The sequence below is a fragment of the Pseudovibrio sp. Ad5 genome, from assembly GCF_001623095.1.
In the GTDB taxonomy this organism is placed as follows: domain Bacteria; phylum Pseudomonadota; class Alphaproteobacteria; order Rhizobiales; family Stappiaceae; genus Pseudovibrio.
This window is the reverse complement of the sequence record NZ_LMCH01000003.1, coordinates 57,672-173,014: the sequence shown is the minus strand read 5'-3', so window position 1 is coordinate 173,014 and position 115,343 is coordinate 57,672. Positions and strand designations below refer to the sequence as shown.

Here is a 115,343-nt window from a genome sequence, read left to right as displayed (position 1 = left end):
GCCAACCAGTCCGATCGGGACAATCGACATGCTCTCATCAAGCAGGTAAGCCCTTGCGTTCGATATGGGCTTGCCGATGGGGGCTGAAGGTTTGTCCAGATCTTCCGGCTTCACACTATGCCAGGTGCTGTCTACGGTGCATTCAGTCGGACCGTAAACATTGTGCAGTGTCGCCCACGGCAGCTTGCTGGAGAACTTGCGCATAAGTGCACCGCTCAACTCACCACCACCGCAAAACACATTGCGCAGTTGGGTGCATTGGGCAGTCTCCGGTTCGTCAAGAAACAGATCCAGCATCGCGGGAACGAACTGGATACTGGTGATACAATGAGATGCACAGATCTTTGCCAGCTCTGCAGGAAAGGTGTGAGCATGAGCCGGAGCCAGCACCAGCGATGCACCAGAGCATAACGGCCAGAAGAATTCCCAGATCGCCGCATCAAATCCCATCGGCGTCTTCTGCAAAAGAGCATCACCGGACTTGCCTGGAAATGCGCGATTGCTCCACTCTACGAGGTTCACCAAGCCCTTGTGTGTGAGATTGGTGCCTTTTGGAACGCCGGTGGTTCCTGACGTGTAGATGATATAGGCAAGATCCTCGGTGCTTATACCGTTAGCTGGCAAATTATCAGCGCCGAAGGATTGAGTGATTTTGGATAGTTGCTCTGTATCCAGTGATAAGACTTTTACGTCACAATGGCCCTTGAGTCTGGTGACCGCTTCCGATGCCTCTGGGTGGGTGAGGATCAGTTTGGGCTGGCTGTCTTGCACCATAAACTCAAGACGCTTGATTGGCAGTCCGGGCTCCAACGGAATGAAGTGACCACCCGCCTTGAGCACGGCAAGCATGGCTATCACCAACTCGCTGGACCGCTCAAAGAGCAGGCCCACTGGACTTCCCTCAGTAACACCAAGTTCCTTCAGGTGGTGGGCAACTTGATTTGCTTTGGTGTTGAGACTGGCGTAGCTCCACACGTCTTCGCCGCACACGAGTGCAGGTGCTTCGGGTGAATGCTCGCATTGAGCCTCAAATGCTTTGTGAATGCACGTTGAGCTTAACGCGTGCCGCGCTCCGTGAGGCCATACCTGCGTTAACAGATGTCTTTCTTCGGGCGTGATGTAATCAATCACACCGAGATGCTCTTCCGGCGTTTTAATAGCATTTGAGAGGAAGCTGGTGAGGTGACTGGCCATTCGCGCGATGCGGGAATGCGTAAACAGATCTTTGTTGTACTCAAAGCCAAGGCTAAACGTGGAGCCTCGTTCAAATACTTCCAGTGTGATATCGAACTTTGCTGTCTGGCTGTCTGTTGCCAGAGTTTCGATTTCAACACCATCCATTTGAGCCGCTCCCCCCGGCAGGTTCTGATAAATCAGCATGACCTGAAACAGAGGCGAGTGAGCTGGTGAGCGTTCCGGATTTACAGCTTCGACTACTTTCTCAAAAGGTAAATCCTGATTGTCCAGCGCTTCCAGAATGGTTGTTTGCGACTGCGTTACCAGCTCAGCAAAGGTGCTTGTGGCTGTGACATGCGTTTTGAGTGCGAGCGTGTTGATGAAGTGCCCGATCAGAGGCTCCAGCTCTGCCAGATGGCGGTTGGCAAAAGAGGTGCCAATGCAGATGTCTTCCTGTTTGCTGTAGCGCCATAAGAGGGCGGCAAATCCGGCCAGATAGAGCGCAAATGGCGTGATTGAACGCTTTTTGCAAAAAAGTCGCAGGCGGCCACTCAAGTTATCATCAAGCGTGAGTTCAAAGTGAGCACCGTTATGTGTCTGTTCTGCCGGGCGAGGGAAATCCGTGGGTAGCTCAAGTAAGTCTGGCAGGTTCTCAAGCTTGTCAGTCCAATACTGGATCTGTTGCTGCTCTCTGGACGAATTGCGCTCGGTTTTATGATGCTGCACATAATCGGCGTACTGCATGGACAGAGGGGGAAGGTCAGGCGAGATGCCCTTATGATAAGCGTTGTAATGAGCGGTAACTTCGTTGAAAAATAAACCGATGGACCAGCCATCAGCGGCAATGTGGTGCAGGTTTACGAGCCATACGTGTTCTTCATCTGCAAGCTTTATGTAACTTGAGCGCACGAGCGGGCCGCGCTCCAAATCAAACGGTTGGCTTGCCTCATGCTGGACCCGTTCATTGAGCGCCTCCGCCTGTTTTTCGTCATTCAGACGGCAAAGGTTCAAGAGGTCAAAGGGCAGGTCAGCAGGTTCTGGAAAAGTTTGTGTAGGCGTTCCGTTGCTTGTGCTGAGCCTCGCTCGGAGCATGTCGTGACGCGCAACAACAGCATTTACAGCGTGGTGCAGAGTTTCCAACTCGAGTATCCCGGAAACTTTGAGCGCAACGGGGTTATTGTAAAACGGACTCTCTGGCTCCAATTGATGCAAGAACCACAAATGGCGTTGTGATGGTGAAAGAGGGACACCTTCAGCCTGCCTTTCTGATGCATGTTGTTGCAGCAGATGAATCAGCTCTGACTTTTCTGCTTTCAGAGCGGCGGCAAGATCAGCTCCCAGAAACCCCTTTGGCGCTTTGAAACGAAGCTTTTCTCCATCAGTCTGGAGGCTCACATTGTGCTGGGCAAAATAATCAAGCAGTTGTTGAGCTTTCATATTTCAAACTCCTCCATTTCATCTTCATCCATTGAGGAGGCAAGCGCAGTCCCGAAGGTCTCTATGGTGTGTAGCCGGTTTTGCTCACTGGTGGGTGTGCCGCCGATCATGGAATAGATGAGCTTATGAGTAGGCCCCAACCGGAACAGCTTCGTCAAAACCGTCTCATCTATGGAGCCGATGCCGCACAGGCCTAATCCCGCTTCATGGGCACGCATGGTCAACAGCTGTGCCATTGCACCTGTTTCGATCAACCAGAACTGCTCGCTCATCTCGCCATAAAGGGGTTCGATTGCCTGCCGCTCGGCGATGAAGAAAAGCGCGAAGGCAGCCTCTTCAAAAACTGGCCGGTTCACGAAATAATCATAGGCATCCGGGGTCAGTGCCTTGCCATTTGCTGTCGAAATCAAGGCATGTTTTTCAGGATCGTAATAATAGGCCCCACCCTCCAGGCCCAACACACGACCGGGTTTGATGTAAAGGTAGGTTTGCACCGGATAGAGCCCTCCCGCGCTTGCAAACAAGTGCTTTGGTGCCTCTTGGTTCTGATTACGCCGTAATGCAGAGAGGAGGGCCTCAAATCGGGTTTTGGGGACAGGATCCAAAATGAACTGACGCACCGACCGGTAGGCGTCAAATTCGTCGAACTCAGGAGAGCTGGAGTGTTCCAACTGATGCACGCCATGTTGCTGATCAAACTTGCGCAATCCAACATTACGGTCTTTGAAAGACTGTCGCTGCAGCGGGTCTTCAAGGGTGGCAATTGCGGAATTTGTTGCGGCAGGTTGCGCTTCTCCCGCCACCTGACCAAACTGCTCCCGATACATGGCAAGGAGCGTTGCAAGGCTTGGGCTGCCCATAAACTTTGCAAGTGGTGGGCGGAACGAGAGCGTGCTCGACAACGCGTTTGAAATGCGCGTGATATCGATAGAGGTCGCTCCCAGCTGCAGTAAATTATCCTCGGGAGTGACGTGATCCAGTTTCAAGATCTGAGAGATAATCTCGTGGATTTTCTCTTCCTGTTCCCCTTGCGGTTCGAAGCTTAGCTCAGCTTGTATCTCACTGCGTGGTTCCGGCAGTTGCTTCCGATCAATTTTGCCGTTTGCAGAAATCGGAAGGCGCTCAATCTCAAGGAGAGAAGAGGGAACCATGTAGTGGGGCAGGTGGGCGCGTAAATGATCCAGAAGGGCGTCGATCTCGACACCGCGTTCTTCCGGAACCACATAGCCAATAAGTTGCTTATCGCCTTGTGCCTCGCCAAACATCTTAAAGACTGAGGTTTTTACGGCTTTATGGGCATTGAGCACCGTTTCGATCTCACCAAGCTCGATGCGGAAACCCTGCACCTTGACCTGAGTATCCACGCGCCCAAGAAACTCTATGTTCCCATCCGGCATATAGCGCCCCAAATCGCCAGTGCGGTACAAACGTTCGCCGGTTTTGGGGTGGGTGATGAAACGATGGTTGGTTTGATCTTCGTCCCCCCAATAGCCCTTCGCTAGTCCAATGCCACCGATGTACAGCTCACCAGTGACCCAGCAGGGGCGAGGGGCCAGCGCTTCATCCAGAACAAAAAATTGTTGGTTGTCCAGCGCTTTACCGTAGGGGATGCTCTTCCAATGTGGCGCGATATCCTGAACAGAGAAACAGATGGACCAAATGGAGGCTTCAGTTGCTCCACCCAAAGACAAGACACGTGCGTTCGGGGCGAGCGCACGCACCCGCTTGGGCAGTGAAAGTGGAATCCAGTCACCAGACAACATCACTTGACGCAAATGCGAGCCGAGAACTTTGTAGTCGCTTTGAGCATAATCTGTCAGCACACCAAGCAAAGCTGGCGCAGAATTCCAGATTGTGACCTTGTGACGAATGAGGCACTCCAGCCAATGGGCAGGGTCTTTTGCCTCACCCTCATTGGGCAATACTAAGGAACCACCTGCCGCCAGCAATCCAAAAATATCATAGACTGAGAGATCAAAGCCCAATGCAGAGATGGCAAACACACGATCTTCTGGCTGCACGTTTAGGCGGCGGTTGATGTCGAGGAGCGTATTAACTGCTCCGCGATGATCGATCATGACCCCCTTGGGTTCCCCGGTGGAACCTGAAGTAAAGATCACGTAGGCAAGGTCATCCGGCTGTGTATCAAATTCCTGCAGCTTCTCATCGCTTAAGGCATCCAGTTCCCCGCCCACATCAACCGTTTGAGCAAGCGCAGGAAGCCCCTTCTGCTTGTCACTCTGGCTTGTCTTAACGCATACGAGCCCGCACTCGGTCCGTTGCAATATGCCTTTAATGCGATTGGCTGGCAGGTCCGGGTCGATTGGAAGATATGCGCCCCCTGCATATAGGATGGCGAGGGCAGCCACACTCTGTTCCCACCCGGTCCGCATCTGAATGGCAACCAGATCACCTTTTGCCAGGCCCTTCTGTTGCAGGAGAGTGGCAAGATTACGGGCACGATGGCGGACTTGTTTGTAAGAGAGAACCAGATCGCCGCAGATCACGGCAGGAGCAGCTGGTGTTTTGAGCGCTTGTTCTTCAAACAGCTCATGCATCAATGGCCAATGTTGTGAAAGTGCGCGCTCAGCGTTCCAGACAGGAAAGTGCTGGGGGACTTGCTGTTGACAGTGATCAGAGGTGACCAACTCTTCAAGCAGAGCACAATAGGCATCAAACATGTCCTGCATCATGCCCTCTGGAAACAGCTCGTCTATGCTGTCCCAGTTGAAATGTAGCTCGCCATCAATCTCCATGATGGTGTGGTCCAGCCACACCTGTGGTGTTTGGGTGATGGTATGTACATTTTGAGCGTCCAATGCGGAGGAAAGCGTAATTTCCTCCTGATCCGGGATCATCTCCACAAGGGTGCTGTTGAAGACGATGGGCATTCCCGTTTGCTGCTCACCACGCAGGCGCGTGAGTTCCCGCAGAACCCGTACACCACTGACTTCGCTATGATCCATATCCTTCCAGAGTTGGCGCTGGACTGCTTTTGCATTGTCAGAAAAGCTCTTTGATGGGTCCGAGCCAACTTCCAGCAAAACAATAGACGTGAAGTCGCCGATGAGGCGGTTGATATGGGGGTGGAGCGGTTGGCGATTGAACACAGGTAAGCTGAGTGTGAACCGGGACGACTGGCTCCATTTAGCCAGCACCTGCGCAAATGCTGTCAGCAGACAGCCGGAGGGGGTGACACCATGCTTTCGTGCCTTTGCTTTGATCGTTGACCATTTGGCCTTTTCCAAAACAAGTTGTCTGCGTGTGAACCGGGGATTGCTGATGGCCTCTGGCTGTTTTGCAAGTGGCAGTTCCGGTGCTGCAGCAAGAGCCGACAAGCGGTCTTGCCAGTACTTCAGAGAAACCGCATAGCGGGAGTCTTCCCGCATCGCCAGTTCCTGCACCACATAGTCGCGGAACGTGATTTCAATCCTCGGAAGTTCTGCCTGCGGGTCCTCATAGAAGGTAGCCAGTTCGCGTGAGAAAATCTGGCTGCTGGCAGCATCTACGATTAACGCATCCATGGAAATGTGTAGCCGAGTTATCTCATTCTCAAGCTGCACGGCCCGGAACTCGAAAAGCGGCCATGTTCCCGCATCCAGAACCTGATGCGACATGGCATCCCGGTTTCTTGAGATGATGCGCTCCACGACACGTTCACTGCGACCACGAGCGTCGTCAGTCTGGATGATGTATTCAGGAACATCCTCCAATATGCGCTGGGTACCATCGCTGGCAAAAACAGCTCGCAGCATATCGTGCCGAAGGATCAGCCTGTTCAAAGCAGCGTTGAATCTCTCAAGATCAAGGTGAGGGATCTCAATTTCCTCATAAGCATGAGCGCTGACGCCGCCCAGCCCTAAACTGTCATCCCTGCCAACCCAGTAAGCCTGCTGGATGTCCGTGAGTGGAAATGGTTCATACCGGTTTGCTTCATCTGCATGGATTTGCAGCGCTGAGTGTTCTGCCTTGCCGGTGTTGGTATTGGACGAGGCAGCCAGATCAACAAGTGTCGGGTTTTCAATAAGATCACTAAGGGACAGGCCGAGTGACAGCTCTTTGTTTATTGCATGGATCAGGCGGGTCGCCAGCAAAGAATGCCCGCCAAGGTCAAAGAAATTGTCGGTGCGGCCAATCTGTTCCACCTTGAGCACCACCTGCCAAATCTGAGCAATATCTGCTTCAAGCCCCGGCAGTGGTACTTCATAGTCTGTACTCCCTGTACGGACAGGAGATGGCAAAGCTCTGCGATCCAGCTTGCCGTTCCGGGTAATTGGCAACTCTTCCAGAGGCATCCAGTCCGTTGGGTTCATGTAGTCCGGCAAACGAGCTTTCAGCTCTGCCCGCAATGTGTCAGCGGGTCTTGTGCCGACGAAGTAACAGACGAGCCGGGCATGCTCGGGGCCTGCTTGCCTGTCCAAAATCACGGCGGCTTCCAGAATGCCATCCATCTGTAAGATGCAGTTCGTGATCTCCATCGGCTCGATCCGGAACCCACGGAATTTCACCTGATCATCTGCACGGCCATGGAAGGTAAGGCTGCCATCTGGCAGGTAGGCTGCCAAATCACCGGTACGATAAAAGCGTTGCGCGTCATGAGAGGCGAATGAGTGCGTGGCAAATCGTTCTGCGGTTAGTTCTTCCTGACCAAAGTAGCCTAAAGCCAGATTGTCTCCGCACACATACAGCTCTCCAATCGTTCCGGGAGGCACAGGTCGCATGCCTTCATCCAGAAGAAACACACTGGTGTTCTCCATGGGCTTGCCGATGGGCGGGGAGGCTGGCCAATCCTCCATGCGCGCACAATCCAGAACGTGTTGGGTCACCACATGGGTTTCAGTGGGGCCGTATTGGTTGTAAAAATAGCGCCCTCCCAGTGCTTTAAGGAGTTGCCGCAGGCTGTCATTGACCAGCAGTGCCTCGCCAGCGGTGATCACTTCACAAGCAGGGCCATCCGGCAGCTGTTTAGCCTCAAAAAGACCTGCCATCTGTTGCAGTACCGCAAAGGGCAAGTGGGCGCGCTCAATGCCGTTGGACTTGATGAAGCCTGCAAGGTTGCCGATGTCTTTGCGCTGGTCATCACTCAGCAGCGCAAGGCTTGCGCCCTGACACAACGTGCAGAAAATCTCCTGAAAGGCCACATCAAAGTTGAGGGAGGCAAATTGGAGAATGCGCGACGGGGCTCTTTCTGACGGAACCTGTTTAAGTTGCCAATTGACCAGATTGCGCAGGGTGCGGTGGGTCTGCACCACGCCTTTTGGTTTGCCTGTAGACCCGGAGGTGTAAAGGACATAGGCCGGGTCAAGAGGGGCAGGGGTAAGCCCCGTATTCTCCGCCGAAATATGTTGGCTCTTTTGTGCAAGCTCTGCAAGAGTGACTGTTGCACTCGCAAATTCGACTGGCAGTTTGGGCTTTAACGCATCTGTAGTTATGACGAGATCAGGCTTAACATCCTGCAAGATGGCCTGATGGCGGGCCTCAGGGTAAGCTGGATCCAGCGGCACAACGGTAGCACCTGCCTTTAAGATACCCAGCAGTGCGATGATCATTTCCGGTGATCGGTCTACACATAGTGCGATGTTTGCTTGTGAGCGAATGCCTTCCTGCACAAGTGCATTGGCAAACCGATTAGCGTGTGTGTTTAATTCGTCGTATCTGAGTTTTGTCTGGCCGAAGATCAGCGCTGTGGCTGTTGGTGTGCAAGCGGCGTGTTCTTCAATGCGTCTGCTGATGCATTCAAACTCAGAGTAAGGCACAGAAGGCTGTTGCCATGCATCCAGCGCCAGCGTTCGTTCCTCTTCGCTCAACAGGCTTACGGCACTAAGCTTCGTCGTTGCGTCTGCCACCATTTGGGTGAGAACATGCTCGAAGTACTTTGCAATGCGAGTGACGGTCTCTGGCTCAAACAGGTCGCTTGCAAACTCGATAGCGCCTTTCAGCTGGCCGTCTCTTTCCTGAAGCGACAACAGCAGATCAAACTTGGCACCGCCATGGTGGTGAGGAAGAACATCAACAGCAAGGCCGGGAAGTTCGAACCGGTCGTTGTTCTCTCCCTCCCAGGCAAACATCACCTGAAATAAGGGGGAGTGCGCAAGACTTCGCGGCGGGTTGATATGCTCTATCACCTGTTCGAAGGGAAGGTCCTGATTTTGTTGTGCTTCTAAAACAGTGGTCTGCACCTGCGACAGGTACTCTTTCAAGGTAAGGCTTTCATTGGCCTCCACCCGCAAGGCCAGTGTGTTGGCGAAGAAACCAATCATGTTGTCGAGTTGTGAATGATCTCTGTTGGCGACCGGGCTGCCCACAACGATATCTTTTTGTCCTGAAAGCTTGGCCAGAGTCAGCGCCCACGTCCCAAGAAGACTGGTAAATAACGTGATCCGATTGGATGCAGCAAGCTCCTTCACCTTCTGAGTTAAGGATGGCTCCAGATTCAATGGGACTGCGGTGCCTTTGAAGGATTGACGCTTTGGTCTTGGATGATCGGTTGGCAGCTCCAGCAGTACAGGTGCATCTTTGAGCCTGGACTTCCAATAGTGCTTTTGCTGGTCCCATGAGCCATTTTTCAACTCAATGCTCTGCCACTGCGCGAAGTCTGCATATTGGATCTGCAAATCGGGGAGCTTGGTATCCTGATGTTGGGACAGAGCAGAATAAAGCACACTCAGTTCCCTGCTGAAGATACCCATGGACCAAGCATCTGAAATGCTGTGGTGCATAACAATCACCAGCACATGATGGTTCTCGTCACAGCGCAGGAGATCTGTACGGAACAGCGGACCCGCCTCCAAGTCAAAGGGGACAGAGATCAAACGGGCGACATGATCTTGTAACGTCTCATTCGCAGCCACTTGCGTAGCCGCCCCCCTCCGCCAAACAGTTGCTGGCTGAATGTCCTGATAGGCGGTCCCGTTCTTCTGACTGAAACACGTCCGCAAAGCCTCGTGCCGTGCAACGATTTTCTCAATTGCTTGAGACAGGGCTGAGACGTCCAACTCTCCCTTCAGCTCCAGAACCAATGGCATATGGTAGGCTTCGCTCTGGCCCTCCATTTCTGCCAGGTACCATAAGCGTTGCTGAGAGGAGGAAAGCGGTAGGTTCTGTGTTCTGTCTGCGGGCTCAATCTGTCTTTTTGCGGTGCGTGTCTGGCTGTCTATCGCCTCGGCGAGAGAGGCCAGCGTTGGGGCCGTGAAAACAATTGTTGCCGGGACTTCGACGGCAGTTGCTTCACGGATACGTTGAGCTAACCGTACTGCAAGCAAAGAATGTCCGCCCAGAGCAAAAAAATTATCGTTGCGCCCAATATTGGCGACACCGAGTACATCGCACCAGATCTGGCTGAGTTCCGTTTCTCTGCCTGTTCGTGGAGGCTCAAACTCTGTTTGTGAGAGCGTGGACAGATCAAAGTCCGGGAGGGCTTTCAGATTGACTTTGCCATTGGGAGTGAGTGGTACCTTGTCGACGACGGTGATCCAGGCAGGAACCATGAAGTGTGGGAGTTTTTGGCTCAGGCTTGCTTTCAGTGCTTGAGGAACTTCAGTTCCTACATTATCCGCAAGGACGACATAGGCGAGAAGCTGTTCGCCGCTGGTGTGAGGCCTTACAACACAAATGGCTGATGTGACGCGTTCATCAGCTTCAAGAGCAGCTTCAACCTCACCAAGCTCGACGCGAAAACCGCGGAGTTTTGCCTGCCGGTCATTCCGCCCTAAAAACTCGATTGTCCCATCACGTAGCTGACGGCCTAAATCTCCTGTCTTGAAGATCCTCAGGCCATCACCAATTGATACATCGGTAAACTTTTGTTTCGTGAGTTCAGGTGCGTTCCAATAGCCGCGTGCCAAACCAGATCCGGCAATACAGATTTCTCCAACAACCCCTTCGGGGACAGGTTGGCCGGAAGTGTCCAAAAGCAAGGCCTGATAATTCTTGAGTGCAGTACCGAGACTCAGAGTAGTGTTCGGAGAAATCTCCTCAGGTAAGCTGAGTACGAGGCAATCAATGGCGGTTTCGGTTAAGCCGTAAGCATGAATGATGTGCACTGTTGGCCCGAAGACCTTTCGTGCTTCGCAAGCACCTTTGGAGGACCAACGATCAGAACCGCACACGACAGTTTTGAGGCTGGTTGACTGTTTTCCGATCGTCTGCACGTGTGTTGTAAGATTGTCCAAAACTGCTGGAACAAAATCACCGAATGTTATCTGATGCTGCTCAATTTTTGTGAGAAGGGCGGTACTGTCTACCAACTCGTCCTGATCCACCAGGACAAGCCTGCCTCCAAAAGTGAGGGCGCGGACAATGTCTGCAGTGAAAACATCAAACGAAAAACTTGCCATCTGCAAAACACATGGTGGTTCTTTGAAGTCGTAAAGGCTGCTCCACGCGTCCCTGACAGTCCAGATCGCACGATGATCGACCATGACGCCTTTGGGTTGTCCTGTCGAACCGGACGTGTAGATGATATAGGCCAGTTGGTCAGGCGCGACTTGAACATCTAAATCGCGTTCATCCTGAGAAGCCCATTCATCTCTTCTCCTCTCAATATTAATAGTCTGGGCAGGCAGCTTGGTGAGTTGATCCAACTGCTCCTGACCACGCATATCGGCCAGAATGACTGTGGGCTGGCAATCTTGTACAAGCGTGTTGATCCGCTCAGGGGGATAGTTCGCATCAATTGGAATGTAGGCAGCGCCAGTTTTCAGGACAGCAAGCAAGGCGATAACCGCGTCTGCGGATTTACGCATGCACACCGCAATCCGGTCCTGATTTGCAACGCCGTTAGAGCGCAGGTATCTGGCGAGCTTGTTGGCCTGACTGTTCAGTTGAGCATAAGAGAGTTCGATCTCATTGCCGATCAATGCAACCCGATCGCCGTGGGCTGCAGCGGCCTCTTCAAACGGCAGATGGATGGCGCTTGCTGCCGGTACATCCATAGATGGAAGACGGGAAGCTTCTAATGTTGCTGTATGTGTGGCTGCATCCATAAGTGGCAGTACGGCGACTGCCTGTTCCGGGTCTGCGCAAATGGCTTTCACTGCCTGTAACACATAACCTGCAAGCCGAACTATGGTTTGGCGGTCAAACAGAGCTGTCGCGTATTCCAGGCCGCCGGAGATGTTTGAGCCATTGTCCACCAGCTCAAGTGTAATATCGAACTGGGAGGCGGTGCGAGGCAGCTGTACAGTGTCCAATTCCAAACCAGCGAATTGGGTTGTTCCACCCTCTGTGTTTTGCCATGCGAACATGACCTGGAAAAGTGGTGTGTAGGATAAGGACCGTTGAGGACTGAGCGCTTCCACCACCTGCTCGAAAGGGAGAGACTGATTGTCCTGACTGTCGAGGAAAATGCCTCGCATCTGGGCAAGTAGCTGACTTACTGTGGGGTTTTCGCTCAAATCAAAGCGCAAAGCCTGTGTGTTCACGAACAGGCCCACCATCTCTTCCAGCTCTTTGCGGACACGGTTGGCAGATGGGGTGCCAATGACCAGATCCTCTTGTCCAGACAAACGGGAGAGCACGATTGCATAGGCACTCATGAGTAACAAATAAGGGGTGGAGCCCGTGCTGCGCGCCAATTGGCGCACCTTTTCACTCAACTCAGGGCCTAACTCCAACGGCAGAAGTTCACCCGCAAAATTTTGCTGAGCAGGTCGCCGCTGGTCCGTTGGTAACAGCAAACGCTCGGGAGCATCGGCAAGCGTTTCTTTCCAATAAGTCTTCTGCTCATCAAATTTTTTGAGCTGCTCCGGCTGTTTCTGCCATACGGCATAATCGGCGTATGTAAGATCGGGTGTTTCCCGCTCGATTGGTGTTCCTGCCTCTACCAGATGAGAGTAGTTTTCACCCAACTCTTTGAGGAGGAGGCCGTTGGACCACCCATCTGAAATGATGTGATGCAATGCCAGCAGCAACACGTGATGGGTCTCGTTGATCCGGATAAGACAACAGCGAGCCAACGGTCCTTGCAGCAGATCGAACGACCGTGTGCTTTCTTCTTCTGCCAAACGGCAGATCTCTGTTTCTGGGTCGCTATCGACCTCAATTTTGAGCAAGCGAAGGGGAAAGCCACAGGTACGGGGTGAGAAGCTTTGAGACAGCTCCCCGTTATCATCTGTAATGACTGTACGCAGGCCTTCATGACGGTTTATCAGCTGGTCTAGCGCGCTTTGCAGGTATGTCACGTTTAACTCGCCACGAAGGCGCAAGCCAAGGGTCAGATGATAGGCTGAATTGATGCCTTCCATGCGAGAGAGGAACCAGAGCCTTTCCTGCGCAAAAGACAAAGGCAGGGGGGCTTGATCACGCGGAGCTGCTGTGAGCGTGCTGCGTTGGCGCATCTTCAAAAGCTGCTCTGGTGTGAGAGAGCGACGTTTGCGCTTGTTTAATTCGTCCTGCATGATTCCTCCCAATGACGCTGACAATCTGCTTCTGCGTCAGGAATATTCTTCGGCTGCTTCCAGCTCTTCAAAAATGTAATCGAGTGTCTGCTCAATGGTGGGGCGCTCGAAAAAGATGCGCAGCGGCACCTCCATTCCCAACACATCATGCATTCGGGCAATAATGCGTGTGGCACGAAGAGAATGTCCGCCAATGTCGAAGAAGTTGTCGCGTATGCCGACACGCTCCAGCTGCAGCACCTCGGCCCAGATACGCGCAAGCTCTTCTTCCATTGGGGTTTCAGGAGGCACGTAACTGGTGATTGGCTGAACACTGCCGCTATCGGGCTTTGGAAGCTGGCTACGGTCTATTTTGCCGTTAGACGTCAAAGGCAAGGTATCCAGCTGCACATAAAGCCCCGGCACCATATACTCCGGCAATTGGCTGGCAAGGATGGTACGCAATGCAGCAGGATCTAGTTGGCCAACGCCTTTATCAGGGCATACATAGGCAACCAGCTGCGTGTCTTTGGCCTGATCCTCGTAGGCCACGACGACAGCATTGGACACGCCCTCACTCAGACGCAAGGCATGTTCGATCTCGCCGGGTTCAATCCGATAGCCACGCACTTTGATCTGGAAGTCATCTCGCCCCAAATACTCAATAGTGCCATCTTTCAGATAGCGCCCAACATCACCAGTCTTATAAAGGCGCTCTCCAGCTTTGAACGGGCTATCAATAAAACGTTCTGCTGTGAGTTCAGGGCGGTTCAGGTATCCGGTGGCAACACCTGGCCCAGCAACATAAAGATCCCCCGCCACACCGGGGGCGGCAAGTGCCAGATGCTGATTTAGAACATGCATAGTCATGCCCGCGATGGGGCGACCTATCGGAACAACTGGCGGATAATCTGCGTGATGTTCAACCTCTTGCGCTGTGCAATATATGCTTGCCTCAGTAGGTCCATAAAGGTTCTGCAGCCGTACGGCCCCCAATACTTCGAAACAGCGCTTTGCCAGATAGGAAGAAAAGGCCTCACCACCGCACAGCACAGACCGCAAGCTCGAGCAAGTGTCAGCCCCTTCACACGACAGGAAGAAGCCCAACAAAGAAGGGACAAACTGACAGACTGTGACCTGATACTCACCTATGAGTTCAACCAGATACGAACCTTCCAGTAAGCGGGAGCGGTCTGCCACAATTATGCTTGCACCACAGGTAAGGCTGGCGAATATCTCAACCACTGAGATGTCAAAGGTGAGAGAGGTGGACAAGAGAACTCTGTCTTGCTGGGTGATTTGACCTTGCTGCTGGAACCATGCAACGAGATTAGCGGGACCTTTGTGCGGTACCATCACGCCCTTGGGTTTGCCCGTGGTGCCAGAGGTGTAGATCACATAAGCTGTGTCTTCGCGGGAAACCGATGCATTCAAGTTGTCTTCGCCAAGCGCCTGCCAGCATGGATCAGGCTGATCCAGATTGATCAGCTTCTTAGAAACACCCGTCTCTGTCATTTGAGGCAGGGTGACATCATCACACAGAACCAGAGCCGGAGCGCTGTCTTCAATCAGATAAGTGATGCGCTCAAAGGGATAGGTTGCATCGATTGGGACATAGGCTGCGCCGGTTTTCAGGATGGCGAGGAGTGCGATAACGGCATCAGCGGATTTCTGCATACATACCGCAACACGGTCTTGATATCCAACGCCTTTGGAAACCAGGTATCTGGCAAGCTTGTTGGCCCTGCTGTTCACCTGAGCATAAGTGAGTTGGAGTTCATCATTGATCAAGGCAACCTGATCACCGCGTGCCGCAGCAGCGACTTCAAAGCCGCCATGGAGTGTGTTTGAACTCTCTGAAAACTCTGCTCCTTCTGCAAATTCAAGGAGCTTGGTCTCCAGATCCCGATCTAAACCAACAAGTTGATGTGTTGGCGTCGTTTCAGCTTCTGGATAGATTTTTGTGAGGTGTTGCAGGCCCTCCTGCATCATCCTCAAAAGCGCAGATGCATTGCAGCCATGTGGGGCCTGTGTCTGGACTTTGAATGTCCCTCCGAAGTCATCAATTGTCAGGTTGAACGGGTAACTGGTGCCATAATGGCCGGCGAGGTACGTGGCGCCTGGTAAGTCGCGATGAGAGGTGCCTTGAGACCCATCCGACAGAAGCTCGGCATGGCGAAAGTTGATCAACGAAGTGATGAGTGGTGTAGCACGGTCCACTCCACTGGCTTCAATCGCATCGGTTAGCGAGGAGAACTCGTGGTGCATCAGATCGACAAGTGTCTGGTGGACAGCACGAAGGGCACTCACCCAATCCCGGTCAGCAAGCTGGATGCGCAAGGGGAGGGTGTTGATGAAGGGCCCCAGTATCCGCTCAGCATTTTCGAGCCCCTGCAATCGACCAAGGAGAACTGTGGCAAAGCAAATATCTTCCTGCCCAGAACACCTTGCCATGACCAGAGCCCAGACGAAATGAAACACTGAAGCTGTACTCACCCCTAATCGGCTGGCAAGTTCTCTGATGTCTGCAGTCAGCGCGCTGTCGGTACTGCTGCTATCAGTATCCAGATCCGCACCATGAACATGCTCACCTGAAAGACCGAAGGGTGCCGTGGCGCTTTCAAACCCAGTGAACAGGTCACGAAAGAAGTTGTGTGTGTCCTCCTTGCGGCTTTGACCCTGTTGGAACGCAACATATTTTCCAAATTGAACAGGGGAAGGCAACGTCTCACCTTGCCCCATCATGAATGCTTTGACCTCAGCATTCAGCTGCTTGAGCGATGTGTTGTCGTCGATAATGTGGTGGAACAGTTTGAGAGCCAGCCAGCGTTTGTTGTCAGCATCATAGCAATAATGAACGCGAAGAAGGGAAGGCTCGCGAAGATCAACTTTTGTTACTCGTGGATCAAACAAGGCCTGAAGCTTTGCAACTGCATCTCCAGCCCCTTCGAGGCTATCAGTCTCCAACTCGCAGGTTTTCAGCTCAACAGTCTTGAGAACAACCTGAAGTGGCTTTTCCAGCCCTTCGGACACAAACACTGTGCGCAAAATGTCGTGGCGATCCATGGCCTTCTGCAGGGCAACAAGATAGCTCTGCAATGCTTCAGCGGTCTCAAATGCCATCAGGCCCCAGAGCAGATATGGGTCCCCTTGTTCTGAAAGCCGATGATGGAAGTAAATACCTTCCTGTAATGGTGTCAGAGGGTAAATGTCTTTTACATTTTGGATGCCACCGGGCACCGAGCCTGCAACATGCTCGATCTGCATTTGCGAAAGGCCGGAGATAGACATTGGGCTTTGGTTGGTGCCGGTTTTTCCAGCAGTTGCGCTCTGTTGAACGCTGGATTGAATGTGTTGCGCAAGATCCTTGAGCACTGGCCTGCGTAGCAAATCCACCGCTGCCAGATGGAAGCCTTTTGCATGCAGAGAGGCCTGCACTCTTGCAGCTAAGAGTGAGTGACCACCAAGCTCGAAAAAGTTGTCAAAGCGGCCAACCTGTTTGACCTTTAAGATATCCGCCCAAACCTGAGCTAACAGCGTTTCGCGGTCCCCGTCTGGACCTACGAAGGTTTTGCTTTTGGTCTGTGTAACGTTGTATCTTTCAAGCGCTTTGTGGTCCAGTTTGCCGTTCTGGGTCAGCGGTAGCGCTTCTAACTCCACGAATACTGAGGGCACCATGTAGTTTGGCAGAAGATTAGCTGCAAAAGAATGTAGCGCGCTGGAGTCCAAGCCTGTTCTTTGTGCCACGGGCACATAGTAGGCGACCAGCAGGGCATCGCTTGTGGCTTCATTTCTGCAGGTGATTACAACGTGCTGAAGCTCATCGTGGGTGGCGAGAGCGGCTTCGACTTCGCCCAGTTCGATGCGGTATCCGCGCACTTTCACCTGACTGTCGTTGCGGCCCAGATACAACAAGGTGCCGTCAGTTGCATACCTAGCCAGATCCCCTGTTCTATACAGGCGATCACCGAGTAGAAACGGATTCTCAATGAACCGCTCCGCGTTTAAGGCAGGACGGTTAAGGTAGCCTCGTGCAACGCCAGCTCCACCGACATATAACTCTCCGGCTGCACCGAAGGGCACAGGCATGAGGTTATCATCCAATACATGAAGGCTCAGGTCATCCAGTTGGCGACCAATTGGGCTGCCTTCTGAATAGCGATGAATGTTCTCAGCCGTGAGCTCTTTGTAGGAAACATGTACGGTGGTTTCCGTGATCCCGTACATGTTCACCATCTGACAGCCCGCATTACCAGGATTATCAAACCAGTTTTTGAGCATCGGCGTTGCAAGGGCTTCACCTCCAAACACCACTGAGCGCAATGCATGTGGCGTGACAGCTTCGGCCTGTGCCGTCATGAAAGCACGAAAGGCGGAAGGTGTTTGACTGAGAATTGTTACCCCTTGGTTACAGCACAAAGCGTAGAACTGAGCGAGATCACGGCGCACATCCTCTGGCACAATTGCAACAGAGCCACCCGTAGAAAGAGCCCCCCATATCTCCCAAACTGAAAAGTCAAATGCGTAGGAATGGAAGAAGGACCAGACATCAGAAGATGTGAAGTTGAACAGTGGCTGGCAGGTGTCAATCAATCGGGCAATGTGCCGATGTTCAATTTGAACGCCTTTGGGTTGCCCGGTAGATCCTGAAGTGTAGATGACATAGGCAAGATCCTCAGCGCAGACAGGCTTCAGCGTAGGACCCATCGGCACTGAGTGGTCTGTGGTTTCTGCAAGATCTTCAAAAACATAGAGATTTTGATTGTCTGGCAAACTTGCAAGAGATTGGTGCGTTGCACGGCAGCATAAGATCAAATCTGGCGCACTGTCCTGGAGAATAAAGGCCTTCCGCGCTTCTGGCAGTGCGGGATCGATTGGAAGATATGCTCCACCAGCTTTCCAGATTGCCAGCAGTGCCACGATCAAATCGGCGTTTCGTTCCATACAAACGCCGACCAGCTTCTCTTTACCTACACCATGAACACGTAGCTTCATGGCCAAGCATGACGCTTGCTTTTCTAACTCGCCGTAGGAAAGGGATGTTTCATCCTGAAGGATCGCGGTGTGCTGAGGCTGGGATTTTGCGAGCTGTTCCAGTCTATGAACGACCGGACTTGGTGCACTGGTCTTGGTCGGTTGGGTAGGCGCGCTGAGCGAGAGCAGATGATTTCGTTCTTCTTCGCAAACTGCGCTGAAACTGGCAACTGACAGGCTCGGCTCAGATAAACACTGCTCCAGCAATGCGAAGAAATTTTCCTGCATGCGTTCTATGGTTTGAGGCTGAAAGAGGTCTGTCGCATAGTTCCACAAAAGAGTCAGCGCCGGGATATCAGAGCTGTCAGAGGAACGGGGTAGAATGACCACCTCAATATCAAATTTGGCAGAGTTGTTGCTGTAGGCTTCGTACAGCGAGACGTTCAGATCATCTCGCGCAAGCTCTGGTACCTTTGAGTTGTGGTAACTAAAACCAACTTGGAAAATGGGGTTTCTGGAAAGGTCCCGTTCAGGCTGCAGCGCTCGGACAACTCGTTCAAACGGCACTTCTTCATTGTCATAAGCGTTGGAGAGTGTGCTTCGCAGTCGGTTCAGATACTCCGAAAAACTTGGGTTGTTAGTCAGATCAGAGCGAATAACGACACTGTTCACAAACATGCCCAGCATATGTTCTGAAAAGCTGGTTTTCCGGTTTGCGACGGCGCTGCCTGTGAGTAGATCTTTTTGACCTGTGTAGCGGGAGAGTAGAAGATGGAAGACACCGAGAAGCACAGTATAATCTGTGTGACCACTGGCCTTGCAGTAGGCTTCCAGTTCTTGAAGCAGCGTCCCTGCTAGTTCCAAACGGGACTGTTTGCCTTTGAACGACATCGTTTCAGGGCGTGAGGCATCTGTTGGGAGAGCGAGAGTAAAGTTGGCGCCTGAGAGCTGTTCTTTCCAATAGATCAGCTGTTTTTCATAGGTTTTTTCTGCATCTTTACTCTGCTGCCATCCAACATAATGCCGGTACTGGGCAGGGACAGGCGCGAGATTGGGCAATGCTCCATCTGCGAAAGACTCATAAGCCTCCAGAAACTCTGAAAGAAAGATATTCGCGCTCCAACCGTCATGAACAAGGTGATGTTCAATGTGCAAGAGAGCGGAGGAGCCATCATCAAGCTTGAACAAGACCCAACGAGCCAACGGCAAGCGGCTGGTGTCAAAGGGTTTTGAGACCTCACGATCAACAGCCCGCCAGAGCTCTGGACTATCCATTGAGGTCTTCAGGTCCACTCGGTCCAATTGGGCCGGCACAGGTTGATGAACTTTCTGACAGGTCGTACCAGAAGTATCTTCGTGAAACGTGGTGCGAAAAATCTCATGACGCTCGACAAGCAGGTCCAATGCTGACTGTAACGCGGATGCATCTACTTTGCCCTGCATCCGGATCAGGCATTGAGCGTTGTATGCAAGAGAGCCCGGCGTTAGTTTTTCCAGTAACCACACTCCGTTTTGTTGATGAGAAACGGGGAAGGTGGTTCTTTCCAGATCATAATCAGTCAAAGACCTCTCGGATCTGTCTGGTTCTTCTGAAGTTTGGATTTTTGCCGCGAGTTCGCTGAGTTTCTTTCCGGTAAATACGTCTTCTAGTGAGAGGACTGGACCAAACCGTTCACGGCACCGCGTGAGAAACTGAACAGCATCAAGGGAAGAGCCTCCCAGAGTTTGAAGTGTGTCATTACAAAAGACCGTTTCGAAGTGGAGCAAATCTTTCCAAAAACCAGCGAGGATCTGCTGCGTTTCTGTGTTTGGAAGCTCATTTGACTGCGCGCCGCGGGCATATCTGTCAGGAGCTGGAAGCGCTTTTCGATCTATCTTGCCATTTACATTTAGAGGGAACTCATCGAGGTGAATAAACGCGCTCGGTACCATATAGTTTGGCAAGAAGGCGGAGAGGTTCGTTTTAAACTCGTCTACCCCAGGGACAAAAGCACCATCTCGCGAAGTGAAATAAGCGAGGATTTCCGGGTCCTTTGAGTAAGCTGTTGTCGCGGTAACATGAGCGTGCTCTATGCACTCAAGCTTAGAAAAACACTTCTCAACTTCCTGCAATTCAACACGATAGCCACGCACCTTGACCTGCTCATCCAGACGACCGAGGAACTCCAGCGTTCCATCTGCAAGTCGTCGCGCGCGGTCTCCTGTGTTATAGAGCCGACCAGTTGCAATGCCGGGGACGGAACGGAATACTTTCGCAGTAAGATCTGGCTGGTTCTTGTATCCACGGGCTAACCCGATACCGCCCAACCACAGGGTGCCGACCCCACCATCTTTCACTTGTTTCAGATCATCATCGAGAACATGGACATCAACGTTTGAGATCGGCTTGCCTATCGGAACCGTATCCGAACTACCAGTCTCACCGCTGCTCTTGTAAAGTGTTGCGCATACAGTGTTTTCAGTCGGACCGTATGCATTTATCAGGTTAACGTGCCCGGACCAGCGTTCCACGAGTGACCACGGCATTGCCTCGCCCGCGACCACCACTGTCTTTAAGCTCGAGTAATCCAACGGGTCCATGCGACTGGCAAGAGAAGGAGGCACTGTTAGATGAGAAATACTTCTGTCTTTAACAATGTGCTTCAATGCATCTCCGGCTAACAGCGTGCCGTCGGGTGCAAAATGAAGCTGAGCTCCACAGCACAAACTCACCAGAAGTTCAGATATTGAAGCATCAAAACCTAAAGATGCGAATTGAAGGACGCGAGAGCTCTCATCCAAACCAAAACAGCGCGCTTGCTCCAAGGCTAGATTTAGCAGACCACGATGCTCAATCATGACACCCTTGGGCTGTCCCGTAGAGCCTGAAGTGTAGATGATGTAAGCAAGCTGATCTGGTTTAACCGATTGGCTTGTGCTGCTAGTGAAGGGAGTTGGATCCAGCTTAGAATAATTAATGATCTGCAATGAGTTCGGTATCTCGGCAGATAACTCCTTCACAAGAGACGCTGTTTCGTCAGTGCACACAACGACACTGGCCTTGCTGTCCTTAAGCATGAACTCAAGCCGTTTGCGTGGGAGAGTATTGTCCAGCGGGACATAAACTCCTCCAGCTTTATGAATGGCAAGCAACGCTATTATGGCTTCTGGAGTGCGAGGCATACACACTGCAACAGTAACTTCGGGCCCAACCGCGTTGGATTGCAGAACGCTTGCAAGTTGGGCTGTTGCGCCAAGCATTTCGCGGTAACTGATAGTCTTTCCATCCCCCACTAAGGCTGGATTTGAAGCATTTTTCGTCGCAACTTGTTCTATGTGCGACACGACATTGGCTAGGTCACCTGGGTTCATCGTAACCTGGTTGCGAGGAATGGTTTCTTCCATGAAACAACTATCATTGATTGTGTAATTGAATAAAAATTTATATTACTGAGAGTTATTTGTACTTACTCTCAGTCCACACGTCCGTTTAGGTCGGATTCAGGGAAGTAAAGGTGAATTTTATTCATTGAGGCCTCGGGTATTAAATTTTTAATTGCTCAAACTTTCTTTCTAATATATCACAAAGTCAAGTTATAATTCGAATCTGAAGGCATCTTGTTAGCGTGCTGGGGAAACAAATGAACCACTCATATTTGAGGGAGAGCATCTCATTATTGTTATGATCGACAAGCTAGGGGGCTGGTCGAGTAATAATTGTGAAGTTTTCTATTACAACTAATTCGCTGCGCAATTTCCGCGCCGAACGTCTTCATTAACGAGCAGGTTTTATGTTCATGCCCGTACCAAGTCACCGGCAATCATTTCTGCGTCAGTTCTGGGTACTTCCGAGACCAGCAAAAACTATCCTGGTTGGCACCTTTTGCGCACGCTTTGCATCGTTCATGATCTGGCCTTTCTTCGCGGTACTCATGGCACGAAACTTCGGAACCTCTATTGCCGAACTTGGGGTGGTTTTTTCGCTGTCGGCGTTTGCTGCGCTTATTGCTTCGCCTGTAAGTGGGATTATAGCGGACAAGTTGAATCGTCGCGCGATCATGCTGATCAGTGCTTTAAGCATCTTAGGGCTCTATTGCGTTCTGGCGTTTGGCAGGGACGAGCAGATCTATTTTGTGGTCATCGTGGGCATGTCCGTTGCCAATGGTGCACTCGAGCCGCTTTTACGATCTGCATTGGGGGATTGCGCAACGAAGGATGAAGACCGACCACTGCTGTTTCACATACGTTACTATCTGGTCAATATAGCAGGTGCGTTAGGGCCTTTGTGCGGGCTATGGTTTGCAAACCAAAACTCAAACTTCGCTTTTCTGGCAGGTGCGGTGGCGTACGCTGTTCTCGTGCTCTGCATAATGAAAAGTGTCGCGCCAAGCGTTATTGTCTCAGACAGGGAGGAAATGCCGGTTTCGACACTGTTAAAAACAGCCGTAGTGGATCGTCTTTTTCTGACACTGTTTATCTCAAATTTCTTCCTGGTCATCCTGTACGCACAAATAGATGAGCCCCTCACATTTTTCCTGATGTCTCTCGAAACGCCTGACATCAATGGGATTATTGCCTCGATCAACGTTACCAACACGAGCGTCGTTTTGATCGTCCATCTGTTCTTGATGAAGTGGCTGGTTGAGCTTGAAGAACACAAGGCCATTCTGGCTGCTTTCTTTTTCCTGATGCTTGGTCTGCTGGTGATTGCTTCCAATCGCTCTGAAATAAGGGAGCTGTGGCTTGTTGCGATAGCACTTGCGACATTGGCGGAAATTATCGCCATGCCTTTGTTTGCCACAGTGGTGGATCGCACCGCTCCTGTGCGTCTCAGGAACAGCTATATGGGCCTTTATATGCTTTCCAATGCGGGCGCTGCTGCGGTGCCATTTGCTGCAGCAATGGTGATTGAACACATCGGCGGAGGGCCATTGTTCCTCACATCTGCGATAATGTGCGTACCGGTTGCTTACCTGGGTTTCCGGCTGCTCAGTGCAACCAGACAAAGAGAAGAAATTGCGGAGCAGGCCAGCTGAACCGCTGACCCATCTCATGTGAGGAGTGGTGTGAAATGAACCCGTACAGTTCGCTGGCTGCCAACAAATTCTGGCGCCCATCGGTCGCAGAGCGAGACTATTTCTCGATCTCGCAGGTCTGGACCCCGAAGTTTCAGATACAGAAAGATGCGGCTATAATAACTGCCGGGTCTTGTTTCTCTCAGAACATGGGCAAAGAACTGCAGCGGCGAGGGATGAACTGGTACAATGCAGAGCAAGCACCTGACGGTTTAAGCGCTCGGGAAGCCCTTGATCACAACTATGGCGTTTTCTCATTCAGAACAGGAAACATCTATACTGCACGTTTGTTGTTGCAATGGCTCCAATGGGCTTTTGATGAAGTCCCCCAGTCTAAAGAGACTTGGAATAATGGAGAACGGTACTTCGATCCATTCCGGCCCAATATTTCCCCAGATGGCTTTGAAAGCCCTCAAGCCATGTGGGCATCACGTGAAGACACCCTTGCAGCTATTCGCAAAGCAGTAAGCTCTGCTGATCTGTTCGTGTTCACTATGGGTTTGACAGAGGCCTGGCTCAATACGGCAACAGATGTTGTCTATCCCATGTGCCCTGGCACAGTGAAAGGCCGATTTGATGAAAGATTGCATAAAGCGCATAATTTTGCCTTTGCAGAAATACTCTCTGATTTTCAAAAATGTATCGATCTTATAGGAAGACACAATCCCAACCTGCGTCTGGTGTTTACCGTTTCACCGGTTCCGGTCACGGCGACATTCACGACGCATCATGTGCTAACAGCCTCCACCTATACCAAGTCTGTTCTGAGAGCTGTGGCAGGGCAGTTGGAAGCCTCCAATAAGAACGTCGAGTACTTTCCCTCTTACGAACTGGTTGCTTCTCCTCCCATGAATGGAGTGTTTTACAACCCCAACAAGCGCACGATCACACCAACTGGCGTCCGATTTGTAATGGGTCATTTCTTTAATGGCATTTCTTCTGCTGATCAGATGCAGCAAGGCCATTCAGACGTCAGCACGCAATCACTCCTGCCAACTGAGGATATCATCTGTGAAGAAGAACTACTCGACTATTACAAATGACATTCAGTTCTTGTTGTTAGGAGACTCCCACGCTGGCGCAATTGGGCGTGCGGCCAAAGAAGCTGGGATCCCGTTCGTTGGTGGTCCTATCGGGGCAGGGCGCGAGTTCACAGCTCCTTTTGTTGACTGGAATAACGAAGATCCAGTTTTTCGAAGTGGCTATGCCAATGAAATGTATCGGTCTTTTCTGGAGGAACTCGATGCAAATTCGCTGCAGAATGTAAAGGTTCCACTGCTCTGCACTTTCGGCTTTGCGCTGCATTTTTACGCAACCACTGAAAACTGGGAGATATACAGGGAGGTTGACGGAACGCTGCCATCAGCCTTTCTGGAAGGCCCTCTGTTTCATGGCCTTATCTGTGCCATGGTACAGGGCGCTTTGGATTTCTACCGCACCGTTCTCAAAATGGGAGTTGAGGTGATTGCCGTTCTTCCTCCCCAGAAAGTACCTGAGACTTCAGAGCCAAGTGTTTTCCAGGCAACGCAAAACGTGATGATTGCAGAAGCAGAACGCTTGGGCCTTCCGGTTCTGGACGTTCGCGATGGTACTACGGGTTTCGATAAATTACAGAACGAAGACTTCTCGCAGGAAAATGACCCAATTCACGGGAATACTGCATTTGGTCAGGCTATTTTGAATGCGTTTTCCAGTCAGAGGATATCAGCTCATGTTGGTGCGTGATTTGGAGCAAATACACATTGAGGCTGATCTGGCGAGTTGTATCGTGTCTTTGTTGACCGATGGTACGGTTCAGAGACTCCATGCGTACATGGGGCGAACAGTCCTGGTGCTTGGAGTTGAAGCAGCACAGATGCGTGGGGAGAGCACCCGTGAGCTGGAATGCCTCAAAGATTTGCATGGCAAAGCAGCGATAGGGGATATGCCAGTTTTAGAGCATTGGCTCGACGCGTTAGAAGATGCTTACTTAGTCCTGTTTCGCCTTGCGTTCGTTGCGGAGAAAACCTACCGCGTTTCACACTCCAGTGCGCTTGAGTTTGCCGCGGGCAATAAAGATATGATCGAGAGCGAGTTTGGCTCTGCGGAAGCTTATGCTGATTATTATGGCACTTTAAACAGCGAAGCCAACACAAGGGCGTTTGCTCGGGCAAATGCGCAAGTTCATTCCAACATAAACGCCAAACTGTTTACTGATGGCTCGCTGCAGGGGGCAGATACGACTGCTCTCCTCAGCCTGTTTAAAGCTTCGGCCTATGCCTTTGCGTGTGCTCATGCATTTGGTGAATTGGAGAGGCGTTACTGTGAAGCTTTGCTACGCCTCGTTAGAGACCTCCAAACTATTGCTTAACTATTTTCCAGGGAGAGAACTTCATGCACGAACATGCTCTGACAGCTATTGAAAGTATTGCGGCAGCGCCTCGAGAAACCTACCGGCATATTCAGCTGGACCGCCTTACACCGGTCATTGGCGCTGAAGTTTGTGGAGTAAATTTATCTGAAGGCGTAAGCAAAGAGCAGTTTGCTGAGATCCACCGTGCCTTTCTTGAAAACCACGTCCTGGTGTTCCGCAATCAAAAACTCACCAAAGACCAACAGAAGGAATTTGCTCGGCAGTTTGGTACACTGCGTGCTCTTCCACTGAGTGATATTGATGGTGATGATCCAGAGATTGTCTTAATCCGTGCCGGTAAGAAATCTCGATTTGTAGCAGGAGAGGTTTGGCATACAGATGGCACAGCTGATCCTGCCCCTTCGCATAGCTCGATGTTGTACATGCATGAGACACCCGAGCTTGGATGCGGTGGGGATACCTTGTTCGCGAACATGCATCTGGCTTATGAGATGCTGTCGCCTGTGATGAAAGAGTTCTTACTTGGGCTCACCGCAGTTCACGATGGAGCCGTGCCTTGGAAGGGCTTTACGCCACCAGAAGGGCTACCTAAAACTGAGCACCCAATAGTTGCGAAGCACCCTGAGACAGGCAAGCCAATGCTTTTTGTAAACTCAGGTTTTACAACGCATATCCCAAGTTTATCCGAGGATGAGAGTGATGCCATTTTGAGCATGCTCTTTCAACTCGTTGAACGCGAGCAGGCATTGAATTGCCGTATACGGTGGGAACCGGGCACATTGGTATTTTGGGATAATCGCTGCACGCAGCATCGTGCAGTCTGGGATTACTACCCATACTCGCGCTTTGGCGAACGCGTGACTGTTTTAGGCACTCAACCAGCCGCCGCAGCACCTCATCAGATCACGAGGGAGATGGAGTTAGCAGACTGAGTACCACGCAACACGATTTTGTTTGCATTATCAGGGGGAAAAGCGAGATTAATGGTAGGTATACTCTCCATGTGAAATGTCACACTTGAGAAGTCCCTTGTTCAATGGTCGCTAGCCGCTGGGCTGATCAAGTGGGATACTCAAGTCGACAACAATGGTCTGTGAGTGATTGCCAGCTAAGGTACTCAGCATATTCTCCCGACAGCCAGCATCAACTTATTATGGAGATACCTGAAGGTGTAGTTATGGTCTATTGCGCCATAAACGTTCCTACAAAAGCGCGGGATTTATTGTTCCGTGTTTTTGGGTTTAGGAGATGTGGTTTCAGAACCTCTTCTACGAGGCTGAGGTCGAGGCTTTCAAGTGGCCAGGGGTTTGGAGGGGCGGCTGGCTATGTAGGCGGCTATGGCGCACATCATGAGGGCGACTGCTACGGCGAGCAGGATTGTTGGGTGAGACATTTTCAGGAACATCAGGTAGCCAAAGATAAGGCCTGTGAAGGCAAAAAACTTTGCTCTTTTGGGAATGACTTTATGTTCCTGCCACTGGATGACACTTGGTCCGATCTTTGGATGTGTCAGGATCCAGTTTTCCAGGCGCGGGTTGGACTTTGCAAAGCAACCTGCTGCAAGGATGAAGAAAATCGTTGTCGGCAGCAATGGCAAAAAGATGCCAACAATCCCTGTGGCCACAAGGGCTAATCCAAGCGTCATATAGAATAGCTTCTTCACAGAGAGCTCCACTTCCGGCAAGCATGATATGCCTTATACGCCGTGTTGGTGAGTGCTGACAATAGTGGGAGTTTGGCTATTGGCGCATCAACCGGCGACCATGGCTAACATATCCACCCTCTTAGATGAGATGCATGAATTCTTTTTCAAGAGGAACTTGCAAAACCGACAAAATACACTAGTTCGTAAAGAAGCACGGATATACCTGCGCCTTGTCGCTGATATAAAGCGGAAGGTTCCCGAATTATGAAAGTTTGGCCGATGGGATCTGACGGGGATAAAAAGCCGAAGCGCGTTGGGTTTATGACGCGGCTGCGGAACTATTTCTTTACTGGCCTTGTGATTACAGGCCCGGTTGGCATTACGCTTTACCTGAGTTGGTCCTTGATCCAATTGATTGATGGTTGGGTGAAGCCCTTCCTGCCATCCATATACAATCCAGATAATTATCTGCCGGTGGAAGTTCCAGGTTTTGGTTTGTTTGCGGCGCTGCTCGCAATCACAGTGATCGGCTTCCTGACAGCTAACATTGCAGGGCGTTCGCTTATCAGCGTTGGCGAGTCCATTCTTGGTCGCATGCCGTTGGTGCGTAACCTATATTCCGCGTTGAAACAGATTTTTGAGACTGTTTTAAATGATAGCGGGCGTAACTTTACCAAAGCAGGGCTGGTGGAGTATCCGCGCAAAGGTTTGTGGGCGATTGTGTTTCTAGCCACGGACACCAAGGGTGAAGTTGCCGCGCATCTGGAAGAACAAGCGGATACGGTTTCTGTCTTCTTGCCGACTACCCCGAACCCGACTTCAGGCTTTTTGCTGTTTGTGCCGCGCGATGACATCATCGAGCTTTCTATGAGCGTTGAAGATGCCGCAAAGCTGGTGATTTCAGCTGGTCTTGTCAGCCCAGAGTACCCGAAGCTTTTAGAGGGCGAGGATAAAAAGGCTGTTGAGGCACATCAACGTAAGAAAGCTGGCAAAGGCGGTGATGGTCCCGAGACCGTCGCAGCTGAATAGATTAGCCCGCTCTAAGCAGTTTGATAGCTTCGTCTCTGGCGAAGAGATACAGGAGGTGGCGCAAGGCGTCGCCTCTTTTTGATTCAAGCTCAGGATCTGTTGCCAGAATAAGCTTTGCATCATCACGAGCGATCTCCATCAAATCCGCATGGTCTTCAATGGAGGCGAGCCGGAAGCCCGGTGTACCGGACTGACGAGTGCCCAGGAGCTCACCTTCGCCGCGCAGGCGCAGATCTTCCTCTGCAATGAGAAAGCCGTCATTGGTTTGGCGCAGGATGTTGAGGCGGGACGCTGCCGTCTCATTAAGAGGGGCTTTGAAGAGGAGCAGGCATGAAGAGGCTAGACTTCCACGGCCAACGCGTCCTCTGAGCTGATGTAGCTGCGCAAGACCGAAGCGTTCGGCGTGTTCAATCACGATGATGGTTGCGTCCGGGACGTCAACGCCAACTTCGATCACAGTGGTTGCCACAAGTACGCGCGCGTCACCATTTTTGAAGGCATCCATGGCGGCTTGTTTTTCATCGGCCTTCTGACGTCCATGTACAAGAGCGACAACCGGGCCGAGTGCGTTCTGCAGGTCGTTGAAGCGCTCTTCGGCAGCGGCAAGATCGATCTTTTCAGACTCTTCCACCAGAGGGCAGACCCAATAAATCTTCTGTCCCTGTGTAATCATGACTTTCAGGCGGTCAACAATTTCACCAATGCGATCCAGGGATATGGAGACTGTTTTGATTTCCTGACGGCCTTTTGGCTTGTCGGTCAGGCGGGAGACGTCCATATCGCCGAAGTAAGAGAGGACCAGCGTGCGTGGGATTGGTGTTGCTGTCATCACAAGCACATCCACGTGGGCGCCTTTGGAGGACAGAGCTAGTCGCTGGTGGACACCAAAGCGGTGTTGCTCGTCTACGATGGTGATGCCAAGGTCTTGGAAGTTGACCGTTGACTGGAAGAGCGCATGGGTGCCGACGATAAGGTCGATTTCACCAGCTTCCAGCGCTTCTCCAATCTTACGTTTTGTTTTGGCAGTGTCTTTACCTGACAAAACGGCAGTGCGGATGCCTGCTGCATCGCAGAGGGGTTTCATGGAGGCGTAGTGCTGGCGGGCCAGAATGTCTGTTGGGGCCATCATAGCGGCTTGAGCGCCTGTCTCGATAACTGCTGCCATTGCCAGGAGGCCGACGACCGTTTTACCTGAGCCAACATCGCCCTGTAGTAGTCTCAGCATGCGGGTTGGTTCTTCCAGATCCGCGAAGATCTCTTTCAGTGCCTCTTCCTGACCGTCTGTGAGTTCGAACGGGAGTGCTGCAAGGATCTTTCGGCGTAACGTGCCGTCTCCTTTGCGGGCTTTACCACCCATGTGGCGCAGAGAGTTGCGTACAAGAGCAAGGGCTAGCTGGTTTGCCAGAAACTCATCGTAAGCGAGGCGTTCGCGGGCTTTGCCTTCTGGTGCCAGATCTCTGGCATCTTCTGGTTTATGTATGGACCGCAAGGCAACATCAAACGGCGGGAAATCGCGTTGTTCTATGAAGGGCTGATTTTGCCACTCAGGCATTTGCGGGAGAAATTCAAGAGCGGTGCCCATTGCACGTTGGAGCGTTTTGGAGGCAAGGCCCGCTGTCATTGGGTAAACTGGCTCTACGAGTGGCAGATTTTCAGCTTCTTCCTCAGAGACCATGTGATCTGGGTGCACCATTTGGGCGCGGTCGTTAAACCATTCGACCTTGCCAGAGACGATGCGCTTCTCGCCCTCGGGCAGCGTGCGATGCAAAAAATCGCCGCGTGCGTGGAAGAATACCAGCTCAATGGCTCCGGTTTCATCATGCGCGAGAACCTTATAGGGAGCACGGCTGCCGCGTGGAGGTGCGCGGTGCTGGTCTATGTGGAGCACAAGCGTCACGATTTCCCCTTCGGGGGAGCCGGAGACACCTGGGCGCAAGCGTCGGTCGATAACATTTACCGGAACATGGAAGAGCAGATCGGAAATGCGGGCGTCGCGGTCCGGGCTGCCGACAAGCAGGTTTGTTATGGTCTTTGCAATCTTGGGGCCGATACCCGGAAGTTTGGTGACCGAAGCGAAAAGAGGATCAAGGCGAGTAGGGCGCATACCATATAGACCAGAACGTGAACAGCAGATCTGATCTGTGCCATGTTCCTGTGATTTGTGCAACGCCCTTAAGAAAACACTGACAGATGAAAATAAGGGTTGTATACAGGCGAAACATTTTGGCCCTATCTATTTGCAGATAGTGACAAGGATCAGCGACCTTCTAAGGAAACGACGATGGATCAGAGTGCGCAGAGCGAAGATCAAAACGAGAACACCGGGCTGGATAACCGCCGTAAACGTATCATTTTCCGCTGTCACCATCGTGGCATGAAGGAAATGGACATCATGCTTGGCGGCTACGTTGAAAAGCATATTGTTCAGATGAGTGATGAAGAGTTGGATGAGCTGGAAGTGTTTTTGCAGCATCATGATCAGGATCTCTTCTCATGGTTTATTGGCACGAAACCAGTCCCCGATGAAGCGAACACAGATCTGTTTCGCAAGATCCTCGATTACTACAAGGACAAGGCTGGAAGCTGATTGCGCTGTTGTATCTGATTGGCTGTAGATCAGATGTCTGTTATTGCCCGCCGACGATTTGAAATAATAAGGTTGCCCCTCCCGTGTTTGAAAGTTTGCTCAAAAAAAGTGAAAACATCACGCTTGCTTCCGTTCCTGATGGAGCAGAATCCTACGTGCTTTCAAAGGTGCTTGCTGAAGTTGAGGAGGGCGGCCTTGCGCTGACTTATGTTGCGCGGGATGCAACCCGTATGGCGGCGCTGACAGAGGCTCTGGGGTTCTTTGCGCCTGATGTGGAAGTGCTTCAGCTGCCTGCATGGGATTGCTTGCCGTATGACCGTGTTTCGCCTCATGGAGCGATTGTTGCGCGCAGATTGCTGACGTTGCTTCGGTTGGCAAAGGGACTGCCGAAGAAAAAAAAGTTTGTTCTGATCACAACAGTGAACGCGGCTTTGCAGCGGATGCCTGTTCGTGAATGGACTGCCAACCATATTCTCTCGTTTATGCCGGGCAACCGTATCAACCCTGACAAGATCGTTAAGTGGCTGGAAGTCAACGGCTTTGCCCGCACGCCAACAGTGCGTGAAACCGGGGAATATGCGGTGCGCGGCGGCATTATTGACCTGTTTTCTCCGGCAACCAAAGAGCCTGTGCGTCTGGACTTCTTCGGGGATACGCTGGAGTCCATTCGTTCCTTTGATACGGATAGTCAGAGAACGCTGGCCCAGAAGAAGGGTCTAACGCTTGTTCCTATGAGCGAGATCATTCTTGATCCTGAAACGATTTCGCGGTTCCGCCGTAACTATGTGACTGCTTTTGGGGCCGCTGGGCCTGAGGATGTTCTCTATCAGTCCATCAGTGAGGGACGGCGTTATGCGGGGATGGAGCATTGGTTGCCTCTGTTCCATGATAACCTGTCTACCCTATTTGATTATATTGGTGAAACGCCAGTTGTGCTGGATGCCAGTGCTGAGGACATGATCAAGGAACGCCTTGAGCAGATTGAAGAGCATTTTGGTGCGCGTCAGGACGGGCTCAACAACAAAGCGCTTTCCTCTGGTGTGCCGTATAAGCCTATTCCGCCAGTTGCTATTTATCTTCAGGAAACGCAGTTCAGCACATTTGTGGCAGACAGAGCCTCCGCGCAGTTATCCCCGTTCGCTATGCCTCCGGGCACGGGCAAGACTGCGATTGATATGGGGGGGCGTCAGGGACGTAACTTTGCGGCTGAACGTGCTGCGGGTGATGTAAACATTTTTGATGCGCTATCCAAGCATGTGTCAACTCTTGCCAAGGATGGGAAGAGGGCGGTTCTTTCTTGCTGGAGTGAGGGTTCTCGGGAACGGTTAACCCAGGTTCTGAGCGATCATGGGCTGGACCGGACCGGATATGCGGGCAATTCTGCTGAGCTGGGTAAGGTCCCCGCTGGGCTGACGGCATTGATCCTTCTTGGGCTGGAACATGGCTTTGAGATTGATGATCTGGCCTTCATCGGGGAGCAGGATATCCTCGGTGACCGTCTGGTGCGTCAGCGTCGGCGCAAGTCCAAAGGGGCGAATTTTCTTACTGAGGCCTCTGCTCTGGCCCCCGGTGATCTTGTTGTGCATGTGGAGCATGGTATTGGCCGGTTTATCGGGCTGAAGACCATTGAGGCTGTTGGGGCGCCGCATGACTGTCTTGAGCTGCAATATGCAGGGTCGGACAAGCTTTACCTTCCTGTCGAGAACATTGAGCTACTGACGCGCTACGGTTCAGAAGATCAGGAAGTTCAGTTAGATAAGCTTGGCGGCGGGGCATGGCAGGCCCGTAAAGCCAAGATGAAGAAGCGCATTCTTGAGATTGCCGATGGCTTGATTAAGATTGCGGCAGAACGTGCGTTACGAACTGCTCCTGCGATTACGGCTCCTGAAGGGGCTTATGACGAGTTTTCTGCGCGGTTTGTTTATGATGAGACCGATGATCAGATGAGTGCCATTGAATCGGTGTTTGATGACATGGCATCAGGGCGTCCGATGGACCGGCTTATCTGTGGTGATGTGGGCTTTGGTAAGACGGAAGTTGCTCTAAGAGCTGCGTTTTTGGCGGCGATGTCTGGGAGGCAGGTGGCGATTGTGGTTCCGACCACGTTGCTGGCGCGCCAGCATTACCGGACTTTTGCCGATCGTTTTAATGGATTGCCGATTGAAGTGCGCCAAGCTTCGCGACTTGTCCCCGGTAAGGAGCTTAGTGAGACCAAGAAGGGGCTGAAAGAAGGCTCTGTCGATGTCGTCATTGGAACGCATGCACTTCTGGGAAAAGCTATTGGTTTCAGGGATCTGGGTCTTCTCATTATCGATGAAGAACAGCATTTTGGGGTGAAGCATAAAGAACGGTTGAAAGAGCTGAAAAGTGATGTTCACGTTCTGACCCTCTCTGCGACCCCGATTCCTCGTACCCTACAATTGGCACTGACGGGCGTTCGGGAGCTTTCCCTTATTGCGACACCGCCAGTGGACCGTTTGGCTGTACGCTCGTTTATATCCCCGTTTGACCCGATGGTTATCCGCGAGAGCTTGCTGCGCGAGCACTATCGCGGGGGGCAGAGCTTTTATGTGTGTCCGCGCGTGTCTGATCTTGCCGAGGTGAGGGCGTTCCTGGAAGAGAATGTGCCTGAAGTTAAAGTGGTTTCTGCGCATGGGCAGATGCCTGCCGGGGAGCTGGATGACATCATGAACGCCTTCTATGAGGGCAAGTTTGATGTGCTGTTGGCGACCACAATTGTGGAGTCCGGGTTGGACATACCAAACGCGAACACTTTGATTGTGCACCGCTCAGACATGTTTGGTCTGGCGCAGCTCTATCAGATCCGTGGGCGCGTGGGGCGTTCCAAGACGCGGGCTTATGCTTTGTTTACTGTTCCCGCCAACAAGACGCTGACACCTACGGCTGAACGCCGCCTTAAAGTCTTGCAAAGCCTTGAGAATTTGGGCGCTGGCTTCCAGTTGGCATCACATGATCTGGATATTCGCGGAGCGGGTAATTTGCTTGGGGAAGAGCAGTCCGGGCATATTAAAGAGGTTGGGTTTGAGCTTTACCAGCAGATGTTGGAGGAGGCGGTTGCGCAGCTGAAATCTGGCGGTGAGGACTTCCAGGAGGACAAGTGGTCTCCGCAAATTGCCATCGGTACGCCTGTTCTTATCCCCGATACGTATGTGCCGGACCTTCAGTTGCGGCTTGAGCTTTATCGCCGCCTGGCGGACCTTATGGAGCTTGAAGACATCGATGGCTTTGGGGCCGAGATGATTGACCGCTTCGGGCCACTTCCTGAGGAAGTTCAACACCTTCTGAAGATTGTCTACATCAAGGGGCTGTGCCGCAAAGCGAACGTTGAAAAGATTGACGCTGGGCCGAAGGGCATCGTGATTGCCTTCCGCAATGGCGAGTTCAACAATCCGGCGGGGCTGGTATCCTACATCGCGGAACAAACTATCCTCGCCAAGATCCGCCCGGATCAGAAAGTGGTGTTGACCCGTGACTGGCCGTCTGCGGATGACCGGTTGAAGGGCACCGCTGCTGTGTTGATTAAACTCTCACGGCTGGCGGAAAACGCCTGATTTTCCTTCCTGATTGGCTCATTTGCTGGGGTTTCACACAAACCCCAGCCTTGCGTTGCTATGTGCGTTCATTTGCGTTTTTTAGCGATTACATGAAAGGTTTTTGCGAATTAAGAAGATTTCCGGGTTTTCGGAAACTCTTGGTTAAGGGCGTTGTGAAATAGTGCGGGCATGTGACCATTTTTGTAATGAGTAGGTCAATCAGTGCTAGCTACCACACGTCAGCGGAAACACTCCTATCTAAAGAATTTCCTTGTGCCAGGAATTGCCATTGGTGCGCTGTGCTACTTTGCATTTCATGCGCTCAACGGTAAGCTGGGTCTTGTGGGCCGACCACAGATTGAGCATGAGATTCTTGCTCTTGAACTTGAGCTTGATGAGTTGCGGGAAGAACGCCTGCAATTACAACGCCGTGTCATGTTGCTTGACCCGGAGAGCCTTGATCCAGACATGGTGGATGAGCGGGCTCGCGCTTCCCTAAATCTGGCGCACGTGAATGAAGTTGCAATCATGCGCAACTGAAACATCAGCGTGTATTAACTTGAATTGGGTTGATTTGATTGAATTAACCTAATTTGAGTTAACTTGAAAATATCAGTAAAATCAACATCTTAGATAAATCCCCAAGTGTTTCTGCTCATATTGGCATTCAGCGCTATGGGAGATAGTGTGCTTTCACCAATTCACGTCACAAAGAGACGAGGCTCATGGCTGGAACTCAATCCAAGTCTTCAGGCGGTCGCGCTAAAAGTGCTACCAAAGCCCGCGGTGCGATGAAAAACGTACCTGCACTAGTAGAATTCTCCAAAGATGAAGAGCTAAACGCTTATCGCGAAATGCTTTTTATCCGTCGCTTCGAAGAAAAGGCGGGTCAGCTTTACGGTATGGGTCTGATCGGTGGCTTCTGTCACCTTTACATCGGCCAGGAAGCTGTTGTCGTTGGAATGGAGATGGCCAAGGAAAAAGGTGATCAGATGGTCACTTCTTACCGTGACCATGCTCACATGCTCGCTTGCGGCATGGACCCGAACGGCGTGATGGCCGAACTGACTGGTCGTCAGGGTGGTCTGTCCAAAGGTAAGGGCGGTTCCATGCACATGTTCTCCAAAGAACAGGAGTTCTATGGCGGACACGGCATCGTGGGTGCTCAGGTTTCACTTGGTACCGGTCTTGCGTTTGCGAACCGTTATAAAGAGAACGGCAAAGTTTCCATGGCGTTCTTCGGCGATGGTGCTGCCAACCAGGGTCAGGTTTACGAGAGCTTCAACATGGCGAAGCTTTGGAACCTGCCAGTGATCTACGTCATTGAGAACAACAAGTACGGCATGGGTACCTCCATTGAACGTGCTTCTTCCACGACAGACCTTAGCCAGCGCGGTGCTTCCTTCGGCATTCCAGGTGTTCAGGTTGATGGTATGGACGTGCGCGCGGTGAAAGCTGCGACCGACTATGCGATGGAATGGTGCCGTGAAGGCAATGGTCCTTACATCCTTGAGATGATCACCTACCGCTACCGTGGCCACTCCATGTCTGACCCTGCAAAATACCGCAGTAAAGATGAAGTCCAGAAGATGCGCTCTGAGCATGACCCGATTGAACAGGTTCGTGCTCGCCTTCTTGAAAAAGAATGGGCAAGTGAGGACGATCTCAAGGCTATCGATAAGGAAGTGCGCGCTGTTGTTGCTGCTTCTGCTGAGTATGCACAGAACGATCCTGAGCCGGATCCATCTGAGCTCTACACAGATATCGTGCTCTAAGGTCGGGATAATACATTATGGCTGTTGAAATTTTAATGCCTGCGCTTTCTCCGACCATGGAAGAAGGCAAACTTGCTAAGTGGCTTAAGAAAGAAGGCGACACCGTTACTGCAGGTGACGTGATTGCTGAAATCGAGACCGACAAAGCAACCATGGAAGTGGAAGCGGTTGATGAGGGCGTGCTTGGCAAGATCCTCGTTGCTGAAGGCACCGAAGAAGTAAAAGTGAACGCGCCGATTGCAGTTCTGCTGGAAGAGGGCGAAGACGCCTCTGCTGCTGACAACCTGGGCGCTGCCCCTGTTGCGCCGGCGGCTCCTGCAGCTGCTGAAGCACCAGCCGCGCCTGCTGCACCGGCAGCTCCTGCGGCACCGGTTACAAGCGTTGCACCTGCTGACCCGGAAATTCCTGCGGGCACCAAAATGGTGAGCATGACCGTTCGTGAAGCTTTGCGCGACGCGATGGCGGAAGAAATGCGCCGCAATGAGAACGTGTTCCTGATGGGTGAAGAAGTTGCTCAGTATCAGGGCGCCTATAAGATCTCTCAGGGTCTCCTGGATGAGTTCGGCGAAAAGCGCGTGATCGACACTCCAATCACCGAGCATGGCTTTACCGGCCTTGCTGTTGGCGCTGCGATGGCAGGTTTGAACCCAATCGTTGAGTTCATGACCTTCAACTTCGCAATGCAGGCGATTGACCACATCATCAACTCTGCCGGCAAGACGCTTTACATGTCTGGCGGTCAGATGGGTGCACCAATGGTGTTCCGCGGTGCAAACGGTGCGGCTGCTCGTGTGGGTGCCCAGCACTCTCAGGACTTTGCTGCATGGTATGCTTCCATTCCGGGCCTTAAGGTTGTTCAGCCTTATACCGCTGCTGATGCGAAGGGCCTTTTGAAAGCTGCGATCCGCGACCCGAACCCGGTTGTGTTCCTTGAAAACGAGATCCTTTACGGTCAGCACTTCGATGTGCCGGATGTTGAAGATCTGGTTCTGCCAATCGGCAAGGCGAAGGTTGTTCGTGAAGGTACTGATGCGACCATGGTTTCCTGGAGCATTGGCATGACCTACGCGCTGCAGGCTGTTGATGAGCTGGCAAAGCAGGGCATTTCTGTTGAGCTGATCGATCTGCGCACCATTCGTCCGCTGGACATGGAGACTGTTCTGGCCTCCGTTCGTAAGACTGGCCGTCTGGTGACCGTAGAAGAAGCCTTCCCGATCTGTTCCGTTTCCTCTGAAATTGCTTATCAGGTTCAGAGTGAAGCCTTCGATTGGTTGGATGCGCCAGTTCTGCGTGTGACCGGTAAAGATGTTCCAATGCCATATGCAGCAAACCTTGAGAAGCTGGCTCTGCCAAACACCAAGGAAGTTATCGATGCTGTTAAGGCTGTGACCTACACCGCCTAACCGGGAGACAAGTGGTATGCCAATCAATATTCTGATGCCTGCGCTTTCTCCGACTATGGAAGAAGGCAATCTGGCCAAGTGGCTGGTTAAAGAAGGTGACGCGATTTCTGCAGGCGATGTGATTGCAGAAATTGAAACCGATAAAGCGACCATGGAAGTGGAAGCTGTCGATGAAGGCACCATCGGTAAAATCGTGGTTGCTGAAGGTGCTGAAGGCGTGAAGGTGAATGCACCGATCGCGATCCTTCTGGAAGAGGGTGAAGACGCTTCTGCGATGGATGCAGCACCTGCTGCACCAGCCGCTGCTGCTGCCCCTCAGGCTCCTGCAGCACCTGCTGCTGAAGCGGCGCCGGCACCAGTTGCAGCTCCTGCACCTGCTGCTCCGGTTGCAGCTTCTGGTGAACGCGTGTTCTCATCCCCTCTGGCGCGCCGTCTGGCGAAACAGAATGGTCTGGACATTGCGCTGATCAACGGCACCGGCCCACATGGCCGCGTTGTGAAGCGTGACGTTGATGCGGCGATTGCTGCTGGCACTGGCAAGGCTGAGGCTGCTCCGAAAGCTGCGGATGCACCGAAGGCTGCTGAGGCTCCAAAAGCTGCGCTTGCGTCCGGTCCATCTGATGAACAGACCCTGAAGTTGTTTGATGAAGACAGCTACGAGCTGGTTCCTCACGATGGCATGCGTAAGATCATTGCCAAGCGTTTGACCGAATCCAAACAGACTGTTCCACACTTCTACCTGACGCTGGAGTGTGAACTGGATGCTCTGCTGGCTCTGCGTGCTCAGCTCAATGCGTCTGCACCGAAGGACGGCGACGGCAAGCCAGCTTACAAGCTGTCTGTCAACGACATGATCATCAAGGCGCATGCATTGGCACTGAAAGCAATTCCAGCTGCTAACGCATCTTACCTTGAGAGCGGCATGGTTATGCATAAGCATGCTGACGTTGGTGTTGCTGTTTCCATCGATGGTGGCCTGATCACTCCGATCATTCGCCGCGCTGAAGAGAAAACGCTTTCCACCATCTCTATCGAGATGAAAGATCTGGCAAAGCGTGCTCGTGAGCGCAAGCTGGCTCCAACCGAATTCCAGGGCGGAACAACCTCTGTTTCCAACCTTGGCATGTTCGGCATCAAGGAATTTGCAGCGGTGATCAATCCTCCGCACGCAACCATCCTTGCTGTTGGTGCTGGTCAGAAGCGTCCAGTTGTGAAGGGCGATGAAATCGTGCCTGCGACTGTGATGTCTGTGACCCTTTCCACTGACCACCGCGCGGTGGATGGTGCGCTGGGTGCAGAGCTTCTGCAGGCCTTCAAAGGCTACATCGAAAACCCGATGTCCATGCTGGTTTAATCAGGACTTACCGGCAGAAACAGGAGCCCCTGCTTTTCTGCCGGTAAATCCAAGTGGTAGGTGTGAGCAAATAGAGTGGAGTAAGCTGAAGACCGTTTGAGCAAGGAGACCGTATGATATGGTCAAAGTTGTCGATGGCTTCACGTTTTTCAACGAACTCGATACCCTGGAAATTCGTTTGGGCGAACTTTTCGATGTGGTGGATGAGTTCATTCTTGTAGAGGCCACCAAGACCTTTACCGGACACGAAAAGCCTCTCTATTTTGCTGATAACAAGTCGCGGTTTGCACCGTTTTTGAGCAAGATCCGGCATATCATTGTCGAGGACATGCCAGAGGCACCGCAGAACGCCTGGTCGAGGGAGTACCACCAACGCGATTGCATAGAACGCGGCCTTAAAGATCTTGCGGTGAAAGATCTGATCGTTGTTTCCGACGTGGATGAAATTCCAAAGCCGGAGGCGCTGCTCAGAGCGAAAAATGACCCCAGGAGCTGTAAAAGCCTGACATTCTTTGGCGCAGATATTTTCCGATACAGACTGAATTTCAAAGACGATGTCTCGGATTTTACCTCGTGCCCGCGAATGATCAGCGCGATGTTTTTCAAAGGTGCTCAGGCTTTGCGGCGTGAGCGAGCTTATCAAAGCAAAAGCCTCTCTCCTGTTCTCGAGGCTGCTTTGTGGCAATGGAAAGCTCTTACACGGCACAGCCGGCTTATGCGACGTCAACTGATCAGGTCTTCCAGCTGGCACTTCAGCTTTTTGGGGGACATGGACAAGGTGGTGACAAAACTTGAGGCTTACTCGCACACCGAACACATGAATGATGCCTATCTGGGCCGTGCGCAAAGAACGCTGGACCGTCTGGATGCGGGTGATGGCAGAGGAAAGCTGATCGCTAAGGACAGCGGAGAACTGCCCGACTACGTTTTGGAGAATTTTTCGAAGTTCTCCCACCTTTATGTGGAGCCTCAAGCTCCTTGATGCCGATTTGGCGAGGTTAAAGAGATGAGTGGCAACGCCTACGACGTGATTATCATTGGTTCTGGTCCTGGTGGCTATGTAACCGCAATCCGCTCCGCGCAGCTTGGTTTCAAGACCGCGATTGTCGAGCGTGAACATATGGGCGGTATCTGCCTGAACTGGGGCTGTATCCCAACCAAAGCGCTGCTGCGTTCTGCTGAGATCTACCATTACATGCAGCACGGCAAAGACTACGGTCTTTCTGCTGAAGGCGTGAGCTTTGACGCTTCTGCTGTTGTGAAGCGCTCCCGTGGTGTTTCCGGTCAGCTCAATGGCGGCATCGGCTTCCTGATGAAGAAGAACAAGGTCGACATCATCTGGGGTGAGGCTAAGCTCACCAAGCCGGGTGAGATCTCTGTTGGGCCTTCCTCCAAAGACGCTATGCAGCCACAGCACCCAACACCTAAGGGTGTGAAGGGCCACGGCACTTATTCCGCCAAGCACGTTATTGTTGCAACTGGTGCGAAGCCGCGCGTCATTCCGGGTCTTGAGCCTGACAAAGAAAACATCTGGACCTATTTCGAAGCGATGGTTCCAGAAAAAATGCCTAAATCCATTGTTGTGATGGGTTCCGGCGCGATCGGTATCGAGTTTGCATCTTTCTATAAGACAATGGGCGTTGACGTGACCGTTGTTGAAATGATGTCGACCATTATGCCGGTTGAAGATCCTGAAATCTCCGCGATTGCGAAAAAACAGATGGAGAAGCAGGGCATCAAGTTTGTGATGGAAGCGAAGGTTTCCAAGGTTGTTAAGGGTGGCGGTCAGGTGACTGCGACTGTTGAGACCAAAGACGGCAAGACGCAGGAAATCACCGCTGAGAAGCTGATCTCCGCTGTTGGCGTTGTTGGTAACATCGAGAACCTTGGCCTTGAAGCGCTTGGCATCAAGACAGGCCGCGGCTGCATCGCGACTGACGGCTTCAGCCGCACCAACGTTCCTGGCGTTTATGCGATTGGTGACGTTGCTGGTCCTCCAATGCTGGCGCACAAGGCTGAGCATGAAGGCGTGATCTGCATTGAGAAGATCTCCGGCCTTGATGTTCACCCGATGAAGAGCGAGCAGATTCCGGGTTGTACCTACTGTAACCCGCAGGTGGCTTCTGTCGGTCTGACTGAGCAGCGTGCGAAAGATGCTGGTTATGAGCTGCGCGTTGGCCGGTTCCCGTTCATGGGTAACGGTAAAGCGATTGCTCTTGGCGAGCCTGAAGGTCTGGTCAAGACGATCTTTGACAAGAAGACCGGTCAGCTGCTTGGTGCGCATATGGTTGGCGCAGAAGTGACCGAGCTCATTCAGGGCTTCGTTGTTGCCATGGGTCTTGAGACCACCGAAGAAGAGCTGATGCACACTGTCTTCCCGCATCCGACCCTTTCCGAAATGATGAAGGAAAGTGTGCTTGACGCCTACGGACGCGCTCTAAATATGTAAATCAATTCCCTCTCACTGGAATTTTACCAGTGAGAGGGACTTAATTTTTCCCGGGTACTCTTCTTATCAAAAAGGAGAAGAACCGTGGACTTTATGAAATCAATCATATGGCTGGTGACATCAGCCGTTTGTGCCGTTGTAGCTACTGTGCTGGTGATGGCTACAGTTGGCGGAGACTTCGCCGTGTTGATTATCGCCGGATTTCTCGGTGGTATTTCAGGGGTTTACCTGTTCGAATTTGCGGATGTGGAAGTTTCCCTGGGGAATGAATATCTCGACCAGGCGGTCGTTGCGATGGTTGGCGCCATTGCGTTTGCTCTGATTGCCTCACTGATTGGTGGGGATGCAATTGGCTTTGAATAGGCGTGGTCCTGAGGCGCGGAACTGACTGAACACCAGTGTCTGGCATTGAGAGATGCTTCATTTCCTGTTATGGACCACTAAACTTATAAGAGACAGTGACACTGACCCTTAAGGCAAGTGTGAAGCAAAGTCTCGGACCTGACGGAACTGATATGGTTACACTGGTAAATACACTCGATCCTAATCATAAAAGCCAAACGGCGTCTGCACTGCAGGAAAAAGAGCGTCCGCGCCATCCGGAAAAAGCACATCGCCCGGATAATCCTGTTCAGCGCAAGCCAAAATGGATCCGTGTTAAGGCGCCCACTTCTCCTGTCTACAAAGAGACCCACGAGCTGGTTCGCAAGAACAACCTCGTCACGGTTTGTGAAGAAGCTGGTTGCCCGAATATCGGTGAGTGCTGGTCCAAGAAGCATGCGAGCTTCATGATCCTGGGTGATACCTGTACCCGTGCCTGTGCGTTCTGTAACGTGCGCACCGGGATGCCGGGGCCAGTTGATCAAAATGAGCCTGAAAGCATTGGTAAAGCTGTTGCCTCCATGGAACTGCAGCACGTTGTTATCACCTCTGTGGACCGTGATGATCTTGATGATGGCGGTGCAACGCACTTTGCCAACGTGATTGCTGCGATCCGTAAAGCTTCTCCAAAAACAACTATTGAAGTGCTGACGCCTGATTTCCTTCGTAAGGAAGGCGCGGTTGAAATTGTTGTTGCGGCGAAACCTGACGTGTTCAATCACAACATGGAAACGGTTCCTTCCAACTATCTGAAGGTTCGTCCGGGCGCACGCTACTTCCACTCCATCCGCCTTTTGCAGCGCGTGAAGGAGATTGATCCTGAGATGTTCACCAAATCCGGCATCATGGTTGGTCTGGGTGAGGAGCGCAACGAAGTGCTTCAGCTGATGGATGATCTGCGTGTTGCTGATGTGGACTTCCTGACTGTTGGCCAGTACCTGCAGCCAACCAAGAAACACCATCCGGTGATGAACTTCCCAACCCCGGACGAGTTCAAAGCCTATGAGAAGATCGCTTACGCAAAAGGCTTCCTGAAGGTTTCCGCGAACCCGCTGACCCGCTCTTCCCACCACGCTGGCGAAGACTTTGCCGAGCTGAAAGCAGCCCGTAAGGCAAAACAAGGCAACTAAGCGCCGGTTCCACTCCACGAATTTTTAAGAGCGTCACACTGCACGGTGTGACGCTCTTTTGTTTGTGGGCAGCTTATTCCGCACAGGCTAATCGCCGGTATAGGCGGGGGGGCGGCGTTCTATCCAGGCGTTGAGGCCTTCGTGGATGTCGTTGGTGGGGACCATTTGGGCGAATTGGGCGGCTTCGATTTGGAGGCCTTCGGCGATGGTTGTGTTGAGGCCGCGGGTGACGGCGGTGAGGATGCGGGCGGCGGCGAGTGGGGAGTGGCGCAGGATGCGTTCTGCCAGAGCGAAGGCTTCCGGCAACAGGTCATCGTGCGGGACGACCTTGTTGATGAGACCAAGCTCACAGGCTCGGTCCGGACCGAACGGGTCTCCGGTGAGCAGCAGCTCCAGCGCGCGCTTGCGACCGGCGAGACGGGGCAGGCGCTGGGTGCCGCCGAAAGTGGGCGGAATGCCAATGTTGATCTCCGGTTTGGCAAAGACGGCACGGTCTGAGGCGATTGCCAGATGGGCGGCCTCGGTGATTTCGCAGCCGCCGCCAAAAGCAATGCCGTTGACGGCGATAATGATGGGCTTGGTGAAGTTTTCTATGCGGCTGGTCATGGCCTGGCCGCGGGCTACGAATTGTTTGACTGCAACATCTGTCCCCTTGGTGATGCTCTGGGAGAACTCATGAATGTCACCACCGGCGGAAAATGCGCGCTCTCCTGCGCCTGTGAGGATCACTGCGCTGATTTTCGGGTCATCTTCAATCCGGTCCAGGAGATCCAGAAGGCGGTCGTTGGTCTGGTAGTTCAGTGCGTTGAGCTTTTGCGGGCGGTTTAGGGTGAGCAGTGCAATGCGGTCTCTGACTTCAAACAGAACGAGCTTTTTCATGGTGTTTCCCTCATTTCAAGCTGGATTGACTCAAGGGTAGGAGTGCTGCACTCTTCAGTAAACTCACTGGTTAGTATACATGGCTCAGAAAACTCAGCGGACGACCCGCGATCGCATCTTAGATGCTGCAAACAAGTTGTTTTATGGTGAGGGCATTCGTGCTGTCAGTGTGGACGCTGTTGCCGAGAAGGCAGGGATCACCAAGAAGACGCTCTACTACCATTTCAAAAGCAAAGATGATTTGGTGACTGAGTACCTGATCTCCCGGGACCAACCCAATCTGGAAGCATTTGCGACGTGGTTTGATGAGGCGGAGGGGAGCGCTGCGGATAAGACGGCTGCAATTTTCCTGCGTGTTGCATCAAACGCCCGGCATCCGAAATGGAAGGGATGTGGCTTCATTCGCACAGCTGCCGAACTGGCGAATATGCCGGGGCATCCGGCTGTTGTGGTGGGGGCAAAGCACAAGAAGGCGTTTGAGGCTTGGCTGGCAGAGCGTTATACGCTTGCCGGACTGATGGAGCCTGAGGTTCTGGCACGCCGTGTGGTGTTGCTGATGGAGGGGGCATTTTCCAGCATGCTTATCCATCGTGATCCTGCTTATGCTGAGGAGGCTGCAGATACGGCAAAGTGCCTTGTTGAACTGCAAGGTAAGGCTTAGCTGGTTTTGGTGTGTGAGCGCCTCACCACGATGGGAGGCGCTTCTTTAGGAGCTCAGCTGGTTGCCAACGCTCTGGTGGTGCTCATGTTCTGCAGCCATGTGGTGATGTAGGACAGGCTTTCCTCCCAGTTGTCTTCCAGCATGATGTCGTGTCCAGCATGGGGCACGATTTTATGCGTTGCCTCATAGAGGGCAGAAGAGTGCAGGGAGCGGTTGAAGGGGATGATGGCGTCTTCGCTGGCTGTGAGCCACAGTTTGGGTGTTGTATCATCCAGCGGCGGAAACCATTGCGGCGGGCGATGTTGCAGGAGCACGACGTCGGATTCTGGCCCAAGCTGGCTCTGAATGTACTGGGCAACCGGGTTCGAGCGATCTGCAAGGAACCATTTTGCCACGGTTTTGGGGGATCTGAACTGGAACTTGTATCCCAAAAGAGGTGACAGCGCTGTTCCAAGCCAGTCGATGGACATGGCGTTTTTCAGGCAGTCTTGCATAACGTCAATGGCGGTCCATGACGCGACAAAAACGGCTGCTTTCAGCCCGCCGACATACTTGAGATACCACTGCACCAAAGCGCCGCCCATGCTGTGGCCGATCAAGACGGCGGGCTGGTCATAGCGGGTAACCTCTTCATGCACAAAGCGCAGGTAATAACCCAGTGTGGCTTCTGCTGTGGGGCGCTGTTCTGGTGAGTGACCGTGGCCGGGCAGGCTGATGGCGACACTCTCCCAGCCAGATTCTGCGAGTTTTTCCTGATAGTTCTTCCAGCACCATGCCCCATGCCACATGCCGTGGATGAAGATGAGCGGGGTTTTGTGCCGGGCTTGGTGGGGGATGTATCTGATGCGTTCAATCCCGCCTTCGACCACTGTGATTTGATGGTATTTGGCGGTTTCTTCGCGGCTGATGACCTGCACAGGACTATCGGTGAGAGTATTAGTGGTTTTAATGTAATCTTCTTCTCCGCCTTCTTTGGCGAGGTGGGAAATTTTAAAAGGACTAAGCATTGGGTTTGCTTTCAAAAAGAGCTAAGTATTAGCGCATAGTGTAGAATTGAGTTTTGAGTACTGACCAGAGTTTTGAGAATGAAACGGTTGCGTTAGATCGTCGCGGTATAATTGCGACTTGAAAATTTCTGATGCTTTTGGCTCACAGGGGCCTGCTTGATGAGAGAAAACCTGAAAATTTTCTTGGCAAATCAAAAAAGGTCGCTTAGAGCATCCTGAAGAATTTTTGAAAAACTAGAAGAAAAAGAACGCGAGCATATGCCGTCTTTCGAAAGCACACACCGGGTTCAGCACAGTGCTGATGATATGTTTGATCTGGTTGCAGATGTGGAGCAGTACCCCCAGTTTGTGCCTTTATGTCAAGCATTGCGTGTGCGCGGACGCCGGAAGATTGATGACCACCGTGAAATGATGGTGGCGGATATGACTGTGGCTTACAAAGTTTTCAAAGAGACATTTGCCAGTCGTGTGACCCTTGATCGTGAGGCGAGTAAAATTACGGTTGAGTATCTGGATGGCCCGTTTCGCCATCTGGAAAATGTCTGGTGCTTCGATCCGGTTTCCGAAAAGGAATGCGATGTGAGCTTCTATATCAATTATGAGTTCAAGAGCCGGACACTCGGCACCATGATGGGTGCCATGTTCGACCGCGCCTTCCGCAAATTCTCCAGCGCCTTTGAAGACCGCGCCGACAAAATCTACGGCACCTAAAAATCTGAAGACTGATGTCCGCTAAAATTAGGTGCACTTAGATAATCTGAATATATTCCATAATCATAAAGGTAATTCATATTCTTGTGTGGGCTATCGCAGGATCTCCAGGTGTTGCTTTAATCCTGCAGGGAAGAGGTCAACGCCGTTTGGGGTGAGTTCTTCGGGATCGAACCAGCGTGCGGTGATTTCCGTTCCGCTGTCTTCCAGAAATGTGATCGTTTCCTGTGTGGTGAAAGCATTTGGCGGGAACGTCACATTTGCGATGAACAGAATTTCATGGCCTGTGTGGCCTTCGTGTTCATAGATGTTTTCCATGACAACGGGATCGCCAGAGATGGTGACCTGGATGTTCAGTTCTTCTTTGAACTCTCTGACCAGAGCTGCCTTCCAATCTTCGCCAAACTCAACAGTGCCGCCAAGAGGGCGGACGCCTTTGAGGTTGCCTGCGTCATCATAGACTTCTGCTGCCAGCAGGCGATTGTTGCGCCAGTGCAGGCCGAGAGATTTCACCTTGATCGTTTGTGCTGGTCGCCAAATATGCATTTCGCCGCTGCTCCTTCATGCAAAATATTCATGTACAAAGAGCAGCCGAATAAGGTGCATTGGTGCTGATCAGTCGGTTGTTTTCAGGTCTTCCGGCATTTCTTTGGCTGAAAGACCTCGGAGAAATGGCTTAATTCTTGTCGCGATTGTTCAGGAACTGGCTCAGGCGGGAGCCTCTGTTCTCGTAGTTTTTGGTGATTTCGGCTTCAGCCTGCTCTGGGGTAAGGCCGTTGCGCATGACGAAGGTGCGTCGGATTGCCTGAAAGCGGTTGGTGAGTTCCTTGTCCGGATCACCATGCTCCATGGTCTTTTCAAGAGAAGCGTAAATGCCGACGTCTTTGAGGTTCAACTGTGTGGTTGGTTTGGTGCATAGAACCACCCAGCCATAGCCCTGGTTTACTTCAAGGCGGATCTTGTGGCCAAGCTGTTCTTCCCATTTTGTCCAGGCAACAGAGTAGGGGCGCACCCAGTAGGACTGGCCGCACAGGCGCAACTCCTTATAGCCACCGCGTGGCATTTTCTGCACTTCGTGAGAGCCGATGAACTCGTCATCGAACCCTCGTGAAATGAGGAATACATCTGATGCCGCATAAGCTGAGGTGCTTAAGCACATGCCCAAAAACAAACTAGCAATATATCTCATGGGTATACCGTGACATTCCGTTGTAAATTTAAAACAGATTTTATCTAAGTTTTCTTAGAATGTCATAAGGTAGTAGTGCCTACCCGGTACTCTTTTAACGAGAAGGTAAATTTCGATTAGCTAGATTCAATAAAATTTTCTAATAATTTTAATGCTTGTACCAGTGCCTGAAAGCGTATTCCCTCGCGTCCGGTGTTCTCGAAGAGGCATTGGACGTGCTTGGTTTCCTCTTGGTCAGCTGCAAAGCCAAAGTGGACAAGTCCGACAGGTTTGTCTTTGGTGCCACCGTCCGGTCCGGCGATGCCCGTAATGGAAACGGCCACGTTGGCATTGGAGCAAAACAGGGCGCCGCTTGCCATGGCTTTGGCAACTTCGCTGCTGACCGCACCGTAGCTCATGAGCAGGTCAACGGGGACGCCGATCATCTCATGCTTGGCTTCGTTGGAGTAAGTGACGAAGCCACGATCGAGCACAGCAGAAGAGCCGGGCACTTCTGTCAGCAGGCCTGCGAGCAGGCCGCCAGTGCAGCTTTCTGCTGTGGTGATCCTGATCTCTTTTTCAGCGTATCTGGAGACGAGAACGCGTGCTCTTTCCTTAAGGCTGAGGATGTCGGTCATGGTTCTCTCTCCCTTGTTTTGGTGGCTTCGTTTAATCTTCAAATGGAAGCCGGATGGTTGCGCAGGCTTGCGCAGCAATGCCTTCCTGGCGACCGGTGAAGCCCAGCTTTTCGGAGGTGGTTGCTTTCACAGCCACACGGCCAATGGGCAACTCGCAGATCTGTGCGATCTGTTTGCGCATTTCTTCCCGGTGTGGGCCGATTTTCGGAGCTTCACAGATCAGCGTTAAATCCAAGTGTGCGATCATGCCGCCGCGCTTGTGAACCCGGTCTATTGCGTATTTCAGGAACTGGTCAGAGGCCGCACCTTTCCACTGCATGTCAGAGGGTGGGAAGTGCGAGCCGATGTCGCCATCTGCCAATGCGCCGAAGATGGCATCCGTCAGGGCGTGCAGGCCAACGTCGGCATCGGAATGGCCTTTGAGTTTCTGGGTGTGCGGGATGGAAATGCCGCCGAGAATGACGGCATCACCGTCTTCAAATGCGTGCACGTCGTAGCCGGTTCCAACGCGAATGTCGCCAAGGTCTGCGAGTTGTTTCATAGCGATCTGTTCCTGTGCGTTCGTCATGTCTTTGAGTGTGGTGAGCTTGATGTTTTGCGGGTCGCCTGTCGTGATGGTGACAGGTTTGCCTTGCCATTCGATGAGTGCCGTATCATCGGTGAAGCTGTCGATGTTCTCATTGATCGCTTGCTGATGAGCTGCCCAAATGAGCGGATACGGGAAGGCTTGCGGTGTTTGTGCGGCCCACAGGTGGGTGCGATCGACGGTTTCCAGAACTTGCTGGTTTGCGTCTGCCCGCTTTAGCGTGTCTGCCACTGGCACAGCTGGTAGTGCTGCTTGTGCGCCGTTTTGCAGGGCCGTGATAGCATCTTCGATCACCGCTGGTGTGATGAAGGGGCGGGCGGCGTCGTGGATCAGAACGTAGTCCGGGGCGTGTTGTTCCAGTGCTTTCAAGCCGCATGCGACAGATGCCTGACGGGTGGCTCCACCCGTGACGGGCCTGATCAGGCGATTGTCAGTCAGTGAGCTTGCGGCCTCTTGATAGGTCTCGCCGTCTTCTGCGTGGATAACAGGCAGTACCAGATCCACTTGTGAGGAGGATAAAATCGCTTCCAGTGTTCTTTGCAGAACAGTCTTTCCGCCAAGGTCCCGGTATTGCTTCGGGCTGCTGTCATTTTGCGTGGACATGCGTGAACCGCGTCCGGCTGCAACTATGATGCATGCAATTTTTTCAGTGGACTGCAAAACTGGATCACCTGCTTTGAGTGTGAACTGCGTCCTCAGAGTGTGAGGTAGCGGCTCTTAGAAACTGTGTTGGTGAGGGTTTTGCTCGATTTAAGAGCGAAGCTCAACACTTCAATCTCTTCTCTTTAATATTCCCTTGCCTAAATTTTTAGTTTGGTTAGAATATGTGCAACTTCATATGCTGCTTATCAAATGTGCAACTGGGCTCTTTCAAGAAATATGCGTAATGCTGACGATAGGTAATATCCCTCTCAAAAACAAAGTTATTCTTGCGCCAATGTCCGGCGTTTCGGATTTGCCATTCCGTCGTATCGCTTTGCGCTATGGCGTGGGTTTGGTGGTGAGTGAAATGGTTGCCAGTGAAGCGCTGTGTACCGGGCATCCAGAATCGCTGATGCGGGCTGAAGGTGAGGGGATCGATCCTCACATCGTGCAGTTGGCAGGCAAAGATCCTCACTGGATGGGTGAGGGCGCGCGCATGGCTGAAAAAGCCGGTGCGGATGTGATCGACATCAACATGGGCTGTCCTGCCAAAAAGGTGACCTCTGGTTATTCCGGTTCTGCTCTTATGAAAGATCTGGACCACGCCATGACGCTGGTTGAGGCGACGCTGGAGGCTGTGTCTGTTCCGGTGACGTTGAAGATGCGCCTGGGCTGGGATGAGACTTCCATTAATGCGCCGGAGCTTGCCAAACGGGCGGTGGATGCAGGTGTGAAGATGATCACCGTGCATGGCCGTACGCGCTCGCAGTTTTACAAGGGCAAGGCGGACTGGCGGGCAATCCGGCAAGTGCGGGATGTTGTTCCGGATGTGCCGCTGGTGGCCAATGGTGATTGCTGCAAGTTTGAGGATGCCGACGAGATGTTGGCGCAGTCTGGCGCTGATCTGGTGATGGTTGGCCGTGGTGCTTATGGGCGCCCGTGGGTGCCGGGGCGGGTTGCACATTATCTGGAAACGGGTGAACGGCTTGCTGATCCGCATGGGGAAGAACTGGCCGCGCTTGTTGTGGAGCACTACGACGCCATGCTGGAGCAATACGGCTTTGAGATTGGCGTGCGGGCCTTCCGTAAGCATATGGGCTGGTATCTGGAAGCTGCGGGACGGCTTGATGATGCGCCGCAAGGATTTATGCGAGGGCTTATGACCAATCTGGATGCTGATCTGGTGCGGAACACCCTTTATGACTGGTTTGTTCAAGTCCCTATGAGGAGTGCTGCCTGATGTTGGAGACGGGAGGAGACACTCTGACAGAAGCCGAGGCTGTTTTGGGCAAAGGTGTGCCGGGACAGGCCGTTTTGGATTCTCTGCCGCACCCTGTTGTGGTGGTTGGAGGAGATGACAAGATCGTTGGGGCAAACAGTGCGGCGGAAGACTTTTTCCATGCCAGTTTGTCGATGTTGAAGCGCCGTGAGGTGTCCTGGTTTGTGCCGTTTGGCAGCCCGCTGCTGGGGTTGATTGCACAGGTGCGTGAGCGTGGCGGTGCGGTTAATGAGTATAAGGTGGACATTGGGACACCGCGCATTGGGCAGGAGAAACTGGTAGATATTCACGCTTCTCCTTTAAGTGATGCTCCGGGCGGCGTTGTGCTGCTGTTTCAGGAGCGCACCATGGCGGAGAAGCTGGATAAGCAGCTGACCAGCCGCGGTGCTGCGCGTACCGTGACGGGCCTTGCTGCCATGCTGGCTCATGAGATCAAAAACCCGCTTTCTGGTATTCGCGGTGCGGCTCAGTTGCTGGAGCAGTCAGCCAGTGAAGATGATCGCACGTTGACCCGTCTCATCATGGAGGAGACGGACCGGATCGTGAAGCTGGTGGACCGGATGGAAGTGTTTTCTGATGAGCGCCCGATTGATCGCGAGCCGGTGAATATTCACGTGGTGCTTGATCATGTGAAACGTGTTGCGGAAAATGGCTTTGCCTCCAAAGTGCGGATCGTCGAGGATTATGACCCCTCCCTGCCGCCCGTCTATGCCAACCGCGACCAGTTGGTGCAGATCTTTATCAATCTGATCAAAAACGCGAGCGAAGCGCTGAGCGGCGTGAACGAGCCGGAGATTGTTGTCTCCACGGCCTTCCGTCCCGGCGTGCGTTTGTCTGTGCCCGGCGTGCAGGAGCGTGTGAGCTTGCCGCTTGAGTTTTGTGTGCGCGACAACGGCTATGGTGTGCCGGAAGATCTGCGCCCGCATCTGTTTGACCCGTTTATTACGACAAAGACGAATGGCTCTGGCCTTGGGCTGGCGCTGGTTGCCAAGATCGTGGGTGATCATGGCGGCGTGGTGGAGTGCGAGAGCGGCAATCGGGGCACAACCTTCCGCATTCTGATGCCTGCCTTTACCGGGCCTGACGTACATTCTGGAATTGAGGACTAAGAGTATGCCGAGTGGAACCATTCTTGTTGCTGACGACGATTCTGCGATCCGTACCGTTCTCAATCAGGCTCTGTCTCGTGCAGGGTATACTGTTCGGCTGACGTCCAACGCCACCACGTTGTGGCGCTGGGTGAGTTCGGGCGAGGGGGATCTGGTGATCTCCGATGTGGTGATGCCGGATGAGAACGCGTTTGATGTGCTGCCGCGCATCCGCAAGCTGCGTCCGGAATTGCCTGTGATCATCATGAGTGCGCAAAACACCTTCATGACGGCGATTAAGGCTTCTGAGCAAGGGGCCTATGAGTATCTGCCCAAGCCGTTTGATCTGAAAGAGCTGACGGGTATTGTGGGCCGCGCGCTCGCTGAGCCTAAAGGGCGGCAGTTTGATATGAGCGGCGAGGGGAATGACAATATTCCACTTGTGGGCCGTTCTCCTGCCATGCAGGAAATCTACCGCGTGCTTGCCCGTTTGATGCAGACTGATCTGACCGTGATGATCAACGGTGAGAGCGGGACTGGTAAAGAGGTTGTTGCACGGGCGCTGCATGATTATGGCAAACGCCGGAATGGTCCGTTTGTTGCGGTCAATATGGCGGCGATCCCAAAGGATCTGATTGAATCTGAGCTGTTTGGGCATGAAAAGGGCTCGTTTACTGGCGCTCAGGCCCGCTCTTCTGGCCGGTTTGAGCAGGCCGATGGCGGGACGCTGCTGTTGGATGAAATCGGTGATATGCCGATGGAAGCGCAGACCCGTTTGCTGCGCGTGTTGCAGCAGGGCGAATATACCTCTGTGGGCGGTCGTACACCGATCCAGACCGATGTGCGCATTATTGCTGCGACCAACAAAGACCTGCGCCAGCTGATCAATCAGGGTCTGTTCCGTGAAGATTTGTACTTCCGCCTGAATGTTGTGCCAATCCGCCTTCCGCCTTTGCGGGAGCGGACTGAGGATATTCCTGATCTTGTGCGCCACTTCTTCTCTATCGCAGAGAGTGAAGGATTGCCTGCCAAGCAGATTGAGGTGGCAGCGCTTGATAAGCTGCGCCGTTATCGCTGGCCGGGCAACGTACGTGAGTTGGAAAACCTTGTGCGCCGTCTGGCAGCGCTCTATCCGCAAGATGACATAACCGCCAGCTTGATCGATCTGGAACTTTCTCAGCCTTCTACGGTTGTGAATGACATGGATGCGCCGTCTGTTCAGGATCTGGGTGGGTCTGTGGAGCGGTATCTGGGCGATTACTTCGGCGGGTTTGGCGAAGACCTGCCGCCTCCGGGCCTTTATCACCGTATCTTGCGTGAGGTGGAGTACCCTTTGATCAGTGCCGTGCTGGCAGCCACGCGCGGTAACCAGATCAAAGCTGCTGAACTTTTAGGTGTGAACCGCAACACGCTGCGCAAGAAAATCCGCGATCTGGACGTTCAGGTGATCCGTAGTTCCAGATAATCGATTTTTATCGAGTGAAGCTTTCAAAATGGCGCGATCTCTTGCGCCATTTTGCGTTTGATGGGGTGAGAATGCGTTTGAGTTGTGCACTGCATGCTTATTTTGACCTGTGGACTTTTCGGTTTTCCCCATCAAGAGTGTGACTAATAAAACCCATTGTCGCATTTTGGCAACAATTCGTGCTAATAGTCTGTTTCCAATATTAATAAAGTTATCGCAGGTGCGCAGGTTCGCGTTTCATGATTTTCAAGTCAAAAGCAGAAGAACATACCCCAAAGCTTGATGCGAAAGGCCGCAAGTCTCGCATGTTTGGCCTTTCCGTGGTGTTGCTGGCGCTGTGTTCCATTGGGGTTTCCTTTCTGGTGCTGATGGGCGTGACGCCTATCGTTCCTTCTGAAACGGTTGTTTACATTGCGCTTGGCTTTAACGGCGCACTGGTGTTCCTGCTTATCGGCTTGATCATCTTTGAGCTTGTGAAACTGTTGCAGGCGCGGCGCCGTGGGCGTGCTGCGGCCCGGCTGCATGTGCGCATTGTGACTATGTTCTCGCTGGTGGCTGCACTTCCTGCGTTTATTGTTGCTGTGGTGGCAACGATTACGCTGGATCAGGGGCTTGATCGCTGGTTTGAGACAAGAACGCGCAATATCATTACCAACGCCCAGTCGGTTGCGGCCGCTTATGTTCAGGAGCACGGAAACTCGCTGCGGTCCACGTTGATTGGTATGGCCAGTGATGTGGATCTGAACCGTAACTCTTATTTTTATGACCCCACTCGGTTTGACCGCTTTTTTGAGACCCAGACCTGGGTTCGCGGACTGCTGGGGGCTTATGTTTTAAAGAATGATGGCACCGTTGTGATGCGCGTGTTGCGCGATCCGAAGGTGGAGCCTTTGCTGCCGCCGCAAGTGGCGATGAACCAGGCTAAAGACGGGGCTCCGGTTCTTATTGCGCCGGGTGTTTCCAACCTTGTGGGCGGCGTGATTAAGCTGTCTGCTTTTGATGATCTTTATCTTTATGTGACCCGTGCGCTTGATCCTCGGGTGGTTGAATATCAGCGTCTGGCGGAAGCTGGTGTCAATGAATATGCGGAGCTGGAACAGCGACGCTTTGGTGTTCAGCTGGCGTTTGCCCTTGTTTACGTTGGTGTTGCGCTCGTTTTGTTGCTCTCCTCCATCTGGGTGGGCTTTGGGTTTGCCAACCAGCTTGTGCTGCCAATTCGTAATCTTATTGGTGCTGCAGATCAGGTTTCCAAAGGCAATTATTATGTTGAGGTTGAAGCTGCGAAAGCCAGTGGTGACCTTGAGAGCCTTGGTCGGACCTTCAACAATATGGCGGGTCAGCTGCGTGGGCAGCGGGACGCGCTATTGGCTGCAAATGACCAGATTGACCGACGTCGTCGCTTCAGCGAAGCCGTGCTGTCCGGGGTGTCCTCCGGCGTTATCGGGATTGATGATGAGGGCGATGTGACCATGGTCAATCGCTCGGCAACACGTCTTCTCAGTCAGGATGAAAACGAGCTTCTAGAAAAACCGATCTACGACAATCTTCCAGAGGTGCAAGAGGTTGTGTCGAAAGCGCTTGAAGAAAGCTCGAGTGGTTCGCAGGTGGCGCAGGTTGCCATTATGCGTAAGGGGCGTGAGCGCACTGTGAATGTGCGTGTGACGACTGAGGAAGCGACCCGTTCTGAGCATGGTTTTGTGGTGACGCTGGACGACATCACAGACCTTGTTGCAGCTCAACGTAACTCGGCCTGGGCGGATGTTGCCCGCCGTATTGCGCATGAAATTAAGAACCCGCTGACTCCGATCCAGCTTTCTGCAGAGCGTATCCGTCGCCGCTATGGCAAGCGTATTGAAGATGATGACCGTAAGGTGTTTGACCAATGCGTGGATACGATCATTCGTCAGGTGGGGGATATTGGCCGTATGGTTGATGAGTTCTCCTCGTTTGCACGTATGCCAAAACCAAAGATGGAAGAGGCTGATCTGCGCTCCGTGGTGCGCGAGTCCACCTTTATGGTGTCTGTTGCCAATTCTCAGGTTCATTTTGAAACCGATGTGCCGGATGAGGCTGTACGGGCAACATTTGACAGCCGTCTGGTTGGGCAGGCTGTTGGTAATGTGATCAAGAATGCGTCGGAAGCTGTTGAGGCTTATCTGGCGAGCGAAGAAAACCCGGAGCAGGGCTCTGTTCTGGTGAAACTTTATAGGGAAGGTCCGGTTCTCACGATTGATGTGATTGATAACGGGATTGGCCTTCCAACTGAGCACCGCACGCGGCTTTTGGAGCCGTATATGACGACCCGTGAAAAGGGCACCGGCCTTGGGCTCGCGATTGTGCGGAAAATTATGGAAGATCATGGGGGTGGAATTGAACTGCTGGATGCGCCATCTGTTGCCGAGGGCGGGCATGGTGCCATGGTTCGGCTGACTTTGCGCAGTTTTGATGTTCCTTCCTTCACTGAAAATGTAACGTAAGAATGGTGGTGATAAGCCGTGGCAAGTGACATTCTGATTGTTGATGATGAAGCAGATATTCGTGAGCTGATCGCCGGAATTTTAGAGGATGACGGCTATAATACCCGCACCGCTGGCAACAGTGATGCGGCGTTGGCTGCGATTGCGGACCGTCGTCCTTCTCTGATTATTCTTGATATCTGGCTCATGGGCAGCAAGCTTGACGGGCTTGAAGTGCTTGAGGTGATCAAGAAAGAAAACCCTGACCTACCTGTTGTGATCATTTCTGGTCACGGCAACGTGGAGACAGCGGTTTCTGCGATCAAAAAAGGCGCCTACGATTACATCGAGAAGCCGTTTAAGGCAGACAAGCTGGTTCTGATCACCGAGCGCGCGCTGGAAGCTTCTTCCATGAAGCGCGAGATCAAGGAACTGAAGCAGCGTGCTGGCGACGTTTCCAATCTGGTGGGCAGTTCGTCCTCCATTAACAACCTGCGCATGACGATTGAGCGTATTTGTCTGACCAACAGCCGCGTGATGATCACCGGGCCGTCTGGTTCTGGCAAGGAGACCGTTGCGCGGACGATCCATGAAGCGTCTCCTCGCTCCAAATCGCCGTTTGTGGTGCTTTCTGCTGCGAACATCACGCCGGAGCGGATGGAAGAGGAGCTCTTCGGCATTGAAGAGACTAACTCCACACCGCGCAAGGTGGGCGCGCTTGAAGAGGCGCATGGCGGGACCATCTATCTGGATGAGATTGCCGATATGCCGCTGGAGACGCAGAATAAAATTCTGCGTGTGCTGGTGGATCAGACCTTTACCCGTCTGGGTGGCCACAACAAAGTGAAAGTGGATGTGCGTCTCTTGTCTTCCAGTGGCTACAATCTGGAAAACAGGATTGCGGAAGGTTTGTTCCGTGAGGATCTCTATCACCGTCTGGCTGTTGTGCCGCTGCGAGTGCCTGCGCTTGAAGAGCGCCGTGAGGATATTCCTCAGCTGATCCATTTCTTCATGAAGCAGATTTCCAACTCCACCGGCCTGCCAATGCGCCGGATTGGTGAAGATGCGATGGCCGTGCTGCAAACGCATGACTGGCCGGGGAACCTGCGCCAGCTGCGCAATAATGTTGAACGTTTGATGATCCTGACACGGGCTGATTCAGAAGCTGTGATTACAGCGGATCTTCTGCCTGCTGAGGTGGCGTCGACTGTGCCAAGCATGCCGGGGTCTTCTGGCGGTGAAGAGCTGATGTCCTTGCCACTTCGTGAAGCGCGGGAACAGTTTGAACGTGAATATCTGCAAGCACAGGTTAAGCGTTTTGGCGGTAATATCTCGCGTACCTCTGAATATATTGGTATGGAACGGTCAGCATTGCACCGAAAGCTCAAGTCTCTTGGTCTCACCTGATCGGTGAGCTTTGAGGTGGAGCAAAGGACTGAATTATGAAGGTTGTAATTTGTGGCGCCGGACAGGTTGGGTACGGCATTGCCGAAAAACTTGCAGCGGAGCAGAACGACGTTTCTGTGATTGATACCAGCCCACAGCTGGTTCATGCCATTCGTGACACACTGGATGTGCGCGGCTTTATTGGCCATGGTGCGCATCCGGATGTGCTGGCGCAGGCTGGTGCTGATCAGGCTGACATGATTATTGCCGTGACCTTGTATGACGAGATCAACATGGTTGCATGTCAGGTGGCGCACTCTTTGTTTAACGTGCCGATCAAGGTTTCGCGTGTGCGTGCGCAAAGCTATTTGCAATCCCATTACCGCAATCTGTTTTCGCGCGATAACATGCCAATTGACGTGATCATTTCTCCTGAAATCGAAGTGGGTGAGATGATCCTGCGGCGCTTGTCGCTGCCAGGTGCCATGGAAACGGTGCGCTTTGCAGATGATAACATGATCATTGTCGGGATCGACTGCGGTGGTGATTGTCCGGTGCTGGATACGCCACTGCGCCAGTTGACCGAGTTGTTCCCGGATCTGTCAGCCGTAGTTGTTGGTATCGCACGTGAAGGCAAGGTTTTTGTTCCGCACAGCTCTGATATGATGCGGGAAGGGGATCTGGTTTATGTGTGCTGCGAGCGCGGTCAGGTGCGTCGTACGCTGAGCATCTTCGGTCATGAAGAACCTGAGGCCAAGCGTGTTCTTATCGCTGGTGGTGGTAACATTGGTGCTTACGTTGCTCGCCGTCTTGAGGAAAAGCAAAGCAGAACCAAAGTAAAAATTATCGAGCATTCGCGTGATCGCGCTATTCGTATTGCGGATGAACTGCGCAGAACTGTGGTGTTGCATGGCAGTGCGCTGGATCAAGTGATGTTGCAGGAAGCGGATGTCGAAGATTCCGACATGATGGTGGCGCTGACCAATGAGGATGAGGTGAACATCCTGTCCTGCGTCATGGCTAAGAAAATGGGCTGTGAGCGGAACCTTTCCCTGCTGAACAACACCAGTTATCCAGCCTTTGCGCATGCTTTGGGCATTGATGCCTTTGTGAACCCGCGTCAGGTGACGATTTCCAAGATTTTGCAGCATGTGCGCCGTGGCCGTATTCGGGCAGTTCATGCGCTGCAAAATGGTGCTGCTGAGGTGATTGAGGCTGAGGCGCTGGATACTTCGCCGCTTGTTGGCCGTCCCCTACGTGAAGTTGAGCTTGCTGAAGGCATTCGCATCGGTGGAATTTTACGTGATGGCAAGGTGGTGACACCGTGCGGTGATGAGCGTATTCAGGCCCATGACCGCGTTGTGATTTTTGCTATTGCAGATAAGGTGCGTCAGGTGGAGCAGATGTTCCGCGTGTCACTGGAATTCTTTTAGAGCCAGTTTTGCTACATGGTTCCGGCGCTCTCGTATGAAAGTGCCGGAACATCAAGTCGTTAAGCCTGAAACGCGAGTGTTCGCGACTGGCCAGCCAAGGTGTCGTGGCCTTTGTTTTTTCTTCCCGTCTATAAACCTGTGATTTTAAGTATTTCTGGCTTAAACGCCCGGATAGTCGGTTGGTTTTAGCTTCCCAAAACGGAAGCTCAGGTTTTCTCAGTGATCCCACCCGGAAATATCTAGTTTTATCTGCTGTTAGCCACTTGATAGTATTCAGTAAATGCCCTTAGATGTAACCTGTTGAATGTTCCTGAACAGGAGAGGCTGATGAGCCGTGTTGCCTACGTAAATGGACAATATGTGCCACATTCTCATGCAGCCGTGCATGTGGAAGACCGGGGTTACCAGTTCTCTGATGGCGTTTATGAGGTGTGTGAGGTCTGGAGAGGCCAGATTGTGGACATGAGCGCCCATCTGGACCGGCTGGATCGGTCGCTGAGTGAGTTGCAGATTTCCGCCCCTATGTCACGCGGGGCCTTGACGCGGGTGATGAAGGAAGTGATTTCGCTCAACCGGGTGAAAAACGGCTTGATCTACATGCAGGTTACGCGCGGCGTGGCTCCGCGCGATCATTATTTCCCGCCAGCTGGGACTCCACCGTCTATTGTGATGACTGCAAAATCGGTGCCGTCACACAAAATGGACCAAATTGCGGCCAAGGGTGTTGGGGTCATTATGGTAGAAGAGAATCGTTGGGATCGGGTCGATATCAAGACTGTTGGTCTTTTGCCTAATGTCCTTGCTAAACAAAAGGCTAAGGAGTCTGGTGCCCGAGAAGCATGGTTTGTGGATAAAAAAGGTCTGATAACTGAAGGCGGTTCAACCAATGCTTGGATAATTCTAAAGAACGGCACTTTGGTGACGCGACCTGCTACCCACGGAATCTTAAAAGGAATTACCAGAGCGGGCGTTCTAAAACTGGCGGAAATGAAAGGATTTTCCGTAGAAGAACGCGGCTTTTCTCTGGAAGAGGCAAAAAGTGCGCAAGAGGCATTTTTAACAAGTGCATCGGGACTTGTCATGCCCGTCGTGAATGTAAATGGAACAATTTTGGGTGATGGTAAGCCCGGTCCAATCGTTCAAGACTTAAGAAAATCATTCCATGAAGCGTCAGAGTTGATTAAACTGACGGTTGCCGGGGGTTAAGTGCCTCCGGTGTTTGCTGAAGGGAACTTAGGAAAGACGGCGCACCTTATTAGTGTTGGGGCATCTCTCTTGTGTTTGTGAGTGTCACTTGGCCGTTTCGAGGATGGGAACAGTAAATGGTGGATGCCGCGGCCGTGTCCACTGAGAACAGGAAAAAAATAGTTATGGCTGACCGCGCTCAAAATCTTCAAGATACATTTTTAAATCATGTCAGGAAGCAGAAGACGCCACTGACAATCTTTTTGATCAATGGTGTAAAACTGCAAGGCGTAGTTACTTGGTTCGATAATTTCTGCGTATTATTGCGTCGTGACGGGCACTCCCAGCTCGTTTACAAGCACGCTATTTCAACAATCATGCCAAATAGCCCTATACAGCTGTTCGAACCAGCTGAAGAAGAAGGCGAAAAAGCAGGAGGCTGATGAAGCCCCAATCTAAAAAAGAGGCCGGTCTGAACCGCAAGCAACGCGATGCGAATGTTGAGGCCGGCGAAGACGAAGTGACCCGGGGAACCCGGTCACTCGTCATCGTACCGATCATTCAAAGCAGAGCTCTGGCGAGAGGAAAAGGTGCTCCTGAGCGTCCCTTTGGTGCCGAGCGTAGCCCCCAAGCCAGACTGGAAGAAGCTGTTGGACTAGCAGCTGCAATCGAGTTGGAGATTGTCTCCTCAAGTCTGGTGCGATTGGCAAATGTAAAACCGGGAAGTCTGTTCGGCTCAGGCAAAGTGGAAGAAATCCGCTTGCGTATTGATGTCGAAGAGATTGAGCTGGTTGTTGTTGATCATCCGCTCACCCCAATCCAGCAGAGAAATCTGGAACGAGACTGGAACACCAAGGTTATTGACCGGACGGGTCTTATTCTGGAGATTTTCGGTGAACGTGCGCAGACCAAGGAAGGTCGCCTGCAGGTCGAGCTTGCTCACCTGAGTTGGCAGAAATCCCGTCTGGTGCGGTCCTGGACCCACCTTGAGCGTCAGCGCGGCGGTCTTGGTTTTGTTGGTGGCCCGGGTGAGACCCAGATTGAGGCCGACAGGCGTATCATTCAGGATCGTATCACGCTGCTGAAAGGTCATCTGGAGCAGGTTCAGCGCACCCGTAAGCTTCACCGTAAAGCACGTAAGAAAGTGCCGCATCCGGTCATCGCTTTTGTTGGCTACACCAATGCGGGCAAATCTACGCTGTTTAACCGCATGACCAATGCGGAGGTGTTTGCCAAGGATCTGCTGTTTGCGACGCTCGATCCTACGCTTCGCCGTTTGAAGCTGCCGCATGGCCGTGAAGTCATTCTGTCAGACACGGTTGGCTTCATTTCCGAGTTGCCGCACAATCTGGTGGCTGCCTTCAGGGCGACGCTGGAAGAGGTTATTCAGGCTGATATTGTGCTTCATGTGCGTGATATTGCTCATGAGGACACCAAAGCGCAGTCTCAGGATGTGAATGAAACGCTTGAGATGCTTGGTCTTAAAGTGTCTGAGAGTGATCGTGTCATTGAGGTCTATAACAAGATCGACATGTTGGACGAGGCACATCGCGCCAAGTTGCTGGAAAGTAACTCGGTTGATGAGGGACCGGTTGCGGTTTCTGCGCTGAGTGGTGATGGGATCGAGGATCTGATTGCCCGCATCGAGACGCGTCTGGCTGAGCAGCTGGATACCGTGACGATGGTTCTGCCGCACAGCGACGGGCAGGGGCATGCATGGCTCTATCAGAACTGCGAGATCCTCTCGCGTGACGATACAGAGGGCGGCATTCGCTTGTCTGTTCGCGTCCCTGATGCCCATCGATCTCGCGTCCGGGAACGTTTCGCAAAATACTTCGTGACCGGGCTGGAGCTGGCTGAAGAGCCAACTGCAGAAGGCGGTGATGAGGATGATGACGGTGGTTACTCACCGATTTGATTGCCTCTGAGAGACGAATGAAAACAAGAAAGCCCTGCTCATGCGAGTGGGGCTTTTTTGTTGGTGGGCTGGGATTATGCCGTAGGCACCCGCGTTATGCGCAGTCTTCCAGCCTTTCTGCTTGTGAGGGATTTGAAGGAGTATTGTTTGGTGTAGCGTTGCTGGTTGTTGTTTTGGCCGTTAGTCTGGTTATGTCATGACCTGCGCAGCCAATTCACATCTGAAGCTTACACCTCAACTGATTGCTGAGATTGATCGGTATCTGCTTGTCAGAACCGAGATCCGAAAGGCTGATCTGTGTTTGCTGTTTGGCTCACACAGAAGTGCTGGCGCGCGGGTTCAGGTCACAGCGCAATTGTGGCGTGATGGGCTTGTTGGGCGAGTTCTGATTACTGGTGGTGAGTACACAGCGTCAGGGCAACTTGAGGCGCATGAGATGTGTGAGGCGCTTGTCGCTGGCGGAGTGCCAAGGCACCACATGATTTTGGAAACCCGCGCGACGAATACGGGTGAGAATGTAGCGTTCTCACTTGAGCGTTTGAAGGAGCTTGGGCTTTTTGAGTTCATTGGCTCCGTGATTGCCGTTGGTAGTGTGAGTGCGTCCCGTCGCTATTTGATGACGTTGGAGCGGCATTGGCCAGGGGTGATTAAGATGATTGCACCTGCACATAAGTATCCGGTGGGTGTGGCGGATTGGCCTGCTCATCCAGAGTTTGCAGCTGAGGTTTTGGAGGAGTGGGGCAAGGTGCAGCCTTATCTTGAGGCTGGTTACCTGCGGGAACTGAATTCAGATACGTGCCCGTTGCTCTAATGCACACATTGCTGATCAGGCGAGGTGTTGTCCGCTCGCCTGACAGTGCTTTTAGCTTGCTGGATCAAACTTCTTAGCTGCTTGCCAGTGAGCTTCCATCTCGTCGAGGGAGAGGTCTTTAAGCGGGCGTTGTTCGGCTGTTGCTGCGTCTTCTATGTGGGCGAAGCGACGGCGGAATTTGGCGTTTGTGCGTTTGAGGGCGGCTTCTGGCTGGATTTCCAGATGACGAGCGAGGTTGGCGATGGCGAACAGGACGTCGCCGAGTTCATCTTCGATTTTTCTGCGGTCTGGCGTGTTGGCTGTGACTTCAACGGTGAGTTCTTCCACTTCCTCTTTGATCTTGTCGAGGACGGGCTCTGCAGCACCCCAATCAAACCCAACTTTGGAGGCGCGGTGCTGGAGTTTTTCGGCTTCTGTCAGAGCCGGGAATGCGGATGGCACTTCATCCAAAAAGCGTGGCATCTGATCAATGAGGCCCATTGCAGCGCGTTGTTGTTTGCGCTCCTGCTTCTCCTCTTCCTTGATGCGATCCCATGTGCCTTTCGGGAAGCCCGCTGCTTTTTGCTCGTCATCTCCGAACACATGCGGGTGGCGGCGGATCATCTTTTTGGTGATGGCTTCAACCACGTCGCCAAAGGCGAAGGCGTCTTCTTCTTCGGCCATGCGGGAGTGGTAGATGACCTGAAGGAGCAGGTCTCCCAGTTCTTCTTTCAGATCGCTCAGGTCTTCACGCTCGATTGCATCGGCAACTTCATAGGCCTCTTCGATGGTGTAGGGCGAAATGGTTTTGAAGTTCTGCTCCAGATCCCAAGGGCAGCCGGTCTCAGGTGTTCTGAGGGCTTTCATGATTTCGATGAGGCGGGAAATGTCGCGGGAAGGTAGCATGGGAGTCCTGATGCATGAGAGCTTTTGTAATTCGGGCGGCACATTATCAGCCTCGTGGTTTCATGGCGAGGGGCTTTGTTATGCATGCTGGGATATGTGGTGAATTGCTGCTCAGGAACTGGTTAAAGTTAATAAGGATTAACTTTAGAATGTGCGTGTAAGTTACTTATAACGTTGCGGTATATAAAAAGAGGCGCTGGGGCGCCTCTTTGAAATTCCATGCTGAAACAGGAGCTTAATCCAGATTCTTAAGGACATCGCGTAGTGTGCCAACCAGTACGTCGATCTCGCTTTCTGAGATGACGAGTGGTGGAGACATTGCGATTGTGTCGCCTGTGGTGCGGATGAGAATGTTCTTCTCATAAGCTTTCAGGAAGGCTGTGAATGCGCGCTTGGTCGGCTCATCTGCAATCGGCTCCAGCTCGATCGCACCAATCAGCCCGATGTTACGGATGTCGATCACATTCGGGCAATCACGCAGGGAGTGAAGTGCGTCCTGCCAGTACTGTGCCATCTTGGCGCCGCGTGTGAGTAGCTCCTCTTCAGCGTAGACATCCAGCGTTGCCAGAGCAGCTGCACAGGCAAGTGGATGAGCTGAGTAGGTGTAGCCGTGGAACAGCTCTATCAGATGCTCAGGTCCGGTCATGAATGCGTCATAGACCTTGGAGCTGGCAAACACCGCACCCATTGGCACAACGCCGCTGGTGAGGCCTTTGGCCGTGGTGACGAGGTCCGGGATGACGTCAAAGTAATCGACACCGAACGGAGTGCCCAGGCGACCAAAGCCAGTGATGACTTCGTCGAAGATCAACAGGATGCCATGCTCATCACAGATGTCGCGCAGGCGCTTCAGGTAGCCTTCTGGTGGAAGGATCACACCAGCGGAGCCCGCAACTGGTTCCACAATCACTGCTGCAATGGTGGATGGGTCGTGGAGCTGGATGAGACGCATGAGGTCTTCAGCGTACTCAATGCCGTTTTTCGGTACGCCCTTGCTGAACTCATTGCCTGCAATACCATGGGTGTGACGTATATGATCAACACCAGCGAGCATCGCACCAAACTGCTTGCGGTTGGCTACCATGCCGCCAACAGAAATGCCGCCGAAGTTGACACCGTGATAGCCGCGTTCACGCCCAATCAGGCGGGTCCGTGAGCCTTCTCCCTTAGCCTTGTGATAGGCCAGTGCCATTTTGAGGGCGGTTTCAACGCTCTCGGAACCGGAGTTGGTGTAGAACACGTGGTTCAGCGGGTCTGGCATGAGAGCTGCTAGACGGGCCGCGAGCTCGAAGGACTTTGGATGTGCCATCTGGAAGGCAGGTGCGTAATCCAGCTCGGCGACTTGCTTCTGCACAGCTTCGACGATCTTCTGGCGTCCATGGCCAGCATTACAGCACCACAAGCCTGCTGTGCCGTCCAGAATCTGACGGCCATCGGCGGCGGTGTAATGCATGTCCTTGGCCTTCACGAGAAGGCGTGGATCTTTCTTGAACTGCCGGTTTGCCGTGAATGGCATCCAGTAGGCATCAAGGTTGTTTGTAGTCAGGCCGGTGATCTCTTGGATCTCGTCCCGCGCCAATATGTTAGTCTCTGTCATTTCCCCTCCAGTAACGCTTGAGACGAATATTGCTTGTTCGGCTGAGCGCCTTAATTATTTTACCCTCTGGCAGGATATGGATTCGAGACTAGGTAGAAGAACTGACTAAATCAAGCGATATCAAACATATACGTGCATTATACGTTCGCCTATACCTGCGGTGGAGCGTGGCTATGTTGCGTAAAACTTTGCAAATCTGAGGGGCTGGTATTATAGCGTGCACTGTTGCTTTACTGGTTGTTTTTTGACCAAAGAGTAAAATTTCTTATTTCAATCAATGCTATGCATGCGTGATGTAACGGGCGGGCCAGATGAGCGAGCGCAAAAAAATAAAGGTGAATGAGCGCTACTCAATTGAGGAACGCGACATCAAAGAAGACTTCATCAGGGCGTCCGGACCGGGCGGTCAAAACGTGAATAAAGTGTCTTCTGCCGTGCAATTGCGATTCAATCTGGATGGAAATGCGACTCTCCCGGATGACTTAAAGACTCGTTTGCGCAAGATCGCAGGCTCACGCCTGACGCTGAAGGGCGAGGTCGTTTTGACAGCTGATCGCTTCCGCACGCAGGAGCGCAACCGAGAAGATGCGTTGGAGCGGTTGCTGGAGCTTATTCGCAAAGCAGCTTATGTGCCCAAGACGCGCAAAGCCACACGGCCAACGCTGGCCTCCAAGCGCCGGCGAATGGAAGGGAAGAAGCAGCGCGGCAACATCAAGAAGCTGCGTAGTTCCAAGAATTACGACTGATTTGAAGGCTTGGCTCCTCCGGTAAGGCTAATCGCCCATATGCTTATGAGTGCGAGGGTGAGCCTGTCGCGCCCCACGGGACGACCAAAAAACAACAGCGCATCCAAACTGTCTGACAAAAATACAAAGAGATATTTATCAAGCAACGTAAGTCTTCATCATGTTTTTTTTGATCTAGTCCTTTTATGAAAAACACCTTGTTTGCTTTAGGCAGAGGCATGTCACGATGATGAACATCAATTTCAATTCAGACGATGAAGACAATCCAATACATGCTGCGCTCAAAAAGTTCTTGATCGACTGCCAGGTGCAGGATCTTAAAGAGGCAGGTAAGACCGAAGAAGCTGAGCAGCTTGCTTTAAAAAATGTAGAGCAGGATTTAAGCGCTATCGAGCAAGAGCAGTTAGCATCTGGATCGAACGATGAGAATTACACACCTGACACAGTGCCTGAGCAGTGTGTGAGCAAGACTTTTGACAATTATGCAGACAACTTTGATCAGCACCTGACGAAACAGCTCAACTATGCGGTGCCTCTGATTATTCAGGAGATGGTCAGCAAGTTCACAGAGGGCAGGTTTAAACGCCTTTTGGATTTAGGGTGTGGCACTGGTTTGTGCACTGAGGTAATCGGCGATCTTGTACTGCATAAGACGGGAGTAGACCTTTCTGAAGGGATGCTTGAGAAGGCCGATCAGAAAAGTCTTTATGACGATCTTTATTTGAATGATCTGACTGAATTCCTGCAGAACGACTGGGATGAACGCTGGGACTTAATCATCTCTGGCGATACATTTATTTATCTTGGGGCACTGGAGGAGGCTGTCGCTGGCCTTGCGAAGAACATTGAGCTTAATGGCAAGGTCATTTTCACAACGGAAACAGCGGCAGACGAGGCTTTTTCAGAAAAACCATATGTGATGAGCAATCGTGGAAGGTTTGCCCATTCTGCTGTTTATCTACGCAAGGTGCTGGCGGATAACGACTTTACACTTATTGAACTGGATGAAATTACGCCGCGTTTTGAGGATGGAAAGCCCGTTCTGGGGCTTGTTGTTGTTGCACAGTATAACGGCAAATGAACTCATAGAGCGCTTGAGTTTTCTGAGTTCGCCCGATGAGACAAAGTGGCTGAGCCGAACTGTTGCTTAGTCTTCTTCTTCCAAAATTCGAAGTGCAGCGTCCATGGCAAGTGTGTAACCGTGCGCGCCGAGACCGCAGATCATTCCGTTTGCGACCTTGGAGATGTAGGAAGTGTGGCGGAACTCTTCTCGCTGGTGGATGTTTGATAGGTGGAGTTCGATCACCGGGCGTTCCACACTGGCGATTGCATCCATGATTGCAATTGAGGTGTGGGTATAAGCGCCTGCATTGAGCACGATTGCGGTCCGCGTCTGGCGGGTCTGGTGAATCCAGTCGATCAGCTCGCCTTCGTGGTTGGACTGCTTGCATTCCAGGTCTACACCCAGCTGTTTTGCGTGGGCGCGGCACTGATCTTCAATCTCTGCAAGCGTGGTGGAGCCATAAACTTCTGGCTGGCGCATTCCAAGCAAGTTCAGGTTCGGTCCGTTGAGGATGAGGATCTTCTTCATGAAAGCTCTCTGAAGTTGTGCGGTGATCAAGTCTCACCTTAATGGCTCGAAAGCAGCTGAGACGCAAGGTCTTTGCTGTCGAGGCCGAGTGTTGACTTCAGTTCGTCCTTAAGGATCTGGACGGCCATGTCTGGTGTCAGATCTGTGTCGGGCAGATTGGACACGTCATAAAGATTGAAAGCCAATGACATGAGTTTCCATGCAACAAGTTCAGCGGGCAGGGTGAGGGTATACTCGCCAGACCGGACACCTTCCTTGAGGTTGTTGCAGATCCATTCATGGCTTTTGTTGGTTTCTTCACCGTAGACACGCGCAAACTCCGGGTCTCTGTTGGCTTCATCTGCTGCACTGATCCATATGCTGGTCTCTGCCTTTTCCTGAGGAGTTGCATTGAAGCTGATGAGACGGAGCAGGGCTTGTGTTGGAGGAAGGTCTTTGGAGACCGAGATGCAATTGTCGCCGTTTTTTTGAGACAGGTAGCGCAGGGCTTCGCACTTTAAATCTGTGAGTGATTTAAAGTGGTGGTGAAGAATGCCGGTTGCGGCTCCAAGTTGCTTGGCGACTGCCCGGGTGGTGATGCCAGCAAACCCATTTTCCTTCACAACATCCAGTGTTGCCAGAATGATTGCTTTGCGGCGTTCTTCCTTCGCCAGATAGGCCATATAGCGTTCCAGATTATCTCTTTAAATTGGTCAATCTTGACATAGCACGAAATTGAGCGTATGTCCAAGTTGATCAATCGTTCAAATTCAAATTCTTCTCAATTTTGATCGGAAATGCGGGAGGGCGCTCTCGAAGGCAAAGGGGAAAGCATGTCAGTGGCAATGGCAAACGAGCAGATGATCAGGGGACATCCGGCGAAAGAGTTTTTCCGGTTTGCGGTTCCTGCTGTGCTTGGCATGATTTCCATTGCGTCTGCCAGTATTGTTGATGGCATCTTTGTCGGAAACTTTGTTGGCGCGACGGCTTTGGCTGCGATTAGCCTGATCACGCCTATGTTTGCACTCTACTTTGGCGTGGTGGTAATGCTGACCGTTGGCGCTGCCGTGATGGCAGGCAAATTCATCGGTGAGAAACGGGAAAGAGATGCCTCCAACATCTTTATGAAGGCACTGATCAGCGTCCTGGCCTTTTCCGTGGTGTTTGCGGCATTGCTGCTTATCTTTACACCAACAGCAGCACGGATGCTTGGTGCAAACACGGAGACTGCTGAGATGGTGGAGACGTATATCTTCACCGTTGCCTGGTTCTTTCCTGGTTTGAGCCTTGCGGTTGCGCTGTCGCATTTCGTCCGCGTTGACGGTCGCCCCAACTTTTCCCTTGCCGGCATGGTGATGATCACTGCGGTCAACATTGTGCTGGATGCCTGGATGATTGGGTATCTGAGATGGGGCGTTTGGGGTGCCGCGTTGGCAACTGGATTGGCCAGTCAGGCTGGCATGCTGTTTCTGCTTTTGCATTTCGCCAATAAAAGCGCCAAGTTGCGGTTTCTACGGCCCTTTGGATCCTGGCGGGTGATGTACACGGCTGCCTATAATGGTCTGTCTGAGTTCATCAATGAAAGCTCTGGCGGTATTGTCGTGTTCCTGTTTAACTGGATCCTGATCACCGAAATTGGTGCGCAAGGCGTGGCTGCTTTCACCATTGTGAATTATCTGTTCTTCAGCGGTATCATGGTGTTTTATGGTGTGGGTGAGGGGCTTGGGCCTCTGGTGAGTGTCAATTTTGGTGCACGAAAACCGCGGCGGATTTATCAGTTTCTGTCGCTTGGGGTCGGGACCAATTTTGTTGTTGGCTTACTGTTGGCGTGCCTTTTGATTTTCCAACCCATGTTGCTGGCAAGTGCCTTTGTTGGAGATGCAGATCAGTCGACAGTAGAGCTGACGATTGAGATCATTGGTGTGATCTGGCCTGTCTTCCTGTTCAACGGGGTCAATATCGCGTTTTCCGGCTATTTTACAGGTATGCATTGTGCGACCCAGTCGGCACTGATTGCTGTGTCCCGGTCTCTGGTTATGCCGCTTTTGCTGATTGTCGTCCTGTGGTTTGTGATTGGCCCGATGAGCGTGTTTTATGCTCTGCCTGTGGCTGAAGCGCTGACGCTGGTCATGACGCTTTTGATGTTTTCGCAGAAAAAGCCGCACTGGATACTTCGCCAGACACGGCGTACGGCTTCGGGCGTGCTCTAGGTCGTTCAGATTTTACTGAGTGAGTCTTTCGGTGACTAAGTAACTTTCACGTAAGCTGCACGGGGTTTTGCGTAGTTGGGTGTGGCTCCGTCTAATTTTATTGCCGGAATTTGTAGTAAAATATCTCAACTGTCTTTTGTGCGGGTGTCTCCGATCACAATCTGGAGATATTTCATAGTTTTTTATGGACAAGTACTTTGACGTAGGCAATGTGGTGCCTGTGCAAAATGTCACGCGTAGTTTTGCGTGTCTATGGACGGTCAATCGAACAACAGAGCTACAGCCCGGAGGCTGTAAAATGAGCCACATCTTTCCTAGAAATACCCGTGTAACACTACCAACAGCTGCTAAAGGCGACGGGTGCTACCTCATTGATTCCACTGGTAAGAGATACCTTGACGCCTGTGGGGGCGCCGCGGTTTCCTGCCTTGGTCACTCTAATGAACAAGTGATCGACGCGATTAAGGACCAGCTGGATAAGTTTTCGTTCGCTCACACTGGCTTTTTTGGCAGTGAGCCGGCGGAAGAGCTTGCCGATAAGCTGGTGGCCCAAGCTCCTGAAGGCATTGACCGTGTCTATCTGGTTTCAGGTGGATCGGAGGCAATGGAGTCTGCTGTTAAACTTGTACGGCAGTACTTTGTTGAAAAGGGAGAACACCAACGCTCGCATATGATTGCGCGTTGGCAGAGCTATCACGGAAATACGCTGGGAGCGCTTTCCGCTGGTGGCAACAAGTGGCGCCGTGAAATGTTCGGCCCATTATTGATCGAAATGTCTCATATCGATCCTTGTTACGCCTATCGCTACAAGGAAGAGAGTGAAACGCTTGAAGAATACGGGCAGCGTTCCGCCAATCTTCTTGAAGAAGAGATTTTGCGTGTTGGACCGGAGAAGGTTGCTGCGTTCTTTGCTGAGCCTGTTGTTGGTGCAACCATGGGCGCGGTGCCGGCTGTTAAGGGCTATCTGAAACGTATCCGCGAGATCTGTGACAAGTACGGTATCCTGCTTGTGCTGGATGAAGTGATGTGTGGCATGGGCCGCACCGGTCATATCTTCGCGTGTAACGAAGATGAGGTTCGCCCGGATATCGTTGCTATCGCGAAGGGTATTGGTGCTGGTTATCAGCCACTTGGCGCGATGCTGTGCTCTAAAGAGATCTACGATACTATCGCGACGGGCTCTGGCTTCTTCCAGCATGGTCATACCTACATGGGGCATTCTCTGGCTGCTGCTGCTGGTGCTGCTGTGATGGACCAGTTGACGGCGCCAGGCCGTATGGAGCATGTGCGCACCATGGGTGAGAAGCTGTCTGCTGCTCTGCATGATGAGTTTGGTCAGCACCCATATGTGGCTGACATTCGTGGCCGTGGCCTGTTCCGTGCTCTTGAGCTGGTGAAGGATCGGGATACGAAAGAGCCGCTTGATCCGTCCTTAAAGCTTCATGCGAAAGTGAAGCAGAATGCCATGAAGGCGGGTCTGATGTGTTACCCGATGGGTGGTACGGTTGATGGTAAAACGGGGGATCACATTCTTCTTGCTCCTCCATTCATCATTGATGACAGTCATATCACTGAGATCGTCGAGAAGCTAAGCCTTGCAATGAAAGAGAGTTTCACGCAGGCCGGAGTTTCTATCTGATGACAAAGCGGCTCATCATGAGTGCGCCGAATGGTGCGCGTCGTGGCAAAGCGGATCATCCGCAGCTGCCGGTGACGATTGAAGACGTCGTTGCCTGTGCAGTGAGCGTGGAAGCGGAGGGCGCTGATGCCCTCCACGCCCATGTGCGCGGCGCAGAGGGACAACATGTTCTGGATGCTGGCCTTTACAAGGAGCTTATCCTTGAAGTGACGGCCAAGTGCCCTGAACTGGCTGTTCAAATCACCACTGAAGCTGTTGGCCGGTACAGTGCGCAAGAACAGTATGATGTTGTTGCTGCTGTAGAGCCTGAGGCTGTTTCTGTTGCTATGCGTGAAATGGCGCCGGAAGGCGGTGATATGGATCTGGCACGCAGGTTCTACTTTGAGGCTCAGGAAGCTGGCCGTGCGGTTCAGCATATCCTTTATGCTCCGGAAGATGTGGCTCGTCTTGATCTGCTGATGGGTGAGGGCGTTGTTCCTGCCGGGTATGGCAGCCAGCTTTATGTGCTGGGCCGTTATGCCAAGGATCAGGAGAGCGATCCGCGTGACCTGCTTGGTTTCCTTAGCGCTCGCGATGCTGCGGCTCATATTGCGCAGGACAACCCGTTCATGCTTTGCGCGTTTGGGCGGGCTGAGACGGCGTGTGGTGCTTTGGCGTTTGGTCATGGTGGACATGCGCGGATTGGCTTTGAAAACAGCTTGTGGCACGGTACTGGTAAGCTTGCCAGGGACAATGCGGAGCGTATTCAGGTGGTCTCTCATATCCGCAGTGAAATGGGATATGAAGGTGCTGTCTCCAGAGATGACGTACTGAAAGTGCTTGGAAAACCTCAGTAAAGTGGGGTTTCGAGACTGAGAATTCAAAAGGCTGCTATCACACCGATAGCAGCCTTTTTGTTATTTGCAGTCTTTGCTGTGTTCTTGGATCAGGTCTTCGGAGTGATCTGGGTCGGCTTCCAGAATGGCGGAGATCTTGCCGGAGCCGTAGCCCAGGGCGTAAATGGCTTCCTGTTTCTTCATGCCTTTGGCATAGGCCATGGCTGTGATGACACCTCTGGCGATGTCCTGCTTGCTGCTTTGGTTCGTCAAGCCGTAGAGGTAGTAGCAGATGATATGTTTTTCGTTTTTCCTGGCGAATTTTTCCGCTCTGCTTTGATTAAAGCCTGCATCTGCAACTGATGCACTTGCGGTGAGCATAGCCAGCCCACCGAGGATAACTCGTTTACTCATGAAAAAGCCCCCATGTTTTCGAGGGCTAGTCTGAGAAGGTATTGTGGCGACTTTTTCCTGAAATTCAGGAGAACCTATGTAATCGACAGGTATCTTTGGGGCGCCTGTGGCCTAAGCATGGCAGATGCTCAGTGTACGTCCAATCCGTACTTGCGGAAGGTTTCTTTGGCAGCTTCCGTTTCTTCAGCTGATGGCTCGCGGGTGTCTTTGAGCTGGTAGGATTTGCCCATGGACTGCCATTTGTGTTCGCCCATTTTGTGGAAGGGCAGAACGTCAACGCGCTTCACGTTGCCAAGCTCGGAGACGAACTTTGCGACGCCTTCAACGTTTTCAGGGGCGTCTGTGAGGCCCGGTACCAGCACGAAGCGGATCCAGACGTCTTTTTCCATTTTTTCCAGACGCTTTGCGAACTCAAGGGTTGGGCCAACTTCAACACCGGTGACCTTCTTGTAGGTTTCTGGCACCCAGGACTTGATGTCGAGCAGGTAGAGGTCTGCCATGTCGATGGTTTCGTCATCAAGGTTGGCGTGCAGGTAGCCGGATGTGTCCACGGTGGTGTGAACGCCCATCTGGTTACAGCCCCACAGAAGCGTTTTGAGGAACTCTTTTTGTGCCATAGGTTCACCGCCACTCACGGTCAGGCCGCCGCCACCGGTTTCAAAATAGGTGCGGTAGGTGGAGATGTCCTTCAAAAGCTCATAGGCGGAGGATTGTTTGCCAGCTTTCAGTTTCAAAGTGTCCGGGTTGTGGCAGTACAGGCAACGCAGCGGACAGCCAGAGGTGAACACAATGTAGCGCAGGCCCGGACCGTCTACCGTTCCGCCTGTTTCTACTGAGTGAACATAGCCCATGGTGTCTTGCATGGCTGGCGTCCTTTATCATTGTTTGCGAGCGGCCTGTTTTTGATAGGGAGTGAGGATTTTTCCTCTGGCCGCTTCTGCTTTTTATAATGCTTTAAAAGTAAGGCCTTTGACCTTGTTTTTAAAGATGAAATTGTGCAACGCAGCCATTCATTTTAGGTGCATGTGCGCTCCTGTCGCACTCATTTTGAGCAATTGGAGCACGTTTCAGCGGATTTGTCGCAGCAAAGAAGGCGCGGGACTGAGTCCCGCGCCTTGTCTTGGAGATTGAGAGGTTAGCGTTATCAGCGCTGACCGTTGGCCCAGTGCTGTTAGCGCTGACCGTGGAATGTACGGTTGATCACATCCATCTGCTGTTCACGGGTCAGCTTGATGAAGTTCACTGCGTAACCGGAGACACGAACGGTGAGCTGTGGGTACAGTTCAGGATGTTCCATTGCGTCTTCCAGGGTCTTGCGGTCGAACACGTTCACGTTGATGTGGTGACCCATGTCATGCATGTAACCGTCGAGCAGGTGGGACAGGTTGTCGATCCGTTCAGCTTCGTCCTTGCCCAGTGCGCCCGGGATGATGGAGAAGGTGTAGGAGATGCCGTCCTGGCTGTCTTCGTAAGGAAGTTTGCAGAGAGACTTCATGGAAGCCACTGCGCCCTTCTGGTCACGGCCATGCATTGGGTTTGCGCCCGGTGCAAATGGTTCACCTGCTTTACGTCCATCCGGAGTAGAGCCAGTCTTCTTACCGTACACCACGTTGGATGTGATGGTCAGAACAGACTGTGTCGGTGTCGCATTGCGGTACATTGGCTGATTGCGGATTTTGCCCATGAATTTCTTCATGATGTCTTCTGCAATCACATCAACGCTGTCATCGTTGTTACCGAAGCAAGGGAAATCACCCTCAATTTCGTAATCAACTGCGAGACCTTCGTCGTTACGGATGATGTTGACCTTCGCGTTTTTGATTGCGGAGATACTGTCAGCAACAACGGACAGGCCAGCAATACCACATGCCATGGTGCGCAGGATGTCGCGGTCATGCAGCGCCATTTCAACACGCTCGTAGTTGTACTTGTCGTGGCTGAAGTGGATGCAGTTCAATGCTTGAACGTAAACCTTTGCAATCCAGTCGAGCATCTGGTCGTAAAGTGGTTCCAGCTCATCCCATTCCAGCACGTCACCGGTGATTGGGTGTGCTTTTGGACCAACTTGCTTGCCAGTTTTTTCGTCGATGCCGCCGTTGATTGCGTAAAGCATTGCTTTTGCAAGGTTGGCACGGGCGCCGAAGAACTGCATCTGCTTGCCAATGCGCATTGCAGATACACAGCAAGCGATACCGTAGTCATCACCCCAGTAACGACGCATCAGGTCATCATTTTCGTACTGAACAGAAGATGTCTCGATGGAGATCTTTGAGCAGTAGTCTTTGAAGCCCTTAGGCATATGCTCGGACCACAGAACGGTCAGGTTTGGTTCTGGTGCAGGGCCGAGGTTCACAAGGGTCTGCAGAACACGGAAGGAGCTTTTGGTGACCAGTGTGCGGCCATCGACGCCCATGCCACCGATGGATTCAGTTACCCATACCGGATCGCCAGAGAACAGCGCGTTGTAATCTGGAGTACGCATGAAGCGAACCATACGGAGCTTCATGACGAAGTGATCCATCAGTTCCTGTGCTTCATCTTCCGTGATGATGCCTTTGTCCAGATCGCGCTGGATGTAAACGTCAAGGAAGGTGGTTGTGCGGCCCAGAGACATGGCTGCACCGTTCTGCTCTTTGATCGCAGCAAGGTAGCCGAGGTAAAGCCACTGAATAGCTTCCTGAGCGTTTTCTGCAGGGCGGCTGATGTCGCAGCCGTGTGCAGCGCCCATTTCCTTCAGTTCAGCGAGGGAGCGGTACTGTTCTGAGATTTCTTCACGAAGGCGCAGTGTTTCTTCATTCAGGACGTTGCCGTCCAGGGAAGCATGCTGTGCTTTCTTGTCTTCCATCAGCTTGTCGATGCCGTACAGCGCAACGCGGCGGTAATCGCCGATGATGCGGCCACGGCCATAAGCATCTGGAAGGCCGGTTACGATGCCAGCGGAACGAGCGCGGCGAATTTCCGGAGTGTAGAGATCGAACACACCGTCATTGTGTGTTTTGCGGTGTTTAGAGAAGACCTCAGCGGTTTTTTCTGAGAGTTTGTAACCATTGCTCTCCAGAGCGGCTGCTGCCATTTTCAGGCCACCGTAAGGCATCAAAGCGCGCTTCAATGGGGCATCGGTCTGCAAACCAACGATCTTTTCGAGATCTTTGTTGATGTAGCCTGGTGCGTGAGAAACGATAGAAGAAACAACTTCAGTGTCAGCGTCGAGAACGCCTTTCTTGTTTTCTTCTTTCATCAACTCAAGAACGTTGTCCCAGAGTTTGGTTGTTGCAGCGGTTGGGCCAGCAAGGAAGTCGTCAGCACCTTCATAAGGGGTGTAGTTGAGCTGAATGAAATTGCGCACGTCAATTTCTTTGTTCCAGTCACCCTTTTTGAAACCTGCGTAAGCCTTGGGTCCGTCGTCTTTCAGAAAAGGAAGAGTGTCGGCGGTAGCTTTATCGATGTTCTGGTGAACGCCCATTTTTAGGTCCTTCATCATTTGAGCAATTTAGCGTGGTGCTACAAGTAAATTCCAAAGGCTTGCAGAGAGTTACGCTTCCTTGCGTCCAGTGCTTGTTGACATTGACTGTACGCTTCAAGTGGGGCCGCATCTTGATTTATGTCAATTCCGAAATGGCTGGCAGACCTGCAAAAAATGCAAGGCAGAATTATACAAATGCATACATTTTGGATATTGGGCGGCCAATTGTGGGTAGTGATATAACTCGCTCAAGTTGTGTGCGTTGCGAAGAGGTCTGGAATGGATCTAATCCTATGAGTTTACTTATGAAATTACGTGTTTAGAGGCGCGAATTTTGTGCGTTTGCGAAACAGTGCAATAGGGCGCCCGCATTTTCACTTAGTCGCGCTCTACGTACATTATAGTAAGTATAATGTAGGTAGGTCAATTTTGCATAGCTGATATGCGATGTTTGAAATATTAGTGGTGGGCGTGGAAAATCGACTTTTGCGGTTCATGGCAGTACCTGGAGGTGGCCAAAAAGACTCGATTTCACCACAAATCTTGATTGGTAAACGGTGATATCCACGGGAGATTCAGAGTGCCGGAATTGGAAAAAACTTTTGCCAATCAATTTCCTAGTGCGACAATCTGTAGGGCTCAATGAGATGTGACCGATATAATTGATGGAACGGGTTGACCTACCACCTGTTACAGCGCGGCCACCACTCTCCTTCATGGTCTCCGTCGATCATATGGTACCCTTCATAGGCGGCGACAGTCATGCAAGAATGGTTGGGCAGAACACGGAGCTGTGATCCCAGAGGGTACAGCTCGAAGGGAAGAGGGCTTCCGTCTCTGGTGGTGATGTAGCCATGCTCCTGGCTGACACCTTGCACGTAGAGCAGCGGGTCGATGTGTCCGTCTGCATCGCTTAGCAGGCCGAAACCGCAGTCATTGCTTTGGCTTGCGCAGGAGCGGTCTTTGGAGAGTGCCAGTCCGCCAGCATCTACGACGATACGGTTGAGGTGTGGAGCATGGCTGATGATGCTGGTGAGTACAGTTGCGGCCACATCTTCCATCGCGCACATGCCAAGATTGGCCTGAAACACATCCTGAAACACGTAAACACCTGCGCGGACATCAGAAACTCCGTCAAATGATGTTCCGAAGAGGGCTGTTGGGGTGGAGCCGATGCTGACTTGCGGGCAGGGTAGGCCTGCTTCCAGAATAGCGTCTTTAACGGCAAGCGTTGCTGTGCGCTCCTGTTCCGCTGCGGCTTCCAGTTCCTGCTTGCCGTTTGCTGCATAACTCACACCGCCGCCGTGGGCCATAACGCCGGCGAACTCCACGTTAGATGCGTTTGCAAGTAATCTGGCGACATCTACCGCGCGCTGTTGATCTGCCTGCACGCCGGTGCGGTGACCGTCTACATCGACCTCCAGATAGACGCGGGGCTTCGGGCCATCCAGTGTCATGGTAGAAAGGTGTTTTGCCATCTCGGTACTGTCCAGACAGATGGACATTTGAGCGCCTGCGCGGTTGAGGTGCATGATGCGTTCCATCTTCTGCGGGATGATGGAGACGGCATAGAGGATATCTTTGAGGCCAAAGGAGGAAAAGTACTCTGCTTCCTTCAGCGTTGAGACGGTCCAGCGGTCTGCGCCGTGCTCTTGCAGTATCCGGGCGACATCGATGGATTTGGCTGTCTTGAGGTGTGGGCGCAGCGGAACGCCGATCTGTTTGAACCTGTCTGCCATGCCTTTGATGTTTCGGCGCATTGCGGTTTCATCAAGCAAAAGGCAAGGGGTTTGAAGGTCTTCAAGCATTCCAGTGGCTCCGCAGTCCAGTGTGTTCCTCGTAAAAATGCCTAGCAGATCTGAATAGGAATAAACAGTAGGTGCTACCGGTTTTGTAAGGAGCCTCTCTTTTCTCACAATTTCAGCTTCTTAGGCGGTCTGGCGAGCCCAAGGTACAGGCTGGGCTGAAGGTGCTGCAGCGCGAGTATTTGCGGCAATCACCTCAACTTCTCGGTGATTAACACACCGATTTTCAAGAGGAGGCAGTTAGGCAAGCCTGATCGGCGGTTGTTTATGGCTTGAGGAGACTGGCTTATGAATGCGGAGAAAGTCCTGAGTATTTTAAATCCCGAACTGAAGAAGAAGCTTGCTGATAAATATGATGCTGCGGTGCCCGGTATGTCTGAAAGTGTGGTGGACTGGGCCTACGACAAGCACTATGGCCGTGAAGGGGTTGACCTGAAGACCCGGCAGTTGTGCAGCATTGCGGCTTTGACAGCGATGGGTGGGCATACAGGGCCACAACTGGTCATGAATATTGAGCACACACTGAACTCAGGAGCACGCCCCTCCGAGATCCTTGAGATTATCTGGCAAATGGCGGTCTATGCAGGCGTACCCGCCGCCTTGAACGGCCTGAACACAGCAATCGCGTATTTTGAAGAGAAGGGGCTGGATCCGCGGTCTTAAAGGAATTTCCTCGACCTCTCATCTGGAGTGCGAACCTGACGTCCGCACTCCATTTGTCTTTGTAGGCTTTTACTTCTTCTTCGCCGGGCGGGACGGGCCTTCGCGTTCGGAAGATTGGGCCCAGAGGTTGATGTTGGCTTCTGTGGCGTATCGATCGATGGCGGTCAGTTCTTCCTCTGTGAACTCTAGATTGTTGATGGTGGCTGCGCAGTCGATCACCTGCTCCTTGCGGCTTGCGCCGATTAGAGCTGAGGTGACGCGGCCTTTGCGCAAGACCCAAGCCAGAGCCATCTGGGCCAGTGTCTGCCCACGGTTCTCGGCAATCTCGTTCAGCGAGCGAATGTGGGTCAGAGTGGTCTCGTTGAGGAAGCTCTCCTGGAAGGAGCCAATGTGTTTGCCCGCGCGGCTGTCCTGCGGAACGCCGCCTAGGTATTTGTTGGTCAACATGCCTTGCGCCAGAGGGGAAAAGACGATGGAGCCGATGCCTTCTTCTTCCAGCGTATCTAACAGGCCATCTTCTTCTACCCAGCGGTTGAGCATGGAATAGCTTGGCTGGTGGATCAGGCATGGGGTGCCCAGTTCCTTCAGGATCTTCGCTGCTTCCCTGGTGCGCTTGGAGTTGTAAGAGGAGATACCAACATAAAGCGCTTTGCCCTGACGAACGATTTGGTCGAGGGCCATCATGGTCTCTTCCAGTGGTGTGTCCGGATCGAAGCGGTGGGAATAAAAGATGTCGACGTAGTCCAGCCCCATGCGCTTCAAGGATTGATCGCAGCTGGCCATGAGGTACTTGCGGCTGCCCCATTCGCCATAAGGTCCCGGCCACATGTCATAACCTGCTTTGGAAGAGATGACGAGCTCGTCGCGGTATCCGGCAAGATCGGTGCGCAGGATCTCGCCAAAGGCGGTCTCAGCGCTTCCCGGAGGCGGGCCGTAGTTGTTGGCAAGGTCGAAGTGGGTGATGCCCAGATCGAACGCTGTGCGGCACATTTCGCGTTTGGTTTGATGTGGGGTGGTTTCACCGAAGTTGTGCCAGAGACCGAGGGAGATGGCAGGTAGCTTGAGGCCACTCTTCCCGCAGCGGTTGTACTTCATGGTGTCATAGCGATTTTCAGCTGGTTGCCAAGCCATCAGATGTCCTCCCAGACTTCTGTTTATTTGTTTTGGATGGAAAAAATAAGGAGGGCTGGTGGCGTGGTCGCCACCAGAATTTTTGGAGGGTACGCTCAAAACGAGCGTGGTATTTAAGCGGAGAGTTCGACCCAGACCGGGACGTGGTCTGATGGTTTTTCCCAGCCGCGGACGTGTTTGTCGATGCCGACGCCCTGCATGATGCGGGCGGCTTCCGGTGAGAGTAGCAGGTGATCGATGCGGATGCCGTTGTCGCGTTGCCATGCGCCTGCCTGATAATCCCAGAACGTGTAGGTTCCGGCAGTGCCGTTGGTGGCGCGGACGGCTTCGGTGAAGCCGAGGTTGAGCAGGGCGCGGAAACGCTGGCGGCTTTCCGGGCGGAAGAGAGCATCACCAACCCAAGCCTCTGGCTTCTTTGCGTCTTCCGGCTCAGGAATGACGTTGTAATCGCCAACCAGCAGGAAGGCTTCTTCCTTTTCCAGCTGCTTAACGGCGTGCTTGTGAAGGCGATCCATCCAGCGCAGTTTATATGGAAACTTTTCGGTCTCTACCGGATTGCCGTTTGGTAGATAGAGGCAGCCAACGCGGATCGGCTCGTTGTCGCCGGCGATAACGGCCTCGATATAACGGGCTTGCTCGTCTTCATCTTCACCCGGCAGGCGGCGGTTAACCTCCTCAAACGGGCGTTTGGAGAGGATTGCGACGCCGTTGAAGCCTTTCTGGCCGTGGGTTTCCAGATTGTAACCCAGCTCCTCAAACGGAGCGCGCGGGAAGTTCTCATCAACCGATTTAATTTCCTGAAAACAGGCGACGTCTGGCTGTTCTTCTTCGAGCCACTTGAGAACCGTTTCTAACCGCGCTTTGACGCCATTAATGTTCCAGCTTGCGATTTTCATCGGGTTTCCTCTCAATAAGGCCTGATAGCCATATTCTGTGTGGTTCTGCGCACTGTTTAGCCCAGTGCGGAGTTTCTCTTATGAAAACTCAGATAAGGGGTGTTGTAGACTCTCAGCTTTGGGTGCGTGCATCAACTAGGCGCTTTAAGTAATCAACGACAAACGCCAGAGCAATTAACTGTCCGCTCCCCCACATAGTTGCTCCAAGGTAATAGAGCATCACAGGAAGGGAGTTGTTGCTGTTATTAAAGAAACCGCCGAAGCCTTGGAGAAAAATAGGCGTAACGATATTTAAGTAAATTTCACCAACGAGCTTGATGGCGCCGAATGCTAAAAGCCCGATTACGACGACTTTGTGGTACTTGTCGAGTTGATGCATTAAATCCTCTGAAATACGTGTAATTCTGAGTGCAATGAGTTCGGGCACCGAATTAAATTGTATGGGGGGCAACCTCCTTTGATTAGGAGGATAACTTGTTTGCGTTGAAATGTGCGTTGGTTTGAGAGGAAAGCGGGAAAGTTGCGTTCCTATGGGGCGGAGCTTTGAAGCCAATAGGGCGTGGTTGCTTTGGGATGCATTCACGCCCGCTTTTTAACTTATTCCCCTGATGTGCGACTGGCTTATCTTAGATGGAGAAGCTTGTGCCGCATCCACAGCCGGCGGCGGCCTGAGGATTTGAGATCTGGAAGGACTGGCCCATGAGATCTGTTACGAAATCAATTTGCGAGCCTGCCATATATTGCAGGGAGATGCTGTCGATGAGAACCGTTGCGCCGAGTTTGGCGAGGACGAGGTCGTCATCTTCCTGTTCTTTTACGATGTCATACTTGTATTGAAAACCGGAGCAGCCGCCACCTTCGACAGAAATGCGGAGCATGCTGCCATTGGTTTCTGTTTCCAGTATCTGGGCTACGCGTTTTGCGGCCTTGTCGGTCAAGCCGACGGTATTTTCAGGGGTCTGGGTCATAAGCTCAGTCTTGTTTCGGCTTGTATGCTTTCTTTGCCTTATAATTTAGGTGGTCTCCATGGTAATTTCCATAGTATTTTATTGCTAAATTACATTTGGCTTGGGAAAGCGGTTGTTTACAGGGCTTTTACATCTGTTATGTCATTGCTGTGATACGAAAATCGCAGGGAATGACCTGGGCATTTTCTGATTGTAAGGGGCGGGGGATAAAGAATGGTCAAGACGTTAGGATACGGTGCTCAGCCGCGGGCGGAGTATGCTGTTGATCCGGAAGTCAGCCGTGGCCGACTTTTTCCAGAACCGGAAAGCCCGACACGCACGCCGTTTCAGCGTGATCGAGATCGTATTATTCATAGTGCTGCCTTCCGCCGCCTTAAGCACAAGACGCAGGTCTTTGTGTACCATGAGGGCGATCACTTCCGCACACGCCTGACGCACACTATTGAGGTCTCCCAGATTGCGCGCTCGCTGGCGCGCAATCTGCGGCTGGATGAGGATCTGGCCGAGTGTCTGGCGCTGGCGCATGATCTTGGACACACTCCGTTTGGGCATGAGGGCGAGGACGTGATGCATGAATGCATGGCGGACTATGGCGGGTTTGACCACAACGCCCAGTCTCTGCGCATTGTGACGGATCTTGAGCGCCGGTATGCGGAGTTTGATGGCCTCAATCTGGCGTGGGAAACGCTGGAAGGGCTTGTGAAGCACAATGGGCCGCTGACGGATCGATCCGGTGCGCCTTGTGGCAAGCTTGAAGGCAGACATCTGCCGTTTGCTGTGAGCGAATATGCCAAGCATCAGGATTTGCTGCTGTGGTCGTGGCCGAGTGCAGAGGCGCAGGTGGCAGCGATTGCAGATGATATTGCTTATGACGCGCATGATCTGGATGACGGACTGCGGGCCGGGTTGCTTAGCTTTGAGGCCATGAAAGAGGTGCCGTATCTGAAGCGTATTTTAGACGAGGTGGATGGGAAATATCCCGGTCTTGAGGATGCGCGGCGTATTCATGAGATTGGACGTAGATGTATCACCGGCATGGTGGAGGACGTGATTGCGGAGAGTATTTCGCGAATTAATCAGGTTTCTCCCAAGAAATGCGGGGATATTCGTGATGCAAATGGTCCTGTTATTGCCTTTTCAACTGAAATGGCGCGAGAAGAGCGCGAGTTGAAAGAGTTTTTGTTTGCCAATCTGTACCGACACGAAAGTGTTCTGGCGGTTCGCAGGAAGGTTGCCAAAGTGGTGCGGGATTTGTTCCATGCCTACTTTAAGGCACCGGAAAGAATGCCAGAACCATGGGGTACGGGACTGAAAGGCGAGGGTGATGATGTGAAGGCCCGCAGGGTTTGTGACTTCATTGCAGGCATGACGGACCGTTATGCCATAGACGAACACCGACGATTATTTGACGATACCCCGGAACTGGGGTAATGCGCCAATTCAAACACTATTAATTCATGGAGTTTATGTGGGGCTGCGGCTTTGCAAAACCCTGTGAGCTGTCAAACTAGGCTATTAAAAATGAACATCTTTGCAGACTTCGCCGAAAGGGTAAACAGTGTAGTCAAGGGTCTCGACCTTGCTGCTGACGCGCCGGAGCTGGATCTGCGACGAGTGACTGTTGAACCTCCTCGGGATGCTGCTCATGGCGATCTGGCGACCAATGCTGCCATGGTGCTGGCTAAACAGCTGAAGATGAAGCCGCGTGATCTTGCCGAAAAGATTGCAGAAGGCCTGCGCGCCGACAGTGAAGTTGATGCTGTTGATATTGCCGGACCTGGCTTCATCAACATCCGCGTAAACAAAGCTATTTGGGAACGTGTGCTGGCAGATGTTGTTGCCAAGGGCAATGCGTTTGGTAGTGGCAGCCGTGGTGCCGGTTTGAAGGTGAACGTGGAGTATGTATCCGCGAACCCGACCGGACCGATGCATGTGGGCCATACACGCGGTGCTGTTGTGGGTGATGCGCTGGCGAGCCTGTTGCAGTTTGCCGGTTATGATGTGACCCGTGAATACGTGATCAACGATGCTGGCTCCCAGATTGATACGCTGGCGAAGTCCGCCTTCCTGCGTTACCGCGAAGCATTGGGTGAAGACATTGGGCAGATCCCTGAGGGCTATTATCCGGGCGAATACCTTGTTCCCGTCGGCAAGGCGCTGGCAGAGGAATATGGTGAGCGCCTGAAGGATATGGGCGAGGGCGAGCGTCATGCTTTGCTCAAGGGCTATGCCGTTGACAAGATGATGGATCTGATCCGTGAAGACCTGAGTGCTTTGAACGTGAAGCACGACGTGTTCTTTTCAGAAAAGACCATGCACGGTCAGGGGAATGCTATTGATCTGACGCTCGATGCACTGCGTCAGCGCGATCTGGTTTACACTGGCACTTTGCCACCACCAAAAGGCGAAGTGCCTGATGACTGGGAAGACCGTGAGCAGACCCTGTTCCGCTCCTCCAACTACGGTGATGACAGTGACCGTGCGCTGGTGAAATCTGATGGTAGCTACACCTACTTTGCCGCTGACGTTGCTTACATGCGCGACAAGATTGAGCGTGGGTTCAAAGAGATCATCTTTGTGCTTGGTGCAGACCATGGCGGCTATGTGAAGCGTCTGGAAGCGATCGGCAATGCGATCTCTGGCGGTGATGTGGATGTGATTGTGCGTCTGTGTCAGCTTGTGAAGCTCTTTAAGGGCGGCGCTGAGTTCAAAATGTCCAAGCGCTCTGGTAATTTCATCACCCTTCGCGATGTGGTTGATGAAGTGGGCGTAGATGCGGTACGCTTTATGATGCTTTATCGTAAGAACGATGCGCAGCTGGATTTCGATTTTGACAAGGTGAAAGAGCAGTCAAAAGACAATCCAGTGTTTTATGTTCAGTACGGTCACGCTCGGTGTCATTCTGTGCTGCGACAGGCTGCCGGAGAGCTGGATTGGTTCTCCAACACAGCTGAAGAGTTGCAGTCTGCAGATTTTGCACAACTTGAAGATGAGGGTGAGCTGGCACTGATCGCGAAGATGGCTCAATGGCCTCGAATTGTAGACGGAGCCTCAGAAAATCACGAGCCGCATCGCATCGCGTTCTATCTTTATGAGCTGGCCAATGCGCTTCACAGCCACTGGTCTCGAGGCAAGGAAAAGCCGCAATTACGCTTTATTAATGATAAAACGCCAGAATTAACCAAAGCTCGACTCGCGTTAGTTTACGCAGTTTCACAGGTAATAGCTTCTGGCCTCAATGTTTTGGGTGTCACAGCACCAAATGAAATGCGCTAGCGCCTGAGCATAGTTGATAGAGTACTGGAGGTTCGCGGTGGGGATTGCGAGCCTCTTATTTAAGGGAAAACACCGCTGCAATGACCAATCGCTCCAAGTATCCGGGTCCGGGTGAGGTTTCTGCTAGGCAAACGGCAGGCGATGAACCGCAACAGTGGGCAGGCGATCAAGATCCGCTCGTAGAACTTGCCAGAATTGTCGGGGAGAGCGCTGCTCAGTACCGTCCTAGTTCTCGCGTAGAAAGCGAAGTCTCTGACCGTCCGCTGTTTCCAAAGACTGATGAGCGCAGTGTAACTGCCGATCATGCTCTTCAGCATGGCTCTCAGGACGCCACGTTGGCCGATGATTATTCAGTGGGTGCAGCTGAAGTGAATGAGCCTGCATCAACTCAAGATTCATTTGCGGCTCTGGATGCTGTTTTTGCATCTCCAAAAACCTCCGCGTCACCTGCTCATGCTGATCCGTTTGCGGATTTGAGCGCTGCTGCGTTGTCTGCTGGTGCGCCGAGTGAGGCTGTTGACTATGTCAGCGATCTTCCACCGGTTCCAAAAGCGGCGGCTGTGCCTGAAGCAAAGCCAGTTCCTGCGCCTGCACTTGTGCGCCAGTCTGTGACTGCCGCTGATGTGACTGCAGAGCCGGAAATGGATGATATTCTTTCGCGCGATCTTGAAGAGAGCCTCGTTGCTTCTCTCAATCAGTCTCAGGTGGAGCGTGAGCAGACGTCTCGTCCTCAGCGGTCCGTGAGTCGTGCGACACCGACACTGGATGCTGTTGGTGCACGGGATGTGCGCCCTGAGCAGACTTTGCGTGAGCGTCTTGAACGCCGCACAGCGGATGCTCCACGTGCGGTTGAAACACCGCGCGCTGCCGAGCCTGCTGCGCCTGTACAAAATGTGGCGTCTGCTGCGCCAAGAGCTCTGGATGAGCTTTCCCAGAGCGATTATGACAGCTGGCGCGCCGAGCGTGCTGCAGAGCGTGCAACTGCAGCAGCTACTGCCAAGCCTGTTCAGCCCGCACCGGCACCAACGCCTGCGATTGAAGAATCTCCTGCCGCGCCTCAATTGCGCGGCACGCATGATGATGTGGCACCTGCTGCTGACCCTGTTTCATTTGAACCGGATATGACAGCGTTTGCGATGGACACCGGTGCTGAGCTTGAAGGTGAGCACATCAGCGCTCCTGAAGTGTCTGCACAGGAAACGGTTATTCCTGCCAAGCATCTTGAAGAAGCTTTGTTGGCTGAGTTCAGTCTTGACGAGGAAGCGCAGCCAAGCGTTGTTGCTGAACCCGTTGCGCCTCAGCCAGTGCGAAATGTTGCGCAGGACATTGAAGCGAGCGTTGATGACATCTTTGCAGATGAAATTGCGCAGGAGCCGCAGCCAGAACCAGAACCGGAAGTTGAAATCGGCCCTGAAGTGGCTGCAGAGCTGAATGAATTTGAGCGCATGAGTGCCGGTTTTGAACAGGTTGCTCAGGAAATTGATCCATTTGCCGTTGAAGGTGATGATGCCTGGCAGCTGGACGAAAGTGTTGCCAACGATACGTCTTTGGATGAAATGTCCTGGCCTGCTGCTGCTGAAAAGCTGGCGCAGACGGAAGCTGCTCATCAAGAGGCAATGAATGCTGCGAAAAAGCCTGGTGAAGAGCAATCTCCTCCTCCTGGCGGATATGATCTTGATGCTGTGGCGCAGGCTATGCGCAAAGAAGATCCGAGCCTTGATGGCGGCGTTCTTCCGCAAGCTGTGCCGCGTGTTTCTGTTGATGTTCCTATTGAAGCAGAAGAGAACCGCAGTGGCGGTATGCGTAAAGGCCTGATGGCTGCTTCGCTCATTGGCGGTATTGTTGTGGTTGGCGGTGCCGGTCTGTTCCTGTTCGACTTCGGTGGAACAGGCGGAGATGCAACTCCACCACCGATTATTCGAGCTGATGCCTCTCCAATGAAGGAGGTTCCATCTCCTTCTGCGCAGCCTAAGAACGATACAGCAAAAGTCTTTTCTCCGGAGGAAGCGTCTCAGCCAGTCACTGGCGAGAAGATGATTCAGCGTGAAGATGCAGCTGTTACACCATTGCCGCCAGCATCCAGCGAAACGGATACTGCAAAGTCCAGCGTGTTTGATGTGAACCCGACGAAGAAGGTGCGGACTGTTATTGTTCGTCCTGACGGGACCATCGTTCAGCGGGCTGGTACAGAGGCCAATGTGTCTGCACAGCCTCGTGTTGTCACAAGCAGCACTGTGCGCAACAGCAATCCGCAGAATACGGGTAGCACGACACCAGCGGCAACGTCTGGACAGTGGGACCCACTTCCGGGTGAAACCCAGAGTGCAAACCAGCAGACTGCAGCTGTACCAACAACCACCAGCTTGCAGGATGCGTTTGCGAATGCTCCGGTGGCAACGCGGACCGAGACGCGCAATACGCTTCTGGGTGTGAGTGTTGTACCGCAGTCCAAGCCGTTTGTTGTGGCGTCTGCCAATACAGGCAGCGGTACTGTTCGCTCCAACACACTGACGCCGCTGCAGCCGCAGCCGACGTCTCGTGCCAGCAACGCACCGCTGAACCTGACTGGCAACCAGAACACGCAGACAGCTGCTGTAAACCCGCAGGCGATTGCTCCAACTCCGACACCTACCGAAGGTGTTGTTGGTGAGATACCTGGTGGGACTTACATTGTGCAGGTGGCATCTGTGCGCACTGTTGAGGATGCTCGTGGTCAGATTCGCCGCTACAACAGCCGCTATCCAAACCTGATGGCTTTGGTGACACCGGTTATTACGCGTGCTGATCTTGGCGACAAAGGCATTTACTACCGCATTCAGGTTCCGTTTGATGGTCCGACCAGTGCAAACACCTTCTGCGGTGAGTTTAAATCTGCTGGTGGCGACTGTTACGTTCGCCGCAACTAAATACGCTTTCCCTTTTCAGGGACTACGCTTTGGAGCTTGACGCCGTACCAGCGTCAAGCTACCAGCTTTACTCATGTTTTTAAAATCGTTCATTTCCGGATGCCTTGGACCTGAGCTTAGCGCTGAGGACAAAGCCTTTTTTCGCGACCAGCAGCCGTTTGGTCTGATCCTTTTTGCTAGAAACATGGAAACGCCGGCGCAAATCCGTCGTCTTTGCGCTGATTTTCGCGAGGCTGTCGGGCGTGCGGATGCACCTGTTTTTATTGATCAGGAAGGTGGGCGGGTGCAACGCTTTGGTGCGCCGCATGTGCCAGTCTATCCAGCGGCAGGGACCATCGGGCGGCTTTATGCGCAGGACGTTGAGGCGGCGAAACGAGCTGCTTATTTGCATGCCTTGCTGATTGGGTTGGATCTGCGTGATCTTGGGTTGAACGCCAACTGTATTCCGTGTCTTGATATGCCCATTGAAGGTGCGAGCAACATTATTGGTCTGCGGGCCTACGGATCTGATGCGGCGCTTGTGAGTGATCTGGGCCGCGCTGCGATGGATGGCTGTCTTGCTGCTGGTGTGATGCCAGTTATGAAGCATATGCCAGGCCATGGCCGGGCGCTGGTTGATAGTCATCTTTCCTTGCCTGAAGTGACAAGCCCTCTTGAGGAGCTTGAAGCGTGGGACTTTTTGCCGTTCAAATCCTTGCGGGACTGTCCGATGGGGATGACCGCTCACATCGTGTTTAAAGAGATTGATGGAGATCATCCTGTTACGCAATCTTCCTATGCTATTCAGAAGGTTATCCGGGAAGCGATTGGTTTTGATGGCGTCTTGATCAGTGATGACATCTCCATGAAAGCGCTTGGTGGTGATCTGAAGAGCCGGGTTGAGAAAATTGTTGCGGCGGGGTGTGATCTTGTTCTGCATTGCAATGGCGAGCTGGATGAGATGAAGGTGGTTGCTTCGGCAGTGCCGGAGATTGATGGCAAACGCGCTGAGCGCATCAAGGCAGCTATGCAGCGAAATACCCAAGTGTTTGATGGGGATGAAACGGCACTGCGCGCGGAGTTTGATGAACTGTGTGCGAAAGTTTGAGAAGGTGTCTTCTTACCGGAGTGCAGGACATACTCTTCGGGGATACGCTTTAAAGGGATTGATGTTTGAGCGACGTTGAGGCCACAGAGCAGATAGAGGAAGCGTTGGCAGGCGCGGCGGCTGTGGAACAGCCCGCGACTGGCCACCCGAGCCTGCTTGTGGATGTGGACGGGTTTGAAGGCCCGCTTGATGTTTTGCTCACACTGGCCCGCAGCCAGAAGGTTGATATCACCAAGATCTCCATTCTGGCGCTGACAGAGCAGTATCTTGAGTTTGTAAAGGAAGCGCGCCGTTTGCGGTTGGAGCTGGCTGCAGACTATCTGGTGATGGCGGCGTGGTTGGCTTATCTGAAATCCCGTTTGCTTATTCCGCAGCAAAAAGACAGCGACGAGCCAACGGGTGAAGAACTGGCAGCGGCGCTGGCGTTTCGTCTGCAACGATTAGAAGCCATGCGGGATGCTTCTGCTAAGTTGATGAACCGGTCGCGCCTTGGACGGGATTTGTTTGCGCGTGGTGCTCCTGAAACTGTGTCGGTTGAACGGCGCAGTGTTTGGACTGCCACGCTTTATGATTTGCTGATGGCGTATGCGTCTCAGCGCCAGCGCCACTCGGTGACGTCCGTGCATGTGAAACGGCGTGAGGTTTGGTCGCTTCAGGATGCGCGCGATATTCTGACCCGTCTTGTGGGGCAGGTCGCAGTATGGACGCCGATTGAGCGGTTTTTGACGGCTTATCTGGAAGATCCGCAGGAGCGGGCGACGGCTATGGCTTCTGCGTTTTCGGCCAGTCTGGAGCTGGTGCGTGAAGGCGTGATCGATATTCAGCAGTCCGGGCCGTTCGAGACGATCTATGTGCGTGCCTCACAGCGGACGCCGGAAGAGATTGGTGCGGGTGAGCCTGCTGAAGAGCTTCAGGAAAAAGAGGTTGAGTTGTCATGAGTAAAACGCCAGACCTGCTCGACACAGTCTCAGACAATGAGGCTATTGAAGTTGCGGATGCCGGGGAGCTTTTAGAAACGGAGCGCATGGTTGAGGCTTTGATCTTTGCCAGTGCGGAGCCTCTCAGCTTTACCGAGCTGACAAAGCGTATTCCGGGAGACCGGGATATTCGCGGCGCGCTTAACCGCCTGCGCTCGTTCTATCGCAAGCGCGGTGTGCAACTGCGGTCTACTGAGGATCGCTGGTCGTTTCGGACTGCGGAAGATCTGTCGTTCATTTTGCACCGTGAAGCGGTTGAGCAGAGGCGTTTGTCGCGGGCTGCGCTGGAAACATTAGCTATTATTGCCTTTCACCAACCTGTGACCCGCGCAGAGATTGAAGATATTCGCGGCGTTTCTACATCTAAGGGCACGCTTGATGTGCTGCTGGAAACGGGCTGGGTGCGCATGCGTGGTCGACGCAGAACACCAGGACGTCCTGTAACTTATGGAACGAGCTTTGATTTTCTTGATCATTTTGGTCTTGAGAACATCAAGGATTTGCCGGGACTGGAAGAGCTGAAAGGGGCAGGGCTGCTTGATAGTGCGATCCCTGCCAGCTTCCATGTGCCAGCACCGGATGACAGTATTGATCTGACAGAAGATGAAGATCCTCTGGAAGAAAGTGAAATGTTTGCAACTGGCGCACTTGAAGAAGACGCCGGAGAAAAATAAACACATGCAAGGGGCGCGATGTTGTGTTCGCCGCCTTGCAAGTTTTATGAGGGACGAATGGAGCCAGGGAAGGTTGCAGCATCAGAACGGCTGGTGTTTGACAATATCTACCATCATTATGGGGACTTACCTGCGGTTCGCGGTGTTTCGCTTTCATTGAAAAGCGGAGAAGTGCTGTGTTTGCTAGGGCATTCTGGTTGCGGAAAGACAACGGTGCTGCGTATTGCAGCTGGTGTTGTGCGTCAGCAGCGGGGAAGCGTCCGGATCAATGGTTCTGTGGTTGCCGATGAGCGGACTTTTCTGCCGCCGGAAAAGCGCGGTGTGGGGCTTATGTTCCAGGACTATGCGCTGTTTCCGCATCTAACGATTCTTGAGAATGTGAAGTTTGGTCTTTCCGACCTTTCTTCTGAAGTGGCCGAGCGCCGTGCGCGTGATGCGCTGCACATGGTTGGACTTGGCCAGTATCTGGATGATTATCCGCATGGATTGTCTGGAGGTGAGCAGCAACGTGCTGCGCTGGCGCGTGCAATGGCACCGCGGCCTCATACTCTGTTGATGGATGAGCCATTTTCAGGACTGGACAGTCGCTTGCGTGATGATGTGCGCACGCAGACGCTGGAAATGATCAAAATGCAAGGCGCGACAGCGGTTGTGGTGACCCATGATCCTGAAGAAGCGTTGCGCGTGGGTGACCGGATTGCGCTGATGCGTAATGGGGAGGTAGTACAGCTGGCGACGCCAGAGGATATCTACTTCCGCCCGAATAGTTTGTTTGCCGCTAAATTCTTTTCCGATCTCAATGAGATACCCGGAAAAGTTGTTGGTGGCCGTGTGGTCACGCCTATCGGGAAATTTTCCTCTAATGGCCTTGAAGAAGGGGCTCATGCGACCTTATGTGTAAGACCACATCACTTAAAGGTATGCCATGGTGAGGGACAGTTCAAAGGCAGAGTAATTTCTCGCGCAATGGCAGGTGAGACAGATCTTCTGGACGTACAAGTTGATGGAATTGAGCGTCTTCTACGTATTCGTACGAGGGATGTATTACAATTCTACCCAGAAAATGTCATAGACTTGTGTATAAATGCAGAGAATGTTTTGGTTTTTGGGCGAGAGACGTCAGTAAATCATAGTGGGTAATTCTTCTGGATACTACCTATTAGTATCTGGGGGATGTAGTGTCTCTCAAAACACAGTTCAGGGTTCTTAAGGAGTTTGGTTGATGGGCTCAATTGGTATTTGGCAAATTGTCATCATCGCGGTTGTCGTAGTTCTGCTGTTTGGTCGCGGAAAGATTTCCGAGCTGATGGGCGATGTTGCAAAGGGCATCAACAGCTTCAAAAAGGGGCTGAATGATGATGCTGCGGAAGCAAAAGAAAAAGAAGAAGATCCTAAAGTGATCGACCATGCGCCGGGTGACACCGTGAATGCGCAGGAAAAAACTGAAGACACCGCGAAAAAGGACTAAGTCTCCTTTAAGGTAGTCTGTGTAAATTACCTAGGGAAAGTCGGCGTTTTCTGGCTTAGAGTTTGTGATCTACGCCTTTCCCTAGTGAATGTGCCGTTGGCGGCACGACATGTCTATGATGAGAGCCTGGCAACGGGCTGTCATTGAGACACTAACGAAACGGCTTCTTTATGTTCGATATCGCATGGACAGAGCTGCTGCTTGTTGCTGTGGTTGCCATTTTGGTGGTTGGCCCCAAAGAACTGCCGGGCATGTTGCGCACAATTGGGCGCACAATCGGCAGTGTGCGGCGTATGGCTGGCGAGTTTCAGTCTAGTTTGAATGACGCTGTCAAAGAAGCGGAGAAGCAGACCGGCATTGATGAAATGCGGAAGCAGGCTGATGCCGCACAAAACTTCAATCCACTTGATGACTTGAAAAAGACATTGGCGGACGAGAAGAAAAAGCTTCAGGACAGCATGAAAACTGCGGAGAGCGATGTGAAAAGCTCGCTGAACGGTGAGGGCTCTTCGGAGAGTAAGCCGGACAGTGCGCCAGAAGCTGCGCCTGTGAAAGCAGAGGTTCCGACGCAGAAAGTTGTTTCTTCAGCTGAGCTGGCTTCCACGCAAAAAGCAAAAGAAAGTGCCGCAAGCACTCCTTCCAGCAAAGATGAAAGCTAGGGCGGCTATTTTATGAGTGATAACGAAATTGAAGATTCGCGTGCGCCACTGATTGAGCACCTGATCGAATTGCGTTCCCGCCTGATGAAGTCGGTGATTGCGATCGCTATTGCCTTTGCGGTTTGCTTTTACTTCTCAAATGACATCTTCAACTTCCTGATTGAGCCGTTTTCGGCAGCGGCCGGGGAAAGCATTGAAGTCAAGCTGATCTACACCGCACCGCACGAATGGTTCTTCACCCAGATGAAGCTGGCCTTGTTTGGAGCGCTGTTTATTGCCTTCCCGGTTCTTGCCAGTCAGATTTACATGTTTATGGCACCCGGGCTTTATAAGCACGAGCGCAGTGCATTTATTCCGTATCTGGTTGCGACACCTATTTTGTTCGTGATTGGCGGGTCGCTGGTTTATTACCTTGTGCTGCCAATGGCGATGGGCTTCTTCCTTGCCATGCAGCAGATGGGTATGGACGGGCAAGCGTCCATTGAGATGCTTCCGCGTGTGAGTGAGTACCTGAGCTTCGTGATGGTTCTTATCTTCGCGTTCGGTCTGGTTTTTCAGCTTCCGGTTGTTTTGACGCTTATGGGGCGCGCGGGTCTTGTGACCTCTGAGTCTTTGAAGGGTAAGCGGAAATATGCTGTGGTTGCTGCGTTTGCAGCTGCGGCAATTTTAACACCTCCTGATCCGATTTCGCAGATCGGTCTTGCACTTCCTACTCTGCTTCTCTACGAAGTCTCCATCTATTGTGTAAGGCTCGTCGAGAAGAAACGTAAAGAGAAGGAAGCGGAAGAAGAGGCCTAGTCTCACTTCCACCCTGATTTACGAGTTTCCCGGCGGGTTATTTGAAGGCAAACCTGCCGGGGTTACTAAGTTATGCTTGATATCAAGTGGATTCGTGAAAATCAGGAGAGCTTTGATACAGCTCTCGCTAAACGCGGCCAAGAGCCACGCGCTGCGCTGCTCGTTGAACTGGACGATGCGCGCCGTTCCCACACCACCAAGCTTCAGGAAGCGCAGCAGCGCCGTAACTCCGCATCCAAAGAAATCGGCATGGCCATGGGCCAGGGCGACAAGGAAAAAGCAGAGGCCCTGAAGGCTGAAGTTGCCGAAATTAAAAGCTTTATCCAGAACGGCGAAGAGGAACAGCGCAAGCTGAACGCTGCGCTTGAGGATGCTTTGGCTGTTATCCCCAATATTCCTCATGAGGATGTTCCGCTTGGTGCGGATGAGGCTGACAACGTTTTGCTTCACACGCATGGCGATAAGCCGCGTAACAACTTTGAGCAGAAAGAACATTACGAGCTGGGTGAGCAACTTGGCGGCATGGACTTTGAAACCGCTGCTAAAATGTCTGGCTCCCGTTTTGTGTTGCTGAAAGGTCAGATTGCGCGTCTGGAACGTGCGATCGGTCAGTTCATGATTGACCTGCACACGCAGGAAAACGGCTACACCGAAGTTTCTCCTCCGCTGTTGGTGCGTGATAACGCGCTGCACGGCACGGGGCAGCTGCCAAAGTTTGCTGAAGACCTGTTCCGTACGACAAATGATCACTGGCTTATTCCGACAGCAGAAGTTCCGCTGACGAATATAGTTTCTGGTGAGACGCTGGCTGAGGCTGACTTGCCACTGCGTGTGACAGCTTTGACCTATTGTTTCCGGTCTGAGGCCGGGTCTGCTGGTCGTGATACGGCTGGTATGCTGCGTCAGCACCAGTTCCAGAAGTGTGAGCTTGTTTCTATCACGGATGAGAACAGCTCTCTGGAAGAGCTGGAGCGGATGCGCGAGTCTGCTGAAAAGGTTCTGAAGCTGCTTGGCTTGCACTACCGTGTTGTCACACTGTGTGTTGGTGATATGGGCTTTGGTGCTCGTAAAACCTACGATATTGAAGTTTGGCTGCCAGGTCAGGATGCTTATCGCGAGATCTCTTCCTGTTCTGTTTGTGGTGACTTCCAGGGCCGCCGCATGAATGCACGCTACCGCGTGGAAGGCGAGAAGGCTCTGAAATTCGTTCATACTTTGAACGGCTCCGGCCTTGCTGTTGGGCGCTGCCTGATCGCAGTGATGGAAAACTATCAGAATGCAGACGGAACAATTACGGTTCCTGAGGTTCTTCGCCCGTACATGAATGGCCTTGAAGTCATTGGCGCTTAACAATTGATGTAAGCGTATTTTCAGCAGAAGGGCGGTTGCGTTCTTCTGCTGCACTGCGCGACTTATATGAGGAATTGCTGCGATATGCGTATCTTACTAACCAACGATGACGGGATCCACGCTGAGGGTCTTGAGGTTTTGGAGCGCATTGCGCGGCAAATTTCAGATGATGTTTGGGTTGTTGCACCAGAAACCGACCAGAGCGGTGTGGCGCACTCCCTGTCTTTGAATGATCCTTTACGCGTTCGTGAAATTGACAGCCGCCACTTCGCGGTTCGCGGTACTCCAACTGATTGTGTGATCATGGCGGTTCGTTCCATCATGGATACACCTCCTGATTTGGTTCTTTCCGGTATTAACCGGGGTGCAAACATTGCAGATGATGTGACGTATTCCGGCACCATTGCTGCGGCTATGGAAGGCACTTTGATGGGCGTTCGTTCCATTGCGTTGTCTCAGGCCTATGCTTTTGGGTCCGAATTCGGACCGAGCTACGATACGGCTGAAGCGCATGCCGTGGGTGTGATCCGCAGCCTGCTGGAGTTCAATCTGCCATCTGATACGCTGCTGAACGTGAACTTCCCGAAAGACGCGCCTGACATGGTTAAAGGTGTTAAGGTTGTGCGTCAGGGCAAGCGCGATGCGGGTTCGCTCTACATTGAAAGCCGCAAGGATGGCCGTGGTAATCCATATCACTGGCTTGCTTTCCAAAATCGTGTACCAAGTGCGCGTGAAGGGACTGACATCAATGCTTTGAAAGAGGGCTATATTTCAGTCACGCCTTTGCATCTGAACCTGACAGCTGATGAGTTGATGGGGCAGTTGGAAAAGACACTCGAAAAGTCCTGATTTGATGTGAACCTACCGAGGCCCTTCGGGTTCACGTCAGGTTCTTAGGTTATATGTGCGTTTCCTTCAAAGGGCAGAAGTGGCCTTTGAAGGTGCGCTCTTTTGAGCTTGCTGGTCCGCCAGCAGGCTTTGCACTGCAGATAGACGGAGTGTTTTAAAATGGAAGACAGTCTGTTTGCTGATGAAGATGGTCGCTTTGATGAGAACCTTGCCAGGCAAGCGGCATGGGTTATGAAGCTGCGATCTGAGGGTGTGCGGAATATTGTGGTTCTGGGCGCACTTGAAGCTATTCCTCGTAAAATATTTTTGTCAGCTAGCCAACAATTTCTGGCTTTTGAAGATCGTTCGTTCCCAATTGATTGCGGGCAGATGAGCACACAGCCATCCTTGATTGGGAAGGTTGCCGATTTTCTGCAAATGAAGCCGGATCATTCCCTGTTGGAGATTGGCAGTGGATCCGGGTATCAGTGCGCGGTTCTTTCTAAAATCTGTGATCGCATTGTCTCACTGGAGCGCTACCGGACACTCGCTGATCTGGCGCGTGAGCGACTTCGGTCCTGCAAGATCAACAATGTAGATGTGATTCATGCGGATGGTCTTGTGGCGCCTGTTGATGAAGAGGATGATGGCGGCCCGTTTGATCGTATCATTTTGAATGGTGCGCTGGACCGTGTGCCGGGCTTCTTGTTTGACCGTCTTGCACCCGGGGGGCGTTTGTTGGCGCCAATCAAGCATGAAAGCGGTATTTGCCGCCTGATTCAGTATGACAAAGGTGGCCGCGGTCTTGATGAGACTGACCTTGGTGGCTTCCGCTATCTTTCTCTCACACCGGGAATAGCTGCGAAACTGTAGGGGAATGAGGCTTTAATTAAGTCTTTATCAACTCTGTTGTCAGTAAACTTACGCCAGTTAGCCTTTTATTTGTATTGGGTAGGGCGGATATGCAGTTTCATTCCCGTGAGAAAGCCAGATTGCGGCGCGGTGTAGCCTTGTTTTTGCTGTCAGCAGGTCTTGCTGGTTGTAGTGGCAATGTGGACCGGTTTGGCAAGTCTGAATATGTTGATGAACCAACGTCTCCGGCTCGAACTGCCGTTGTGGTGACGCCCGGACTTCCATCATCAAACACAAAATCTGTTGTTCAGCGCGGTGTTTTGTTGCCTGCGCCAACATCAAGCAATGCTCCTATTGTGACCGGATCTGCGCAATCGCGCGGGTATCCGCAGCAGACATGGCAGCCGACATTTTCTAAACAGCCTGTTCCGGTGAGCCAGCGCACGCGCGCGAGCGCCCGGGTTCCCGCAGCACTTGCCAAAGCGCCGAATGATGGCACGCTTGGGTGGACAGCTGTTGGTGGCCGTGTTGTCACGCTAAAAGCCAACGAGAATGTTGATAGTCTTGCCTGGCAATACCGTGTGCCGGCGAACGAAATTCTTCATGCCAATCGCGTGACTGTGAGTTCTGCGCTGCAGCCAGGTGATTCCGTTGTTATTCCGGTGAAGATGGTTCGTAAACCGAACCGCTTGCCGAAAGCCAGTGCTCGTGTGTTGCCGTCCAATAGCCAGCAGCCTCAGACGACAGCCTCCATTCCTTCGCAGTATGTTGCGCCTTTGAATGCCAATGGCTCTGCTTCCAGGCAGTCTCGTGATGTGTTTGCGACCAAGATTGCGGCTGCGTTGCTTCCTCCGGGCAATGTGGGAGAACGATCGCGTCCTGTTTACAGTGATGCGCCTCCAGCCGCTTATCCGGTGCAAAGGCGAGCACCAGCAGCAGCTGTGCCTGCGTCTTCGCTTCAGCCAATTCAGCAGTCTGCACCTTCTCAGGTCTATCGTGCACAGCAACAGCCAACGACCTATCGCAGTCAGTCTTTGACGCCGATTGTTGCTCCGCAGTCTGCGACTGCGCAGCCATCTTACGGTGTGCCTGTTACGGGGCAGGCAGCGCGCAGCGTTGCTCCTCTGCGCGTTTCAGCTGTGCCAAAGAGTAAGCCTAGGGCTTCTGTTGCACAGCGTCCGGCATCGGTTGCCAGTGTTACAGCGACACAAGCCGTGCCGAAGCCAAAGAGAATCGCTTTGGCAGGGGGGAGCCCACAACGCCTGGCCGCTCCGGTTGCGACACAGCGCACGCTTGCCAATTCTCTTGCGCCGACCCCAGTTCACACCGCAAGTGTACAAAAGCCACAAAAGCCGATTGTTCCGGTTATCTCTGAAGCTGAGACGGATGTTGTCCGTTTGCAGCCGACAGAAGTTTCCAAGCCAGCGCCTGTGCAGCCAGTTGCGACAGCGAAGGCTCCAAAGGTTGCTGTGGCAGATGAAGCAACGTTCCGCTGGCCGGTGCGTGGGAGGATTATCTCTGACTTTGGCGTGAAGCCGGGTGGGTCTAAAAACGACGGCATTAATCTGGCGGTTCCATCAGGAACAGACATTAAAGCTGCGGAAGACGGAACCATCGTTTACGCCGGTAATGAGCTGAAAGGCTTTGGAAATCTGGTACTGATCCGCCATGATAATGGCTGGGTTTCAGCTTATGCGCACAACAAAGAGCTGAAGGTGCGCCGTGGTGATGCCGTACGCCGTGGTCAGACTATTGCCATGGCTGGTGCGACGGGGTCTGTGACACAGCCTCAGCTGCATTTTGAGCTGCGTAAGGATAACAAGCCGGTAGATCCTATGAACCATCTACCGCGTTCCTAATAAAAAGGGGGAGGGTTCTTCTTGGAACTCTTTTCATAGGTAGAGCACGCCGCGTTTGTGACCTTCACGCGGCGTGCTTTTTTATGAGTGTGTCTGCTTGTCAGGACAGCGTCTGGCTGAGGCGGCCTGCCAGATCCTGAATAAATTGCCATGCGACACGACCAGAACGCGCGCCGCGCGTGGTGGACCATTCCAGAGCCTGCGCGCGGAGCTGCTCCTGCTCGACCTTTAAGCCAAAATGCTCTGTGTAGCCGTAGATCATATCCAGATACTCATCCTGAGAGCATTTGTGGAAGCCGATCCAAAGGCCGAATCGATCAGAAAGTGAAACCTTCTCTTCCACCGCTTCGCTTGCATGGATCGCCGTTGACCGCTCGTTCTCCATCATATCGCGCGGCAGAAGGTGTCTGCGGTTGGATGTGGCGTAAAACAGGACATTTGCTGGTCGACCTTCAATGCCGCCGTCCAGAGCTGCTTTCAGGCTCTTGTAGCTGGTGTCGTCGCCATCAAAGGAGAGGTCGTCGCAAAAGATGATGAAGTTGTATGGCTTGCCGCGCAGCTCGTTCATCAGCGCGGGGAGGGCTTCGATGTCCTCGCGGTGAATCTCGATGAGAACAAGCTTGCGGACGCCTTCGGAGTTTGCGTGTGCTGCGTTGATCGCAGCATGAGCAGATTTCACCAAAGACGACTTGCCCATGCCTCTGGCGCCCCACAACAGCACGTTATTGGCCGGAAAACCTTCTGCGAACCTATTTGTATTCTCCATCAGCATTTTCTTGGAGTGATCGACGCCTTTGAGCAGGCTAATATCAACCCGATTGACTTTGGGTACAGGTGCAAGCTCAAACGGGGAAGGGTGGAATACAAAGGCATCGGCTTCGTCGAAATTGACAGTAACTGGAGGCTTGGGAAGGGAGCTGGCCAACAGGGCGACAATCTCGTCCAGCTTGGATGTAAGAAGGGCGACTTCAGAGGTATTTTCTTTAGTGGTCATGTGTATCTACGTGATTAACTCAGGTGCGCTGGCATAGGCTTTACGCAAAATGCACTAGGTGAAAAATTGTCTCAGCGGCGGTTCTGCTATTTGATCTGCGGCCAAGTATCCCTATTTACAGCTGTATCATGTCCAATACTCTTGGGGAAAGTCCCAGTTAGCATGTCAATGCCTTGAAAAGGTTGGAGTGGACTGTATAGTCCAGCGCAAAATCCTTGTTCTTTCGGGCCAAGGTCAATTTTGGAGGGGTTCACCTCGCCAATTGTTTAATGAACGCCATCAGGTTCCTCGGGAATTTGTGGTAAGGAGAAACTAATGTTTATTACCCCTGCCTATGCACAGGCCGCAGGCGGCGTGCCAGACGTTGTAATGTCTATTGTGCCGTTCGTCCTGATCTTCGTGATCATGTGGTTCCTGATCATTCGCCCTCAGCGCCAGAAAATGAAGTCTCATCAGGAGATGGTGAGCAATCTGCGTCGCGGCGATACCGTTGTGACCTCTGGTGGTCTGATTGGTAAAGTTGCTAAGATCGTTGATGATGCTGAACTGCAGGTGGACATTGCTGAAGGTACGCGTGTGCGTATTGCTCGTGCCATGATCCAGGAAGTTCGCTCCAAAGGTGAACCTGTTAAGGACGGCGAATAATCGCGCCTTGATACCTGTAGTTTCAGACCGCTTTCCTGTTTCGGCAATCGCCGCAGTGAGAGCGGTCTGCCTATTCTAGGACCGGGCATATACTCATGCTTCATTTCGCGCGTTGGAAAATCGCCCTGATTATCGTCGTGGTGCTGGGCGGTATCTTTACAACATTGCCGAACTTCTTCCCGGCAAGTACCGTTCAATCCTGGCCGGATTTTATGCCTAAGCGCCAGATTGTTCTCGGTCTTGACCTTCAGGGCGGTGCTTATCTGCTCTATGAGGTTGATAAGGAAGATTACAAAGAAAAACAGTTCCGTCAGCTGGTTGGAAATATCCGCCGGGCCCTGCGCGAGAACCCACGTATCGGCTACACCGGTCTGGGTATTCAGGGAGACGGCGTTCAGGTTCGCATTCGTGATAATGCACGCTTCGATGAGGCTGAACAGCGCCTTGCAGAACTGGTAAACCCGCTTAACTCCGGCGTTTTTGGCGGTGCAGCGGTTAACGAATTTGTTCTTGAACCTCAAGGTGACGGCCTGTTCCGCATGGCTTTCTCCGAGGAAGGTCTGGACATGCGCCTCGCTTCCGTTGTGAGGCAGTCCATTGAGGTTATCCGTCGCCGTGTTGATGAACTCGGCACGACTGAGCCTTCCATTCAGCGTCAGGGCACTGACCGAATCCTTGTTGAAGCGCCGGGTGAATCCAACCCTCAGCGCCTGAAGGATATTATTGGTGCAACTGCGCAGCTAACGTTCCATCTTGTTAGTCAGGAAATGAGCGCGTCACAGGCACTTCAGGGTCGTCCGCCAGCAGGCACGATGGTCGTTGAGGGTTCTGATGGCCAGCCATACCTGTTGGATGAAAACCCGTTGCTGACGGGTGAAGAGCTGCAGGATGCTTCTGTTGCGTTTGACCAGCAGACAAACGAGCCTGTTGTGAACTTCCGCTTCAACACTGCCGGTGCCCGCGTCTTTGCGGATGTGACCCGCGCAAATGTTGGTCGTCCGTTCGCGATTGTGCTGGATGACGAAGTGATCACCGCTCCGGTTATCCGTCAGCCGATCACAGGCGGTTCCGGTCAGATCTCCGGCAGCTTCACTGTTGATGGTGCGAATGATCTTGCTGTTCTGCTGCGTGCTGGTGCGCTTCCTGCGCGTCTGGATGTGGTTGAAGAGCGGTCTGTTGGTCCGGGCCTTGGTCAGGATTCCATTGATAGCGGTAAGGTTGCTTCCATCGTTGCAGCGGCAGCGGTGGTGATCTTCATGCTGCTGGCTTATGGCCAGTTTGGGATCATTGCGAACCTTGCGCTCGCTTCCAACGTGTTCCTGATCTTTGGTGTGCTCACCACGCTTCAGGCAACGCTGACCCTGCCGGGTATTGCGGGTGTCGTTTTGACAATTGGTATGGCGGTTGATGCCAACGTGCTGATTTATGAGCGCATTCGTGAAGAGGCACGCGCTGGTCGTTCCGCTATTGGTTCGATTGATGCAGGCTTTAAGCGTGCACTTGGCACCATTTTGGATGCAAACATCACAACGCTGATTGTGGCTGTGATCCTGTTCTTCATCGGTTCCGGTCCTGTTAAAGGGTTCGCCGTAACGCTGATGATCGGTATCTTCACCACAGTGTTCTCTGCGTTTACTATCTCTCGTTTCCTCATCTCTGTATGGGTGAAGCGTAAGCGTCCATCCAAACTGCCAATCTAATTCGGAGCATGACCCTATGAAACTTCTTAGACTTGTTCCGGAGCAGACCAACTTCCGCTTTATGCATTGGCGGGTGTTGAGTTTTCCGTTTTCTGGAATTACGGCAGTTCTTTCCATTGTGCTGTTCCTGACAATCGGCCTGAACTACGGCATCGATTTTAAGGGCGGGACGCTGATTGAGCTGCAGTCCACAAGCGGTCCTGCGAACCTTTCTGAAATTCGCCGGACCCTTGGTGGTCTTGATCTGGGTGATGTGCAGGTGCAGGAATTCGGTAGTCCTACCGAAGTTCTGATCCGCATTGAATCTCAGGGCGAAGGTGAAAGCGCGCAGCAGGATGTGGTGGAGAGTGTCCGTGGTGCCTTTACCGATGGATATGAATTCCGCAGAACTGAAGTGGTTGGACCTCGTGTCTCCGGCGAGCTTGCTTATGCAGGAACGCTGGCGGTCGGGTCTGCCTTGCTGATGATCATGTTTTACATCTGGTTCCGCTTTGAATGGCAGTTCGCAGTTGGCGCGATCATCACCACCTTCAATGATATCCTGCTGACGGTTGGATTGTTTGCGGTGTTGCAGCTGGACTTTACGCTGTCCAGTATTGCGGCGGTGCTGACGATTATCGGTTACTCACTTAACGATACGGTGGTTGTTTATGACCGTATTCGTGAGAACCTGCGTCGTTACAAGCGTCTTTCTCTGGAAGAGCTGCTTGATAAGTCCATCAACGAGACCTTGTCCCGTACAACAATGACATCCGTGACCACTTTGCTCGCGCTGTTTGCATTGTACTTCCTGGGCGGTGAAGTGATCCAGTCCTTCGTGCTGGCGATGATCTTCGGTATCGTGATCGGGACTTACTCTTCTATCTTCCTTGCCTCTCCGCTGCTGATGCTCATGAAGCTTCGTACCAGCGTGTTTGACAAGAAAGACGACGAAACATCTCCGGCAAAATCTGCTTAACCAGCGGAAACAGCTAATGTTTTAGATGGGGCTGACCACAGTTGTGGTCAGCCCCATTTTCTATTGGACATTCTTTCGCGTGTAATTAAACAGAGGCTATCAATTTGCGCGTATACTGGGCGAAAATAGCCATTGGAGGACACTATGGGAAAACGTGGAGAGCCTTTGGAAGTGCGGGATGCGCATTATCCAAGTATGGTTCAAATCGACGCCTACGGAAATGGCGGCTTTCGATTTGCCGATATGTCTCATCGTGGATCGCTGATGTGTGTGCCGTCTGGCGTTTATGGCTGGTCGCCTACCAGCTTTGATGAAGTTACGGATGAAGCACTGGCGCAAATCCTTGCAGAGTCTGACGACATTGAAGTGCTGTTGATTGGTGCTGGTGACGAGTTGAAGCCATTTCCGGAGTCTCGTAAGGGGCCGTTTCGTGAGAGGGGCATCATGGTCGATAGCATGTCCACTGGTGCTGCTGTGCGCACATACAATGTGCTTCTTGGTGAAGACCGCGCTGTTGCAGCCGTGTTTATTGCAGTTGAAGACGTTTAAGAAGAAGCGTGGAACCCAGCTATGAGCCAGGCCTATGACCACTGTAATGATTTCGTAAAACGCTTCTCCTACGAGCGTTACCTGAGCACATTGTATGCTCCGATTATTGCGCGTCCGAGTTTGATTGCCCTTTACGCCTTTGCCTGTGAGATTGCGCGTATCCGAGAACTGGTCAATGAGCCGATGCCCGGAGAAATTCGCCTGCAATGGTGGCATGATGCGCTGAGTGGAACTGATCATGGCGATGTGATGCACAACCCGGTTGCGCAGGCGATCATTGAGACGATTGAGCATCATAAACTGCCAAGAGAGCCGTTCCTCAACCTGATTTCTGCGCGCCGGTTTGATCTTTATTCCGATCCAATGCCAACCATCAATGATCTGGAAGGGTATTGCGGGGAGACCAGCTCTACAGTGGTTTTGCTGGCCTCTATGATATTGAGCGGAAAACCAGCTGATCGCCAGCTTTCTGATGCCAGCGGGCATGGTGGTGTGGCGTATGCGCTCTCTGGCTTGATGCAGACGCTTGCGTGGCAGGCTTCGCGGCACCAGCAGTTCCTTCCCAAAGATGTGATGGAACGACACGGTGTGGATGCCAATGCCTTGCGAGGGAACCGTTCAAATGATGCTGTCTGGGCGGCTTTTGAAGAAATGGTGGAGCTGAGCAAAAAGCATCTTGATGATTGTGAGAGTGCACTGGAAGGGATTGACCCGTCTGTGCTGCCTGCGTTTTTGCCCGTGTTTCAGGTGGAGCTGTTCTTCAATGAGGCGGACAAAGATAGTTTTGAGCCGCTGCAGGTTTGCGGTGGGGCGCCGCATATGCGCCGTGTCTGGCATATGTGGCGGACATCTCGTCGCCTCACCAAACTTTCGCGGAAATAGAAAAAGGCCGGAGTTTCCGGCCTTTCCTGTCTCTAATAGCATGCTGCGTACGCGTTAGACGTTCGCGACCCATGCTTTAAAGTCATCCAGACCACGCTTGGCCATAACCTGCTTTTTAAGGCGGGTCTTTTCATTCCCGCGCAGGCGCTTGCCTTCCGGATGCTTCGGCATTTCGTCCAGGGGAGGCAGGAGGCCGAAGTTGATGTTCATTGGCTGGAAGGAACGCGGGCCGGAGCCATCTTCGCGATCGATGTGACCACCCGTGATATGGTTGACGATTGCGCCGCACGCGGTTGTGACTGGCGGAGGTGCGATGTCGGTTCCAAGTGCCTGATGAGCTGCAAACAGACCTGTCAAACATCCAACAGCGGTGGATTCCACATAACCTTCACAGCCGGTGATCTGACCAGCGAAACGCACGTGTGGCAGAGCTTTGAGGCGCATTTGATCATCGAGAAGACGCGGTGAATTGAGGAAGGTGTTGCGGTGCAGGCCGCCGAGGCGGGCAAACTGAGCTTCTTCCAGACCCGGGATCATGCGGAGAATTTCTGCCTGTGCGCCGTACTTCAGTTTGGTCTGAAAACCAACCATGTTGTAAAGCGTGCCAAGGGCATTGTCCTGACGTAGCTGCACCACAGCGTAGGCCTTGATGTCTGGCTGATGGGCATTGGTCAGGCCCATTGGTTTCATTGGGCCGTGGCGCAGAGTTTCGCGGCCACGTTCTGCCATCACTTCAATTGGCAGGCAGCCATCAAAGTAAGGCGTGTTTTCTTCCCATTCCTTAAAAGAGGTCTTTTCTCCGCCGATCAGTGCATCGATAAAGGCTTCGTATTGCTCTTTATCCATTGGGCAGTTGATGTAATCTTTACCCGTACCGCCCGGGCCAACTTTGTCGTAGCGAGACTGAAACCATGCCTTGTTCATATTGATGGATTCAGTGTGGATGATCGGTGCAATAGCATCAAAAAAGGCGAGGGAGTCTTCGCCGGTCGCTTGCAGGATCTGCTCTGAAAGAGCTGGAGATGTGAGCGGGCCGGTTGCAAGAATGACCTGACCGCTTTCTGCGGATGGGATCTCAGTCACTTCTTCGCGGAGGATCTCTACGTTCTCGTGGCCTTCCAACGCGGCCTGCACAGCTTGGGAAAATCCATCGCGGTCCACGGCCAGTGCGCCGCCAGCAGGCACTTTGTTGGCATCTGCGCATCTCATGATCAGGGAGCCAGCGGCACGCAGCTCAGCATGAAGCAAGCCAACAGCGTTGTTTTCAGCATCGTCAGAACGGAATGAGTTGGAGCACACCAGTTCTGCAAGGCCATCTGTTTTGTGTGCATCGGTCTCACGTGTTGGGCGCATTTCGTGCAGAACGACCTTCAGGCCTTTTTCTGCGATCTGCCATGCTGCTTCGGAGCCTGCCAGGCCGCCGCCAACCACGTGTATGGTCTGCTTCGTCATTTCCTATCCAATCGACTGGGCTTCTGTTGCGCCAAAGCGTCTGATGAAGCCTAAGTGTTTATCGCTTGCGAATTGCTTAGCCTCTGAACTTGCTCAGTTCAATCATTTAGGCCATCAATCTTCCATGGTTGTGCAAAGTGATTCACAAAAACACATGTATTTTTCAAATAAGAAACTGAAGAAAATTTCTCAGGCCTTCGTGATTGCAGTTGGCGCAATTGGGCTAACTGCGTGCATGAGCCAAATTAATAGAAAACCAAGCACCTGGTATACTCAGATGGGTGGCATCGAAAACAAAGGTGACACATTGTACATTTGTCATGGTTTCGGCTGCGAATATCGCACGGCTGTGACGTTTAGCCAGAAAGACAAACAGCGATTACGCACGATTTTGAAGCGAGGGCATCGAAGCCCTGAAGCTGAGCGTGCCGCAATTTCCAAAGCGGTGCAGTGGCAAGAAAAGCGTGTTGGACCTGCGGTTGGGTCATCCAATGATATTGGTGGGCTGGATATGGGTAATGGCAACGTTAAAGGGCAGATGGACTGCATTGATGAGGCGACCAATACAACAAGCCTGCTGGTTTATGCGGGTTCTCAGGGTTGGCTTAAATACCACCGTGCAGCGCGGCCTGCCTCTCGCGGTTTTTTCCTTGATGGCAAATATCCGCATGCTTCAGCTGTTGTGGTGGATACGACCACAGAGATTCCATGGGTGGTAGACAGCTGGCGCCTAAGTAATGGCAAGCCGCCGGATATTTTGCACATAACTAAGTGGCTGACTATGACCAGCGCTGATTTGGAAAACCCATCAGGCGGGTGAGCTGGTAATCAGAGTAAAGCAGTGATGATTTGGAGAGCGTATCAGCGAGGCTGGTGCGTTTTTCTTTTGCGTGATTGCTTTGCTGAGGACGATGGGTAGTTTTGAGAGAAATAGGCCTTTAAAACAGCTAACGCCCGTCGATGGGAGGAACGACGGGCGAAGCTAGTAAACAGAGAACTGGGAGGAAATCTCTGTTTAGAACCATCAAGCAGCTTGGGAGGAGGTGCTGCTTGAGGATTGTATGTTAGGCTGCCGAGGTTTAATTGGGAGGAGTTCCTCAGCGACCTTGAGTTGGTTTATACAAAAGACTTTCCAATTGTGCATCACATCATTTCGCATGTCCGATATGCAAAAAACGCATGGCATTATGGCAAATGATGGCGCTACCATTCTTCAAAACGACATAAATGCCAAAATTAACGATTGTGCAGTGCGGTAATTTTGTGATTTAGGGCACAAATCTGCATACCTGAGGGGCTGGGAGTGCTGTTTTTAGGCAGTTGGTGCTGAAAACTTAATCATATTTCAATGTGTCGCCGGCTTTGAGCAGGTTTTGTAATAGAGCGGCGCCAACTGGTATCTTGTGTTGTTTTCGCGGAAAGAGGCCATTGGGGGCGGTGATTTTTGCAAAAAAATGACCGGGACAGTGCCCGGCCATTTGGTTTTTATTCTGCTGCGTCCAGTTTGCTGGCGCTTCGCCTTTCAAACAATTCCTTGAGGAAGTGTCCCGTATAGCTCTCTGGTACCTCTGCCACATCCTGTGGACGGCCGGTTGCAACGATGGTTCCGCCGCCGTCACCCCCTTCAGGGCCAAGGTCAAGGATCCAGTCTGCGGTTCTGATCACTTCCAGATTGTGTTCGATCACGAGAACTGTGTTGCCCTGATCGACCAGCTCATGAAGGACATCGAGCAGCTTAGCAACATCGTGGAAATGGAGACCGGTTGTTGGTTCGTCCAGAATATAGAGCGTACGGCCAGTTGAGCGTTTGGAAAGTTCCTTTGCCAGTTTCACACGTTGTGCTTCACCGCCGGACAAGGTGGTGGCTTGTTGTCCGACCTTGATGTAGCCGAGGCCCACGCGGGCGAGGGTTTCCATCTTGTCGCGGATGGATGGCACGGCGGAGAAGAAGCTTGCTGCTTCTTCAACGGTCATGTCCAGTACATCTGCAATGGATTTGCCCTTGAACTGAACTTCCAGTGTCTCGCGATTGTAGCGCTTGCCCTTACACACATCACAGGTGACATATACATCAGGTAGGAAGTGCATCTCGATCTTAATAACACCGTCACCCTGACAGGCTTCGCAGCGTCCGCCTTTTACGTTGAAGGAGAAGCGACCCGGCGCGTAGCCGCGTGTTTTTGCTTCCGGCATGCCTGCAAACCACTCCCGGATTGGTGTGAAGGCGCCTGTGTAGGTTGCCGGGTTGGAACGCGGTGTTCTGCCAATTGGGGACTGATCAATGTCGATGACTTTGTCCAGGCGCTCCAGACCTTCAATCCGGTCATGCGGGGCAGGGTTGTCGCGTGCGCCATTGAGACGACGAGCGGTTGCCTTGTAGACAGTATCGATCAGGAATGTGGATTTACCGCCACCAGATACGCCGGTTACGCAGGTAAATGTGCCAAGCGGGATGGTAGCATTCACGTCTTTGAGGTTGTTGCCGCGCGCACCGAACACTTTGATCTGACGGTTCTTGTCAATCTTGCGCGGCTCATCTGGTTGCGGGATGCTCATTTTGCCGGAAAGGTACTTGCCAGTGAGGGAGGCCGGATTGGCCATCACTTCATCTGGAGTGCCTTTGGCAACTACTTGTCCGCCATGGATACCTGCGCCCGGACCCACATCCACCACATAATCTGCGGTGAGGACGGCGTCTTCGTCGTGTTCTACCACGATAACAGTGTTGCCCAGATTGCGCAGGTGTTTCAAGGTTTCCAGAAGACGAGCATTGTCGCGCTGGTGCAGGCCAATGGATGGTTCATCGAGAACGTAAAGCACACCGGTCAGGCCGGAGCCGATCTGGGAGGCCAGGCGAATACGTTGGCTCTCACCACCAGACAGGGTTCCGGAAGAGCGGTCCATGGAAAGGTATTCCAAGCCAACATCGTTGAGGAACTTCAAGCGCTCACGGATTTCCTTGAGGATGCGATATGCGATTTCGTTCTGTTTATCAGAGAGCTTTTCATCAATGCTGGAGAACCAGTCATGTGCAGTTTTGATGGAAAGGGCTGTGATCTCGCCTATATGGCGATCTGCTATTTTGACGCAAAGGGCTTCAGGCTTGAGGCGGTAGCCTTTACAAGCGTCGCAAGCATGATCTGACTGGTAGCGTGAAAGTTCATCGCGCACCATCTGAGAATCTGTTTCACGCCAGCGCCGCTCGATGTTGCCGACAACGCCTTCGAATGGCTTTTCGGTTTTGTAAGAGCGAGTGCCGTCATCATAAACAAACTGCACTTTTGTGTTGCCGGTTCCGAACAGCACCGCATTGCGGAAGTCTTCTGGAAGGTCTTTCCAGGCTTTGGTCATTGGCTGCTTATGATGCTTGGCCAATGCTTCCAGTGTTTGGGTGTAATAAGGAGAGGTTGAACCGGTTTTTGACCATGGCAGGATCGCGCCCCCCCGAAGGGAAAGAGATTGGTCCGGTACAACGAGCTCGGCTTCAAACGCCAGTTTTGTGCCGAGACCATCGCAGGTCGGGCATGCGCCAAACGGATTGTTGAACGAGAACAGGCGCGGTTCTATTTCCGGGATCGTGAAGCCGGAGACCGGGCAGGCGAACTTTTCTGAGAAAATGAGCTGCTTTGCTTTGCCTTTCTCATTCTGCTGATCTGCAAACTCAACGGTAGCGAGGCCTTCGGCCAGCTCCAGTGCGGTTTCCAGAGAATCTGCCAGGCGGCCAGCCATGTCTTCGCGCACAACGATACGGTCAACAACGACATCAATATCGTGTTTAAACTTCTTATCCAGAGCGGGCGCATCGGCGATTTCATAATACTCGCCGTCAACTTTTACGCGCTGGAAGCCCTTTTTCATGAGCTCAGCGAGTTCTTTTCTATACTCACCTTTGCGGCCACGCACGATTGGGGCCAGCAGGTATAAGCGAGTGCCTTCTTCCAGTGTCAGAATGCGGTCTACCATTTGGGAGACTGTCTGACTTTCAATTGGAAGGCCCGTTGCCGGAGAGTATGGAATGCCTACGCGCGCGAATAGGAGGCGCATGTAGTCATAGATTTCTGTGACTGTGCCGACTGTGGAGCGTGGGTTTTTTGAGGTGGTTTTCTGTTCAATGGAGATTGCAGGTGACAGGCCGTCGATCTGATCTACGTCTGGTTTCTGCATCATTTCAAGGAACTGGCGGGCGTAAGCGCTCAGGCTTTCAACGTAGCGGCGCTGCCCTTCAGCGTAAATCGTATCGAAGGCAAGAGAGGATTTGCCTGAGCCGGATAGGCCAGTCATGACGATCAGGCTGTCTCGTGGAAGATCCAGGTCCACATTCTTCAAGTTATGTTCGCGAGCGCCACGTACAGTGATCTGCTTCATAAGGTCTGCGCGCGCGGGAGTATTTTGTGTGTCATGTGTTGGCGACTTCGCCATGGAACTGTCCTTTATCACGGATACCGAGTTCGCATATAAAAAGCAAAACAGGTCTGGGCGCGATCCTCAAAATGCAGGAGAATGAGCGCTGGAAATCAGGTGGAACATAAACGGAACAATTTTAAGGAGCAAGCCTTTTTGAGTTTGCTCGCGTAAAATTGTCTTTTAGAAAAATTGAGAGTTGAACTTGGCAGTTTTGCAAGGCAATGTGTCGGAACAAAAATAGAACGAGCAGAGAGCCTTGCTTGCGGGTGCCTGATATTCCGACTGAAAGCCTAGGAAATGTGGACAACCACTGCGGCTTTGAGAAAGTCTGTTTGAATTGTAGAGCGCGGAGCATAGGTTACTTGCCAACTTAACTCGCTTAAACTTTGGGCGAGTTCAGACTTAGGAGTAATTCAATGGCCGGTAGCGTCAATAAAGTCATTTTGGTTGGAAATTTGGGCGCAGATCCGGAAGTTCGCCGTACGCAGGACGGTCGTCCGATCGTCAACTTGCGTATCGCTACTTCGGAGAGCTGGCGTGACCGTAACAGCGGCGAGCGCCGTGAGCGGACTGAATGGCACCGTGTTGTTGTGTTTAACGAAGGCCTTGCAAAGGTTGCCGAGCAATTCCTGCGCAAAGGCTCCAAGGTTTACATCGAAGGTCAGTTGCAAACTCGCAAATGGCAGGACCAGAGCGGCCAGGATAAATACTCCACCGAGATTGTTCTGCAGGGCTTCAACTCTACGCTGACTATGCTTGATGGTCGCGGCGAAGGCGGTGGTGCAGGCGGCCAGGGTGGCCAGTCCGGAGGCTTCGGCGGCAGCGGCGGCGGTGGCGGCGGATACGACCAGGGCGGTGGCTTTGGTGGTGGTGGCTCCAGCAATCAGGGCGGCGGCTTCGGCGGTGGCGGCGGTGGCGGCGGTGGTGGCCAAGCACCATCTGGCGGCTTCGGCGGTGGAATGGACGACGAAATTCCGTTCTAAGCCAAGCATGTAATTCAAGATGGCCCGGAGTGAGCGCAGGTTCACTACCGGGCTTTTTTGTGTTCCGGCGTGAGGTCCTGATCAGAGGGTGATGCGGGTAAGGGTCTTACCTTGCGACTTTACTCGGGCTTAAATGGATTGGTTGCAGCTATGGGGATTGGAGAGCTTGTTTGCAGAGATGTGTCGTCAGTGCTTGCTCTCAAAATAATAGAGAAACAGCTCATAAAGATGCGATGCTAGCAAAACAAATAAATTTAAGGAGAGAATTGGTACGCCCAAGGGGAATCGAACCCCTGTTTCCGCCGTGAAAGGGCGGCGTCCTAACCGCTAGACGATGGGCGCACACTACAGCATTTGCGCAATGTGGCGCGCTGTGAGGAGGCTTATAAGTTTTCAGTAGGATATTGTCTAGTGCTTAAAATTTTATAATTCAAACAATCCACAAATATGGATTTAGTCTATTCCTTTCTTAATTATTGTTAGATTTCAGCGCCTCAATTGAAATTGAGGCGCTGAAATGCTTGTGCTGAAATTACCAGCTGCCGGTGTTGCCCATGGAGAGCCATGGCTCAGCTGGCTCAAGGCTTCCACCTTTTTGCAGAAGCTCAATGGAAATTCCATCTGGAGAAACAATGAATGCCATACGGCCGTCGCGTGGTGGTCGGTTGATTGTGATCCCAGAGGCTTGGAGTTTTTCGCAGGTCTCATAGATATTGTCGACTTCATAGGCGAGGTGGCCGAAGTTGCGACCTCCGGCGTACTCTTCCGGATCCCAGTTGTATGTTAGCTCGAGTGCTGGTGCGGAAGATGCGCTGAAGCTTTCTTTGTCTTCAGGCGCAGCTAGGAAGACAAGTGTGAAACGGCCAGCTTCGCTTTCGTGACGGCGAACTTCTTCCAGCCCAAAGATACTGCAATAAAACTTCAGGGATTCATCAAGATCTTTAACGCGGACCATGGTGTGTAGATAACGCATGTCGAACTCTTTCTTTTATGGGATTGGCTCTGTGAAGTGGGAACCAGCAGAGGTTGAAGTTGGCCGAAGCTAGCGCGAAAAAAGCTAGGAGGGAAGGGTGCCTAGTATTTCTGAATTCTGAATATGCAAGGTATGCTCCGCAATAGTGTGTATCTGATGACGAGCGGAGACTTTGAAAGTAACGCGGGGATTCATGGGATAAAATCTTCAGTAGTGTTAGCTATACCCCCTCCAAACTTCAGGTAAATGGTGTTGATAGGACAACACTAACCAAATCAATGGGGGATCATTTAGCTCTTTGTTAATTTTTTACCTTTTTGCCGTCGGGCGTAATGATATTCTTTTTGTGGAATCAAGTGGTGTTCGGTTTTGATCGAGCGTTACATTTCAGATGCGGCAAATTTCGGGGCATTCATCATGGTGGTAAAAACGGCGCCTCAGTTAGGCTCTGTCGAGGACCTGGTTGACGATACAGCCTTAGATGTTCTTCAAGTGGCAGGAACAATCAAGTGGTTTGATATTGGTAAAGGCTATGGTTTTGTAGAGCCGGAAGACGATCTGCCTGACGTCTTGTTGCATGTTACATGCTTGCGCAGGGACGGCTATCAGACAGCGTATGAAGGCGCGCGTGTTGTTTGCGAGGTGCTTAATCGTCCGCGCGGATTGCAGGCGATGCGCATTCTTTCCATGGATGAGAGTTATGCGGTTCATCCTTCTCAGCTACCACCTTCTCGGACGCACGTGCAGGTGACGCCAGAGGGTAGCTTTATCGACGCGGAAGTGAAGTGGTTTAACCGGGTCAAGGGCTTTGGTTTCCTAACGCGCGGCGAGGGAACGGAAGATATCTTTATTCATATGGAAACATTGCGCCGTTTCGGTATTACGGAGTTGCGGCCCGGCCAAAAGGTACAGGTGCGCTTTGGTGACGGGCCGAAAGGCAAGATGGCTGCGGAAGTTCGGCCTGTCGGGAGTGGTACTCACATTCCGGCATCTCACTGACGAGAGGCTGATCGTTTTCAGATCACATTCCTGAGATTTGCTAGTTTTAAGCCCTTGGTGACTTGCCAAGGGTTTTTCTTTGGCTCAAAGCTAAAGAAAACGAGGTTTAGGGCTATATGACGGTTCTTCGAATTGCATTCATTTTTGTTTTGCTGGGTATGACATCGACGGTTGCTGCAGGTATGAGAACTGAAATTCTTGAAGTGCGTAGTGCCAATGGAACGCATGAGTTTCAGGTTGAAGTCGCTGAAACGCCTGATGACAGGGCTCAAGGTTTGATGGGCCGAACGGATCTGACGGCTGATCAAGGGATGCTGTTCATTTTCCCGCAGTCAGGTCTTCAGTACTTCTGGATGAAAAATACGCCGACTTCGCTTGATATCATCTTCATCGGGTCTGATTATAAAGTGAAAAGTATTGCTGCAAACACAGTGCCGTACTCGGAAGAGATTATTCCTTCCGGTTTGCCTGCTCAATATGTTTTAGAGGTGGTGGCTGGGCGCGCGGCTGAATTGGGTATTCAGCCTGGAGATCGCGTTATCCGTATCCCATAGATGAAGCGTTTTGTGGTTCGCAGGAAAGTGTGCTGACTGAGGAGTTCAGTCAGCACAATAGCGGTTAAAGGCTGTTTTTGAATTGGAGCTTTTTCTCCCAATCCAGCGCATGTTTTACGATTGTTGGCAGGTCATCAAAGCGTGGCTTCCATTCCAGATTGCTCATGATTCTGGAGTTGTCTGCGACAACTTTTGGAGAGTCGCCAGCACGGCGCGGCTCTTTTTTCACCTCAAAATCAATATCTGATACGGCTTTCACAGCGTCGATGACCTGAAGGACTGAGTAGCCGTCACCGTAGCCTGCGTTCATGATAATGCTATCTCCGCCATCGCGCAGGCGTTTTAGGGCAAGGTAATGTGCGCTTGCAAGGTCGGAAACGTGGATGTAATCGCGCACACCGGTCCCATCTGGTGTGTCGAAATCATCGCCAAAAATGCCGAGATGGGTGCGTTTGCCGAGAGCAGCTTCGCAGGCTACTTTGATCAGATGCGTCGCATTCTTGGTGGATTGGCCAGTGCGACCTTCGGGGTCAGCGCCTGCCACATTGAAATAGCGTAGAGCCGTGTATTTGAACTCGTGGGCGGCGGCGGTGTCGCGCAGCATAAGTTCTGTCATAAGCTTTGAGGTGCCGTAAGGGCTTAAGGGGGTTAGAGGTGTATCTTCAGAAACTGGGATAACTTCTGGATCACCATAAACTGCTGCGGTTGATGAGAAAATGAAATGCTTGATGCCATTCTTTACGCAGGCTTCAATTAATGTGCGCGAGGCTGCTGTGTTATTCTCATAATATTTCAATGGGTTAGAGACAGATTCTGGGACGATAATTGAGCCGGCGAAGTGAATGACCGCAGAGATGTCGTGGTTGCGGAAGATTGTCTGGAGCAGATCAAGGTCTGTGATTTCGCCTTCGTAAAGCTTGGTGCTCTGCGGGATGGCCCAATCGAAGCCCGTGGACAGGTTGTCTATGACGACAAAATCCTCTCCAGCGTCGTGAAGGCACCACGTCATGTGGCTTCCAATATATCCGCAGCCGCCTGTTACAAGTATGGTCATTGTCTGCTCCAAAATTCTTAGTATGTAAGCTTCTTAAGGGTTTAATCTGTGTGTCACTAGGCGGATAAACTACTCGCCCTCAAGAATCTGATGATCGCGCGCAGCCTGGACTTCAAGGAATACGCGTCCGATCAGTGGTTGCGTTCGTTTGATCGTGTCTTCCAGTGAGAAAATGACCTCTTCAACTGCGCCTGCTGTCAGGGCATCTTCGAAATCCAGAGAGGCTGCGAGGAGGACGTCATTCGGACCCAGGTGCAGTGTGCGGATTTCATTCACGCCCTTTACAGCTGCAGGTGCTTGCAGGATTTCTCGCACGGATGCGACTAGCTCGTCTGAAGCGCTTTCGCCGATGAGGAGGCCTTTGGTTTCCAATGCCAGTACAAATGCTGTGCCTGCGAGGATGAGGCCAATTACGACAGAGGCTGCTCCGTCCAGCCATGCAATGCCCAAAGCTTGAGCGCCGTAGATGCCGGCAAATGCTACGAGCAGGCCAAGCATTGCGGCTGTATCTTCGAAAAGTACAGTGAAAACTGTTGGGTCTTTGCTGTCGCGCACAGCGGTAAGGAAAGGGCGCTTGCCTTTGGTTTTTTTGAACTCTTTGTAGGCGACCATCCAGGCCCAGCCTTCAAAAATGATTGCGAGCCCAAGAACGATATAAGCGATCAGAGCAGATTCAATCGGGTGAGGATTGAGAATTTTCTGAATGCCTTCGTAGAGCGAAATCCCTGCTCCAACGGCGAAAATCATGATGGCGACGACAAATGCCCAGAAGTAAATTTCTGAGCCGTATCCGAACGGGTGTTTTTCATCTGCAGGTTTTTCAGCGCGCTTCATGCCAAGCAGCAGCAGGCCCTGGTTTCCTGTGTCAACGAGTGAGTGAATGCCTTCGGATAGCATTGCGGCAGACCCAGTGTAGGCTGCGGCAGCAAATTTGGTGATTGAAATGAGTGTGTTGCCAGCAAGGGCGGCGAAAATCACTTTTTTTGAGCCGTGGGCAGCCATTCGAATCCTCCGTGAAATACAAGGGTGACTTTACGAAGGGGATTTGGGACTGCAAGCTTTAACTCATTTGGGGAGAAGAGCGCCCACAAGAGGTATGGGCGCCCACCTGAATTATGAATGCATCTCGATTAACGAGAAGATGCCGTCTGCAACGAACTGAACGGACAGCGCTGCGAGGATCACACCAAAAAGACGGGTGATGATGAGCTGAACTGTAGAGCCGAGCAGTTTATCGATGCGTGCTGCCAGCAGAAACACGAAGAAGCTGAGTGCGAGCACAGACAGAAGGACTGCGATCAGGCTCATCTGGCCAGCGAAGCCCGGTGCCTGACCGGCGAGCAGGATGATTGCAGAGATAGTTGCCGGGCCTGCAATGAGCGGAATAGCCAGCGGGAACACTGCTGTCTGGGACAGATCTTCCTGTTCGACAACCTTTTCCGCACTTTCAGCTTTACGTTTCTGGCGATGCTCGAACACCATCTCAGTTGCAATGATGAAGAGCAGAAGGCCGCCTGCAACCTTAAATGCAGCTTGAGAGATGCCGAGAACTTCCAGAAGCTGGCGTCCGGCAAAGAAAAATGCCAGGAGCGTGATGCCAGAAATGACTATGGCTTTAATCGCGATCTGACGGCGCTCAACACTGCTTGCCCCGGCGGTTACGGCCAGAA

At 52.4% G+C, this 115,343-nt stretch carries 87 protein-coding genes and 1 tRNA gene (2 of these 88 cut by a window edge); 57 read left to right on the top strand and 31 right to left on the bottom strand.

The annotated features are described in order from the left end of the window. The 3 genes in view from PsAD5_RS02070 to PsAD5_RS02060 are tightly spaced (at most 36 nt apart) and all read right to left on the bottom strand, a layout consistent with a single transcriptional unit that may run on beyond the window. A protein-coding gene (locus PsAD5_RS02070; RefSeq protein WP_063290892.1) for a non-ribosomal peptide synthetase crosses the window boundary here: on the bottom strand, nucleotides 1–2,613 show its 5' portion. It extends 1,509 nt beyond the left edge of the window; 2,613 of the gene's 4,122 nt are visible here — the first part of the coding sequence; it begins with the start codon at nucleotides 2,611–2,613; its stop codon lies off the left edge, out of view. Next, on the bottom strand, nucleotides 2,610–13,010 hold the full coding sequence (locus PsAD5_RS02065) for a non-ribosomal peptide synthetase (protein ID WP_063290891.1): 10,401 nt from the start codon (nucleotides 13,008–13,010) through the stop codon (nucleotides 2,610–2,612). Before PsAD5_RS02065 ends, PsAD5_RS02070 begins: the two co-directional genes overlap by 4 nt. 36 nt (nucleotides 13,011–13,046) lie before the next feature. Further along, a complete protein-coding gene (locus PsAD5_RS02060) occupies nucleotides 13,047–21,347 on the bottom strand; it encodes a non-ribosomal peptide synthetase (RefSeq protein ID WP_063290890.1) in 8,301 nt (2,766 codons plus the stop codon). 386 nt (nucleotides 21,348–21,733) lie between these two features. Between PsAD5_RS02060 and PsAD5_RS02055 the strand changes: the two genes are divergently transcribed. The 5 genes from PsAD5_RS02055 to PsAD5_RS02035 are packed head-to-tail and all read left to right on the top strand — an operon-like array spanning nucleotide 21,734 to nucleotide 26,302. Further along, the gene (locus tag PsAD5_RS02055; protein WP_063290889.1) at nucleotides 21,734–22,978 is read left to right on the top strand and encodes an MFS transporter; all 1,245 of its coding nucleotides are present in this window, start codon (nucleotides 21,734–21,736) and stop codon (nucleotides 22,976–22,978) included. Nucleotides 22,979–23,013: 35 nt separating this feature from the next. Beyond that, nucleotides 23,014–24,060: a GSCFA domain-containing protein gene (locus PsAD5_RS02050; RefSeq protein WP_063290888.1), complete on the top strand. Its 1,047-nt coding sequence runs from the start codon at nucleotides 23,014–23,016 to the stop codon at nucleotides 24,058–24,060. Continuing rightward, nucleotides 24,029–24,742, top strand: coding sequence for a hypothetical protein (locus PsAD5_RS02045; protein WP_206599634.1), 714 nt, complete (start codon nucleotides 24,029–24,031; stop codon nucleotides 24,740–24,742). The genes PsAD5_RS02050 and PsAD5_RS02045 overlap by 32 nt, the downstream gene beginning before the upstream one ends. Next, the gene (locus PsAD5_RS02040; protein ID WP_063290887.1) at nucleotides 24,729–25,367 is read left to right on the top strand and encodes a hypothetical protein; all 639 of its coding nucleotides are present in this window, start codon (nucleotides 24,729–24,731) and stop codon (nucleotides 25,365–25,367) included. The genes PsAD5_RS02045 and PsAD5_RS02040 overlap by 14 nt, the downstream gene beginning before the upstream one ends. Nucleotides 25,368–25,390: 23 nt before the next feature. Then, entirely contained in the window at nucleotides 25,391–26,302 is a 912-nt protein-coding gene (locus tag PsAD5_RS02035) for a TauD/TfdA dioxygenase family protein (protein WP_063290886.1), read from the top strand. Between the two features lie 359 nt (nucleotides 26,303–26,661). Here PsAD5_RS02035 and PsAD5_RS02030 read toward each other — a convergent pair whose 3' ends face one another. Then, nucleotides 26,662–27,015 (bottom strand): YbaN family protein, encoded by a 354-nt coding sequence (locus PsAD5_RS02030; protein WP_057466196.1) that lies wholly within the window; start codon nucleotides 27,013–27,015, stop codon nucleotides 26,662–26,664. 279 nt (nucleotides 27,016–27,294) lie between these two features. Between PsAD5_RS02030 and PsAD5_RS02025 the strand changes: the two genes are divergently transcribed. Then, a complete protein-coding gene (locus tag PsAD5_RS02025; protein WP_063290907.1) occupies nucleotides 27,295–28,044 on the top strand; it encodes a DUF502 domain-containing protein in 750 nt (249 codons plus the stop codon). Between the two features lies 1 nt (nucleotide 28,045). Here the strand turns inward: PsAD5_RS02025 and recG are convergent, their stop codons facing one another. Beyond that, nucleotides 28,046–30,148, bottom strand: a complete 2,103-nt coding sequence (recG, locus tag PsAD5_RS02020) for an ATP-dependent DNA helicase RecG (protein WP_063290885.1) — start codon at nucleotides 30,146–30,148, stop codon at nucleotides 28,046–28,048. A gap of 177 nt (nucleotides 30,149–30,325) precedes the next feature. Here recG and PsAD5_RS02015 point away from each other — a divergent pair, with 177 nt between their 5' ends. The 10 genes from PsAD5_RS02015 to lipA all read left to right on the top strand — a co-directional run bounded on the left by PsAD5_RS02015 (nucleotide 30,326) and on the right by lipA (nucleotide 42,677). Further along, the gene (locus tag PsAD5_RS02015) at nucleotides 30,326–30,631 is read left to right on the top strand and encodes an FAD assembly factor SdhE (protein WP_057466199.1); all 306 of its coding nucleotides are present in this window, start codon (nucleotides 30,326–30,328) and stop codon (nucleotides 30,629–30,631) included. Between the two features lie 83 nt (nucleotides 30,632–30,714). Further along, on the top strand, nucleotides 30,715–34,203 hold the full coding sequence (gene mfd, locus PsAD5_RS02010) for a transcription-repair coupling factor (RefSeq protein WP_063290884.1): 3,489 nt from the start codon (nucleotides 30,715–30,717) through the stop codon (nucleotides 34,201–34,203). A gap of 255 nt (nucleotides 34,204–34,458) precedes the next feature. Continuing rightward, nucleotides 34,459–34,725: an FtsB family cell division protein gene (locus PsAD5_RS02005; protein ID WP_057466201.1), complete on the top strand. Its 267-nt coding sequence runs from the start codon at nucleotides 34,459–34,461 to the stop codon at nucleotides 34,723–34,725. A 251-nt stretch (nucleotides 34,726–34,976) separates the two neighbouring features. Continuing rightward, nucleotides 34,977–35,960: a pyruvate dehydrogenase (acetyl-transferring) E1 component subunit alpha gene (gene pdhA, locus PsAD5_RS02000; protein WP_446737477.1), complete on the top strand. Its 984-nt coding sequence runs from the start codon at nucleotides 34,977–34,979 to the stop codon at nucleotides 35,958–35,960. 17 nt (nucleotides 35,961–35,977) lie between these two features. Then, nucleotides 35,978–37,363, top strand: a complete 1,386-nt coding sequence (locus tag PsAD5_RS01995) for a pyruvate dehydrogenase complex E1 component subunit beta (RefSeq protein WP_063290882.1) — start codon at nucleotides 35,978–35,980, stop codon at nucleotides 37,361–37,363. 16 nt (nucleotides 37,364–37,379) lie between these two features. Next, complete coding sequence (locus PsAD5_RS01990) at nucleotides 37,380–38,717, top strand: pyruvate dehydrogenase complex dihydrolipoamide acetyltransferase (protein WP_063288849.1); 1,338 nt, start codon at nucleotides 37,380–37,382, stop codon at nucleotides 38,715–38,717. A 118-nt stretch (nucleotides 38,718–38,835) separates the two neighbouring features. Then, nucleotides 38,836–39,699, top strand: a complete 864-nt coding sequence (locus PsAD5_RS01985) for an N-acetylglucosaminyltransferase (RefSeq protein WP_063290881.1) — start codon at nucleotides 38,836–38,838, stop codon at nucleotides 39,697–39,699. 24 nt (nucleotides 39,700–39,723) lie between these two features. Next, nucleotides 39,724–41,166 carry a dihydrolipoyl dehydrogenase gene (lpdA, locus tag PsAD5_RS01980; protein WP_063290880.1) on the top strand — a complete coding sequence of 481 codons (1,443 nt, stop codon included), beginning with the start codon at nucleotides 39,724–39,726 and terminating at the stop codon, nucleotides 41,164–41,166. Between the two features lie 93 nt (nucleotides 41,167–41,259). Next, complete coding sequence (locus PsAD5_RS01975) at nucleotides 41,260–41,529, top strand: hypothetical protein (protein ID WP_244271761.1); 270 nt, start codon at nucleotides 41,260–41,262, stop codon at nucleotides 41,527–41,529. Between the two features lie 152 nt (nucleotides 41,530–41,681). Then, nucleotides 41,682–42,677 carry a lipoyl synthase gene (lipA, locus tag PsAD5_RS01970; protein ID WP_057466208.1) on the top strand — a complete coding sequence of 332 codons (996 nt, stop codon included), beginning with the start codon at nucleotides 41,682–41,684 and terminating at the stop codon, nucleotides 42,675–42,677. 87 nt (nucleotides 42,678–42,764) lie between these two features. Here the strand turns inward: lipA and PsAD5_RS01965 are convergent, their stop codons facing one another. Continuing rightward, nucleotides 42,765–43,556 (bottom strand): crotonase/enoyl-CoA hydratase family protein, encoded by a 792-nt coding sequence (locus PsAD5_RS01965; RefSeq protein WP_063290879.1) that lies wholly within the window; start codon nucleotides 43,554–43,556, stop codon nucleotides 42,765–42,767. 79 nt (nucleotides 43,557–43,635) lie between these two features. Here PsAD5_RS01965 and PsAD5_RS01960 point away from each other — a divergent pair, with 79 nt between their 5' ends. Continuing rightward, the gene (locus PsAD5_RS01960) at nucleotides 43,636–44,217 is read left to right on the top strand and encodes a TetR/AcrR family transcriptional regulator (protein ID WP_063290878.1); all 582 of its coding nucleotides are present in this window, start codon (nucleotides 43,636–43,638) and stop codon (nucleotides 44,215–44,217) included. 53 nt (nucleotides 44,218–44,270) lie between these two features. Here PsAD5_RS01960 and PsAD5_RS01955 read toward each other — a convergent pair whose 3' ends face one another. Next, nucleotides 44,271–45,224, bottom strand: a complete 954-nt coding sequence (locus PsAD5_RS01955) for an alpha/beta hydrolase (RefSeq protein ID WP_063290877.1) — start codon at nucleotides 45,222–45,224, stop codon at nucleotides 44,271–44,273. Between the two features lie 258 nt (nucleotides 45,225–45,482). On the opposite strand from PsAD5_RS01955, the gene PsAD5_RS01950 reads away from it, so the two are divergent. Further along, the gene (locus tag PsAD5_RS01950) at nucleotides 45,483–45,935 is read left to right on the top strand and encodes a type II toxin-antitoxin system RatA family toxin (protein WP_084404459.1); all 453 of its coding nucleotides are present in this window, start codon (nucleotides 45,483–45,485) and stop codon (nucleotides 45,933–45,935) included. A gap of 93 nt (nucleotides 45,936–46,028) precedes the next feature. Here PsAD5_RS01950 and PsAD5_RS01945 read toward each other — a convergent pair whose 3' ends face one another. The 4 genes from PsAD5_RS01945 to PsAD5_RS01930 all read right to left on the bottom strand — a co-directional run bounded on the left by PsAD5_RS01945 (nucleotide 46,029) and on the right by PsAD5_RS01930 (nucleotide 48,987). Continuing rightward, on the bottom strand, nucleotides 46,029–46,481 hold the full coding sequence (locus PsAD5_RS01945) for an NUDIX hydrolase (protein WP_063290876.1): 453 nt from the start codon (nucleotides 46,479–46,481) through the stop codon (nucleotides 46,029–46,031). Nucleotides 46,482–46,611: 130 nt separating this feature from the next. After that, nucleotides 46,612–47,124 (bottom strand): hypothetical protein, encoded by a 513-nt coding sequence (locus tag PsAD5_RS01940; protein WP_208981904.1) that lies wholly within the window; start codon nucleotides 47,122–47,124, stop codon nucleotides 46,612–46,614. 116 nt (nucleotides 47,125–47,240) lie between these two features. Then, a complete protein-coding gene (locus tag PsAD5_RS01935) occupies nucleotides 47,241–47,741 on the bottom strand; it encodes a CinA family protein (protein WP_063290874.1) in 501 nt (166 codons plus the stop codon). A 31-nt stretch (nucleotides 47,742–47,772) separates the two neighbouring features. Beyond that, nucleotides 47,773–48,987, bottom strand: a complete 1,215-nt coding sequence (locus PsAD5_RS01930; RefSeq protein WP_193778126.1) for a bifunctional 2-C-methyl-D-erythritol 4-phosphate cytidylyltransferase/2-C-methyl-D-erythritol 2,4-cyclodiphosphate synthase — start codon at nucleotides 48,985–48,987, stop codon at nucleotides 47,773–47,775. Between the two features lie 226 nt (nucleotides 48,988–49,213). Here PsAD5_RS01930 and dusB point away from each other — a divergent pair, with 226 nt between their 5' ends. The 10 genes from dusB (at nucleotide 49,214) to PsAD5_RS01880 (ending at nucleotide 61,990) form a co-directional block, all read left to right on the top strand. Further along, nucleotides 49,214–50,209 carry a tRNA dihydrouridine synthase DusB gene (gene dusB, locus PsAD5_RS01925; RefSeq protein WP_063290873.1) on the top strand — a complete coding sequence of 332 codons (996 nt, stop codon included), beginning with the start codon at nucleotides 49,214–49,216 and terminating at the stop codon, nucleotides 50,207–50,209. After that, a complete protein-coding gene (locus PsAD5_RS01920) occupies nucleotides 50,209–51,357 on the top strand; it encodes a two-component system sensor histidine kinase NtrB (protein WP_208988452.1) in 1,149 nt (382 codons plus the stop codon). The genes dusB and PsAD5_RS01920 overlap by 1 nt, the downstream gene beginning before the upstream one ends. Before the next feature lie 4 nt (nucleotides 51,358–51,361). Then, nucleotides 51,362–52,801 carry a nitrogen regulation protein NR(I) gene (gene ntrC, locus PsAD5_RS01915; protein ID WP_063290872.1) on the top strand — a complete coding sequence of 480 codons (1,440 nt, stop codon included), beginning with the start codon at nucleotides 51,362–51,364 and terminating at the stop codon, nucleotides 52,799–52,801. A 239-nt stretch (nucleotides 52,802–53,040) separates the two neighbouring features. After that, entirely contained in the window at nucleotides 53,041–55,278 is a 2,238-nt protein-coding gene (locus PsAD5_RS01910) for a sensor histidine kinase NtrY-like (RefSeq protein ID WP_063290871.1), read from the top strand. An 18-nt stretch (nucleotides 55,279–55,296) separates the two neighbouring features. Then, nucleotides 55,297–56,664, top strand: a complete 1,368-nt coding sequence (gene ntrX / locus PsAD5_RS01905) for a nitrogen assimilation response regulator NtrX (protein ID WP_063290870.1) — start codon at nucleotides 55,297–55,299, stop codon at nucleotides 56,662–56,664. 35 nt (nucleotides 56,665–56,699) lie between these two features. Next, entirely contained in the window at nucleotides 56,700–58,076 is a 1,377-nt protein-coding gene (trkA, locus tag PsAD5_RS01900) for a Trk system potassium transporter TrkA (protein ID WP_057466224.1), read from the top strand. A gap of 327 nt (nucleotides 58,077–58,403) precedes the next feature. Next, complete coding sequence (locus PsAD5_RS01895; RefSeq protein WP_063290869.1) at nucleotides 58,404–59,282, top strand: D-amino-acid transaminase; 879 nt, start codon at nucleotides 58,404–58,406, stop codon at nucleotides 59,280–59,282. Nucleotides 59,283–59,446: 164 nt separating this feature from the next. Further along, nucleotides 59,447–59,704, top strand: coding sequence for an RNA chaperone Hfq (gene hfq, locus PsAD5_RS01890; RefSeq protein ID WP_008546823.1), 258 nt, complete (start codon nucleotides 59,447–59,449; stop codon nucleotides 59,702–59,704). Further along, entirely contained in the window at nucleotides 59,704–61,179 is a 1,476-nt protein-coding gene (gene hflX / locus PsAD5_RS01885; protein ID WP_063290868.1) for a GTPase HflX, read from the top strand. Before hfq ends, hflX begins: the two co-directional genes overlap by 1 nt. Nucleotides 61,180–61,375: 196 nt before the next feature. Then, complete coding sequence (locus PsAD5_RS01880; protein WP_063290867.1) at nucleotides 61,376–61,990, top strand: YdcF family protein; 615 nt, start codon at nucleotides 61,376–61,378, stop codon at nucleotides 61,988–61,990. Nucleotides 61,991–62,041: 51 nt separating this feature from the next. Here the strand turns inward: PsAD5_RS01880 and mazG are convergent, their stop codons facing one another. Beyond that, entirely contained in the window at nucleotides 62,042–62,875 is an 834-nt protein-coding gene (mazG, locus tag PsAD5_RS01875; protein ID WP_063290866.1) for a nucleoside triphosphate pyrophosphohydrolase, read from the bottom strand. Between the two features lie 235 nt (nucleotides 62,876–63,110). After that, nucleotides 63,111–64,472, bottom strand: a complete 1,362-nt coding sequence (locus tag PsAD5_RS01870; protein ID WP_063290865.1) for an aspartate aminotransferase family protein — start codon at nucleotides 64,470–64,472, stop codon at nucleotides 63,111–63,113. Between the two features lie 311 nt (nucleotides 64,473–64,783). Between PsAD5_RS01870 and arfB the strand changes: the two genes are divergently transcribed. Both arfB and PsAD5_RS01860 read left to right on the top strand, forming a co-directional pair. Next, nucleotides 64,784–65,218: an alternative ribosome rescue aminoacyl-tRNA hydrolase ArfB gene (gene arfB / locus PsAD5_RS01865; protein WP_057466233.1), complete on the top strand. Its 435-nt coding sequence runs from the start codon at nucleotides 64,784–64,786 to the stop codon at nucleotides 65,216–65,218. Nucleotides 65,219–65,444: 226 nt separating this feature from the next. Beyond that, on the top strand, nucleotides 65,445–66,299 hold the full coding sequence (locus tag PsAD5_RS01860; RefSeq protein ID WP_063290864.1) for a class I SAM-dependent DNA methyltransferase: 855 nt from the start codon (nucleotides 65,445–65,447) through the stop codon (nucleotides 66,297–66,299). 66 nt (nucleotides 66,300–66,365) lie between these two features. On the opposite strand, the gene aroQ is transcribed toward PsAD5_RS01860, so the two are convergent. Beyond that, nucleotides 66,366–66,809 (bottom strand): type II 3-dehydroquinate dehydratase, encoded by a 444-nt coding sequence (gene aroQ, locus PsAD5_RS01855; protein ID WP_063290863.1) that lies wholly within the window; start codon nucleotides 66,807–66,809, stop codon nucleotides 66,366–66,368. A 38-nt stretch (nucleotides 66,810–66,847) separates the two neighbouring features. After that, complete coding sequence (locus tag PsAD5_RS01850; protein WP_063290862.1) at nucleotides 66,848–67,471, bottom strand: TetR family transcriptional regulator C-terminal domain-containing protein; 624 nt, start codon at nucleotides 67,469–67,471, stop codon at nucleotides 66,848–66,850. Between the two features lie 150 nt (nucleotides 67,472–67,621). Between PsAD5_RS01850 and PsAD5_RS01845 the strand changes: the two genes are divergently transcribed. The 3 genes from PsAD5_RS01845 to PsAD5_RS01835 all read left to right on the top strand — a co-directional run bounded on the left by PsAD5_RS01845 (nucleotide 67,622) and on the right by PsAD5_RS01835 (nucleotide 71,473). Continuing rightward, complete coding sequence (locus tag PsAD5_RS01845; RefSeq protein WP_063290904.1) at nucleotides 67,622–68,998, top strand: MATE family efflux transporter; 1,377 nt, start codon at nucleotides 67,622–67,624, stop codon at nucleotides 68,996–68,998. Between the two features lie 298 nt (nucleotides 68,999–69,296). Then, on the top strand, nucleotides 69,297–70,637 hold the full coding sequence (locus PsAD5_RS01840; protein WP_063288828.1) for an aspartate aminotransferase family protein: 1,341 nt from the start codon (nucleotides 69,297–69,299) through the stop codon (nucleotides 70,635–70,637). Beyond that, a complete protein-coding gene (locus PsAD5_RS01835) occupies nucleotides 70,637–71,473 on the top strand; it encodes a 3-keto-5-aminohexanoate cleavage protein (protein ID WP_063290861.1) in 837 nt (278 codons plus the stop codon). The genes PsAD5_RS01840 and PsAD5_RS01835 overlap by 1 nt, the downstream gene beginning before the upstream one ends. Nucleotides 71,474–71,533: 60 nt before the next feature. Here the strand turns inward: PsAD5_RS01835 and PsAD5_RS01830 are convergent, their stop codons facing one another. The 4 genes from PsAD5_RS01830 to PsAD5_RS01815 form a co-directional block, all read right to left on the bottom strand. Then, nucleotides 71,534–71,866 carry a hypothetical protein gene (locus PsAD5_RS01830; RefSeq protein ID WP_063290860.1) on the bottom strand — a complete coding sequence of 111 codons (333 nt, stop codon included), beginning with the start codon at nucleotides 71,864–71,866 and terminating at the stop codon, nucleotides 71,534–71,536. A 128-nt stretch (nucleotides 71,867–71,994) separates the two neighbouring features. Next, nucleotides 71,995–72,729: a pyruvate formate-lyase-activating protein gene (gene pflA / locus PsAD5_RS01825; protein ID WP_057466240.1), complete on the bottom strand. Its 735-nt coding sequence runs from the start codon at nucleotides 72,727–72,729 to the stop codon at nucleotides 71,995–71,997. A gap of 308 nt (nucleotides 72,730–73,037) precedes the next feature. After that, nucleotides 73,038–75,329: a formate C-acetyltransferase gene (pflB, locus tag PsAD5_RS01820; protein ID WP_208980784.1), complete on the bottom strand. Its 2,292-nt coding sequence runs from the start codon at nucleotides 75,327–75,329 to the stop codon at nucleotides 73,038–73,040. 680 nt (nucleotides 75,330–76,009) lie between these two features. Then, nucleotides 76,010–77,137, bottom strand: a complete 1,128-nt coding sequence (locus PsAD5_RS01815) for an alanine racemase (protein WP_063290859.1) — start codon at nucleotides 77,135–77,137, stop codon at nucleotides 76,010–76,012. A 285-nt stretch (nucleotides 77,138–77,422) separates the two neighbouring features. On the opposite strand from PsAD5_RS01815, the gene PsAD5_RS01810 reads away from it, so the two are divergent. Then, complete coding sequence (locus PsAD5_RS01810; RefSeq protein ID WP_063290858.1) at nucleotides 77,423–77,797, top strand: carboxymuconolactone decarboxylase family protein; 375 nt, start codon at nucleotides 77,423–77,425, stop codon at nucleotides 77,795–77,797. Between the two features lie 69 nt (nucleotides 77,798–77,866). On the opposite strand, the gene mgrA is transcribed toward PsAD5_RS01810, so the two are convergent. The 4 genes from mgrA to erpA all read right to left on the bottom strand — a co-directional run bounded on the left by mgrA (nucleotide 77,867) and on the right by erpA (nucleotide 80,792). Further along, nucleotides 77,867–78,928 (bottom strand): L-glyceraldehyde 3-phosphate reductase, encoded by a 1,062-nt coding sequence (gene mgrA, locus PsAD5_RS01805; RefSeq protein WP_063290857.1) that lies wholly within the window; start codon nucleotides 78,926–78,928, stop codon nucleotides 77,867–77,869. Between the two features lie 113 nt (nucleotides 78,929–79,041). Continuing rightward, nucleotides 79,042–79,824 carry an exodeoxyribonuclease III gene (gene xth / locus PsAD5_RS01800; RefSeq protein ID WP_063288823.1) on the bottom strand — a complete coding sequence of 261 codons (783 nt, stop codon included), beginning with the start codon at nucleotides 79,822–79,824 and terminating at the stop codon, nucleotides 79,042–79,044. Between the two features lie 112 nt (nucleotides 79,825–79,936). Beyond that, complete coding sequence (locus PsAD5_RS01795; protein WP_063288822.1) at nucleotides 79,937–80,203, bottom strand: hypothetical protein; 267 nt, start codon at nucleotides 80,201–80,203, stop codon at nucleotides 79,937–79,939. 247 nt (nucleotides 80,204–80,450) lie between these two features. Further along, on the bottom strand, nucleotides 80,451–80,792 hold the full coding sequence (erpA, locus tag PsAD5_RS01790; protein ID WP_063290856.1) for an iron-sulfur cluster insertion protein ErpA: 342 nt from the start codon (nucleotides 80,790–80,792) through the stop codon (nucleotides 80,451–80,453). A gap of 213 nt (nucleotides 80,793–81,005) precedes the next feature. Here erpA and PsAD5_RS01785 point away from each other — a divergent pair, with 213 nt between their 5' ends. The 14 genes from PsAD5_RS01785 to PsAD5_RS01720 all read left to right on the top strand — a co-directional run bounded on the left by PsAD5_RS01785 (nucleotide 81,006) and on the right by PsAD5_RS01720 (nucleotide 97,526). Then, the gene (locus PsAD5_RS01785) at nucleotides 81,006–82,223 is read left to right on the top strand and encodes a deoxyguanosinetriphosphate triphosphohydrolase (RefSeq protein ID WP_063290855.1); all 1,218 of its coding nucleotides are present in this window, start codon (nucleotides 81,006–81,008) and stop codon (nucleotides 82,221–82,223) included. Between the two features lie 90 nt (nucleotides 82,224–82,313). Further along, a complete protein-coding gene (argS, locus tag PsAD5_RS01780; RefSeq protein WP_063290854.1) occupies nucleotides 82,314–84,068 on the top strand; it encodes an arginine--tRNA ligase in 1,755 nt (584 codons plus the stop codon). 80 nt (nucleotides 84,069–84,148) lie between these two features. After that, the gene (locus PsAD5_RS01775) at nucleotides 84,149–86,974 is read left to right on the top strand and encodes an SPOR domain-containing protein (RefSeq protein WP_063290853.1); all 2,826 of its coding nucleotides are present in this window, start codon (nucleotides 84,149–84,151) and stop codon (nucleotides 86,972–86,974) included. 73 nt (nucleotides 86,975–87,047) lie between these two features. Further along, nucleotides 87,048–88,061: a beta-N-acetylhexosaminidase gene (nagZ, locus tag PsAD5_RS01770; protein ID WP_063290852.1), complete on the top strand. Its 1,014-nt coding sequence runs from the start codon at nucleotides 87,048–87,050 to the stop codon at nucleotides 88,059–88,061. A 65-nt stretch (nucleotides 88,062–88,126) separates the two neighbouring features. Then, the gene (locus tag PsAD5_RS01765; protein ID WP_063290851.1) at nucleotides 88,127–88,999 is read left to right on the top strand and encodes a segregation and condensation protein A; all 873 of its coding nucleotides are present in this window, start codon (nucleotides 88,127–88,129) and stop codon (nucleotides 88,997–88,999) included. Further along, nucleotides 88,996–89,712 (top strand): SMC-Scp complex subunit ScpB, encoded by a 717-nt coding sequence (gene scpB, locus PsAD5_RS01760; RefSeq protein WP_063290850.1) that lies wholly within the window; start codon nucleotides 88,996–88,998, stop codon nucleotides 89,710–89,712. Before PsAD5_RS01765 ends, scpB begins: the two co-directional genes overlap by 4 nt. A gap of 57 nt (nucleotides 89,713–89,769) precedes the next feature. Beyond that, nucleotides 89,770–90,852 (top strand): ABC transporter ATP-binding protein, encoded by a 1,083-nt coding sequence (locus PsAD5_RS01755; protein WP_063290849.1) that lies wholly within the window; start codon nucleotides 89,770–89,772, stop codon nucleotides 90,850–90,852. A gap of 82 nt (nucleotides 90,853–90,934) precedes the next feature. Further along, the gene (locus tag PsAD5_RS01750; protein WP_057466250.1) at nucleotides 90,935–91,180 is read left to right on the top strand and encodes a twin-arginine translocase TatA/TatE family subunit; all 246 of its coding nucleotides are present in this window, start codon (nucleotides 90,935–90,937) and stop codon (nucleotides 91,178–91,180) included. Between the two features lie 170 nt (nucleotides 91,181–91,350). Continuing rightward, nucleotides 91,351–91,839: a Sec-independent protein translocase protein TatB gene (tatB, locus tag PsAD5_RS01745; protein WP_057466251.1), complete on the top strand. Its 489-nt coding sequence runs from the start codon at nucleotides 91,351–91,353 to the stop codon at nucleotides 91,837–91,839. Nucleotides 91,840–91,851: 12 nt separating this feature from the next. Next, entirely contained in the window at nucleotides 91,852–92,637 is a 786-nt protein-coding gene (gene tatC, locus PsAD5_RS01740; protein ID WP_057466252.1) for a twin-arginine translocase subunit TatC, read from the top strand. A 72-nt stretch (nucleotides 92,638–92,709) separates the two neighbouring features. Then, nucleotides 92,710–93,987: a serine--tRNA ligase gene (gene serS / locus PsAD5_RS01735; protein ID WP_063290848.1), complete on the top strand. Its 1,278-nt coding sequence runs from the start codon at nucleotides 92,710–92,712 to the stop codon at nucleotides 93,985–93,987. Between the two features lie 84 nt (nucleotides 93,988–94,071). Beyond that, on the top strand, nucleotides 94,072–94,836 hold the full coding sequence (gene surE, locus PsAD5_RS01730; RefSeq protein WP_057466254.1) for a 5'/3'-nucleotidase SurE: 765 nt from the start codon (nucleotides 94,072–94,074) through the stop codon (nucleotides 94,834–94,836). A gap of 159 nt (nucleotides 94,837–94,995) precedes the next feature. Continuing rightward, nucleotides 94,996–95,688, top strand: a complete 693-nt coding sequence (locus PsAD5_RS01725) for a protein-L-isoaspartate O-methyltransferase family protein (protein WP_063290847.1) — start codon at nucleotides 94,996–94,998, stop codon at nucleotides 95,686–95,688. 89 nt (nucleotides 95,689–95,777) lie between these two features. Further along, entirely contained in the window at nucleotides 95,778–97,526 is a 1,749-nt protein-coding gene (locus PsAD5_RS01720) for a M23 family metallopeptidase (protein WP_063290846.1), read from the top strand. Nucleotides 97,527–97,626: 100 nt separating this feature from the next. Here the strand turns inward: PsAD5_RS01720 and PsAD5_RS01715 are convergent, their stop codons facing one another. Further along, entirely contained in the window at nucleotides 97,627–98,520 is an 894-nt protein-coding gene (locus tag PsAD5_RS01715; protein WP_063288810.1) for an ATP-binding protein, read from the bottom strand. A 315-nt stretch (nucleotides 98,521–98,835) separates the two neighbouring features. Between PsAD5_RS01715 and yajC the strand changes: the two genes are divergently transcribed. From yajC to PsAD5_RS01690, 5 genes are all read left to right on the top strand, one after another. Then, nucleotides 98,836–99,165 carry a preprotein translocase subunit YajC gene (gene yajC / locus PsAD5_RS01710; RefSeq protein ID WP_057466258.1) on the top strand — a complete coding sequence of 110 codons (330 nt, stop codon included), beginning with the start codon at nucleotides 98,836–98,838 and terminating at the stop codon, nucleotides 99,163–99,165. A 95-nt stretch (nucleotides 99,166–99,260) separates the two neighbouring features. Then, nucleotides 99,261–100,865: a protein translocase subunit SecD gene (gene secD / locus PsAD5_RS28415; RefSeq protein WP_057466259.1), complete on the top strand. Its 1,605-nt coding sequence runs from the start codon at nucleotides 99,261–99,263 to the stop codon at nucleotides 100,863–100,865. Between the two features lie 16 nt (nucleotides 100,866–100,881). Further along, nucleotides 100,882–101,823 carry a protein translocase subunit SecF gene (secF, locus tag PsAD5_RS28410; protein ID WP_057466260.1) on the top strand — a complete coding sequence of 314 codons (942 nt, stop codon included), beginning with the start codon at nucleotides 100,882–100,884 and terminating at the stop codon, nucleotides 101,821–101,823. Between the two features lie 144 nt (nucleotides 101,824–101,967). Continuing rightward, nucleotides 101,968–102,372: an Mth938-like domain-containing protein gene (locus PsAD5_RS01695; RefSeq protein WP_063290845.1), complete on the top strand. Its 405-nt coding sequence runs from the start codon at nucleotides 101,968–101,970 to the stop codon at nucleotides 102,370–102,372. A gap of 21 nt (nucleotides 102,373–102,393) precedes the next feature. Further along, nucleotides 102,394–103,254, top strand: coding sequence for a phytoene/squalene synthase family protein (locus tag PsAD5_RS01690; RefSeq protein ID WP_063290844.1), 861 nt, complete (start codon nucleotides 102,394–102,396; stop codon nucleotides 103,252–103,254). A gap of 54 nt (nucleotides 103,255–103,308) precedes the next feature. Here the strand turns inward: PsAD5_RS01690 and trmFO are convergent, their stop codons facing one another. Further along, nucleotides 103,309–104,706: a methylenetetrahydrofolate--tRNA-(uracil(54)-C(5))-methyltransferase (FADH(2)-oxidizing) TrmFO gene (gene trmFO / locus PsAD5_RS01685; RefSeq protein WP_084405889.1), complete on the bottom strand. Its 1,398-nt coding sequence runs from the start codon at nucleotides 104,704–104,706 to the stop codon at nucleotides 103,309–103,311. 235 nt (nucleotides 104,707–104,941) lie between these two features. On the opposite strand from trmFO, the gene PsAD5_RS01680 reads away from it, so the two are divergent. Then, on the top strand, nucleotides 104,942–105,526 hold the full coding sequence (locus PsAD5_RS01680; RefSeq protein WP_208988451.1) for a hypothetical protein: 585 nt from the start codon (nucleotides 104,942–104,944) through the stop codon (nucleotides 105,524–105,526). Nucleotides 105,527–106,191: 665 nt separating this feature from the next. Here PsAD5_RS01680 and uvrA read toward each other — a convergent pair. Then, a complete protein-coding gene (gene uvrA / locus PsAD5_RS01670; RefSeq protein ID WP_063290842.1) occupies nucleotides 106,192–109,125 on the bottom strand; it encodes an excinuclease ABC subunit UvrA in 2,934 nt (977 codons plus the stop codon). Between the two features lie 401 nt (nucleotides 109,126–109,526). Between uvrA and PsAD5_RS01665 the strand changes: the two genes are divergently transcribed. After that, a complete protein-coding gene (locus PsAD5_RS01665) occupies nucleotides 109,527–110,093 on the top strand; it encodes a single-stranded DNA-binding protein (protein WP_063290841.1) in 567 nt (188 codons plus the stop codon). Nucleotides 110,094–110,360: 267 nt separating this feature from the next. Here PsAD5_RS01665 and PsAD5_RS01660 read toward each other — a convergent pair. Beyond that, nucleotides 110,361–110,435 (bottom strand) — tRNA-Glu (locus PsAD5_RS01660). Between the two features lie 190 nt (nucleotides 110,436–110,625). Continuing rightward, entirely contained in the window at nucleotides 110,626–111,066 is a 441-nt protein-coding gene (locus PsAD5_RS01655; RefSeq protein WP_057466264.1) for a VOC family protein, read from the bottom strand. A 417-nt stretch (nucleotides 111,067–111,483) separates the two neighbouring features. Here PsAD5_RS01655 and PsAD5_RS01650 point away from each other — a divergent pair, with 417 nt between their 5' ends. Both PsAD5_RS01650 and PsAD5_RS01645 read left to right on the top strand, forming a co-directional pair. Next, nucleotides 111,484–112,065, top strand: a complete 582-nt coding sequence (locus tag PsAD5_RS01650) for a cold-shock protein (RefSeq protein WP_057466310.1) — start codon at nucleotides 111,484–111,486, stop codon at nucleotides 112,063–112,065. Between the two features lie 116 nt (nucleotides 112,066–112,181). Beyond that, entirely contained in the window at nucleotides 112,182–112,619 is a 438-nt protein-coding gene (locus PsAD5_RS01645; protein ID WP_084407853.1) for a DUF192 domain-containing protein, read from the top strand. 64 nt (nucleotides 112,620–112,683) lie between these two features. On the opposite strand, the gene galE is transcribed toward PsAD5_RS01645, so the two are convergent. The 3 genes from galE to PsAD5_RS01630 all read right to left on the bottom strand — a co-directional run. Continuing rightward, nucleotides 112,684–113,673, bottom strand: a complete 990-nt coding sequence (gene galE, locus PsAD5_RS01640) for a UDP-glucose 4-epimerase GalE (RefSeq protein ID WP_084405888.1) — start codon at nucleotides 113,671–113,673, stop codon at nucleotides 112,684–112,686. Nucleotides 113,674–113,742: 69 nt separating this feature from the next. Then, the gene (locus tag PsAD5_RS01635; RefSeq protein ID WP_063290839.1) at nucleotides 113,743–114,675 is read right to left on the bottom strand and encodes a cation diffusion facilitator family transporter; all 933 of its coding nucleotides are present in this window, start codon (nucleotides 114,673–114,675) and stop codon (nucleotides 113,743–113,745) included. 111 nt (nucleotides 114,676–114,786) lie between these two features. Continuing rightward, nucleotides 114,787–115,343, bottom strand: partial view of a MarC family protein gene (locus PsAD5_RS01630; RefSeq protein ID WP_057466267.1) — the 3' portion only. Its footprint extends 76 nt past the window's final position; 557 of the gene's 633 nt are visible here — the last part of the coding sequence; the start codon falls outside the window, past its right edge; its stop codon occupies nucleotides 114,787–114,789.

What these genes read in the sequence shown, in the direction of transcription:
- PsAD5_RS02065 (WP_063290891.1), bottom strand. Translation starts at nt 13,010, where the DNA reads ATGCAGGACGAATTAAACAAGCGCAAACGTCGCTCTCTCACACCAGAG.
- PsAD5_RS02060 (WP_063290890.1), bottom strand. Translation starts at nt 21,347, where the DNA reads ATGGAAGAAACCATTCCTCGCAACCAGGTTACGATGAACCCAGGTGAC.
- PsAD5_RS02055 (WP_063290889.1), top strand. Translation starts at nt 21,734, where the DNA reads ATGTTCATGCCCGTACCAAGTCACCGGCAATCATTTCTGCGTCAGTTC.
- PsAD5_RS02050 (WP_063290888.1), top strand. Translation starts at nt 23,014, where the DNA reads ATGAACCCGTACAGTTCGCTGGCTGCCAACAAATTCTGGCGCCCATCG.
- PsAD5_RS02040 (WP_063290887.1), top strand. Translation starts at nt 24,729, where the DNA reads ATGTTGGTGCGTGATTTGGAGCAAATACACATTGAGGCTGATCTGGCG.
- PsAD5_RS02035 (WP_063290886.1), top strand. Translation starts at nt 25,391, where the DNA reads ATGCACGAACATGCTCTGACAGCTATTGAAAGTATTGCGGCAGCGCCT.
- PsAD5_RS02030 (WP_057466196.1), bottom strand. Translation starts at nt 27,015, where the DNA reads ATGACGCTTGGATTAGCCCTTGTGGCCACAGGGATTGTTGGCATCTTT.
- PsAD5_RS02025 (WP_063290907.1), top strand. Translation starts at nt 27,295, where the DNA reads ATGGGATCTGACGGGGATAAAAAGCCGAAGCGCGTTGGGTTTATGACG.
- recG (WP_063290885.1), bottom strand. Translation starts at nt 30,148, where the DNA reads ATGCGCCCTACTCGCCTTGATCCTCTTTTCGCTTCGGTCACCAAACTT.
- PsAD5_RS02015 (WP_057466199.1), top strand. Translation starts at nt 30,326, where the DNA reads ATGGATCAGAGTGCGCAGAGCGAAGATCAAAACGAGAACACCGGGCTG.
- pdhA (WP_446737477.1), top strand. Translation starts at nt 34,977, where the DNA reads ATGAAAAACGTACCTGCACTAGTAGAATTCTCCAAAGATGAAGAGCTA.
- PsAD5_RS01995 (WP_063290882.1), top strand. Translation starts at nt 35,978, where the DNA reads ATGGCTGTTGAAATTTTAATGCCTGCGCTTTCTCCGACCATGGAAGAA.
- PsAD5_RS01990 (WP_063288849.1), top strand. Translation starts at nt 37,380, where the DNA reads ATGCCAATCAATATTCTGATGCCTGCGCTTTCTCCGACTATGGAAGAA.
- PsAD5_RS01985 (WP_063290881.1), top strand. Translation starts at nt 38,836, where the DNA reads ATGGTCAAAGTTGTCGATGGCTTCACGTTTTTCAACGAACTCGATACC.
- lpdA (WP_063290880.1), top strand. Translation starts at nt 39,724, where the DNA reads ATGAGTGGCAACGCCTACGACGTGATTATCATTGGTTCTGGTCCTGGT.
- PsAD5_RS01975 (WP_244271761.1), top strand. Translation starts at nt 41,260, where the DNA reads ATGAAATCAATCATATGGCTGGTGACATCAGCCGTTTGTGCCGTTGTA.
- lipA (WP_057466208.1), top strand. Translation starts at nt 41,682, where the DNA reads ATGGTTACACTGGTAAATACACTCGATCCTAATCATAAAAGCCAAACG.
- PsAD5_RS01965 (WP_063290879.1), bottom strand. Translation starts at nt 43,556, where the DNA reads ATGAAAAAGCTCGTTCTGTTTGAAGTCAGAGACCGCATTGCACTGCTC.
- PsAD5_RS01960 (WP_063290878.1), top strand. Translation starts at nt 43,636, where the DNA reads ATGGCTCAGAAAACTCAGCGGACGACCCGCGATCGCATCTTAGATGCT.
- PsAD5_RS01955 (WP_063290877.1), bottom strand. Translation starts at nt 45,224, where the DNA reads ATGCTTAGTCCTTTTAAAATTTCCCACCTCGCCAAAGAAGGCGGAGAA.
- PsAD5_RS01950 (WP_084404459.1), top strand. Translation starts at nt 45,483, where the DNA reads ATGCCGTCTTTCGAAAGCACACACCGGGTTCAGCACAGTGCTGATGAT.
- PsAD5_RS01945 (WP_063290876.1), bottom strand. Translation starts at nt 46,481, where the DNA reads ATGCATATTTGGCGACCAGCACAAACGATCAAGGTGAAATCTCTCGGC.
- PsAD5_RS01940 (WP_208981904.1), bottom strand. Translation starts at nt 47,124, where the DNA reads ATGAGATATATTGCTAGTTTGTTTTTGGGCATGTGCTTAAGCACCTCA.
- PsAD5_RS01935 (WP_063290874.1), bottom strand. Translation starts at nt 47,741, where the DNA reads ATGACCGACATCCTCAGCCTTAAGGAAAGAGCACGCGTTCTCGTCTCC.
- dusB (WP_063290873.1), top strand. Translation starts at nt 49,214, where the DNA reads ATGCTGACGATAGGTAATATCCCTCTCAAAAACAAAGTTATTCTTGCG.
- PsAD5_RS01920 (WP_208988452.1), top strand. Translation starts at nt 50,209, where the DNA reads ATGTTGGAGACGGGAGGAGACACTCTGACAGAAGCCGAGGCTGTTTTG.
- ntrC (WP_063290872.1), top strand. Translation starts at nt 51,362, where the DNA reads ATGCCGAGTGGAACCATTCTTGTTGCTGACGACGATTCTGCGATCCGT.
- PsAD5_RS01910 (WP_063290871.1), top strand. Translation starts at nt 53,041, where the DNA reads ATGATTTTCAAGTCAAAAGCAGAAGAACATACCCCAAAGCTTGATGCG.
- trkA (WP_057466224.1), top strand. Translation starts at nt 56,700, where the DNA reads ATGAAGGTTGTAATTTGTGGCGCCGGACAGGTTGGGTACGGCATTGCC.
- PsAD5_RS01895 (WP_063290869.1), top strand. Translation starts at nt 58,404, where the DNA reads ATGAGCCGTGTTGCCTACGTAAATGGACAATATGTGCCACATTCTCAT.
- hfq (WP_008546823.1), top strand. Translation starts at nt 59,447, where the DNA reads ATGGCTGACCGCGCTCAAAATCTTCAAGATACATTTTTAAATCATGTC.
- hflX (WP_063290868.1), top strand. Translation starts at nt 59,704, where the DNA reads ATGAAGCCCCAATCTAAAAAAGAGGCCGGTCTGAACCGCAAGCAACGC.
- PsAD5_RS01880 (WP_063290867.1), top strand. Translation starts at nt 61,376, where the DNA reads ATGACCTGCGCAGCCAATTCACATCTGAAGCTTACACCTCAACTGATT.
- mazG (WP_063290866.1), bottom strand. Translation starts at nt 62,875, where the DNA reads ATGCTACCTTCCCGCGACATTTCCCGCCTCATCGAAATCATGAAAGCC.
- PsAD5_RS01870 (WP_063290865.1), bottom strand. Translation starts at nt 64,472, where the DNA reads ATGACAGAGACTAACATATTGGCGCGGGACGAGATCCAAGAGATCACC.
- arfB (WP_057466233.1), top strand. Translation starts at nt 64,784, where the DNA reads ATGAGCGAGCGCAAAAAAATAAAGGTGAATGAGCGCTACTCAATTGAG.
- PsAD5_RS01860 (WP_063290864.1), top strand. Translation starts at nt 65,445, where the DNA reads ATGATGAACATCAATTTCAATTCAGACGATGAAGACAATCCAATACAT.
- aroQ (WP_063290863.1), bottom strand. Translation starts at nt 66,809, where the DNA reads ATGAAGAAGATCCTCATCCTCAACGGACCGAACCTGAACTTGCTTGGA.
- PsAD5_RS01850 (WP_063290862.1), bottom strand. Translation starts at nt 67,471, where the DNA reads ATGGCCTATCTGGCGAAGGAAGAACGCCGCAAAGCAATCATTCTGGCA.
- PsAD5_RS01845 (WP_063290904.1), top strand. Translation starts at nt 67,622, where the DNA reads ATGTCAGTGGCAATGGCAAACGAGCAGATGATCAGGGGACATCCGGCG.
- PsAD5_RS01840 (WP_063288828.1), top strand. Translation starts at nt 69,297, where the DNA reads ATGAGCCACATCTTTCCTAGAAATACCCGTGTAACACTACCAACAGCT.
- PsAD5_RS01835 (WP_063290861.1), top strand. Translation starts at nt 70,637, where the DNA reads ATGACAAAGCGGCTCATCATGAGTGCGCCGAATGGTGCGCGTCGTGGC.
- PsAD5_RS01830 (WP_063290860.1), bottom strand. Translation starts at nt 71,866, where the DNA reads ATGAGTAAACGAGTTATCCTCGGTGGGCTGGCTATGCTCACCGCAAGT.
- pflA (WP_057466240.1), bottom strand. Translation starts at nt 72,729, where the DNA reads ATGCAAGACACCATGGGCTATGTTCACTCAGTAGAAACAGGCGGAACG.
- pflB (WP_208980784.1), bottom strand. Translation starts at nt 75,329, where the DNA reads ATGGGCGTTCACCAGAACATCGATAAAGCTACCGCCGACACTCTTCCT.
- PsAD5_RS01815 (WP_063290859.1), bottom strand. Translation starts at nt 77,137, where the DNA reads ATGCTTGAAGACCTTCAAACCCCTTGCCTTTTGCTTGATGAAACCGCA.
- PsAD5_RS01810 (WP_063290858.1), top strand. Translation starts at nt 77,423, where the DNA reads ATGAATGCGGAGAAAGTCCTGAGTATTTTAAATCCCGAACTGAAGAAG.
- mgrA (WP_063290857.1), bottom strand. Translation starts at nt 78,928, where the DNA reads ATGGCTTGGCAACCAGCTGAAAATCGCTATGACACCATGAAGTACAAC.
- xth (WP_063288823.1), bottom strand. Translation starts at nt 79,824, where the DNA reads ATGAAAATCGCAAGCTGGAACATTAATGGCGTCAAAGCGCGGTTAGAA.
- PsAD5_RS01795 (WP_063288822.1), bottom strand. Translation starts at nt 80,203, where the DNA reads ATGCATCAACTCGACAAGTACCACAAAGTCGTCGTAATCGGGCTTTTA.
- erpA (WP_063290856.1), bottom strand. Translation starts at nt 80,792, where the DNA reads ATGACCCAGACCCCTGAAAATACCGTCGGCTTGACCGACAAGGCCGCA.
- PsAD5_RS01785 (WP_063290855.1), top strand. Translation starts at nt 81,006, where the DNA reads ATGGTCAAGACGTTAGGATACGGTGCTCAGCCGCGGGCGGAGTATGCT.
- argS (WP_063290854.1), top strand. Translation starts at nt 82,314, where the DNA reads ATGAACATCTTTGCAGACTTCGCCGAAAGGGTAAACAGTGTAGTCAAG.
- PsAD5_RS01775 (WP_063290853.1), top strand. Translation starts at nt 84,149, where the DNA reads ATGACCAATCGCTCCAAGTATCCGGGTCCGGGTGAGGTTTCTGCTAGG.
- nagZ (WP_063290852.1), top strand. Translation starts at nt 87,048, where the DNA reads ATGTTTTTAAAATCGTTCATTTCCGGATGCCTTGGACCTGAGCTTAGC.
- scpB (WP_063290850.1), top strand. Translation starts at nt 88,996, where the DNA reads ATGAGTAAAACGCCAGACCTGCTCGACACAGTCTCAGACAATGAGGCT.
- PsAD5_RS01755 (WP_063290849.1), top strand. Translation starts at nt 89,770, where the DNA reads ATGGAGCCAGGGAAGGTTGCAGCATCAGAACGGCTGGTGTTTGACAAT.
- PsAD5_RS01750 (WP_057466250.1), top strand. Translation starts at nt 90,935, where the DNA reads ATGGGCTCAATTGGTATTTGGCAAATTGTCATCATCGCGGTTGTCGTA.
- tatB (WP_057466251.1), top strand. Translation starts at nt 91,351, where the DNA reads ATGTTCGATATCGCATGGACAGAGCTGCTGCTTGTTGCTGTGGTTGCC.
- tatC (WP_057466252.1), top strand. Translation starts at nt 91,852, where the DNA reads ATGAGTGATAACGAAATTGAAGATTCGCGTGCGCCACTGATTGAGCAC.
- serS (WP_063290848.1), top strand. Translation starts at nt 92,710, where the DNA reads ATGCTTGATATCAAGTGGATTCGTGAAAATCAGGAGAGCTTTGATACA.
- surE (WP_057466254.1), top strand. Translation starts at nt 94,072, where the DNA reads ATGCGTATCTTACTAACCAACGATGACGGGATCCACGCTGAGGGTCTT.
- PsAD5_RS01725 (WP_063290847.1), top strand. Translation starts at nt 94,996, where the DNA reads ATGGAAGACAGTCTGTTTGCTGATGAAGATGGTCGCTTTGATGAGAAC.
- PsAD5_RS01720 (WP_063290846.1), top strand. Translation starts at nt 95,778, where the DNA reads ATGCAGTTTCATTCCCGTGAGAAAGCCAGATTGCGGCGCGGTGTAGCC.
- PsAD5_RS01715 (WP_063288810.1), bottom strand. Translation starts at nt 98,520, where the DNA reads ATGACCACTAAAGAAAATACCTCTGAAGTCGCCCTTCTTACATCCAAG.
- yajC (WP_057466258.1), top strand. Translation starts at nt 98,836, where the DNA reads ATGTTTATTACCCCTGCCTATGCACAGGCCGCAGGCGGCGTGCCAGAC.
- secD (WP_057466259.1), top strand. Translation starts at nt 99,261, where the DNA reads ATGCTTCATTTCGCGCGTTGGAAAATCGCCCTGATTATCGTCGTGGTG.
- secF (WP_057466260.1), top strand. Translation starts at nt 100,882, where the DNA reads ATGAAACTTCTTAGACTTGTTCCGGAGCAGACCAACTTCCGCTTTATG.
- PsAD5_RS01695 (WP_063290845.1), top strand. Translation starts at nt 101,968, where the DNA reads ATGGGAAAACGTGGAGAGCCTTTGGAAGTGCGGGATGCGCATTATCCA.
- PsAD5_RS01690 (WP_063290844.1), top strand. Translation starts at nt 102,394, where the DNA reads ATGAGCCAGGCCTATGACCACTGTAATGATTTCGTAAAACGCTTCTCC.
- trmFO (WP_084405889.1), bottom strand. Translation starts at nt 104,706, where the DNA reads ATGACGAAGCAGACCATACACGTGGTTGGCGGCGGCCTGGCAGGCTCC.
- PsAD5_RS01680 (WP_208988451.1), top strand. Translation starts at nt 104,942, where the DNA reads ATGAGCCAAATTAATAGAAAACCAAGCACCTGGTATACTCAGATGGGT.
- uvrA (WP_063290842.1), bottom strand. Translation starts at nt 109,125, where the DNA reads ATGGCGAAGTCGCCAACACATGACACACAAAATACTCCCGCGCGCGCA.
- PsAD5_RS01665 (WP_063290841.1), top strand. Translation starts at nt 109,527, where the DNA reads ATGGCCGGTAGCGTCAATAAAGTCATTTTGGTTGGAAATTTGGGCGCA.
- PsAD5_RS01655 (WP_057466264.1), bottom strand. Translation starts at nt 111,066, where the DNA reads ATGCGTTATCTACACACCATGGTCCGCGTTAAAGATCTTGATGAATCC.
- PsAD5_RS01650 (WP_057466310.1), top strand. Translation starts at nt 111,484, where the DNA reads ATGGTGGTAAAAACGGCGCCTCAGTTAGGCTCTGTCGAGGACCTGGTT.
- PsAD5_RS01645 (WP_084407853.1), top strand. Translation starts at nt 112,182, where the DNA reads ATGACGGTTCTTCGAATTGCATTCATTTTTGTTTTGCTGGGTATGACA.
- galE (WP_084405888.1), bottom strand. Translation starts at nt 113,673, where the DNA reads ATGACCATACTTGTAACAGGCGGCTGCGGATATATTGGAAGCCACATG.
- PsAD5_RS01635 (WP_063290839.1), bottom strand. Translation starts at nt 114,675, where the DNA reads ATGGCTGCCCACGGCTCAAAAAAAGTGATTTTCGCCGCCCTTGCTGGC.